This is a genomic window from Massilia sp. CFBP9026, assembly GCF_034045165.1.
Taxonomy (GTDB): Bacteria; Pseudomonadota; Gammaproteobacteria; order Burkholderiales; family Burkholderiaceae_D; genus Telluria; species Telluria arenae.
This window is the reverse complement of sequence record NZ_JAXCWH010000003.1, coordinates 1-115,343: the sequence shown is the minus strand read 5'-3', so window position 1 is coordinate 115,343 and position 115,343 is coordinate 1. Positions and strand designations below refer to the sequence as shown.

The 115,343-nt window shown below is 65.9% G+C and carries 91 protein-coding genes and 1 pseudogene (1 of these 92 running past the window's edge); 53 read left to right on the top strand and 39 right to left on the bottom strand.

The window, feature by feature from the left end; translation table 11 throughout:
- The 4 genes in view from SOM28_RS08960 to SOM28_RS08945 are tightly spaced (at most 20 nt apart) and all read right to left on the bottom strand, a layout consistent with a single transcriptional unit that may run on beyond the window.
- Positions 1-135, bottom strand: partial view of a TIGR03571 family LLM class oxidoreductase gene (locus tag SOM28_RS08960; protein ID WP_320467895.1) — the beginning only. The gene continues 786 nt to the left of window position 1, outside the view; 135 of the gene's 921 nt are visible here — the first part of the coding sequence; the start codon lies at positions 133-135; its stop codon lies off the left edge, out of view.
- Positions 136-139: 4 nt separating this feature from the next.
- Positions 140-301, bottom strand: coding sequence for a hypothetical protein (locus SOM28_RS08955; RefSeq protein ID WP_320467894.1), 162 nt, complete (start codon positions 299-301; stop codon positions 140-142).
- Complete coding sequence (locus tag SOM28_RS08950; RefSeq protein ID WP_320467893.1) at positions 298-1,275, bottom strand: quinone oxidoreductase family protein; 978 nt, start codon at positions 1,273-1,275, stop codon at positions 298-300. Before SOM28_RS08950 ends, SOM28_RS08955 begins: the two co-directional genes overlap by 4 nt.
- A 20-nt stretch (positions 1,276-1,295) precedes the next feature.
- A complete protein-coding gene (locus SOM28_RS08945) occupies positions 1,296-1,733 on the bottom strand; it encodes a methylglyoxal synthase (protein ID WP_229414919.1) in 438 nt (145 codons plus the stop codon).
- Positions 1,734-2,077: 344 nt separating this feature from the next.
- Between SOM28_RS08945 and SOM28_RS08940 the strand changes: the two genes are divergently transcribed.
- From SOM28_RS08940 to SOM28_RS08890, 11 genes are all read left to right on the top strand, one after another.
- Entirely contained in the window at positions 2,078-2,899 is an 822-nt protein-coding gene (locus tag SOM28_RS08940) for a DUF2182 domain-containing protein (protein WP_123069366.1), read from the top strand.
- 90 nt (positions 2,900-2,989) lie between these two features.
- Positions 2,990-3,715 carry a YebC/PmpR family DNA-binding transcriptional regulator gene (locus SOM28_RS08935; RefSeq protein WP_123069365.1) on the top strand — a complete coding sequence of 242 codons (726 nt, stop codon included), beginning with the start codon at positions 2,990-2,992 and terminating at the stop codon, positions 3,713-3,715.
- A 12-nt stretch (positions 3,716-3,727) separates the two neighbouring features.
- Entirely contained in the window at positions 3,728-4,993 is a 1,266-nt protein-coding gene (gene purD / locus SOM28_RS08930; RefSeq protein WP_123069364.1) for a phosphoribosylamine--glycine ligase, read from the top strand.
- Between the two features lie 104 nt (positions 4,994-5,097).
- The gene (gene hemF / locus SOM28_RS08925; protein ID WP_123069363.1) at positions 5,098-6,009 is read left to right on the top strand and encodes an oxygen-dependent coproporphyrinogen oxidase; all 912 of its coding nucleotides are present in this window, start codon (positions 5,098-5,100) and stop codon (positions 6,007-6,009) included.
- Positions 6,006-6,692: a nicotinate-nucleotide adenylyltransferase gene (locus SOM28_RS08920; RefSeq protein WP_123069362.1), complete on the top strand. Its 687-nt coding sequence runs from the start codon at positions 6,006-6,008 to the stop codon at positions 6,690-6,692. Before hemF ends, SOM28_RS08920 begins: the two co-directional genes overlap by 4 nt.
- Positions 6,692-7,414 (top strand): ribosome silencing factor, encoded by a 723-nt coding sequence (gene rsfS, locus SOM28_RS08915; protein WP_123069361.1) that lies wholly within the window; start codon positions 6,692-6,694, stop codon positions 7,412-7,414. The genes SOM28_RS08920 and rsfS overlap by 1 nt, the downstream gene beginning before the upstream one ends.
- Before the next feature lie 8 nt (positions 7,415-7,422).
- Positions 7,423-7,893, top strand: a complete 471-nt coding sequence (gene rlmH / locus SOM28_RS08910; RefSeq protein WP_071361491.1) for a 23S rRNA (pseudouridine(1915)-N(3))-methyltransferase RlmH — start codon at positions 7,423-7,425, stop codon at positions 7,891-7,893.
- A 27-nt stretch (positions 7,894-7,920) separates the two neighbouring features.
- Positions 7,921-8,538, top strand: coding sequence for a Maf family protein (locus SOM28_RS08905; RefSeq protein ID WP_123069360.1), 618 nt, complete (start codon positions 7,921-7,923; stop codon positions 8,536-8,538).
- A gap of 87 nt (positions 8,539-8,625) precedes the next feature.
- Entirely contained in the window at positions 8,626-10,089 is a 1,464-nt protein-coding gene (rng, locus tag SOM28_RS08900; RefSeq protein WP_123069359.1) for a ribonuclease G, read from the top strand.
- A 458-nt stretch (positions 10,090-10,547) separates the two neighbouring features.
- On the top strand, positions 10,548-12,959 hold the full coding sequence (locus SOM28_RS08895) for a catalase (protein ID WP_320467892.1): 2,412 nt from the start codon (positions 10,548-10,550) through the stop codon (positions 12,957-12,959).
- Positions 12,960-13,078: 119 nt separating this feature from the next.
- On the top strand, positions 13,079-14,038 hold the full coding sequence (locus SOM28_RS08890; RefSeq protein WP_320467891.1) for a zinc ribbon domain-containing protein: 960 nt from the start codon (positions 13,079-13,081) through the stop codon (positions 14,036-14,038).
- Between the two features lie 6 nt (positions 14,039-14,044).
- Here the strand turns inward: SOM28_RS08890 and SOM28_RS08885 are convergent, their stop codons facing one another.
- The 4 genes from SOM28_RS08885 to SOM28_RS08870 are packed head-to-tail and all read right to left on the bottom strand — an operon-like array spanning position 14,045 to position 17,106.
- Positions 14,045-14,848 carry an ABC transporter substrate-binding protein gene (locus tag SOM28_RS08885; RefSeq protein WP_123069355.1) on the bottom strand — a complete coding sequence of 268 codons (804 nt, stop codon included), beginning with the start codon at positions 14,846-14,848 and terminating at the stop codon, positions 14,045-14,047.
- A gap of 15 nt (positions 14,849-14,863) precedes the next feature.
- Positions 14,864-15,517 (bottom strand): energy-coupling factor ABC transporter ATP-binding protein, encoded by a 654-nt coding sequence (locus tag SOM28_RS08880; protein WP_123069354.1) that lies wholly within the window; start codon positions 15,515-15,517, stop codon positions 14,864-14,866.
- Complete coding sequence (locus SOM28_RS08875; protein ID WP_320467890.1) at positions 15,514-16,221, bottom strand: ABC transporter permease; 708 nt, start codon at positions 16,219-16,221, stop codon at positions 15,514-15,516. The genes SOM28_RS08880 and SOM28_RS08875 overlap by 4 nt, the downstream gene beginning before the upstream one ends.
- A complete protein-coding gene (locus tag SOM28_RS08870; RefSeq protein ID WP_414675168.1) occupies positions 16,222-17,106 on the bottom strand; it encodes a formate dehydrogenase accessory sulfurtransferase FdhD in 885 nt (294 codons plus the stop codon).
- A gap of 186 nt (positions 17,107-17,292) precedes the next feature.
- Here SOM28_RS08870 and SOM28_RS08865 point away from each other — a divergent pair, with 186 nt between their 5' ends.
- Positions 17,293-18,789, top strand: a complete 1,497-nt coding sequence (locus SOM28_RS08865; RefSeq protein ID WP_320467889.1) for a class I adenylate-forming enzyme family protein — start codon at positions 17,293-17,295, stop codon at positions 18,787-18,789.
- A 115-nt stretch (positions 18,790-18,904) separates the two neighbouring features.
- Here the strand turns inward: SOM28_RS08865 and SOM28_RS08860 are convergent, their stop codons facing one another.
- Complete coding sequence (locus SOM28_RS08860) at positions 18,905-19,141, bottom strand: hypothetical protein (protein ID WP_123069351.1); 237 nt, start codon at positions 19,139-19,141, stop codon at positions 18,905-18,907.
- A gap of 152 nt (positions 19,142-19,293) precedes the next feature.
- Here SOM28_RS08860 and SOM28_RS08855 point away from each other — a divergent pair, with 152 nt between their 5' ends.
- On the top strand, positions 19,294-21,555 hold the full coding sequence (locus tag SOM28_RS08855) for a family 1 glycosylhydrolase (RefSeq protein ID WP_320467888.1): 2,262 nt from the start codon (positions 19,294-19,296) through the stop codon (positions 21,553-21,555).
- 150 nt (positions 21,556-21,705) lie between these two features.
- Here SOM28_RS08855 and msbA read toward each other — a convergent pair whose 3' ends face one another.
- Both msbA and SOM28_RS08845 read right to left on the bottom strand, forming a co-directional pair.
- On the bottom strand, positions 21,706-23,433 hold the full coding sequence (gene msbA, locus SOM28_RS08850) for a lipid A export permease/ATP-binding protein MsbA (RefSeq protein WP_320467887.1): 1,728 nt from the start codon (positions 23,431-23,433) through the stop codon (positions 21,706-21,708).
- Positions 23,423-24,679 carry an O-antigen ligase family protein gene (locus SOM28_RS08845; RefSeq protein WP_320467886.1) on the bottom strand — a complete coding sequence of 419 codons (1,257 nt, stop codon included), beginning with the start codon at positions 24,677-24,679 and terminating at the stop codon, positions 23,423-23,425. Before SOM28_RS08845 ends, msbA begins: the two co-directional genes overlap by 11 nt.
- Before the next feature lie 87 nt (positions 24,680-24,766).
- Between SOM28_RS08845 and SOM28_RS08840 the strand changes: the two genes are divergently transcribed.
- A complete protein-coding gene (locus SOM28_RS08840; protein ID WP_320467885.1) occupies positions 24,767-25,600 on the top strand; it encodes a glycosyltransferase family 2 protein in 834 nt (277 codons plus the stop codon).
- A 133-nt stretch (positions 25,601-25,733) separates the two neighbouring features.
- Here the strand turns inward: SOM28_RS08840 and dnaE are convergent, their stop codons facing one another.
- The 7 genes from dnaE to SOM28_RS08805 all read right to left on the bottom strand — a co-directional run bounded on the left by dnaE (position 25,734) and on the right by SOM28_RS08805 (position 45,523).
- Positions 25,734-29,228 carry a DNA polymerase III subunit alpha gene (dnaE, locus tag SOM28_RS08835; RefSeq protein WP_320467884.1) on the bottom strand — a complete coding sequence of 1,165 codons (3,495 nt, stop codon included), beginning with the start codon at positions 29,226-29,228 and terminating at the stop codon, positions 25,734-25,736.
- A 108-nt stretch (positions 29,229-29,336) separates the two neighbouring features.
- Positions 29,337-32,558, bottom strand: coding sequence for a DUF4214 domain-containing protein (locus SOM28_RS08830; RefSeq protein ID WP_320467883.1), 3,222 nt, complete (start codon positions 32,556-32,558; stop codon positions 29,337-29,339).
- Positions 32,559-32,821: 263 nt separating this feature from the next.
- Positions 32,822-32,953: a hypothetical protein gene (locus SOM28_RS08825; RefSeq protein ID WP_320467882.1), complete on the bottom strand. Its 132-nt coding sequence runs from the start codon at positions 32,951-32,953 to the stop codon at positions 32,822-32,824.
- Between the two features lie 201 nt (positions 32,954-33,154).
- The gene (locus SOM28_RS08820; protein ID WP_320467881.1) at positions 33,155-36,304 is read right to left on the bottom strand and encodes a DUF4214 domain-containing protein; all 3,150 of its coding nucleotides are present in this window, start codon (positions 36,302-36,304) and stop codon (positions 33,155-33,157) included.
- Positions 36,305-36,586: 282 nt separating this feature from the next.
- Positions 36,587-38,122: a methyltransferase regulatory domain-containing protein gene (locus SOM28_RS08815; protein ID WP_320467880.1), complete on the bottom strand. Its 1,536-nt coding sequence runs from the start codon at positions 38,120-38,122 to the stop codon at positions 36,587-36,589.
- A 177-nt stretch (positions 38,123-38,299) separates the two neighbouring features.
- Complete coding sequence (locus tag SOM28_RS08810) at positions 38,300-41,581, bottom strand: DUF4214 domain-containing protein (RefSeq protein WP_320467879.1); 3,282 nt, start codon at positions 41,579-41,581, stop codon at positions 38,300-38,302.
- A gap of 105 nt (positions 41,582-41,686) precedes the next feature.
- On the bottom strand, positions 41,687-45,523 hold the full coding sequence (locus SOM28_RS08805) for a DUF4214 domain-containing protein (protein WP_320467878.1): 3,837 nt from the start codon (positions 45,521-45,523) through the stop codon (positions 41,687-41,689).
- Positions 45,524-45,884: 361 nt separating this feature from the next.
- Between SOM28_RS08805 and SOM28_RS08800 the strand changes: the two genes are divergently transcribed.
- The 4 genes and pseudogenes from SOM28_RS08800 to SOM28_RS08785 all read left to right on the top strand — a co-directional run bounded on the left by SOM28_RS08800 (position 45,885) and on the right by SOM28_RS08785 (position 50,151).
- Complete coding sequence (locus SOM28_RS08800; RefSeq protein WP_320467877.1) at positions 45,885-46,055, top strand: hypothetical protein; 171 nt, start codon at positions 45,885-45,887, stop codon at positions 46,053-46,055.
- Positions 46,010-46,402, top strand: a pseudogene (locus tag SOM28_RS08795) (IS1595 family transposase); the annotation flags it as partial. The gene SOM28_RS08800 and the pseudogene SOM28_RS08795, both read left to right, overlap by 46 nt.
- Positions 46,403-46,588: 186 nt before the next feature.
- Positions 46,589-48,289 (top strand): methyl-accepting chemotaxis protein, encoded by a 1,701-nt coding sequence (locus SOM28_RS08790; RefSeq protein WP_320467876.1) that lies wholly within the window; start codon positions 46,589-46,591, stop codon positions 48,287-48,289.
- A gap of 221 nt (positions 48,290-48,510) precedes the next feature.
- The gene (locus SOM28_RS08785; protein WP_320467875.1) at positions 48,511-50,151 is read left to right on the top strand and encodes a methyl-accepting chemotaxis protein; all 1,641 of its coding nucleotides are present in this window, start codon (positions 48,511-48,513) and stop codon (positions 50,149-50,151) included.
- Positions 50,152-50,251: 100 nt separating this feature from the next.
- Here SOM28_RS08785 and SOM28_RS08780 read toward each other — a convergent pair whose 3' ends face one another.
- Positions 50,252-51,286, bottom strand: a complete 1,035-nt coding sequence (locus SOM28_RS08780; protein WP_123071510.1) for a porin — start codon at positions 51,284-51,286, stop codon at positions 50,252-50,254.
- Positions 51,287-51,807: 521 nt separating this feature from the next.
- Here SOM28_RS08780 and SOM28_RS08775 point away from each other — a divergent pair.
- From SOM28_RS08775 to SOM28_RS08735, 9 genes are all read left to right on the top strand, one after another.
- A complete protein-coding gene (locus SOM28_RS08775) occupies positions 51,808-52,146 on the top strand; it encodes a family 43 glycosylhydrolase (protein ID WP_229415074.1) in 339 nt (112 codons plus the stop codon).
- Between the two features lie 13 nt (positions 52,147-52,159).
- Positions 52,160-53,215, top strand: coding sequence for an aldose epimerase family protein (locus tag SOM28_RS08770; RefSeq protein WP_123071515.1), 1,056 nt, complete (start codon positions 52,160-52,162; stop codon positions 53,213-53,215).
- Positions 53,212-54,093, top strand: a complete 882-nt coding sequence (locus SOM28_RS08765; protein ID WP_320467874.1) for an SMP-30/gluconolactonase/LRE family protein — start codon at positions 53,212-53,214, stop codon at positions 54,091-54,093. The genes SOM28_RS08770 and SOM28_RS08765 overlap by 4 nt, the downstream gene beginning before the upstream one ends.
- 195 nt (positions 54,094-54,288) lie before the next feature.
- Entirely contained in the window at positions 54,289-56,031 is a 1,743-nt protein-coding gene (locus SOM28_RS08760; protein WP_320467873.1) for an IlvD/Edd family dehydratase, read from the top strand.
- A gap of 46 nt (positions 56,032-56,077) precedes the next feature.
- Positions 56,078-57,070, top strand: a complete 993-nt coding sequence (araD1, locus tag SOM28_RS08755; RefSeq protein ID WP_320467872.1) for an AraD1 family protein — start codon at positions 56,078-56,080, stop codon at positions 57,068-57,070.
- Between the two features lie 54 nt (positions 57,071-57,124).
- Positions 57,125-57,880: an SDR family NAD(P)-dependent oxidoreductase gene (locus tag SOM28_RS08750; RefSeq protein ID WP_123071506.1), complete on the top strand. Its 756-nt coding sequence runs from the start codon at positions 57,125-57,127 to the stop codon at positions 57,878-57,880.
- A 165-nt stretch (positions 57,881-58,045) separates the two neighbouring features.
- Entirely contained in the window at positions 58,046-59,956 is a 1,911-nt protein-coding gene (locus SOM28_RS08745; protein WP_320467871.1) for a glycoside hydrolase family 97 protein, read from the top strand.
- 27 nt (positions 59,957-59,983) lie between these two features.
- Positions 59,984-61,531: an alpha-N-arabinofuranosidase gene (locus SOM28_RS08740; RefSeq protein ID WP_320467870.1), complete on the top strand. Its 1,548-nt coding sequence runs from the start codon at positions 59,984-59,986 to the stop codon at positions 61,529-61,531.
- A 43-nt stretch (positions 61,532-61,574) separates the two neighbouring features.
- Entirely contained in the window at positions 61,575-63,902 is a 2,328-nt protein-coding gene (locus tag SOM28_RS08735; RefSeq protein WP_320468142.1) for a glycoside hydrolase family 127 protein, read from the top strand.
- 10 nt (positions 63,903-63,912) lie between these two features.
- On the opposite strand, the gene SOM28_RS08730 is transcribed toward SOM28_RS08735, so the two are convergent.
- On the bottom strand, positions 63,913-64,617 hold the full coding sequence (locus SOM28_RS08730; protein ID WP_320467869.1) for an anti-sigma factor: 705 nt from the start codon (positions 64,615-64,617) through the stop codon (positions 63,913-63,915).
- Positions 64,614-65,201: a sigma-70 family RNA polymerase sigma factor gene (locus tag SOM28_RS08725; protein ID WP_320467868.1), complete on the bottom strand. Its 588-nt coding sequence runs from the start codon at positions 65,199-65,201 to the stop codon at positions 64,614-64,616. The genes SOM28_RS08730 and SOM28_RS08725 overlap by 4 nt, the downstream gene beginning before the upstream one ends.
- Positions 65,202-65,442: 241 nt before the next feature.
- Here SOM28_RS08725 and SOM28_RS08720 point away from each other — a divergent pair, with 241 nt between their 5' ends.
- The 10 genes from SOM28_RS08720 (at position 65,443) to SOM28_RS08675 (ending at position 77,527) form a co-directional block, all read left to right on the top strand.
- Positions 65,443-66,420 (top strand): ferritin-like domain-containing protein, encoded by a 978-nt coding sequence (locus tag SOM28_RS08720; protein ID WP_123071502.1) that lies wholly within the window; start codon positions 65,443-65,445, stop codon positions 66,418-66,420.
- 144 nt (positions 66,421-66,564) lie between these two features.
- Complete coding sequence (locus SOM28_RS08715; protein WP_123071512.1) at positions 66,565-67,536, top strand: ABC transporter substrate-binding protein; 972 nt, start codon at positions 66,565-66,567, stop codon at positions 67,534-67,536.
- A 7-nt stretch (positions 67,537-67,543) separates the two neighbouring features.
- Positions 67,544-69,067, top strand: coding sequence for a sugar ABC transporter ATP-binding protein (locus tag SOM28_RS08710; RefSeq protein ID WP_320467867.1), 1,524 nt, complete (start codon positions 67,544-67,546; stop codon positions 69,065-69,067).
- Positions 69,064-70,158, top strand: coding sequence for an ABC transporter permease (locus tag SOM28_RS08705; protein ID WP_320467866.1), 1,095 nt, complete (start codon positions 69,064-69,066; stop codon positions 70,156-70,158). Before SOM28_RS08710 ends, SOM28_RS08705 begins: the two co-directional genes overlap by 4 nt.
- On the top strand, positions 70,155-71,135 hold the full coding sequence (yjfF, locus tag SOM28_RS08700) for a galactofuranose ABC transporter, permease protein YjfF (protein WP_320467865.1): 981 nt from the start codon (positions 70,155-70,157) through the stop codon (positions 71,133-71,135). The genes SOM28_RS08705 and yjfF overlap by 4 nt, the downstream gene beginning before the upstream one ends.
- A 25-nt stretch (positions 71,136-71,160) precedes the next feature.
- Entirely contained in the window at positions 71,161-72,102 is a 942-nt protein-coding gene (locus tag SOM28_RS08695) for a LysR family transcriptional regulator (RefSeq protein ID WP_320467864.1), read from the top strand.
- Between the two features lie 182 nt (positions 72,103-72,284).
- Positions 72,285-74,501 carry a hybrid sensor histidine kinase/response regulator gene (locus SOM28_RS08690; RefSeq protein WP_320467863.1) on the top strand — a complete coding sequence of 739 codons (2,217 nt, stop codon included), beginning with the start codon at positions 72,285-72,287 and terminating at the stop codon, positions 74,499-74,501.
- Between the two features lie 68 nt (positions 74,502-74,569).
- Complete coding sequence (locus SOM28_RS08685; protein ID WP_320467862.1) at positions 74,570-75,259, top strand: fumarylacetoacetate hydrolase family protein; 690 nt, start codon at positions 74,570-74,572, stop codon at positions 75,257-75,259.
- A 358-nt stretch (positions 75,260-75,617) separates the two neighbouring features.
- Positions 75,618-76,547 carry an alpha/beta fold hydrolase gene (locus tag SOM28_RS08680; RefSeq protein ID WP_414675172.1) on the top strand — a complete coding sequence of 310 codons (930 nt, stop codon included), beginning with the start codon at positions 75,618-75,620 and terminating at the stop codon, positions 76,545-76,547.
- Between the two features lie 122 nt (positions 76,548-76,669).
- The gene (locus SOM28_RS08675; protein WP_320467861.1) at positions 76,670-77,527 is read left to right on the top strand and encodes a hypothetical protein; all 858 of its coding nucleotides are present in this window, start codon (positions 76,670-76,672) and stop codon (positions 77,525-77,527) included.
- 149 nt (positions 77,528-77,676) lie between these two features.
- Here the strand turns inward: SOM28_RS08675 and SOM28_RS08670 are convergent, their stop codons facing one another.
- On the bottom strand, positions 77,677-79,278 hold the full coding sequence (locus SOM28_RS08670) for a methyl-accepting chemotaxis protein (RefSeq protein WP_320467860.1): 1,602 nt from the start codon (positions 79,276-79,278) through the stop codon (positions 77,677-77,679).
- 129 nt (positions 79,279-79,407) lie between these two features.
- A complete protein-coding gene (locus SOM28_RS08665) occupies positions 79,408-80,445 on the bottom strand; it encodes an asparaginase (RefSeq protein WP_320467859.1) in 1,038 nt (345 codons plus the stop codon).
- A 506-nt stretch (positions 80,446-80,951) separates the two neighbouring features.
- On the opposite strand from SOM28_RS08665, the gene SOM28_RS08660 reads away from it, so the two are divergent.
- The gene (locus SOM28_RS08660) at positions 80,952-81,341 is read left to right on the top strand and encodes a hypothetical protein (protein ID WP_123071549.1); all 390 of its coding nucleotides are present in this window, start codon (positions 80,952-80,954) and stop codon (positions 81,339-81,341) included.
- 23 nt (positions 81,342-81,364) lie between these two features.
- On the opposite strand, the gene SOM28_RS08655 is transcribed toward SOM28_RS08660, so the two are convergent.
- Entirely contained in the window at positions 81,365-82,231 is an 867-nt protein-coding gene (locus SOM28_RS08655; protein ID WP_320467858.1) for a pirin family protein, read from the bottom strand.
- Between the two features lie 122 nt (positions 82,232-82,353).
- Between SOM28_RS08655 and SOM28_RS08650 the strand changes: the two genes are divergently transcribed.
- The 5 genes from SOM28_RS08650 to SOM28_RS08630 all read left to right on the top strand — a co-directional run bounded on the left by SOM28_RS08650 (position 82,354) and on the right by SOM28_RS08630 (position 89,376).
- Entirely contained in the window at positions 82,354-83,874 is a 1,521-nt protein-coding gene (locus SOM28_RS08650; protein ID WP_320467857.1) for a dipeptidase, read from the top strand.
- A 412-nt stretch (positions 83,875-84,286) separates the two neighbouring features.
- Positions 84,287-85,381 (top strand): galactose-1-phosphate uridylyltransferase, encoded by a 1,095-nt coding sequence (gene galT / locus SOM28_RS08645; RefSeq protein WP_320467856.1) that lies wholly within the window; start codon positions 84,287-84,289, stop codon positions 85,379-85,381.
- Positions 85,382-85,392: 11 nt separating this feature from the next.
- Complete coding sequence (locus tag SOM28_RS08640; RefSeq protein WP_320467855.1) at positions 85,393-86,481, top strand: M24 family metallopeptidase; 1,089 nt, start codon at positions 85,393-85,395, stop codon at positions 86,479-86,481.
- Positions 86,478-87,578, top strand: a complete 1,101-nt coding sequence (gene galK / locus SOM28_RS08635; RefSeq protein ID WP_320467854.1) for a galactokinase — start codon at positions 86,478-86,480, stop codon at positions 87,576-87,578. Before SOM28_RS08640 ends, galK begins: the two co-directional genes overlap by 4 nt.
- Positions 87,565-89,376, top strand: a complete 1,812-nt coding sequence (locus SOM28_RS08630) for a glycoside hydrolase family 2 protein (RefSeq protein ID WP_320467853.1) — start codon at positions 87,565-87,567, stop codon at positions 89,374-89,376. The genes galK and SOM28_RS08630 overlap by 14 nt, the downstream gene beginning before the upstream one ends.
- A 63-nt stretch (positions 89,377-89,439) precedes the next feature.
- On the opposite strand, the gene SOM28_RS08625 is transcribed toward SOM28_RS08630, so the two are convergent.
- The 4 genes from SOM28_RS08625 to SOM28_RS08610 form a co-directional block, all read right to left on the bottom strand.
- Positions 89,440-90,060 (bottom strand): hypothetical protein, encoded by a 621-nt coding sequence (locus SOM28_RS08625; protein WP_320467852.1) that lies wholly within the window; start codon positions 90,058-90,060, stop codon positions 89,440-89,442.
- 159 nt (positions 90,061-90,219) lie between these two features.
- Positions 90,220-90,627, bottom strand: a complete 408-nt coding sequence (locus SOM28_RS08620; RefSeq protein ID WP_320467851.1) for a VanZ family protein — start codon at positions 90,625-90,627, stop codon at positions 90,220-90,222.
- A 76-nt stretch (positions 90,628-90,703) separates the two neighbouring features.
- Positions 90,704-91,006 (bottom strand): hypothetical protein, encoded by a 303-nt coding sequence (locus SOM28_RS08615; protein ID WP_123071541.1) that lies wholly within the window; start codon positions 91,004-91,006, stop codon positions 90,704-90,706.
- A 631-nt stretch (positions 91,007-91,637) separates the two neighbouring features.
- Positions 91,638-92,405 (bottom strand): SDR family NAD(P)-dependent oxidoreductase, encoded by a 768-nt coding sequence (locus SOM28_RS08610; protein WP_123071540.1) that lies wholly within the window; start codon positions 92,403-92,405, stop codon positions 91,638-91,640.
- A gap of 140 nt (positions 92,406-92,545) precedes the next feature.
- Between SOM28_RS08610 and SOM28_RS08605 the strand changes: the two genes are divergently transcribed.
- From SOM28_RS08605 to SOM28_RS08585, 5 genes are read left to right on the top strand one after another with little or no spacing between them, the layout of a single operon-like run.
- Complete coding sequence (locus SOM28_RS08605; protein ID WP_320467850.1) at positions 92,546-93,931, top strand: alpha/beta fold hydrolase; 1,386 nt, start codon at positions 92,546-92,548, stop codon at positions 93,929-93,931.
- A 10-nt stretch (positions 93,932-93,941) separates the two neighbouring features.
- Positions 93,942-94,676, top strand: coding sequence for an ABC transporter ATP-binding protein (locus SOM28_RS08600; protein ID WP_147933976.1), 735 nt, complete (start codon positions 93,942-93,944; stop codon positions 94,674-94,676).
- Complete coding sequence (locus SOM28_RS08595) at positions 94,673-95,851, top strand: ABC transporter permease (RefSeq protein WP_320467849.1); 1,179 nt, start codon at positions 94,673-94,675, stop codon at positions 95,849-95,851. Before SOM28_RS08600 ends, SOM28_RS08595 begins: the two co-directional genes overlap by 4 nt.
- On the top strand, positions 95,851-96,363 hold the full coding sequence (locus SOM28_RS08590) for an RNA polymerase sigma factor (protein ID WP_320467848.1): 513 nt from the start codon (positions 95,851-95,853) through the stop codon (positions 96,361-96,363). The genes SOM28_RS08595 and SOM28_RS08590 overlap by 1 nt, the downstream gene beginning before the upstream one ends.
- Positions 96,360-96,977, top strand: coding sequence for a hypothetical protein (locus tag SOM28_RS08585; RefSeq protein ID WP_123071535.1), 618 nt, complete (start codon positions 96,360-96,362; stop codon positions 96,975-96,977). Before SOM28_RS08590 ends, SOM28_RS08585 begins: the two co-directional genes overlap by 4 nt.
- On the opposite strand, the gene SOM28_RS08580 is transcribed toward SOM28_RS08585, so the two are convergent.
- Genes SOM28_RS08580 through SOM28_RS08570 form a run of 3 tightly spaced genes read right to left on the bottom strand, consistent with a single transcriptional unit; the run spans position 96,967 to position 98,936 of the window.
- Positions 96,967-97,479 (bottom strand): TPM domain-containing protein, encoded by a 513-nt coding sequence (locus SOM28_RS08580; protein WP_123071534.1) that lies wholly within the window; start codon positions 97,477-97,479, stop codon positions 96,967-96,969. The two genes, SOM28_RS08585 and SOM28_RS08580, sit on opposite strands and share 11 nt — an antisense overlap.
- Positions 97,479-98,318, bottom strand: a complete 840-nt coding sequence (locus tag SOM28_RS08575) for a TPM domain-containing protein (protein WP_320467847.1) — start codon at positions 98,316-98,318, stop codon at positions 97,479-97,481. The genes SOM28_RS08580 and SOM28_RS08575 overlap by 1 nt, the downstream gene beginning before the upstream one ends.
- Positions 98,319-98,324: 6 nt before the next feature.
- Positions 98,325-98,936, bottom strand: a complete 612-nt coding sequence (locus SOM28_RS08570; RefSeq protein ID WP_123071532.1) for a LemA family protein — start codon at positions 98,934-98,936, stop codon at positions 98,325-98,327.
- 149 nt (positions 98,937-99,085) lie between these two features.
- Here SOM28_RS08570 and pyrF point away from each other — a divergent pair, with 149 nt between their 5' ends.
- Entirely contained in the window at positions 99,086-99,910 is an 825-nt protein-coding gene (gene pyrF, locus SOM28_RS08565; RefSeq protein ID WP_320467846.1) for an orotidine-5'-phosphate decarboxylase, read from the top strand.
- A 152-nt stretch (positions 99,911-100,062) separates the two neighbouring features.
- Here the strand turns inward: pyrF and sbcB are convergent, their stop codons facing one another.
- Positions 100,063-101,508 (bottom strand): exodeoxyribonuclease I, encoded by a 1,446-nt coding sequence (gene sbcB / locus SOM28_RS08560; protein ID WP_147933969.1) that lies wholly within the window; start codon positions 101,506-101,508, stop codon positions 100,063-100,065.
- A 96-nt stretch (positions 101,509-101,604) separates the two neighbouring features.
- On the bottom strand, positions 101,605-102,567 hold the full coding sequence (locus SOM28_RS08555; RefSeq protein WP_320467845.1) for a GGDEF domain-containing protein: 963 nt from the start codon (positions 102,565-102,567) through the stop codon (positions 101,605-101,607).
- Positions 102,568-102,681: 114 nt separating this feature from the next.
- Between SOM28_RS08555 and SOM28_RS08550 the strand changes: the two genes are divergently transcribed.
- The gene (locus SOM28_RS08550) at positions 102,682-103,494 is read left to right on the top strand and encodes a helical backbone metal receptor (protein WP_320467844.1); all 813 of its coding nucleotides are present in this window, start codon (positions 102,682-102,684) and stop codon (positions 103,492-103,494) included.
- A 40-nt stretch (positions 103,495-103,534) separates the two neighbouring features.
- On the opposite strand, the gene SOM28_RS08545 is transcribed toward SOM28_RS08550, so the two are convergent.
- Positions 103,535-103,912 (bottom strand): HPF/RaiA family ribosome-associated protein, encoded by a 378-nt coding sequence (locus SOM28_RS08545; RefSeq protein WP_109344528.1) that lies wholly within the window; start codon positions 103,910-103,912, stop codon positions 103,535-103,537.
- 311 nt (positions 103,913-104,223) lie between these two features.
- On the opposite strand from SOM28_RS08545, the gene SOM28_RS08540 reads away from it, so the two are divergent.
- On the top strand, positions 104,224-105,840 hold the full coding sequence (locus SOM28_RS08540; protein ID WP_320467843.1) for a methyl-accepting chemotaxis protein: 1,617 nt from the start codon (positions 104,224-104,226) through the stop codon (positions 105,838-105,840).
- Here SOM28_RS08540 and SOM28_RS08535 read toward each other — a convergent pair.
- Both SOM28_RS08535 and SOM28_RS08530 read right to left on the bottom strand, forming a co-directional pair.
- Positions 105,837-107,099, bottom strand: coding sequence for an MFS transporter (locus SOM28_RS08535; protein WP_320467842.1), 1,263 nt, complete (start codon positions 107,097-107,099; stop codon positions 105,837-105,839). The two genes, SOM28_RS08540 and SOM28_RS08535, sit on opposite strands and share 4 nt — an antisense overlap.
- Before the next feature lie 76 nt (positions 107,100-107,175).
- Positions 107,176-108,204, bottom strand: coding sequence for a CDP-6-deoxy-delta-3,4-glucoseen reductase (locus SOM28_RS08530; protein WP_320467841.1), 1,029 nt, complete (start codon positions 108,202-108,204; stop codon positions 107,176-107,178).
- A 148-nt stretch (positions 108,205-108,352) separates the two neighbouring features.
- On the opposite strand from SOM28_RS08530, the gene SOM28_RS08525 reads away from it, so the two are divergent.
- The gene (locus SOM28_RS08525; protein WP_123071328.1) at positions 108,353-109,240 is read left to right on the top strand and encodes an NAD(P)H-binding protein; all 888 of its coding nucleotides are present in this window, start codon (positions 108,353-108,355) and stop codon (positions 109,238-109,240) included.
- A 168-nt stretch (positions 109,241-109,408) separates the two neighbouring features.
- On the top strand, positions 109,409-109,681 hold the full coding sequence (locus SOM28_RS08520) for a hypothetical protein (protein ID WP_320467840.1): 273 nt from the start codon (positions 109,409-109,411) through the stop codon (positions 109,679-109,681).
- A 59-nt stretch (positions 109,682-109,740) separates the two neighbouring features.
- Here SOM28_RS08520 and SOM28_RS08515 read toward each other — a convergent pair whose 3' ends face one another.
- The 3 genes from SOM28_RS08515 to SOM28_RS08505 form a co-directional block, all read right to left on the bottom strand.
- A complete protein-coding gene (locus tag SOM28_RS08515; protein WP_320467839.1) occupies positions 109,741-110,673 on the bottom strand; it encodes a glycine-rich domain-containing protein in 933 nt (310 codons plus the stop codon).
- Positions 110,674-110,820: 147 nt separating this feature from the next.
- Entirely contained in the window at positions 110,821-112,650 is a 1,830-nt protein-coding gene (locus SOM28_RS08510) for a sensor histidine kinase (RefSeq protein ID WP_320467838.1), read from the bottom strand.
- A gap of 265 nt (positions 112,651-112,915) precedes the next feature.
- Positions 112,916-115,123 (bottom strand): metallophosphoesterase family protein, encoded by a 2,208-nt coding sequence (locus SOM28_RS08505; RefSeq protein ID WP_123070584.1) that lies wholly within the window; start codon positions 115,121-115,123, stop codon positions 112,916-112,918.
- Between the last annotated feature and the right edge of the window lie 220 nt (positions 115,124-115,343).

Sequence of the window (115,343 nt, the reverse complement as noted above, 5' to 3'; positions counted from 1 at the left end):
GGCCAGGCGCGCATGTTCTTGCGCCAGCGCGAGGTCGACCAGGGCGCCGGGGCCGCCCGCCATGGGCGTCATCAGCCCGACCGTCAGGCGGCCGGGAACGAAGACTTGCCCGTATGCGCGATTGAAGTCCTGCATGGGCTCAGGTGAAATACGCTTCGGAGCCGAAGGTGAGCGCCACCACCACCAGCATGGCCAGCACCAGCACGATCAGCAGGCGCCCGAACTTCGGCGCGCCGTCGCCGGATGGCTGCGCGGACGGCGGCAACTGCGGCAGCGGGTCTTCACCGCGTGTGTCTCTCATGGCAGGAGCACCGTCGAACCGGTCGTGCGGCGCGCTTCCAGCGCGCGGTGCGCCTCGCCCGCCTCGGCCAGGGCGAAGGTCTGGCGCACCTCGACCTTCACCTTGCCGCTGCCGACCATCTCGAACAGCTCGGCCGTCATCGCCTCCTGCTCTTCCTGGTTACTCATGTAGTCGAACAGGGTCGGCCGGGTCAGGAACAGCGAGCCGCGCCTGGACAGCTCGGCCGGGGCAAACGGCTCGACCGCGCCCGAGGCGTTGCCGAAACTGACCATCAGGCCGCGCCGGCGCAGGCAGTCGAGCGACGCGGTGAAGGTGTCCTTGCCCACCGAGTCGTACACCACCGGAACGCCCTCGCCGCCGGTGAGCTCGCGCACGCGCGCCGCGATGTCTTCATCGTTGTAGTTGATGACGTGGGCCGCGCCGTGGCGCAGCGCCAGCTCGCCTTTTTCCTTCGAGCCCACGGTGCCGATCAGGCGCACGCCGAGCGCGCGCGCCCACTGGCAGGCGATCAGGCCGACGCCGCCGGCCGCGGCGTGGAACAGGATCGTGTCGCCGGCCTTGACCGGATACGTCTGGCGCAGCAGGTATTGCACCGTCAGGCCCTGCAGCATCATGGCGGCCGCGGTCTCGAAGCCGATCGCATCGGGCAGCCTGACCAGGAAATGGGCCGGCATGGTGCGCACGCTGGCATAGGCGCCCAGCGGTCCGCCGGCATAGGCCACGCGGTCGCCCGGCCGCACGTGGGTCACGCCCTCGCCCACCGCCTCGACCACCCCCGCGCCTTCCTTGCCGAGAAAGCCGGGCAGCGGCTGCGGATACAGGCCGGTGCGGAAATACACGTCGATGAAGTTCAGGCCGATCGCGTGCTGGACGATGCGCGCCTCGCCCGGCCCGGGGGCCGGTGCCTCGACGTCGACGTATTCCATCACTTCTGGGCCGCCGGTGGCGGCAATCCGGATCGCTTTGGCGAGCATGGTTTCTCCTGTGGGGTTGGTCAGGCGGCGCTGTGCACGCTTATCAGTTGCGACAGCACCAGGCGCGCGGTCGAGACATTGGTCGCGCACGGAATATTGTGCACGTCGCAGGCGCGCACCAGGGCGTTGATGTCGGGTTCATGCGGCTGCGGCGTCATCGGGTCGCGCAGGAAGATCACGCAATCGATCAGGCCGTCGACCAGCAGGGAACCGATCTGCAGGTCGCCGCCGACCGGCCCCGAATGCTTGCGCACGACGTTCAGGCCCAGCTCGTTGATCAGGCGCCCGCCGGTGGTGCCGGTGGCCGACAGGGCGCAGCCCTGCAGGAAATCGCGGTACTCGGCGGCGAGCGAGATCATGTCGTCCTTCTTCTTGTCGTGGGCAATCAGGGCGATGCGTGGGGCGGCGGTCGTGATGGTCATGTCGTGGGCGGCGGTTGGTGTGGTCGGGACGCTCATAAGAATACCGCATTCGACCAAGCGGTCATATAAACCACCAACTGCGCAATAACGTTCTGAAAGCGATCAATATCTGTGCATGGCTGTGGCGGCAGCGCCGAAGTTCGGCGTCGCGACGGGGTCGATCGCGGCGCTGCGGCATCGCGCGTGTGGCAGGAGAGTTGCACCGCTGGCGTCTTCGCCGGGGTTCATCCGGCGGCGACGGCCTCGGCATCAAGGAGCATCCCGCCGCGCCCGCCGAACGGGGTCGATGCGCGCGTGGTCGAAACCATGCATCTCAAACCAACAGGAGAATCTCTCATGACCAGCAAGACAGAGCGCACGGGGCCACCGGGAGCGCCGCAATGAACCTGCGTGACGTCGAAGCACGCCTTGGCCGCGACCGCTTCTTGCTGCTGGCCCTGATCGTCGTATCGCTGCTGGCCAGCCTGTGCTGGGCCGGCCTCGTGCTGGGCGGCCTGGTGCTCGGCAGCGCGCCCCTTGCCACGGGCGCGGCAGCCGGCGGCGTGAGCACCGCCGGTGCGGCCGGTGCGGCCGCACCGGCCATCGCCGCGCCCACCCTGGCTTACCAGGCCGGCCAGCTGGCGCTGGTCTTTCTCACCTGGGCCGGCCTGTGCACGGCCATGATGCTGCCCCTGGCCAGCCGCGCCACGGTGCTGTTCGCGCGCATCGCCGGGGAGCACGCGGCCCAGCGGGCCCGCCTGCGCACATGGCTGTTCGTGCTCGGCTACCTGGGCGCCTGGACCGGTTTCGCGTTGCTGGCCGCGATCGCCCAATGGACGCTGCACGAATCCGACCACGGCGGCGCCGTGCGTCACCCCCTCCTGCTCGGCCTGGCCATGGTGGCGGCCGGCGTCTACCAGTGGACACCCGCCAAGCATGCCTGCCTGGAGCACTGCCGGGCGCCCCTGCCCGGCATCCTGGCCGGCTGGCGCGACGGCCTGCCCGGCGCGTTCTGGCGCGGCGCCGCCCACGCCCGCCAGTGCCTGGGCTGTTGCTGGCTGCTGATGCTCCTGCTGCTGGCCGCCGGCCCCGACAACCCGGCCGCAATCGCCGTCGTCGGCCTGTTCGTGCTGGCCGAGATCCGCCTCGCCGGCGGCCACTGGATCGCCTGCGCAGGGGGGCTGGCGCTGCTCGCCCTGGGGACCAGACTGTTGTTTCCATGACAGTCAAACCTGAGCCGGACGACGAATTTGCAAGAGGGGCCTATGCTAGAATATCGGCCACTCTTGCATACCGTCTAAGGAATCCTCGACATGGCTGGACACAGCAAATGGGCCAATATCAAGCATAAAAAAGCCGCTACCGACGCCAAGCGCGGCAAGATCTGGACGCGCCTGATCAAGGAGATCACCGTGGCCGCGCGCATGGGCGGCAGCGACATCCCGTCCAACCCGCGCCTGCGCCTGGCGGTCGAGAAGGCCGCCGACGCGAATATGCCGAAAGATAACGTCACCCGCGCGATCCAGCGAGGCTCGGGCGAGCTCGAAGGCGTCAACTACGAGGAAGTGCGCTACGAAGGCTATGGCATCGGCGGCGCGGCGATCATCGTCGACTGCCTGACCGACAACCGTGTCCGCACCGTGGCCGAAGTGCGCCATGCCTTCAGCAAATTCGGCGGCAATATGGGCACCGAAGGCTCGGTCGCCTTCATGTTCACGCACACCGGCCAGTTCCTGTTCGCGCCGGGCGTCGACGAAGACAAACTGATGGAAGCCGCGCTCGAAGCCGGCGCCGACGACGTCATGGCCGACGAAGAAGGCGGCTTCGAAGTGCTGTGCGATCCGCACGCCTTCTCCTCCGTGAAGGAAGCACTGGAAGCCGCCGGCTTCAAGGCCGAAGTGGCCGAAGTCATCATGAAGCCCGCCACCGAGACCGTGTTCACGGGCGAGGAAGCGGTCAAGATGCAGAAACTCCTCGATGCGCTGGAAAACCTGGACGACGTCCAGGAAGTCTTCACCAACGCCGTGATCGAAGAATAATTGGTAGCGAATATGAAAATCCTCGTAGTCGGCTCGGGCGGCCGCGAACACGCGCTGGCGTGGAAACTGGCCCAATCGGAACGCATCCAGACGGTCTTCGTCGCGCCCGGCAACGGCGGCACCGCGCTCGATGCGCGCCTGGTGACGGTCGACGTGACCGATCCTGAAGCGCTGGCCGACTTCGTGGTGCTTGAGAACGTGGCCCTGACCCTGGTCGGCCCGGAAGCGCCGCTGGCGGCCGGCATCGTCAACCTGTTCCGCTCGCGCGGCCTCAAGATCTTCGGCCCCACCCGCGAGGCGGCCCAGCTCGAGAGCTCGAAGGATTTCGCCAAGGCCTTCATGCACCGCCACGGCATCCCGACCGCGAAGTACGAGACCTTTTCAAGCGCCGCCGCGGCCCATGCCTACATCGACGCCAATGGCGCGCCGATCGTCATCAAGGCCGACGGCCTGGCGGCCGGCAAGGGCGTGGTGGTTGCGATGTCGCTGGAAGAAGCCCACGCTGCGGTCGACCACATGCTGTCCGATAACGCCTTCGGCGACGCCGGGGCCCGCATCGTGATCGAACAATTCCTGGCCGGCGAGGAAGCCAGCTTCATCGTCATGTGCGACGGCAGGAACGTGCTGGCGCTGGCCACCAGCCAGGACCACAAGCGCCTGAAGGACGCCGACCAGGGCCCGAACACGGGCGGCATGGGCGCCTATTCGCCGGCGCCGATCGTTACGCCGTCGATGCATGCGCGCGTGATGCGCGAGATCATCAACCCGACCATCCAGGGCATGGCGCGCGACGGCATCCCGTTCACCGGCTTCCTGTACGCCGGCCTGATGATCGACGCCGACGGCAATCCGCGCACGCTCGAATTCAACTGCCGCATGGGCGACCCGGAAACCCAGCCGATCATGGCGCGCCTGAAGAGCGACTTCGCCACCGTGCTGGAACACGCCTGCAACGGCACCCTCGACACGGTCGAGCTGGAATGGGACCGCCGCACCGCCGTGGGCGTCGTGATGGCGGCCGCCGGCTATCCGGACAGCCCGCGCAAGGGCGACGTCATCGACGGCATCCCTGCGGAAGTGCCGGAATGCGTCACCTTCCACGCCGGCACAAAACTGGTGGATGGCAAGCTGCAGACCAGCGGCGGCCGCGTGCTGTGCGTGGTGGGCCTGGGCGACAGCGTCAAGATGGCGCAGAAGCAGGCGTATGAAAGCGTCGAGAAGATCCATTTCAATGGCGCGCAGTACCGGCGCGACATCGGCTGGCGCGGCGTAAAGTAAACCCCTGCAATAGCAGGCTCCAAGCCTCTCCCAACCAACGCCAGATGTAGACATTCGGTGGGCCGGTGTACAATCGGCCCACTTTTCATTTCCAGCCGCTCATCATGTCTTCCCCCAATCCCGCCGCCATCAAGGCCTGGCTGCTCGAGCTCCAGGCGCGCATCGTCCACGGTCTTGAACAGGTCGACGGCAAGCCGTTCCTGCGCGAGGAATGGCAGCGGCCCGAGGGCGGCGGCGGCATCTCGCGCCTGGTCGAGGAAGGCAATGTGCTCGAACGGGGCGGCGTGAACTTCTCGCACGTGCGCGGCGCCACGCTGCCGGCGTCGGCCACCGCCGTGCGTCCGGAGCTCGCGGGCCGCGCCTGGGAAGCGATGGGCGTGTCGCTGGTGCTGCATCCGCGTAATCCCTACGCCCCGACGGTGCACATGAACGTGCGCTTCTTCGAGGCGACGGCGCCCGGCAAGGAGCCGGTCTGGTGGTTTGGCGGCGGCATGGACCTGACCCCGTATTACGGCGAAGTCGAGGACGCGCGCCACTTCCACCAGGCCTGCCACGACGCGCTGGCGCCGTTCGGAGCAGAGCTGCATCCGCGCTTCAAGACCTGGTGCGACGACTACTTCTACCTGAAGCACCGCAAGGAACCGCGCGGCGTCGGTGGCATCTTCTTCGACGATTTCAACGAGCTCGGCTACGAGCAATCGTATGCCATGGTGAGGACCGTGGGCGAGCGCTTCCTGGACGCCTACCTGCCGATCCTGCAGCGCCGCAAGGACCAGCCGTATGGCGAACGCGAGCGCGACTTCCAGGCCTACCGGCGCGGCCGCTATGTCGAGTTCAACCTGGTGTGGGACCGCGGCACCCTGTTCGGCCTGCAGTCGGGCGGACGGACCGAAGCGATCCTGATGTCGATGCCGCCGATCGTCAAATGGCGCTACGACTGGCATCCCGAACCCGGCAGCCCCGAAGCACGGCTGTATTCCGACTTCCTGGTGCACCGGGACTGGCTGGCGCCGTGACGGGGACTGCCGGCGCGCCGGGCCGCAACCGCTGCATCGCCGTCCTCGGCGGCAGCTTCGATCCGGTGCACCAGGGCCACGTCGCGCTGGCGCGCCTGTTCGCCGGCCTGTTGCGGCCGGACGCCTTGCGCATCCTGCCGGCCGGCCAGCCGTGGCAAAAGAATGGCCTCCAGGCCAGCGACCGCGACCGGGTCGCGATGCTGGAACTGGCTTTCGGGGCCTTGAAGAGCCCGAGCCTGCCGGTCACGATCGACCTGCAGGAAATCGAACGTAACACGCCAACGTATACGGTCGAGACGCTGCGCGCGCTGCGCAAGGAGCTGGGCGCGCGCACCTCGATCGTGTTCCTGATGGGCGCCGACCAGTTGCGCAAGCTCGACAGCTGGAACGAGTGGCGCGAACTGTTCGCCCTTGCCAACCTGGGCGTGGCGACGCGTCCCGGCTACGACCTGGCGCAAGAAGCATTGCCACCGGTGGTGGCCCAAGAACTGTCGACGCGGCTTGCAACGCCCGACACCGTACGCCTGCTGGCGCACGGAAAAGTCTGCCTCGCGCCGACGCTGGATGTGGACCTCTCGTCCAGCCAGCTCCGTGCGGCCTTGCAATCCGGCGCGGATGCAAGCGCGCTCGGGATGGCGCAAGTGCTAGACTATATTCAACAACATAACCTGTACAAAAACTAATGGATATCAAGAAACTGCAAACCCTCGTCGTCGACGCCCTGGAAGACGTGAAGGCCCAGGACATCGTCCTGTTCGACACGACCCACCTGACCAGCCTGTTCGACCGCATCGCCGTGGCCTCCGGTACGTCGAACCGCCAGACCAAGGCGCTGGCCGCCTCGGTGCGCGACAAGGTCAAGGCTGCGGGCGGCGACGTGATCGGCCTGGAAGGCGAAGACACCGGCGAATGGGTGCTGGTCGACCTGGGCGACATGATCGTCCACATCATGCAGCCGGCCATCCGCCAATACTATCGCCTCGAAGAAATCTGGGGCGAGAAGCCGGTCAAGCTGGGCGCCGCCAAGCGCAAGTCGACCGTCGAGGGCATCGAAGCCGACGCCGCCAAGCCGAAGTCGAAGCACCTGGCCGCCAACCAGGCCCAGGAAGAAGCCAAGCCGGTCAACGAACGCAAGCCGGCCGCCAAGCGCGCGACCAAGGCCGCCGCCGAGACCGCCGCCAAGCCTGCTGCCAAGAAACCGGCCGCCAAGAAAGCCGCCGCCAAGGCAGTCCCGACCGGCAAGACCGTGAAGGTTGCACCGAGCAAGACCGAAGTCGCCGCCGTCGAAGCGACCAAGGCCAAGCCGCCGAAGCGCGTGACCAAGGCTGCCGCACCGAAGGCCGCCCCGGTCGCCGATGCGCCGGTCAAGAAGGTGATTCGCCGCATCAAGAAGGACGCTGAGTAAGGGTCCTCATGCAGTTGATCATTGCCGCGGTCGGCCACAAGATGCCGGCCTGGATCGAGTCCGGCTTCACCGAGTACACGAAGCGCATGCCGCCCGAGCTGCGCATCGTGCTCAAGGAGATCAAGCCGGTCGAACGCTCCGGCAGCAAGACCGCCGCCACCGCGATGGCGCTCGAGCGCGAGCGCATCGAGGCCGCCCTGCCGAAGGGCGTGCGCATCATCGCCCTGGACGAACGCGGCAAGGACCTGACCAGCGTCGGCCTCTCGCAGCAACTGGAAACCTGGCAGCGCGACGGCCGCGACACCGCCTTCCTGATCGGCGGGGCCGACGGCCTCGATCCCGAGCTGAAGGCGCGCGCCGAAGGACTGATCCGCATCTCCAGCATGACCCTGCCGCACGGAATCGTCCGGGTCATGCTGGCGGAACAGCTCTATCGCGCCTGGTCGATCACCCAGAATCATCCTTACCACCGGGTCTGAAGAAACCCGAAGCGAACAAGAACAGCGATGAAAAAACAGCACAATAAAATCTACCTCGCTTCCAAGAGCCCGCGCCGGCGCGAACTGCTACGCCAGATCGGGGTCGACTTCGAACTGATGCTGCTGCGCAGCGACCCGGGCCGCGCGGTCGACGTCAGCGAGGATGTGCTGCCGGGCGAAGACGTCCACGCTTACGTGGCGCGCGTGGCCCGGGCCAAGGGCGCCTTCGCCTTCAACCTGCTGCTGCAGCGGCGCCAGCCGCTGCGCCCGGTGCTCACAGCCGACACCACCGTCACCATCGACGGCGAGATCCTCGGCAAACCGGCGGATAACCGAGAGGCGGTCGCCATGCTGGAGCGCCTGTCGGGCCGCACCCACCAGGTGCTGACCTCGGTGGCGGTGCATTCCCAGCACGTGGCCGAGCAGGTCACGCAAGTGTCGAACGTGCGCTTCGCCACGCTCGCCGCAGCCCAGATCAGGGCTTATTGCGCCACGCTGGAACCGTATGACAAGGCCGGCGGCTACGGCATCCAGGGCCCGGCGGCGCTGTTCATCGAGCACATCGAGGGCAGCCATTCGGGCATCATGGGCTTGCCGCTGTTCGAGACCGCCAACCTGCTGCGCAAGGCGGGGCTGGCCATTTAGCGTTGGACGCGTGGGCGGCGAAGCCGCCCACCCTACCCTGAGCGGGCGTGTATCATGTCACCCTGAACAATACGCACGGCAGGGTCCATGAACGAAGACATCCTCATCAACATCACACCGCAGGAAACGCGCGTCGCGCTGGTCCTGCAGGGCGCGGTACAGGAGCTGCACATCGAGCGCACGCTCACGCGCGGGTTGGCGGGGAACGTCTATCTGGGCAAGGTGGTGCGCGTGCTGCCGGGGATGCAGTCGGCCTTCATCGACATCGGCCTGGAGCGCGCCGCCTTCCTGCACGTGGCCGACATCTGGGAAGCGCGCAGCCACGACGGCGGCAACGCCCCACCCACCCCGATCGAAAAACTGCTGTTCGACGGCCAGGTGCTGACCGTGCAGGTCATCAAGGACCCGATCGGCACCAAGGGCGCGCGCCTGTCCACCCAGATCTCGATCGCCGGCCGCATGCTGGTGTATCTGCCGCAAGACCACCACATCGGCATCTCGCAGAAGATCGAAAAGGAAGCCGAGCGCGAACGCCTGCGCACGCACCTGCAAAGCCTGCTGCCGGCCGAGGAAAAAGGCGGCTACATCGTGCGCACGATGGCCGAGGAAGCGTCGAGCGACGACATCGCCGCCGACGTCGACTACCTGCGCAAGACCTGGGGCGCCATCGTGCAGGGCGCACGCACCCTGCCGCCCACCACCCTGCTGTACCAGGACCTGAGCCTGGCCCAGCGCGTGCTGCGCGACTTCGTGCACGACGAAACGGCCAGCATCCAGGTCGACTCGCGCGAGAACTTCCTGAAACTGGCCGAATTCGCCCAGATCTACACCCCGAGCGTGCTGTCGCGCATGGCGCACTACACCGGCGAGCGCCCGCTGTTCGACCTGTACGGCGTGGAAGAGGAAATCCTGCGCGCCCTGGGCCGGCGCGTGGACCTCAAGTCCGGCGGCTACCTGATCGTCGACCAGACCGAGGCGATGACGACCATCGACGTCAATACCGGCGGCTACGTCGGCGGACGCAATTTCGCCGACACGATTTTTAAAACCAATCTGGAGGCGGCGCACGCCATCGCGCGCCAGCTGCGCCTGCGCAACCTGGGCGGCATCATCATCCTCGACTTCATCGACATGGAGAACAACGAGCACCGCAACGCGGTGCTGGCCGAGCTCAAGAAAACCCTGGCGCGCGACCGCACCAAGGTTTCGGTGAGCGGCTTCTCGGCCCTGGGCCTGGTCGAGATGACGAGGAAGCGCACCCGCGAATCGCTGGCCCACATCCTGTGCGAACCCTGCCCGGCCTGCTCGGGCAAGGGCCAGGTGAAAACCAGCCGCACGATCTGCTACGAGATCCTGCGCGAACTGCTGCGCGAAGCCAAGCAGTTCAACCCGCGCGAATTCCGCATCGTTGCCGGGCAAGAGGTGATCGACCTGTTCCTGGAAGAAGAATCGCAACATCTCGCCATGCTGGGCGACTTTATCGGCAAGCGCATTTCGCTGCAGGTGGAGAAGGGGTATCACCAGGAGCAGTACGACGTGATTTTGATGTAGCACAGGCCGGCAGGGCATCCAGTTGGGCGAGGTCCGCGTAGTTCACTACTCGACAACCAACCGAGGAGGAAATCCATGCCCGCCTGCTTCATCCCGTCCTGCTGACTGCCTCCCTTGCCCTCGCCTGCCCGGCCTTCACGAGTTGTTCAACGCCAGTGCCGGCGAGAACGTGCTGGTGCTGTTCTAGCATGATGGCAAGCCGCTGCCGCATACCGAGGGGCCGCTGGCCCTGCTGGCCGCCGACGACCTGCGCACCGGACCGCGCCACGTCAAATGGCTACGCGCGATCGAGGTACGCCAGGTCGTCGAATAGATGAGCCATAGCCCTGACCTATGATTTCGATAGAAATAATTTGATGCCATTACTGCACTGTGTGTGTCATCCCACAGTGCTCGCCTTTCCTGCTGGGCTATGTTGTTAAGGTTATTAATTAACCCTACAAGTTGAGAGGAAAAGCATGACGACTTCCAACCACTCCAGCCCTGTCGATGGCGCCGGCTCGATCCTGAGCACTGTTGCCGGTCCCTCGGACGCCAATCCACCGCAGAGCCTGGGTGTCAGCAACCCGGTCGCCGACCGCCTGCTCGACAAGATCCCTTCCGAGCAAGAGCTGGCGGCCGACCGCCCCTACAACGCCACCAAGGCCAGCGAATACGGCGATGCCGCGCGCACGCCGACCGAGGGCGAGACCTTCAAGCCATCCACCCACGCCGCCACCGGCAGCACCGCCAGCGAGATCATCGCCAATGACAAGGTCGGCTCGGGCAACCCGCCAGAAGGCGAGAACCCGACCACGGACCCGCTCGACCGCGTGCGCGTCGATCCGGCCAAGCGCCACCTGACCACAAACCAGGGCGTGCCGGTGGCTGACAACCAGCATTCGCTCAAGGCCGGCCTGCGCGGCCCGACCCTGCTGGAAGACTTCATCCTGCGCGAGAAGATCAGCCACTTCGACCACGAGCGCATCCCCGAGCGCGTGGTGCATGCGCGCGGCTCGGCCGCCCATGGCTACTTCGAGGCCTATGACGACTTCAGTGGCCTGACCCGCGCGGTGCCGTTCTCGAAGAAAGGCAAGCGCACCCCGGTGTTCCTGCGCTTCTCGACCGTGGCCGGCGAACGCGGCTCGACCGACACCGCGCGCGACGTGCGCGGCTTCGCGGTCAAGTTCTATACCGAAGAAGGCAACTGGGACCTGGTGGGCAACAATATGCCCGTGTTCTTCATCCAGGACGCGATGAAGTTCCCCGACCTGGTGCACGCGGCCAAGCCCGAACCGCATCACGCGATGCCGCAGGCGGCCACCGCCCACGACACCTTCTGGGACTTCGCCTCGCTGTCGCCCGAGATCGCGCACATGCTGATGTGGACGATGTCGGACCGCGCCATCCCGCGCAGCTACCGCACCATGCAAGGCTTCGGCGTGCACACCTTCCGCCTGATCAACGCCCAGGGCGAAGCGCGCTTCGTCAAATTCCATTGGACCCCGATGCAGGGCACCCATTCGCTGGTCTGGGACGAGGCGGTGCGCATCTCGGGCGCCGATCCCGACTTCCACCGGCGCGACCTGTGGGAGGCCATCGAAGCCGGCAACTTCCCTGAGTGGGAACTGGGCCTGCAGGTCTTCACCGAAGAGCAGGCCGCGGGCTTCCCCTTCGACGTGCTGGACCCGACCAAGATCGTGCCGGAAGAACTGGTGCCGCTCACGCCGGTGGGCAAGATGGTCCTGGACCGCAACCCCGACAACTTCTTCGCCGAGACCGAGCAGGTGGCGTTCTGCACTTCGCACGTGGTGCCGGGCATCGACTTCAGTAACGACCCGCTGCTGCAAGGCCGTAACTTCTCCTACCAGGACACCCAGCTCACCCGCCTGGGCGGCCCGAACTTCCACGAGATCCCGATCAACTCGCCGATCGTCCAGATCCAGAACAACCAGCGCGACGGGTTCCACCGCCAGGCGATCAACCGCGGCCGCGTGAACTACGAACCCAATTCGCTGGGCGGCGGCTGTCCTTTCCAGGCCGGCAAGATGGGCTTCACCAGCTTCCCCGAGCCCATCAGCGAGGACAAGGTGCGCGGCAAGCCCGAGCTGTTCGCCGACCACTACTCGCAGGCGCGCCTGTTCTGGCAAAGCCAGACCCCGGCCGAGCAGAACCACATCGTCAATGCCTTCCGCTTCGAACTGACCCGGGTGCAGACGCCGGCGGTGCGCATCCGCACGCTGGCCCTGCTGGCCAATGTCGACGACACCCTGGTGGCGCGCGTGGCCGAGGGCCTGGGCCTGGAAGTGCCGCAACCGCTGCCGCTGGCGACCGATGCGCCGATCCCGACCTATCCGCCGTCGCCGTCGCTGTCACTGCTGAGCCGTCCGGGCCAGACCGGCATCAAGGGCCGCCGCGTCGCGGTCCTGATCGCCAGCGGCGTGGACGACAAGGCGGTCAAGAAGCAGTACGCCAGCCTGCTCAAGGACGGCGCGGTGCCGCGCATGGTCGGCAATATGCTGGGCAAGGTGAAGGCGGCCGACGGCGATCCGATCGACGTCGAGATCTCGGTCGAGGCCGGGCCGTCGGTGATGTACGACGCCGTGATCGTGCCGGACGGCGCGCCGGCGGCCGAGGCGCTGGCGAAGAATGCCCAAGTGCTGGAATTCCTGCGCGAGCAGTACCGCCACGGCAAGCCGATCCTGGCCTACGGTACCGGGTCAAGCCTGCTGGCCAAAGCCATGATCCCGCAGAAGCTGCCGGACGGCTCGGCCGATCCGGGCCTGGTCCTGGGTGACCCGGCCAACGCGGACCTGGCGCTCGCCGCCTTCAAGACCGCGCTGGCCGGCCATCGCGTGTTCGCGCGCGAGACCGATCCGCCATCGGTCTGATCGCCACTGACGGTGGGAATAAGTTAGATTCGCGCCGGCGACGGTCGCTATAATCTTCCTGCGGCGCCGCGAAGTTCGCGGCGCCGCTTTATTTTGTCAACCAGCAGGAAAGACTACCGATGTTCTGTTCCCATTGCGGCGCACAGATGGCGCCCGACGCCGCTTATTGTTCCGTCTGCGGCAAGGCCGCCGGCGCCGGCCCGGTCAACCTGGACAAACCTTCCGCGCCTGCGCCACACACGGATGGCGGCATTCCCGATGGTGTCAAAGGCTGGAGCTGGGGCGCCTTCCTGCTCAACTGGATCTGGGCGATCGGTAACCGCAGCTGGATCGGGCTGCTGGCGCTCGTTCCCTACGTCGGCTGGATCGTGGTGTTCTGGCTCGGCTTCAAGGGGCGCGAGATGGCCTGGAAGAACAAGCAATGGGACAGCCTGGAGCATTTCAACCGGGTCCAGAGAAAATGGTCGCAGTGGGGGATCGGCATCACGATCGCCGCCATCGTCCTGGCCGTGCTGGCGGCCATGTTCGCGCCCGACGCCGTGGATCTGGATCTGGATGCGGACCGCACCGTCACCGTGCAGCGCAGCGAAGCTTTGGTGCGCGCGAACGACGCCGCCGTCACCGCGCGCGGCCTCATCGACAGCAATGCCGACAACCTGCCGGCCTCGCTGTCGACCGTCGCTGGCCTGCTCGACCGCCGCACGAATGCCGACGGCAGCCGCGCCGTCACCCTCGGCGGCAAGGTCTTGTTCAGCGGCGAGGACGCCGGCTGGCAGTTCCCGCTGCGCAGCTTCACGCTGTCGGGCGGCAAGGAGGCGATCCTGATGGCCAGCAGCGGCGGCCGCGGCGCCAGCTGCGAGACCATGTTCTTCTTCCTGCTCGCCGATGCGTCCGGCGTCAAGCCCACGCCGATGTTCGGCACCTGCGCGGCGCGCGGCAGCTTCGTGCAGCGCGGCGATGCCATCGAGCTCGAACTACCGGACGTCAACGGCGCCTCGACGATCGTGCTCGAGGATGGCGTCGTGGTCGAGGATGGCCAGGTGGTCAGCCTGACCGGCATGAACGATCCGTCGCGCTAAGCGGGATCAGCGCAATGGCGCGAAGAACAGCTGCTCGCCGGCCGGCTTGAACGAGGCGATGCGCGCCTGTCCTTCGGGCGAGGTGATCCACTCGATCAGCTGTTTCGCGCCCTTGTAGTTCACGCCCGCGTGCTTGGCGGGATTGACCGCGATGATCCCGTAGGGGTTATACATGCGCTTGTCGCCTTCGACCACGATCGCCAGTCCCGTCTTCGCTTTATAGGCGCCATAGGTGGCGCGGTCGGTCAGCGTGTAGGCGCGCATCTCTGCGGCCATGTTCAGCACCTCTCCCATGCCCAGGCCGGCCGACACGTAGTTGGCGCCCTGCGGCAGGGCGGCGGCGCGCTGCCAGTAACCCTTTTCCATCACATCGGTGCCCGAGTTATCGCCGCGCGAGATGAACTTGACGTTGGTCGCGGCGATGCGCTTGAAGGCGTCGACCACGTCCTTCGAGCCCTTGATGCGGGCCGGATCGGATTCCGGGCCGACCACGATGAAGTCGTTGTACATCACGTCGCGCCGGTCCACGCCCCAGCCTTCTCCGACAAACTTGTCTTCCATCTCGCGCGCATGGACCAGGGTCACGTCGACGTCGCCGTTTTTCGCCAGTTCGAGCGCCTTGCCGGTGCCGACCGAGATCACGTGGACCCTGGTATTGGTCTTCGCTTCGAACACCGGCAGCAGGTGCTTGAGCAGGCCCGAGTTCTCGGTGCTGGTGGTGGTCGACAGCTTGATCACTTCCTGCGCCAGTGCCAATGGCGAGGCGAAGGTGGCGCACAACAGCACGGCGAGCAGTGAACGGCGTTGCATGATGATCTCCTTGAGTTATCGTACTTCGAGTTGTCCTTCGCGCAGCTTGAGCCGCCGCACGCCGGGCAGGTTGATCAGGTCGCGGTCATGGCAGGCCATCACCACGCTGCTGCCCTGCCCGACCAGGGTCGGGATCAGCCCGATCACCTGCTCGCGCGCCGCGCCGTCGAGGTTGGCCGTGGGTTCGTCCAGCAGCAGCAAGCGCGGCTGCAACGCGCGTGCGCGCGCCAGCGCCACGCGCTGCTTCTCGCCGCCCGACAGGCGCGCCGGATCGTTGTCGCGCAGGTGCAGCACGCCGGCCCAGGCCATCGCCCCGTCGACCAGGCCGCGCACCCGGCCCCGGTCCACGCCGCGCGCCAGCAGGCCGTAGGCGATGTTGTGGCCGACGCTGGTCGAGAACATGATCGGATGCTGGTGCACGTAGACGATAGCGCGCCGCAGCGCCTGCGGATACGGGTACAGCGGCAGGCGGCCGCCTTCGAATTCGACCGTGCAGGCGCCGCAGCGTTCCAGGCCGCCGAGCATGCGCAGCAGCGTGCTCTTTCCGGTGCCGTTGGCGCCGGTCAGCACGTAGGCGCTACCCTTCTCGATCTCGAGCCGGGCGACGTCGAACAGCAGGCGCTCGCCATAGGCCTTGCGCAGGCCGTGCACCGTGAGTAGTGCGGTCATGACCGCGCTCCCGGATTGTGCGCCTCGCCCTGCAGCAGCACCAGCACGCCGTTCATCAACAGCGCCAGGGTCACCAGCACGATGCCCAGCGCGATGCCCTGGGCGAACTCGCCCTTGCTGGTCTCGAGGGCGATCGCGGTGGTGATGGTACGGGTCTCGCCCTCGATATTGCCGCCCACCATCAGCGCGCAGCCGACTTCGGAGATTACGCGCCCGAAGCCGCTGATCACGGCCGCCATCACGCCGTAGCGCGCCTCGTGCAGCACGGTGAACATCACGCGCAGGCGCGACGCGCCGTGGGCGATCGCGGTCTCGGCGTAGCGCGGGTCGAGCGCCTGCACCGCCGCCAGCGTGAAGGCCAGCAGCACCGGCATGCCGATGATGAACTGGCCCAGCACGATGCCCGGCTGCGAGAACAGCCATTCGAGTCCGCCCAGCGGCCCGCGCCGCGACAGCATCAGGTAGAGCAGCAGGCCGATCAACACGGTGGGCAGCGACAGCGCGGCCTGGGCCAGCCAGACCGCGATGCGGCGTCCCGGAAAGCGGTGCATGGCGATCAGGTAGCCGAGCAGCACCGCGGGCGGCGTGGCCAGCATCAGGCCGAGCAGGCTGGTCTTGATCGAGACCCAGACGATATGCCACAGGGCCGGGTCGCCGCTGAACAGCAGCGCGAAGGCGTGCGTGGTGGCGTCCAGCAGCCCCATTTAGTCGCGCAGGTCGGGACGAACGTAGGGCGTGTCCAGCAGCTGCGGCTCGAATACCAGGCGTTCATGCCCGGCCAGCAGCAGGAAATGGCGTCCGCTGCAGCGCGCCAGCAGCGACATGCCGACCCGCTCGGCCACCATCTGGCCCATCTGCGTCGTGCCCGAGCGCGACAGCAGGAAGGGGATGCCCATCTGGGCGCCCTTGATCACCATCTCGGACGTCAGCCGGCCGGTGGTATAGAACACCTTGTCGGCGCCATCGACGCCGTCGAGCCACATCAGGCCGGCGATGGCGTCGACCGCGTTGTGGCGGCCGACGTCCTCGACGAAGTACAGCAAGTCGCCCTCGCCCGTGAACAGCGCGCAGCCGTGCACCGAGCCGGCCTGCCTGTACACCGACTGCTGGGTGCGGATGGTGTCGACGATGCGGTAGACGCTCGATTGCGCCAGGCGCGCGTCGGCAGGCAGGGCGATCTGGTCCACCTCGTCCATCAGGCCGCCGAACACCGAGCCCTGGCCGCAGCCGGTGGTGACCACCTTCTTCGCGGTGCGCGCCTCGACGTCCTGGATACCGTGGCGGGTGACCACGGCCACCGCGTCCACCGACCAGTCGACCTGGATCGACACGATGTCTTCCAGCGCGCGCACCAGGCGCTGGTTGCGCAGGTAGCCCAGCACCAGCGCCTCGGGCGCGCCGCCCAGCGTCATCAGGGTGACCAGCTCGCGCCGGTCGACGTAGATCGTCAGCGGCCGTTCGGCCGGAATGGCGATGGTGGAACGGCGTCCGCGCTCGTCCATGGCCAGCACCTCGTGGGTCAGGACGGCGCGCGCCTCGGACAGCACCGGCCGCCCGGATGGCTCCCCATGGCGCATCACGCTGTGCATACTATCGCCGCTTGCGTCCTTCCTGGCCAAGACACTGTCTCCTGTCGGTTGTTGGCGGTTTTACAAAAACAGTATAAACCTCCAGAGTGGCGCACGGCTGAAACCATTTACTTTTATGCAAGTTCGCTTGCGATGCACCGCGCCAGGCGGTATAAAGTCTGCCCCTGTCGATCCATAGCCCGCCTCATGCAGCCCACTGACTATCGCCGCATCAGCGACATCCTGCGCCACGGCGCCGCCCGGCGCCCGGACGCCCCGGCCCTCGTCGACGACGGCCGCACCTGGTCGTATGCGCAGCTGGCCGCCGTCGCCGATGCGTATGCGGCGCTGCTGCGCGACCTTGGCGTGCGTCCCGGCGACCGCGTAATGCTGGTGGCCGAGAATGGCGTGGCCCAGGTGGCGCTGCTGTTCGCCGCCGCCGCCATCGACGCCTGGAGCGTCATCGTCAATGCGCGCCTGAGCGAGGGGGAGCTGGAAACCATCCGCACGCACAGCGGCGCGCGGCGCGTGCTCTACGTGACGGACAATTCGCCGGACGCCGCCCGTCACGCGGCGCGCGCCGGCGCCCTGCCCTGCGCGGGCGACCTGCACGGCGTGCTGGCGAGCGGACTGAATACAGCCTGCGTGCCCGAGCCCATGGAGGCCGGCGCTGACCAGGTCGCGGCCCTGATGTACACCACCGGCACCACCGGCCAGCCCAAGGGCGTGATGCTGAGCCACGCCGGCCTGTTGTTCGTGGCCGCGACCTCGAGCCGGCTGCGCGGCTTGACCCCGCAAGACCGCGCCTGGGGCGGCCTGCCGATTTCGCACGTCTATGGATTGACCTCGGTGCTGCTCGGCACCCTGTATGCAGGCGCCTGCCTGCACCTGGCGCCGCGTTTCGATGCCGGGGCCCTGCTGGCCTCGATCCGCGCCGGCGAGCTGACCATCGTGCAGGGTGTGCCGGCGATGTATGCGCGCCTGCTGGCGATGATCGAGGAAGCGGCCAGGCCGCTGGCGTCGCGCCTGCGCTTCTGCTACGCCGGTGGCTCGCCGCTCGATCCGGCCCTCAAGCGCGCGGCCGAAGCCATGTTCGGACTGCCGCTGCACAACGGTTACGGCCTGACCGAGGGCGGGCCGACCGTCAGCCAGACCCGCCTCGACGCCCCGCGCACCGACACCTCGGTCGGCCTGCCGATCCCCGGTGTCGAGGTGCGCATCGTGGCGCGCGATGGTCTCGACGTGGCGCCGGGCGAAACCGGCGAGCTATGGATACGCAGCCCGGGACGCATGCGCGGCTACTACCGCGATCCTGCCGCCACCGCGGCCGCGCTGCAGCCAGGCGGCTGGCTGGCGACCGGCGACCTGGCGCGCCAGGACCCGGACGGCGCCCTGTTCCTGCTGGGCCGCACGCGCGAATTGATCATCCGCTCCGGTTTCAACGTCTATCCGCTGGAGGTCGAGACGGCGCTGAACGCGCATCCGGCGGTGGTGCAGTCGGCCGTGGTAGGCCGGCCGCTGCCGGCGGCCGAGGAAGAAGTGGTGGCCTTCGTCGAGGCGCATGGGGTCGACGAGGCGGCGCTGCAGGCCTGGCTGCTCCCGCGCCTGGCGCCCTACAAGCGCCCGGCGCGCATCGTGTTCATGGACGCGCTGCCGGCCGCGCCGAGCGGCAAGATCCTCAAGAGCCGTCTGCCGTTGGCGTGAAGCCGCCGCACGTCGCCCCCGCGCAGGCGGGGACCCAAGTCCTCCAAGCCGCCGATACTGCCGAACGTAGCGTCAGCGCTAGCAACCTTAGGTTTCCGCCTCCGCAGGGACGACGTTACCGGCGCCGCTTCTTCCAGTCGTAACCGGGGCCAGTGACGTCGACGCCGGGATGGCCCACCACGTCCGGATGCTCCGAGCACATGGTGATGAAGCGCACGCCCTCGCCGGCGCGCTGGCGCTGGCGCAGCTCTTCCATGAACTGCATCGCCGGCACCATCTCGCTGGTGTCGAAAGGCCGGGCATGGGGCTCGCTCGTGGCGTCGCCGACGACGGTCCAGTACACCATATACATCGATTTTCTCCTCGCTGAAACGTGCCGCCATTTTAATGCCGACAGAAAGTAGGATTTGTCCGAAAAAAGCCGGTTATGTGGGCCACTTCACATAAGCGGTTGCATCGGGCCGTTAGGCTGGGATCTGTGTTCATTACGCAGGTACCGACTTCATGAATATTCAAACCGACGCCTCCACGCCGGACCTTGCCCTGTGGGGCGGTCTCGAATGCACGGTCAACCGCGTACGCGACAATTACTTCAGCCAGATGGACCGCAACGGCCACGCCGGCCGCCTGCAAGACATCGAACGCTTCGCTTCCCTCGGCGTCAAGGCGATCCGCTATCCGGTGCTGTGGGAACGCACCGCGCCCGACGGCGTCGACAAGGCCGACTGGTCCTGGCCCGACGAGCGCCTGCCGGTGCTGCGCCAGCTGGGCATCAATCCGATCGTGGGCCTGGTCCACCACGGCAGCGGCCCGCGCCACACCAGCCTGGTCGATCCCGCCTTCCCCGAGCTGCTGGCCGACTACGCCGGCGCGGTGGCGGCGCGCTATCCCTGGGTCGAGTACTACACGCCGGTGAACGAGATCTGCACCACGGCGCGCTTTTCGGGCCTGGCCGGGGTCTGGTATCCGCATGGCGGCGACGAAGCCACCTTCATCCGCGCCCTGCTGGTCCAGTGCCGCGCCACCGTGCTGTCGATGCGCGCGATCCGCGCCGTCAATCCCGAGGCCAAGCTGGTTCAGACCGACGACCTGTCGAAGACCTATGGCACCCCCGAGATGGAAGAGATCAGCGGCTTCTTCAACGAGCGCCGCTGGCTGGCCTGGGACCTGCTGTGCGGGATGGTCGACGAAAACCATCAACTGTGGACCTACCTGCGCGAATCAGGCGCCGGCGAACAAGAGCTGCGCTGGTTCCGCGAGAATCCCTGCCCGCCCGACGTGATCGGCGTGAACTACTACATCACCAGCGAGCGCTGGCTCGACCACCGTCCCGAACGCTATCCGGAAACCCACCGCCACGTGTTTCGCGGTGTGCCGCACGCCGACATCGAGGCGCCGCGCGCGCTGGCCACGCCGACGCCGGGCATCGCGCCGCTCTTGATGGAAACCTGGGAACGCTATGGCCTGCCGATCGCGGTCACCGAGGCCCATATCGACGCCAACCGCGAAGACCAGATGCGCTGGCTGCTCGAGATCTGGAATGCCGCGCTCAAGGCGCGCCAGCAAGGCGCCGACGTGCGCGCGGTCACGGTGTGGGCCCTGCTCGGCTCCTTCGACTGGAACTGCCTGGTGACCGAATGCCGCGGCTACTACGAGCCGGGGCCGTTCGACGTGCGCGGCCCGGCGCCGCGGCCGACCGCGCTCGCCACCCTGATGCGCGAGCTGGCCAGCAAGCGGCCGCTGTCCAATCCGGTGCTGCAGGGCGAAGGCTGGTGGCGCCGGCCGGGCCGCTTCCTGTGCAAGCCGGTCGCGACCCGCACGGCGGTGGCCGACATCGCCGTGCGCAGCCAGTTCAAGTCGAACCCCGTGCAGCCGATCCTGATCTCGGGCGCGAGCGGCACGCTGGGGTCAAGCTTCAAGCGCATCTGCGAGAAGCGCAACCTGGCCTGCCACGTGCTGACGCGCCAGGAGATGGACATCACCGATCCGGCCTCGGTGGAAGCGGCGATCGTGCGCTTCAAGCCGTGGGCGATCGTCAACGCTGGCGGCTATGTGCGGGTCGACGAGGCCGAAGCCGATCTTGACCGCTGCATGCGCGAGAACACGCTGGGCCCGACCGTCCTGGCGCTGGCCTCTATCCGCCACGCGCTGCGCTTCATGACCTTCTCGAGCGACCTGGTGTTCGACGGCGCCAGGCAGCAGCCCTACGTGGAATCCGACGCCACCAACCCGCTCGGCGTGTACGGCCGCAGCAAGCTCGAAGCCGAGCAGCGCGTGCTGGACGCCGACCCGCAGGCGCTGGTGATACGCACCAGCACCTTCTTCGGTCCCTGGGACCAGCACAACTTCGTCACCCAGGCCCTGAACGCGCTCGACCTCGGCCTGCCGTTCCAGGCGGCGGGCGACGTGACCGTGTCGCCGACCTATGTGCCGGACCTGGTCAACGTGTCGCTGGACCTCCTGATCGACCGCGAACGCGGCATCTGGCACCTGACGAACGGGGAAGCGCTGAGCTGGGCCGAGCTTGCACGGCGCGCCTGCGCGGCGGCCGGGGTCTCGAGCGACAGCCTGCAGGAAGTCTCGATCAAGGACTGCGGCTACGCCGCCCGCCGGCCGGGCTACAGCGCCATGAGCAGCGAGCGCGGCCTGCTCTTGCCGTCGCTGGACGACGCGCTCAAGCGCTATGTGGAAGCGGTGCAGGAACGGGCGAATGGCGTCAGCCTTGGCCACGAGCATGCGGGGGAGGCGGCGCATTACGCGCGTTGACCTTTCATTGTTACCTTTGGCACGTCATTCCCGCGCAGGCGGGAATCCAAGGATCACGCTGCACCACTTACACAAAACGTAGTGGCTGCGCGAAAGACTTAGGTTCCCGCCTGCGCGGGAACGACGTATTCAGGCCACGGGCCGAGGATCTTATTGCGCCTCGCCCGCCGTGAACTGCAGGTGATACAGATTGGCATACATGCCCTTGTGCGCCAGCAGTTCGTCATGCGTGCCCTGCTCCACGATGCGCCCGGCCTCCATCACCACGATGCGGTCGGCGCGTTCGATCGTCGACAGGCGGTGCGCGATCACGATCGTGGTGCGGCCGGCCATCAGGGTGTCGAGCGCCGCCTGCACCGCGCGTTCGCTCTCGTTGTCCAGCGCCGACGTCGCCTCGTCCAGGATCAGCAGCGGCGCATCCTTGTAGATCGCGCGCGCGATCGCCACCCGCTGGCGCTGGCCGCCCGACAGGCGCGAACCGTTCTCGCCGATGCGGGTGTCGATGCCGTCGGGCAGGCGCGCGACCACGTCCGTCAGGTGCGCGGCGCGGACGGCGGCGGCCAGGCGCTCGTAGTCGACCTGCTCGGCGCCGTAGGCGATATTGGCCGCCAGCGTATCGTCGAACAGCACCACGTTCTGGCTCACCATCGCCAGCTGGCCACGCAGCGAGGCCAGTTTGATGTCGGTATATGGCACGCCGTCCAGCAGCAGGCGGCCGGCTTCCGGATCGTAGAAGCGCGTGACCAGGTTCACGAAAGTAGACTTGCCGCCGCCGGACACGCCCACCAGCGCCACCGTCTGGCCCGGTTTTACTTCGAGCGAGACGCCGTTCATGGCCGGATTGAGCGCGTTCGGATACCGGAACACCACGTTGTCCAGCACCAGGTGGCCTTGGGCGCGCCCCAGTTCGCGGCTGCCGGTGTCGACTTCGGGCTCCGAATCGATGATCCCGAACACCGTCTCGGCCGCCGCCATCCCGCGCTGCATCGGGCCGTTGACCTCGGCCAGCGATTTCAGGGGCGTGAGCAGCATCAGCATCATGGTCACGAACTGGGTGAATTCGCCCACCGTCATGTCGGCCTGGATCGCCAGCACGATCACCAGCGACAGCGCCAGGGAAGTGGCGATCTGGGTCACCGGGGTGGTGGCGGCGAAGGCCACCGTCATGCGCTGCGAGAAGCCGCGCAGGGCTTCGCTGCGCTTATGGAAGCGCTGGCGCTCGTACCTCTCGCCCGCGAACACGCGGATCACCTGGTGGCCGCGCGCGGCCTCCTCGACCACGCCGGTCATCTCGGCGGTGACGCGCTGGCTCTCGCGGTTCAGGTTGCGCAGGCGCTTGGTGGTGGTGCGCACGATGACGGCGGTGAGCGGGATCACGACGATGGCGACCAGGGTCAGCTTCCAGTTCAGGTACAGCAGGGTGCCGAGCAGGCCGATCACCACCAGCACGTCGCGCACGCAGGCCACGAACACCGACTGGATCATGTCCACCACCTGGCGCACGTCGTTGACCACGGTGTTGATGATCTTGCCCGTCGATTCGTCCTGGTAGCGCGCCACCGGCAGGCGCAACACCTTTTCAAAGGCCATGGCGCGCATGTCGTTCAGCACACGGGACAGCACCCAGTTGTTGAAGTAGGCGGTGCCGAAGGTGCCGATGCCGCGCAGGATGAAGATCGACACCAGGATGGCCGGGATCCACCACAGGCTGAAGTCGATGTTCTCCTTGAAGCCGTCGTCGAGCAGGACTTTGAGCGCCTCGCCAAGCAGGGGCTGGGTGGCGGCCGTGATGGCCATCGACAGCAGCGCCATCCAGGCGCGCGATTGATACGGTTTGACCAGCGCGAGCAGGCGCCGGATGATGAGGTTAGTTTCCACGTTGTTCAACCTTTGCTTCCCTTGCCGGCCGCGTGGCCAGGCAGAATCCCATGAGCAGGAACACCATCAGCGCATAGAACATGCTGCCCTTGAGGGACCAGAAAATGACTTCGGTCAGGCCGAAGCTGAAGTAGCACAGCACCACCAGCATGCCGGCCAGCGCCGGCGCGAATTGCGGCAGGCTGGCGCCCAGCGCGCGGTCCGCGTTGCCGCTGCCCAGCTGGCGCGCGAAGAAGACGAAGGGCGCCGCCAGGATGCCGATCCAGGCCGCCAGCCCGAACACGCCGCCGGTGGCGAGCGCCTGCAGGGCGTCATTATGCAGGTGTTCGAGCGACAGGATCGCCGGATCGAGGGTGCCCTGCTCCACGAGGCGGCGGATCTCGGCGCGCACGGTGTTGCGGTCCAGGCCGAACAGCGGGCGCTCCTCGATCAGGATCGCCGCGCCTTTCCACAATTCGAGCCGGGTGCCGACGTTGGTGAAGACGTTGCCGCCGTCGACCCAGGTCTGGACGTCGTCCACGCCCTGCAGCGCGCGCTCCTGCATGCCGGTGGCCGGCACGAAGAAGGCGGCGCCGACCAGGGCGAAGCTGCCGGCCAGCAGCAGGCGCACCTTGCGGCTGCGCAGCAGCTGGGCATAGGAGAGGAACAGCAGCGCGGCCAGCGCCAGCGCGACCCAGGCGCCGCGGGTGCCGGTCAGCATGCAGGCGGCCAGCCCGGCCAGCGCCCCGATCCCGGCCAGCAGCGCCTTGCGGGTATGGTGGCGATAATCGATCGCCGCCGTCAGCGCCACCAGGCCCAGCACCAGGGCCAGGTCGCCGAAGGTGATCGCATTCAGGAAGCCGCCCGGCCGCTCGATCTGCAGCACGATGCGCTGCCAGGCGACGAAGGGCAGCGCGGCCACGCTACCGGCCACCACGCCCCACCACAGGGTGGAGGCGGACGGCCGCGCGAGCAGTACCAGGGCCAGGCAGGAGAGGCAGAGCAGCATGCGCGAAGGCTTGTCGAGCGAATCCAGGCCGGCCTCGGGCCGGATCAGGAAGGCGACGATGGCGAGCGCGAACTGGAACCAGAAGGCCGCGACCACCCAGCGGATCTCCTTCCAGTGCGGCGTCAGCGCAGCCCAGGCCTTGCGCGGCACGCACAGGGCCGACAGCAGGAACAGGAGGCTGGAAAATCCGATGCCGGATGGTGTGGTCAGGCTCAGGAAGGGAAACAGGAACACCTGGAAGCCGATCCAAACCTGCATTGGCTCCCGGGACATCATCGGCTTATTGTTCATTCAGGTTCTTGTGGGATATTCTTGCGACCTAGTCGGCTATTGAATCGGACAGCAATGCAGCAAACACAGACAATTTCGGTCGTGATCACCACGTATAACCGGCCCGACGCCCTGGAGGCGGTGGTGGAAGCCTGCTTTTTACAGGACGACAAGAATTTCGAAATCATTATCGCTGATGACGGCTCGGCTGCCAACACGCGGGACTGCATCGACCGCTTGGCCGCCAGGTCGCCGGTGCCCCTGAAACACGTGTGGCAGCCGGACGACGGCTTTCGCGCCGCCATGGCGCGCAACCGCGGCACGCTGGCGGCAACAGGCGACTATATCATTTTCCTGGACGGCGATTGCGTCCCGCAGCGCGACTTCATCCGCCGCCACCGGGCGCTGGCGCAACCCGGTTTCCTGGTTTCCGGCAGCCGCATCCTGCTGAGCCAGCGGCTCACCGAGCGCGTTTTGCGCGAACACATCGACGTCGCCGGCATGAGCGTGGGCGAACGCCTGCGCCATCGCCTGTCCGGCGACATGAACAAGGTGATCCAGACGATGCTGCGCTGGCCCGACCTCGGCCGCGTGCGCCGCAAGTTCAGCTGGCGCCGCATCAAGAGCTGCAACCTGGCGGTGTGGAAGTCGGACCTGGTAAAGGTAAACGGCTTCGACGAGAGCTTCACCGGCTGGGGCCACGAGGATTCGGATCTCGTGGTGCGGCTATTCCACGCCGGCGTGCTGCGCAAGGACGGCGCGCTGGCCACCGAGGTGCTGCACCTGTGGCACCGCGAGGCGCAGCGCGACCAGGAATCGAGCAACCGCAAGGTGGTGCTGGAGCGGGCCGCGAATGGGACCACGCAGGCGACGATCGGCTTGCGCGAGCACACGCAGCCAGACCGCTAACCGCCGCATCACCGTCGTTCCCGCGCAGGCGGGAACCCAAGTCGTTCGCACCGCAACTACATCAAACGTAGCCGCTGCGCGAGCAAACTTGGGTTCCCGCCTCCGCGGGAACGACGTGCGCGGTAGCGACAGGTCAGTATTCGACCGCCACGTCCTTCGCCCCCAGCGTCAGCTCCAGCGCCTGCTTGAGCGTATCCGATGGCCCCACCCGCCAGTCGTCGCCCAGCTGCACCACATACGGAATCCCGTTTGTCTGCAGGCGCAGGCTGACCGGCATCCCGTCCTGCACCCGGTAAGGCTGCAGCACCTCGGCGATCTTCGCCGGATCGACCGTGGTAGCCAGGTCCATCTCGAGCTTGTGCCCATACTGGATGCGCGAGGCCGCGATGTCGAACACCTTCTCGGCCGTGATGCGCAGGCCGCCGTTGAAGCGGTCTTCGGACACCTTGCCGACCACCAGCAGGAACTCGTCTTCCTTGAGCGCGTGCTTGTTGGCGTCGGCCACCTCGCTGTAGACCGTCACCTCGTGCACCGCGGTCTTGTCGTCCAGCGCCACGATCAGGATCTTGCCGCGCTGGGTCATCTGGGTGCGCACGCCGGTGATCACGCCGCACATCATGCGCGGGTCGCGCGACGGCTCCAGGTCCTTCAATTTGGTCTTGGCGAAGCGCCGCACTTCTTGCGCATACGAGTCGAACATATGGCCCGACAGGTAGTAGCCGAGCGCGATCTTTTCTTCGGACAGCTTCTGGCGGTCGGTCCAGGGCGTGGCCTTGACGTACTCGGGCGGCGCCACGAGGTCGGAATCGTCGCCGCCGAACAGGCTGACCTGGTTGGCGGCGGCCGCCGCCTGGCCGGCCGCTTCCATCGCGAACGCGACGGAGGCCAGCAACACGGCGCGGTCGACACCGAACGCGTCCATCGCGCCCGCGCGAATCAGCGATTCGATGGTGCGGCGGTTGATCTGCTTGCGGTCGACCCGCTTGCAGAAATCGAACAGGTCCTTGAACTTGCCGCCTTCCTTGCGCGCGGCGATGATGGCCTCGATCGCGCCCTGCCCCGCGCCCTTCACGCCGCCCAGGCCGTAGCGGATATTGGTCACCTGCTTGCCGGTCTTCGACTTCGCTTCGCCTTCCGGCGTGAAGCGGAACTGCGATTCGTTGACGTCCGGCGGCAGGATCACGAGCTTGCAGACCTCTTTCGCGTCTTCGACCAGGATCTTGATCTTCTCGGTGTCTTCCATCGCCAGCGACATATTGGCTGCCATGAACGCGGCGGTGTGGTGCACCTTGAGGTAGGCGGTATGGTACGACAGCAGCGCATAGGCGGCCGCGTGCGACTTGTTGAAGCCGTAGCCCGCGAATTTTTCCATCAAGTCGAAGATCTCGTCGGCCTTGGCGGTAGTGAGGCCATCCTTGGCGGCGCCGGCGCGGAAGATCTCGCGGTGCTCGGCCATCTCTTCGGCTTTCTTCTTGCCCATCGCGCGGCGCAGCATGTCGGCGCCGCCCAGCGAATAGCCGCCCACGATCTGCGCCATCTGCATCACCTGTTCCTGGTAGACCATGATGCCGTAGGTCTCGGACAGGATCGACTCGGTGCGCGGATCGGGATAGTCGAACTTCTCGCCGTGCTTGCGCTTGCAGAAGTCGGGAATCAGATCCATCGGGCCCGGACGGTACAGCGCCACCAGCGCGATGATGTCCTCGAAGCGGTCGGGACGCGCGTCCTTCAGCATGCCCTGCATGCCGCGCGACTCCAGCTGGAAGATCGCGACCGTCTTGGCGTCGGAGAGCAATTTGTACGAGGCGCGGTCGTCCAGCGGCAGCTTGGCCAGGTCGAATTCGCTCTCGGCCGGGTCGAGATCCTTGATGTAGTTGACGGCGCGGTCGAGGATGGTCAGCGTGGTCAGACCCAGGAAGTCGAACTTGACCAGGCCCACGGCCTCCACGTCATCCTTGTCGTACTGCGACACCACGCCGGCGTCGCCGCCCTGGGTGTACAGCGGGCAGAAGTCGGTGAGTTTACCGGGCGCGATCAGCACGCCCCCGGCGTGCATGCCGATGCCGCGCGTGATGCCTTCGACCTGCTGCGCCAGGTCGAGCAGCTGTTTTACTTCTTCTTCGTTCTCGAGGCGTTCCTTGAGCATCGGCTCTTCTTCGATCGCCTCGGCGATCGAGACCGGTTTACCCGGCTTGAACGGGATCAGCTTGGAGATGCCGTCGCAGAAGTTGTAGCCGAAGTCGAGCACGCGGCCGACGTCGCGGATCGCGCCCTTGGCTGCCATGGTGCCGAAGGTGGCGATCTGCGACACCGCATCGCGGCCGTACAGGTCCTTCACGTGCTGGATGACGAGCTCTCGCTTTTCCTGGCAGAAGTCGATGTCGAAGTCGGGCATCGAGACGCGTTCGGGGTTCAGGAAACGCTCGAACAGCAGGTTGTACTTCAGCGGATCGAGGTCGGTGATCTTCAACGCATACGCAACAAGGGAACCCGCGCCCGAGCCGCGGCCAGGGCCGATCGGCACGCCGTTGTTCTTGCCCCACTGGATGAATTCCGCCACGATCAGGAAGTAGCCCGGGAACTTCATGTTGATGATCGTCTTGTTCTCGAAATCGAGGCGCGCCTCGTAGCGCGGACGCTCCTTCTCGCGCTGCGCCTCGTTCGGATACAGCTGGACCAGGCGTTCCTCGAGACCTTTTTTCGTTTCCGCGACCAGGAATTCGTCGATCGTCATGCCCGGGGTCGGGAAGTTCGGCAACTGCGGCTTGCCCAGGGTGAGCGTAACGTTGCAGCGCTTGGCGATTTCGACGGAATTGGCGAGCGCGCCCGGCAAGTCCTTGAACAGCTCGGCCATCTCGTCCTGCGACTTGAAGCACATGTTCTCGTTGAAGCGGCGCACGCGCTTGGCGTTGGCCAGCATCTCGCCTTCGGCGATACACACGCGCGCTTCGTGGGCGATGAATTCGCTCTTGTCCAGGAACTGCACCGGATGCGTCGCCACCACCGGCAGCCCCAGGCGGCCGGCCAGCGCCACCGAATGGCGCACCTGCTGTTCCTGGTTGGGTTGCCCGGCGCGCTGGATCTCGATATAGAAGTGGCCCGGGAAGATCTTCGCCCAGCGCTCGGCATTGGCCTCGGCCTTCGCCAGGTCGCCGTTCTCGATCGCCTGGCCGACGTCGCCGAAATGGGCGCCCGACAGCACGATCAGGGCATTGTCTTGCGGCTCGTCGGGGTTCAAGGTCGAGACGGACGTGGCCAGCGCTTCAAGCCACTCGGTGCGCAGCTCGGCGCGGCCCTTGTGCTGGTTGGTGAGCCAGGCGCGCGCCAGCAGGTCGCACAGCTGCAGGTAGCCGGTGTGGTTCTTGGCCAGGATCAGCAGGCGGTGCGGCTTGTCGCGGTTGTCGTCGTTGGTGATCCAGGCGTCGACCCCGACGATCGGCTTGATGCCCTTGCCGCGCGCCGCCTTATAGAAACGCACCAGGCAGAAGGTGTTGGCCAGGTCGGTCACGGCCAGCGCCGGCTGGCTGTCCTTGACGGCCGCCTTGACCAGGTCGTCGATGCGGACCAGGCCGTCGACGATGGAGTATTCGGAGTGGACGCGCAGGTGGGTGAAAGTCGGGGAAGTCATCCCGGTATTTTACCGCGAGCCGGCTGGGAGCGGCATGTCGGGGGCGCCGCGCGACGACCGCGCCAGCGCATCCCGGCGCAAGGCCGGATGCGCTGGCGCGCGCTTGCATCAAGGAGATACCATGCCGATCAGGTCGATCTGCGAGAAGCCCGGCACACCACCGCTGAAGGTGGCGAGCAGCGTGATTTCATCGGCATCGGCCAGCGCATTGCCGTCCCTGTCGTCGTAATACAGGAGCATGGCGGCGTCATTGTCGCCATCGCGCACCAGTACCAGCGCACCGCCCGCGCCAACCACGACATTATCGAGTTCCAGCTTGAGCGTCGACATCGTGACTGAATTGTCATAGGGCAACTCAGCCGTGGACAGCGGCCCCAGGGCCTGGATCGTCAACGCCTCCGGTTCGACATTCCCATCGAAATGGAATTCGATCCGGTCGTTGGCGCCGAAATTGAAGATCAGGTCCTGCGCGTTGCTATTACCCTTGGCGTACTGGATCGTGAGCGCGCCGCCGCCGGCGTCGACCACGTCGCGCTCGGCGCCGGTGCGGACGGTCGCCATGGCGCCGGCGTTCACCTCATACATGAGGCTGCGGCCGTCGCTGCCGTTGTCGGTCGTCCCATTACCGAGCTTGACCGTCTGCTGCAAACCGTTCGACTGGATATTGAATACCTGCTGGAACACGTTACCGTTGACGCCGCCCGCGAATGCGATCGCGCCCGAGTCGAAGCGGCCGCTTGCCGTTGCGAAGGTGCTATCGCTCCAGCTCGCCATGTACACGCCCGTCGCCAGCGGCGCGTCGAAGTTCAGGTAGCCGCTCGCATCGACGCCGAAGCCGACGCCGTCGGTGTAGTCGACTGACAGGGCTGTCGGCACGCCCGAGCCGAAGTCGTACAGGGTGATGCCATCGGCATCGAGCAGCCCGCTGGCGGTGTTGGCCTGGATGACGTCATCCGGCTCGCCGCGCAGCCGGAATCCGCTGCCGTCCTTGCTGAAACGATAATTGATTCCGGCGAAATCCGAGATCACGGCCGGCTTGTCGATCATCTTCAGCGAACGCATCGAGGGGTCGATCTGCAGGTCCAGGATGCCCGCGTAGTCCTCCACCATGAGGCTGTTGATGCCGTTCCCATCGGTCCACTGCACCAGATAGGAAGCGCCGCTCGGGTTGCTATAGAAATTCCCATTGACCGCGTCACCGCGCACCACGGCCACCTGTCCGCTGGCGGGGCTGGTCAGATACTGGTCGACGACCTGCGCTGACTGCAAGCCGAAGGCGTTGGAAATGAACACGGTATCGCCCGCCTCCGCGCCGCTGATCACGTCCATTTCCGCCACGTCGCCGCCGTCGATGAACTGGCCGATGCGGGTGTCGCCGGCCAGGTAGCCGATGCGGCTGGCCTTCCCGTCGACCATCAGGTGGATCCGGTCGGCGCCGGCATTGCCCGCGATCGAGTCCTCGCCGCCGTTGGCGAAGATGACGTCGTTGCCGTCGCCACCGAACAGGTAGTCGTCGCCGGACGTGCCGTTCAACAGGTCGTCGCCGCCATAGCCCCACAGGTAGTTGCCCGACAGATTGGTGTCGGAATTGCCGGTACCGAACGCATAGGTGCGTCCGCTCGGATCGCTCACGTTGGCGCCGAGCTCCGGCGCGATCTGCAGCTGGCCCGTGCGTACGGTGAGCTGCTGGCCGAGCAGAATGTTCTGGCCCGCCACCACGCCATGGGAGGCGTGCGCGGTGTTCGCCACGATGCCGCCGATCTCGACCATGCCGGTCACCGGGCTGACGATCTCCAGGCCGTTGACGGTGGGCGTGAGCGTGAGCGCGATCCCGGCCGGGCCGTCGATATCCCATTCCTGGTGGTCGCCGACGTTGCCGGCGGCGTCGATCACGCGCAGCTCGATGGTCTGGTCGTCATCCGACAGGTCGATGCCCTGCAGCGTGAAGCTGCCATTGCTGCTCGCCTGCGGGGCGTCGACCCAGGTATCGCTGCCCTTGATGCGCCACTGGACGACGCCGTCGCTAGTGTCGTCGATGCTGAAGGTGACGTCGACGATCTCGTCTTCGGTCTTGAGCACGCCGTCATCGCCCTGGCCGATGCGCACGAAGCCCAGCTGGCCGTGCGGGTCGGTGACGTCGAGCAGGATCTCCTGCTGGTAAGGGGTGCCGACGGCGCCGCCAATGGCGTCGGCCACGCGCAGCTCCACCGTCAGCAGATGGTCGGGCATCGGCTCGCGCGCGCCGGCGCGGTACTCGCCGACCGGTACGCCCATCGTCAGGTCGACGTCCTCGAGCACGATGACGCCATTGACCGGTGCGATGTCGGTCCACTCGGTGCTGCCCTCGTGGCGGTACTGGATCTTCTGGCCCGGCTGCAGGGTGCCGCTGACGCTGAAACGGATGTCGACGGTCGATTCGTTGGTGACATGGTCGTTCGGCGCGCGGTCATCGTTACCGTGGTCGACACCTTCGAAGGTGAAGGTCACGCCCACCGGAGGCGTCGGGGTCGGGGCCGGACGCGGCGGATACACGACGTCGATCGCGGCCGCCAGGCCGCCTTCGGCCAGCGCATCGACCACGTCCTGCAGGGTGGCGCGGGCCGGCATCACTTCGAGTACCTTGGCCATGCCGCCCCCGCGCAGCAGCGATTCCAGCGTGGCCGGGTTGCCGGCCGCCGCCTTGGCCACGTCGGCCAGGGCTTGCGCCAAAGTGACCGGGTCGAGCAGGCCACGCGGGGTGTCGAACAGCGCCAGCAGCGTGCTGCCGGTGGCGATCGCCTCGACCACGGCGGGCGCCTTGCTGGCGACGTCGGCGAAGGCGAGCGCGGCATCGACCGCCCTGGCCAGGTCGGCTTCGGATGCTTGCGGCGTCACCGCGCGCACCAGCACGCGCGCGGCCTCGATCGAAGCGTAGCCGGCGTACTGGCTGCCCGATTCCTCCACCTTCGCGGTAAATGCGTCGGCGGCGCCCTGGCGCAGCGCCGACAGGCGGGCGTCGCTGCCCTGGGCGCCATTCATGATCGCGACGGCGACGTCGGCCATCGAGGCGTGGCCCTGCTCGAGCACGTCGGTCCAGTAGGCCAGGCCGATCGCGTCCGGCGCGCGGTTGAACAGTTGCTGGTAGATCTCGGCGATGCGCTCGGCCGCGCTGTCGGTGCCGAAGCGCACGCGGGCTTCTTCCGAGTTGGCGAAGGCATCGGTGATGAAGGCGAGGTTGCCGCCGTTGCTGTCCAGGTGCTGGGCCCAGAACGTCATGCCGGCTGGATCGGCCGGGCGACCGAAGAAGGCGAGATAGAAGGAATTAACCGTGGATTCGTGTTGGGTAAGCATACTCATGGCTCGATGGCTGTGGTCGGGCATGGTCAAGTTGTCATGCGTCATGAGTATGTATCTGAATGTAATTGCGAACTGGAAATTATTGGTACTTCGTCCGTTTTTGTAGGATTTTACCTACAAAATATTATCAATATATTACATATTTACAAGCAATTTAATGGTTTGAAATTAATTTACAGGCAAATTTTCTGTGCAGCGCCTGCGCGTGCAAAGCCCGTCAGCCATGCCGAGGAATGGATGTTGGGCTGCCCCTGCGATCAGCCCGGGATGCCGGTACCAACCAGGATGATGTCGTCCTGATCCGGAATTGCGCCGCTGAACATGGCGATCATGGTCAGTTCGCCCTGGTCGATGTCGGTACCCCGGTCCAGGTCCATGTACTGGAACAAGGCGGCAGTGGTGCCCGACTGCGCCGGAACAGCAGGCCCGATCCAGGGGTCTTGCCGCCCACGTCGAGGCCGGCATTGGTGGTGGCGTAGGTCGCGGCGTTGATGACGCTGGACTGCTCAGTTATCCCAGGTTTTATTTTTTGCAAGATTTTAATCGATCCTGCCAGGCCTGCCCGCCAGCGGCGGACAGGCCGTCCGGCATTACGCCTCTGGCGGCAGGTAGCTGCCAACCAGGTGAATATCGCCGGTGTTGACGATACCCTGGTCGAACACGCCGAGGAAGGCGATATCACCCTGGTCGATCTTCTGGTTGGTGGTCTTCTCGATATACGACAGCAGGATGCTCTGGTCTTCGTAGGTCGCAAGAATCAGCAAGCCCTTGCCCTGGGCGATGTTCGACACATTCAGGGCCGCGTTGAGCGCCCCAAGGGTGTTGCCACCGGCCAGCGCAGCGAATGCCGCCGCACCTGGCAGATTGATCTGGACGGCTTCGGTGCCAACCGGCGGCACGTATTTGTCGCCCGCTGCGGTATTCCAGGTCAAGTTGCCATTGCGGTCCTTGTCGAACAGGATCGCGGTGTCGTTGGTGATCTCGATCTTGTCGCCATCGGGGCCGGTGCCGGTGTCGAAGCCGAGCACGACGTCATACGCGCCCTGCGACAGCTTGTCGAACTGGATGGTCAGCGCGCTGCCATTGTCGGCGATCAGGTCGTTGCCACCGCCGGCGTGGATGACGGCATTGATACCTTGCTGGCCGATGTAGGCGATGTTGACCTTGTCGTCGTTCGACGCGTTGACTCCCGTCGAGCTCAGCCACTCCATGCTGTCGATCGCAAAACCGGGCAGCGCCACCGTGGCGATCGAGCCGCCGACGAACAGCTCGCTGCCGGCTTCCACATCCACGCCGGCGCCGGTGACGAAGGCGCCTTTTTCCCAGCCGAGCTGGTACAGGCCCAGCGCCGGCATGGCGTCGAGGGTCAGGACGTTACTGGCCAGCTTGAAGTTCGCGCCATCGAAGAAGTCCGGCGTCGTCACCCCCGCACCGGTATTGAAGCTCTTGAAGGTCAGGTCGGCCGGGTTCACCGATGCCAGCGTATCCAGGCCGGCGTCCAGAAGGAGCTTCGGACCGGTCGGGCCGAATTGCGGCGTCACGCTGGCGATCTCTGCCAGCGGCACGTCGTTGAAGCTGCTTTCGACGGACGTCGACTTGGAGCTCGTGGCATTGCCGGCTTGGTCGACCACGCGCACGGCGACGGTACGGTCCTTGGTGCTGAAGTCGACGTTGCTGACAGTCAGGATGCTGGTCGTGACGTCGAAGGCGTTCGCGTCGAGGTCTTCCCACTCGCCGTCGTCGAGGCTGAACTGGAAGGTGTCGCTGGCATTCAAGGCGCCGTCGAATTCGAAGCGGACGTCGGCCTTTTCCAGCGTGGTCAGCCATTCCTCTTCGACACTGGCGCCCTCGAGGCTGTCGAACAGGAATTTACCTTCCGGCGCGGTCGTGTCGAGCTCGAACTCGAGCGCGTCGCTCGGATCACTGCTGTTGCCGGCGGCGTCGATCTGGCGCACTTGCACCGAGACGGGGCCGTCTTCCACGTCGTCGAGCGTCAGCACCGCCGTGTCGTTGTTGCCGTTGAGCGCGCCGAAGATCCACTCGCCGCCGTTGATGCGGTATTCCCAGGCGTTCAGGCCCGAAGTATCCAGGTCGCTGATCGCGATCTTGTTGACATTGGTGATGCCGTCTTCCGGCACGCCGCTGTCCTTGCTCAGCGCGATGGTGGGCTCTTTCGGCGCGGTGCGGTCGAGCGTGAAGGTGATCGAAGATTCCTGGCTCTGGTTACCCGATACGTCGGTCTGGCGCATGCGGACGGTGTAGTAGCCATCGTCCTTCAATTCAGGCATCTTGTCCGACCAGACACGCTCGGGAAGCAATGGACCCCGTCCGTAGTTGGTCGGGTCCAGGCTGTATTCGACTTTGGCGCCGGGCTCCACGTTCTCGAGGTACAGCTCAGCCTTGTTGGTCACGTTATGGGCGGCATTGCCGAAGTGCATAGTATTGTCATTCGGCAGCACCCGAGCCTGCGGCGCGGCCGCGTAGTGGTCCCACACGATTTGCTGGCTGTCCGATGCGACCAGCTTGACGGTGGCGCCGGTGGTGTCGACCACACGCACATAGACCGTGGTGGCCAGGTCGGCGTTCGGGTCGATGCCGCTGTCGTCATCGTCGTCCAGGTCCAGGGTGGTGAAGTCCGGCATCATGATCGGATCGAGCGGTGAACCCAGGCTCAGGTCGATGGCATGCAGGGCGACGGTCTTCGACGAGGACGAAGGCACCACACCGTTGCTGCTCCAATTCTCATTGTCCAGGCTGAACTCGAAACGCTCACCGGCCGCCAGTTCGCGACCCGAATACTCGAACTCGACCACCGGCTTTTGCTTGCGGGTGGTGAAGTCGACCTGGGTGTCGCCTTCGGGCTGCTCCAGCGAGTGGAAGTCGATCTTCAGTTCCGACACGGGCGTGGCGGGCACTGGTTTGCTTGGCGGATAAACGACATCGACCGCGGCCGGCAAGCCGCCCTTGGCCAGCGCCTCGACCACGTCCTTCAGGGTGGCGTTGGCAGGCATCACCTTGAGCACCTTGTCCATGCCGCCGCCGCGCAGCAGCGACTCGAGCGTGACCGGGTCGCCGGCGGCCGCCTTGGCGGTATCGGCCAGCGCCTGGGCCAGGTTGACCGGCTCACCCTTGCCGCGTGCGGTGTCGAACAGGGCCAGCAGGGTGGTGTTGACGGCGATCGCCTCGACCACTTGCGGGGTCTTGGTGGCGGTATCGGCGAACGAAACCGCGGCCTTCACCAGCAGGTCCAGGTCGGCCTGGGTCGCGCCAGGCGTGACCGCGCGCACCAGGATGCGGGCCGCTTCGATCGACGCGTAGCCGCTGTATTCGGTGCCGCCGGATTCGACCGCGGCGGTGAAGGCGTCGGCCGCCTGCTGGCGCAGTTCGGACAGGCGCGCATCGCTGCCTTGCGCGCCACCGAGGATGGCGACGGCGACGTCGGCCAGCGAGGCATTGCCCTTGGCGACGACGTCGGTCCAGTAAGCCAGGCCGGTAGCGTCCGGTGCGCGGTTGAACAGGTGCTGGTAGATCTCGGCGACACGTTCGCCCACGGTATCGGTACCGAAGCGCACTTGCGCTTCTTCCGAGGTGGCGAAGGCCTGGGTGATCGCGCCCAGCTCGCCATTATTGGCGGCCAGTTGCTGCGACCAGAACTTCAGGCCCGCTGGATCAGCTGGACGGCCATAGAAGGCCAGGTAGAAGGAATTTACCGTGGAATCGTAGGTGCTGAAAGTGCTCATGTATGGTCTCGTGAAGGGCCGGGCTTGAAGTTGCCGCGTAGTATCAGTATGTGATACTCAGCCATTTCCGAAAACACATTGTTCAAAATCAAGAGATTTTTGTCGTCTTATTCCTACAAAAGATATGAAATTTTTAATTGAATGTCGAGAATAAAAGACCATTTTGCAATCGACTGCCGGGATAGAGCAGCCTGCGACTGATTCTTTGCAATTACCCTGCGGCAATCTATTAAAAAAATACCATCGAAGCGCCCCAGCCAGGCGCCGCGTCGATCGGCTGTGTCAGTCAGCCACCCCAAAGGCCCGCAGCAACGGCAGGCGTACCGCCTCGAAGGCCGTCGCCTGCACCTGCAAGGCCTGGCGTTGCTGCTCCGGCTCGAGCGCCTGTCCGTCGCGCATGATGCGGTGTCCCTGGGCCTGGAGCGCGTCGTCGGCGAAGGCGACCCATTCGGCGCTGCCGCCCTTGCCCAGGCTGCGCGCCAGCAAGAACAATTGATCGACGCGGCCCACCTGTACCGCGCCGCCGGTCACCGGCGAAGCCAGGCAATTGACATCCTCGGCGTAGCGCGCCAGGCCGCACAGCCGCGCATTCAGGCGCGCGGTACCGGCCCGGGCGGCGGCGATCGCCGGCTCGGGCTGGGCCGGATGCAGCACGCCGGTGCCGGCCAGGATCATCACCGCCTCGACGATGCGGGCCAGGTGCACGCCCTTCCCGGCCACCGCCGCCTCGATCTCGCCCAGCGAGCGCGGCGCGTGGTCGGCGAGCGCATCGAGGATGGGGCGATACACGTCTTCATGCAGGCTGGCCTCGCCCTGGACGCCGGACACCTTGAGCTTGACCTTGGCCGGGTCCTGGGCCAGGATCACGCGCTGCGCGCGCAGCCGCTCGGCGCGCTCGCCCGGCGCCAGGCGGCGCGCGCCGCGCACCCAGTAGTCGCGCCGGAACAGCCGGTTGACGATGAAGTCGCGGCTGGTTTCGCGCAGGCCGGCGTCGGGGATGGCGGCCAGCAGCGCCTGCTGTTCCGCGCTCAGGTTGAGCATCGGCACATGGTCGAGATAGTGTGCCGAGGCGCCAAATTGCAGCCGCGCCCCTTCCATCCAGCCGCGCATGCGGGCGAACGAGATCGGCATCCAGTCGCGGTTGAGGTATTCGTGTGCCAGGTAGCGCCGGTCGTGGCCGCGCAGGCGCTTGAGGTGTTCCAGCACCTGCGGGTTGGCCTTGCCATACACCGCGCCGGCCGCCATCAGCCGGTCGGCGAAGTCGAGCGCGGCGTCGATGCGCGCCGCCGGGCCGATGCCGGGCGCGTTCGAGGCCGCGTCGAAGCCGGCCATGAGCTCGGTGATCGGCCCCACCGCGGCCCAGCCCGGCTGGGTGTTGTAACTGACGTAGACCACCCCGCCCACTTTCAGCTTGCGCTCGATGAAATCGGCGATCACGCTGCGGTTGGCGTCCGAGATCCAGCTCCAGATACCGTGCAGCGCGATGAAGTCGAATTGCGGCAGGTCGTCGCGCCGGCAGAAGGCCCCGAATGCTTCGTCCGATAGATTGGCGGCCAGCGGCGTGCCGTCGGCCAACTCGCGCGCAAAGCCGACCTGGGCCGGATTGAAATCGGTGCCATGCCACGCCACGCCGGAAGCGGCGCCGTGGATGTTGACGCTCATGCCCTGGCCAAAACCGAGCTCGCAGGCGGTGTGGACCTCGGGCGGCACGATGCCGGCCTGCAGCAGGGCCAGGCGCGCGCGCAGGGGATTGAGCTCGGGATAGTAGCCGTAGGTGTAGGCCACCTCGGTCATGTAGCCGTCGGACCAGTCTTGCATGGGTTTCTCGTCAAAATGTAGTGGGCGAATCGGTCGCCCGCCGGTGCCGGTGACTCTAGCACGGCCCCGCGCCCCGGTTGGCGGGCGACGCAATGGCGTGGCAAGAAAAAAAAGCCCCGCTGCGCGCGGCAGCGGGGCCCCGCCGGGGACACCCGGCAGTCAGCGTTCAGCGCAAGCTCAGATCTCGGTCCCGACCAGGAAGATCTGCTCGGTGGTCGGGACGCCGTCGTTGAAGGCCGCCAGCACGGTCAGTTCGCCGGCATCGATCTCGTGATTGCCATCGTTGTCCGTAAAGCTGAGCAACACCGCCGAGTCGTGGGGTTCATCCTTGGCCAGGATCAGCAGGCTCTCGCCCGACGCCAGTTGCGTCAGGTCGATGCGCGCGTTGAGCATGTTCAGGGTATCCGAGCCGCTGATACCCAGTTCCTGGTACACGAAACGCCCCTGGATCGCGATCGGGACGGCTTCGGTCGTCGGCGTCACCACGGCGACGTCGCCTTGGGCGGCCCAATCGAGCTTGCCATTTGGCTGCTTCTCCACGATCGATGCGATCGAGTGCGAGATCGTGATCCTGTCATCGGCGCCGAAACCGAGGATCAGGTCGGCCCCATTGGCTTCAAGCGAGCGGTACTGGACGTTCACGGCGCCGTCATCGGCAATGATTACGTCGTTGCTTTTGCCCGTGATCAGCTCGGTCACGGTACCGTCACCGGCGGTGTACACGAAATTGGACAAGGTGTTCTCATCGTGGACAGCGCCGCCTTCGAGCAGAAGTTCATTCGCGACGACGAAGCCCGGCACCACGATGGCGCCGGCGCCCCCACCTGCGAACACGTATTGACCGGCCTTCACGAAACCGGTGGTGGTGGCGAAGGTTTCGTTGTTCCACTCGATCCGGTACACGCCGGCTTCGATGGTGCCGGTGAACTGAACCCTGCCACCGTTCTGGACATAGAAGTCTCCGCCGCCGGTGTAGCTCGGTGCCGGTTGGCCGGTACGCTCATCCGTCAGGCGCAACTCGCCGTTTTCCAACAAGCCGGTGGTGGAGGCCTGGTCCGCCACGATCGGCGCCGGCGTGGAGTGCAGGATCATGCCGCTGTCGTAGCCCGGGCGGAAAATAAAGCTCAGGCTCGTTATGCTCGACAGCACCGGCATCGGCGCCAGCGTGATGGCGCCGTCGGTGATGGTCAGCTTCGGCGTGGCGTAGCCGATGTCTTGCAGCAGGACGCTGTTGATGGTGCCCTGGTGGGTCCACTGCAGCAGGTGCGAGGTGCCCTTGGCATCGGTCAAGACATTTCCCTGCGAATCGAGTTCAACGCGCACCAGCGACACCTGGCTATCGGCGGTCGTGGTGAGGTAGCTGGTGCCGACGGTCTGCACGTCGTTGCCGAGGAATTGGAAGATCGAGAACACGTCGCCCGCTTCGGCGCCGGTGACCACGTCCATTCCCGCGACCGTGCCGCCGTTGACGAACACGCCGGTCAGCGTGTCGCCCGCTTCGTACGACAGGGTGCTGGGCACGCCATCCTTGACCAGGATGATGGTGTCACCGCCGGCGCCGCCGCCGATGACGTCGCTGCCACCGCGCGATTCGATCTTGTCGTGGCCGTCGCCGCCCCACAGGCTGTTATTGCCATCGTTGCCGATGAGCGTATCGTTGCCGCCAAAGCCCCACAGGTGCGATCCGGTGAGCGTCTCGCCGTCGCGGCTGCCGAGGGAGTAGAAACGGTCGCTGGCATCGACCAGGAGATCGCCGGAGCGCGTTTCCACGGACAGGTAACCCTCGACCTTCGCGAGCTGTTCACCGACGACGACGCTATTGCCGCCGACCGCGCCCTCCGAGGCGTGCTCCGACGTCACCGTCACCGGGCCAGCCAGCGAAGACAGCGCGATCCTGCCATCGGACTGGCTCTGGACCACCAGGCCACGCGGGCCGCCGAACACCGTAATGCCGGCCGGGCCGTCGATATCGAATTCGAAGTGTTGGCCGATATTACCGGCCGCATCGATCACGCGCACTTCGATGGTCGGGTCGAGCTTCGACAGGTCGATGCCTTTGAGCGTGGCGGTCCCGGACTTGTCGTCGATGGTGGCGGTGATCCACTGGTCGGCGTCCTTCACACGCCACTGGACCATGCCGTCGTCGCGGTACTCGAGATTGAAGGCGACGTCGACACTGTTTTTGTCGGTAATCAGGATGCCGGGGTTCGCGCCGACGATGCCCACCAGCGTCAGGTAGTCGGTCGGATTGTTCTGGTCAAAAATGATCGGCTGGGTGAGCGAGGCGACTTCCGTCAGGTCGGCATTGACCAGGCGCACTTGCACCGTGGTGAGCTTGTTGCCGATCACTTCCATGATGTTGACAAGGTTCGGGTGATTGCCGCCCACTTCCGCACCGAGGGTCAGGTCCAGGTGCGGCACGATGATGTTCTTGCCCACCGGCGCGATATCGAGCCAGCCCGCTTTCTCGTCGAACTTGTACTGGAATTTCTGGCCGCTGGCCGGGGTGCCGGTGAAGCTGAAACGGACGTCGGTGACTTCGCGGCTGGTGATGTTGTCGCCAGGCGTAGGATCGTTCTTGTCATGGTCGACGCCGGCGAACGTGATCGTCACGCCTTCTGCTGCCGGCGGGGTGACCGGACGCGGTGGGTACACGACGTCGATCGCGGCCGGCAAGCCGCCCTTGGCCAGCGCCGCGACCACATCCTGCAGCGTAGCCTTGGCGGGCATGACTTCAAGCACCTTGGCCATGCCGCCGCCGCGCAGCAGCGACTCGAGCGTGGCCGGGCTGCCGGCGGCCGCCTTGGCGACGTCGGCCAGGGCCTGGGCCAGGGTGACCGGGTCGAGCTGGCCGCGCGGGGTGTCGAACAGCGCCAGCAAGTTGGTGCCGGTGGCGATCGCATCGATCACGGCCGGGTTGGTCGAGGCGATATCGGCAAAGGCGACCGAGGCCGACACCAGCTTGGCCACGTCTTCCTGCGAGGCGCCCGGGGTGACAGCGCGCACCAGCACGCGCGCCGCCTCGACCGCGGCGTAGCCGGTGTAGTCGCTGCCCGACGTTTCGACCTGGGCGGTGAAGTCGGCGGCAGCCTGCTCGCGCAGCGTGACCAGGCGCGCGTCGGAGCCTTGCGCGCCGTTCAGGATAACGATGGCGACGTCGGCCAGCGAGGCATTGCCCTGCTCGACCACATTGGCCCAGTACGACAGGCCGGTGGCGTCCGGCGCGCGGTTGAACAGTTGCTGGTAGATCTCGGCGATGCGCTCGGCCGGGGTGTCGTCGCCGAAGCGGACCTTGGCTTCTTCGGAGTTGGCGAAGGCTTCGGTGATGACACGGTAGTCGCCGTTGTTGCTGGTCAGGTGCTCGGACCAGAACTTCAGGCCGGCGGGATCCGCTGGACGGCCGAAGAAAGCGAGGTAGAAGGAATTGACAGTCGATGCGTGGGGTGCGAGCGTGGTCATGGAATGATGAGTGAGTTGAGCGGTGATTGTCGCCCGCTGCCGGGGCAGCGGGGTACGGCGCCCGGCCGGGATGCCGGCCAGGCGCCGCCTGCGCCATCAGGGGGGTTACTCCGCGTAGGTGCCGATCACATTGATCTCGTCCGTGAGCGGGACATTGTCGAAGAAGGTCGCGATGACCTGCACTTCGCCGCCATTGATGATGCCGTTGCCATCGCTATCGCTGTAGTGCAGCAGGATGGCGCTTTCGGCCGCCGTGTCGCGCGCCAGGATCACGAGGTCGCGCGTGGCCAGCACCTGCACGTCCAGCGCGCGCAGCGTCTGCAGCGTCGCCGAATCGTCGTTGTCGAGCTCGCTGGTGACGATCACGCCCTCGATATCGATGGCGATGCCTTCATGGTGCGCCTCGAGCGTGCCGGACAACGCCCAGTCGATCATGCCGTTCTGGTTCTTGTCGATGGTGGTTTCCGCCACTCCCTGGAACAGTAGCTGGTCATCGCCGCCGAAGCCGATCAGCATGTCTTGCGCACTACTGTCGATATGTCCGTAGCGAATGTCCATCTGAACACCGCCACTCGCAAGGATCACGTCCTGCTGCGTGCCGGTGGTCAGTTGGATGGGGTTGGCGCCGTAGCCGGCGTACATCTTGCTGACATTGCTGCCGGCATCGTTCAGGGTGTAATTGATAGGCAAGAACGATGGGACGCTGAATCCGTCCTGGACGATGTTGCCGGCGACGCCGCCTGCGAACGTGATATCGTCCGCCGCGAGGTAGCCGCTATCGGTCGCGAAGGTATCCTTGTTGAAGCTCATAGTGTAGACGCCTGCCTCGAGCGCGCGGCCGAAGTGCATGTTCCCATCGATGCCGATGCCAAAGCCCGGGCCGCTGGTGTAGTCGCTGTCGGCCTGGGTGCTGGTCAGGGCGTTCTCCAGCCAGAAATTCTGGCCCGCGAGCAGGCCGTTGCCGACGCCCGAATGCACGATGCCGTCCGGCGTGCCGTCCAGGTAGAACGCGCTGTCGGTCGCAGTGAAGCTGTAGGCGATGCTCTTGTAGCTCGATGCCACGGGCGCCTCGACCAGCGTCATGGTCCCCGCATCGCGATTCACCTCGAGACCCAGCGCGGCGCCGCTGTAGTTGGTGAAGACGATGCTGTTGATGCCGATGGTGTCGGTCCACTGGACCATATAGGCCTTGCCGGTGCTGTCGGCCTGGAAGCGCGTGTTGGATTCGGCCAAACGACCCTGGATCACGGCGACCTGGCCGGAATCGTCGCTGAGCAGGTAACTGCCGGAGACCGTGCCAGGGCCGCTTGCGAAGATCTGGCCGACCTTGATCACATCGCCCGCTTCGGCGCCGGTGATGCGGTCCATGCCGGAGATGACCGTGCCGTCGCCGAACGAACCGAGCCTGGTGTCTTTTCCGTCATAGGCCAGGATGCTGGTCTTGCCATCGACGTTCATCGTGATCGTGTCGGCACCGGCGCCGCCCGAGATGAAGTCGTTGCCACCGTAGGCGAAAATGGTGTCATTCCCATTGCCGCCGCTGATGAAGTCGTTGCCCATGCCATACAGCGTGTCGTCGCCATCGAAGCCCCACAGATTGGAGCCCTTGAAGGTGTCGGCGCCATCGAAGCCCAGGTAGTAAGCAGGGCTGCCGCTCTCGGTCAGCGGTGCGCCTTGCGCGCGTTCGAGCGTCAGGGTGCCGGCGAAGGCCAGCGGCTGCTGGCCGATGTTCGCCGTACCGCCGTCCTGGCCGATCGCCCCGATCTGGACATTCCCCATGACGATCGCGCCTGCCGACGAACTGGTGACCTTCAGACCGGCGACGGTCTTTTCCACGCTCAGGCCGGCCGGACCGTCGATGTCCCAGCTCTGTTCGAAGCCGACGTTGCCTGCCGCGTCGATCACCTGCAGTTCGATGGTCGGGTCGGCCGCCGCCAGGTCGATGCCCTCGAGCGTGAAACTGCCATTGCTGTGATAGGCGTTGACGGTGACCCAGTCCGCGCTGCCCTTGACGCGCCACTGGACGATGCCATCGTCCTTGTGCGCGACGCCAAAGGTCAGGTCGACCTTGTCCTGGTCGGTCTTGAGCACGCCATCGAGTTCGCCCTCGATGCGCTGGAAGCTCAGCACTTCGGTCGGTTTGGTGTCGTCGAACGTGAATTCCAGCTTGTTCGACGCTACGCTGGCATTACCGGCGTAATTAATCTGACGTACCAGGAGTGCGCCGGTGGCGATGTCCAGCGTGCCCAGTTCGAGTTGGGGCACCACGCCGTCCTTGCTGACGCCGCCGAACGTCCAGCTCTTGCCGTCGTCGACCGAGTATTCCCAGCCAGTCACCCATGCATCGCCCAGTCCTTCGATGATCACGGTGCCATCGCTGGTGACGCCATCCTTATCGTCGATGCCGGTATCGTTGGCCAGGCGGATCGTCGGCGCATCCAGCGTTTCGCGGTTGAGATTGAAGCGCATTTCCTTCGCCTCGCTCGCGTTGCCGGCAGCATCGAGCTGGCGGACCTGGACCGTATGCATGCCGTCTTGCAGCGCCGGCAGGCTGTTCGTCCAGGTCGCCATGTTGGCGCCAGGAGACATGTACAGATACTGGACGATCGCGCCTTGTTCCAGGCCATCGATCGTGAAGCCGGCAACGTTGGTGTTACCAGTGCTAAATCCACCGAAATGGCTGGCGGTCGCATTCACGAGCGCAACGTCCAGCATCTCGGCAAAGCGGTCGAGCACGAGCGTCTCGGTAGCCGACAGGATTTCCTGCTTGTCGGCGCCGACCAGGCGCAGCTGCACCGTGGTCAGGACATCCTTGACCGGCTCCACTTCCATGATGCCCATGCGCGGCGGCGGCAGGTCTTGCGCGCCGATGGTCAGGTCGACGTCCTTGAGCACGACGACGCCGCGCGTGGAGGTATCGATGCCTGCGCTGATCCAGTGCTTGCCGCCATCGATGGTGTACTGGAAACTCTGGCCGGCATTGACAGCGCCGTCGTAGGTGAACTTGACGTCGGCCTTCTCGACCTTGGTGACGTGGTCCTTCAGGTCGCGGTCGCCCAGCCCCGATTCCACGCTGTCGAACTTGAGCAACGATACGGGCGTGGACGGCGACGGCGTCACCGGACGTGGCGGGTAGACGACCTCGATCGCGGCATCCAGGCCACCCGTAGCCAGCGCATCGACCACGTCCTGCAGGGTGGCGCGGGCCGGCATCACTTCCAGCACCTTTGCCATGCCACCGCCGCGCAGCAGCGACTCGAGCGTGGCCGGGCTGCCGGCGGCGGCTTTCGCGACGTCGGCCAGGGCCTGCACCAGCGTCACGGGGTCAAGCAGGCCGCGCGGGGTGTCGAACAGGGCCAGCAAGGTGCTGCCGGTGGCGATCGCCTCGATCACGGCCGGGTTGTTCGATGCGATATCGGTAAAGGCCGCGACGGCTTGCACCAGCGCGGCGATGTCTTCCTGCGACGCGTCCGAGGTCACGGCGCGCACCAGCACGCGCGCCGCTTCGACCGCGGCGTAGCCGGTGTAGGCGCTGCCGCCCTGCTCGACCAGGGCGGTGAAGTCGGCGGACGCCTGTTCGCGCAGGTCGGCCAGGCGCGCGTCGGCGCCTTGTGCACCGCCCAGGATCACGACGGCGACATCGGCCAGCGAGGCATGGCCCTGCTCGACCACATTGGCCCAGTAGGCCAGGCCGGCGGCGTCGGGCGCGCGGTTGAACAGCTGCTGGTAGATCTCGGCGATGCGCTCGGCCGGCGTGTCGTCGCCGAAGCGGACCCGGGCTTCCTCGGACGTGGCGAAGCCCTCGGTCATGAAGCGATGGTCGCCGCCGTTGCCGGCCAGGTGGCCAGACCAGAACGCCAGGCCGGCGGGATCGGCAGGACGGCCAAAGAAGGCGAGATAGAAGGAATTAACCGTGGTTTCGTAGGTAGAAAGTTCGCTCATTATCGATATCAGATGGTCAACGCATGGCCGAGTTGCCACGCACCATGAGTATGTATTCAAATGTAATTGCGAACAGGAAATAATTAATGCATTTAGCGTTTTTGTAGGGTTTTTCCTACATAAAAATAGCAAAATATTACGTAATTACGAAATTGTGTATTGCCTTAATCACATTAATTTTCAGTTTTTCGTATTTTTTGTCACTATGTGTAAGTGACCTATCTTCTATCAGCGCAACCTCCGATGAGAGCGAAACGACGACAGCCATAAAAAAGGCGCAGTACACGTTAGCTGTGGATGAGCATTGAACTGCTGAGCTGACTCGCGGTCCAATCCTGGTCGCCATCGCTCGGAGCGCGCCATGAAAGCGCCGAATTTTGAGGAGTTATTCGCGCAGCTAGCGTTGCTGAACCAGCCGCAGCGTCAGCAGGTGCTCGCAGCCCTGCATCCAGCAGCCGGGCTCGAGCGGGTGGTCGCCCTTATCGACGAGGCGGGCAGACCATCGATGCCATCACCGGCCGCGGCGCCTTGAAGGTGGCCCAACTGGTCAAGCATCTGCTGCCGAAACTCGATCCCCAGGCGCTGCTGGTCACCGACGCCAACGCCGCCTATCCCGCCTTCGCCCGTGCCCATGGCATCGCCCACCAGGCTGTCAATCGCAGCTCTGGCGAGCGAGTCCGCAACGGCGTCGAGGGCGCCATCCATGTCCAGAACGTCAACGCCTATCACCGGCGATTCAAGGAATGGCTGGCGCGTTTCCATGGCGTGGCGTCACGCTGGCTCCCCAACTACCTGGGCTGGCATTGGGCGCTCGATGGCGGGCGAGTCACGTCTGTCGAGCAATTGCTACGCATCGCGTTCGGGGTCATCAACACGTAACGATGACAGCGCCTTTTCGACCGTCGGTTTCGATCCACGGAAAACTTGCTATCCGTCTATAAATGCCGACTTTGCAGCTATAGCCGGCCGTTATTGCTGTCTATGCATCGCCAGCAAGCGCATCTGACTTTAACCTGTTTCAAATTGGAAACAGGTATTAATCTTTAATAAAGTCGGATCACATTCATGAAACTGCAGAACCTTAACATCGGCAAGCGCCTCGGCCTTGGCTTCGGCGCCATCGGCCTGATGCTGGTCGTGATGCTCGGCCTGAGCAACATCATGCTCGCCCGCGTCAACGACGGCACCCGCCTGCTCGTCACCAACCGCATTCCCGTCATCGAACTGACCGCGCGGCTCGAATCCGAGAACAACAATATCGCGATCGCCCTGCGCAATATGATGCTCAACGCCGATGCCGCCGACCGCCAGAAGCAGGTCGACCAGATCAGGGCGTCGCGCCGCGTGATGGACGAGATGCTGGCCGGCCTCGACAAGACGCTCGCCACGCCGCAGGGACGCGAGATCCTGGGCCGGATGACCAGCGCGAGCGGCAGTTACCTGGCCGGCCAGGAAGCGCTGCTCAAGCTGATCGCCGCCGGCGACGACGAAGGCGCCCGCACCTATCTGGCGCGCGAACTGCGCCCGGTCCTGGCACGGCTCAAGGGCGCCACCGCCGAGCAGATCACGCTGCAGAAGGAGCGCAGCGTGCGCGCCGGTATCGAGGCCGAAGACACCTACCGCAGCACGACCTGGCTGATGTCGATCGTGGGCGCGCTGGCGCTGGTGCTGGCCGCCGTGGTGGCGTGGTGGATCACGCGCTCGATCACGCGGCCCCTGGTCCGTGCGCTGGAGGTGGCCAATACCGTCGCCGCGGGCGACCTCACCAGCCGCATCGACGTCACCAGCCGCGACGAGACCGGCCAGCTGCTGCAGGCCCTCAAGACCATGAACGAAAACCTGGCGCGCACCGTCGGCACCGTGCGCGTGGGCACCGATACCATCGCAGTCGCCGCGGCCCAGGTGGCGTCGGGCAGCCAGGACCTGTCCAGCCGTACCGAACAGCAGGCGTCGGCATTGGAAGAAACGGCGTCGTCGATGGAAGAACTGACCTCGACCGTCAAGCAGAACGCCGACAACGCGCGCCAGGCCAACAAGCTGGCCGAATCGGCATCGAACGTCGCCGCGCGTGGCGGTGAAGTGATCCACCAGGTGGTGCATACCATGGACCAGATCAACGCCTCGTCGACCAAGATCACCGACATCATCGGCGTGATCGACGGCATCGCCTTCCAGACCAATATCCTGGCGCTGAACGCGGCGGTCGAAGCGGCCCGCGCCGGCGAGCAGGGCAGGGGCTTTGCGGTGGTGGCGAGCGAGGTGCGCAACCTTGCCCAGCGCTCGGCGGCGGCGGCCAGGGAGATCAAGGGGCTGATCGGCGATTCGAGCGGCAAGGTGGCTGACGGCAGCCGGCTGGTGGCCGAGGCGGGCGCGACGATGCAGGAGATCGTCGAGAGTGTACGCCGCGTGACCGACATCATGGCCGAGATCAGCGCCGCCAGCCAGGAGCAGACCGCCGGCATCGAACAGATCAACGGCGCGGTGGCGCAGATGGACGAAGGCACGCAGCAGAACGCCGCGCTGGTGGAAGAAGCCGCCGCGGCGTCGGCCTCGATGCAGGAGCAGGCGGCCAAATTGGCGCAGGCGGTAGGCGTGTTCCGGATCGACGGCGAGCAGGCGCGGGCGGCGGCCCCGCAGCGGGTCCTGGTGGCGCCGCAGCGCGTGCCGAGGATTGCACCGCGGGTGGCGCCGGCACGGACGGCTGCGCAGCCGGCAGCTTCCAGGAACAAGATGCCTGTCGCAGCGGGCGAGTGGGAAGAGTTCTGAGTTCTGGAGCAGTGAGCAGATGACGGCAAGCCTGGGCTTGCCGTTTTTTTGTCATATTTGACATTATTTATTGTCAAAATAGTGCATATCGTCCAGAAAACGTAACAATCAGACCAATACTCCCATTTTGTTAGCGTGCACACATCGTCATAGTTCGAACTAGAACTTACTCTAATTTCCGATTGGCAATATCTATTATTAGATTGGAAAGAGGAGCACACATGAAGTTAGCAAACCTGAGTATCGGCAAGCGCCTGGCGCTGGGATTCGGCGCCGTCAGCCTGATGCTGGTGCTGATCAGCGCCCTGAGCAATGCCTCCATCCTGCGCCTGAACAACGGCACCAGGGAGATCGTCGAGCACCGCATCCCGGCCATCGAGATGAGCAACCGGATCGACGCCCAGATCAACATCATCGCCATCGCCGCCCGCAATATGATGCTCAACGCCGATCCGGCCGACCGCGGGCAGCAGATGCAGGCGATCGACAACGCGCGCAAGGTGATGACCACGACCCTGGCCGAGATCGAGCCGACCCTGATGGCGCATGCCGAATCGATCGGCATCCTGCGCCGCATGGAAGCGGCCAGCGCCAGCTACCTGGCCGGCGCCGACCAGCTGATCAAGCTGATCCAGGCGGGCGAGGACGAGCAGGCCAGGGCTTACCTGGTCAATGAGCTGCGTCCACGCCTGGCCGCCCTGCAGGAAGCCACCGGCGCCGAACTGGCATTGCAAAAGCAGTTCAGCACAGCGGCGGCGCAGGATGCGGCCGCGACCTACGGCAGCACCATCCGCCAGACCTGGGGCCTGGGCCTGTTTGCGCTGGCGCTGGCCGCGGGCATCGCCTTCTGGATCACGCGCTCGATCACGCGTCCGCTCGGGCGTGCGCTGGACGTGGCCAATACCGTGGCCGCGGGCGACCTCACCAGCCGCATCGAGGTCACCACCCGCGACGAAACGGGCCAGCTGCTGCAGGCCCTGAAGACCATGAACGAAAGCCTGGCGCGCACTGTCGGCGCCGTGCGCGCCGGCACCGACACCATCGCGGTGGCGGCCGAGCAGGTCGCCGCCGGCAGCCTGGACTTATCAAGCCGCACCGAGCAGCAGGCCGGCGCGCTGGAAGAAACCGCGTCGTCGATGGAAGAGCTGACCTCGACCGTGCGCCAGAACGCCGACAATGCGCGCCAGGCCAATACGCTGGCCGAATCGGCGTCCGGCGTGGCCGCGCGCGGCGGTGACGTCATCCACCAGGTGGTCGACACGATGGACGAGATCCAGGCGTCGTCCAGCAAGATCAGCGACATCATCGGCGTCATCGACGGCATCGCTTTCCAGACCAATATCCTGGCGCTGAACGCGGCGGTGGAAGCGGCGCGGGCCGGCGAGCAGGGACGCGGCTTCGCGGTGGTGGCGACCGAAGTGCGCAACCTGGCCCAGCGCTCGGCGGCGGCGGCCAAGGAAATCAAGGTGCTGATCGGCGACTCGAGCGACAAGGTGGCCAATGGCAGCCGGCTGGTGGCCCAGGCCGGCGCCACGATGGAGGAGATCGTCGACAGCGTGCGCCGCGTGACGGACATCATGGCCGAGATCAGCGCGGCCAGCCTGGAGCAGACCGCCGGCATCGAACAGATCAACGGCGCGGTGGCGCAGATGGACGAAGGCACGCAGCAGAACGCGGCCCTGGTCGAGGAAACCGCTGCCGCATCGAATGCGATGCAGGAGCAGGCGGCGCGGCTGGCGCAGGCGGTGGCGGTATTCCGGATCGCTGCCGGTCCGGTAGTCGAAGCGCCAAGGCCGGTCACCCACGCGCCGACGCGCAAGCGTCCGGCGGTCGCCGGCCCGGCGGCGGCGCCGGCGTTCTAAAGGAATCGAACGACCAAAGAAAAACGGCAAGCCGCAAGGCTTGCCGTTTTTCTTTGCACTTCAAGCCCGGTGGCGAGCACCCGGCTTGAGGCTACGTCGCTTAGAACGAGTGACGCACGCCGATGTTGTAGACCTGTGGGTCCGAACCGAAGGCGTTTGCAGGCATGGCGATCGGGCTGCCCGAGCCGGCCAGCGAGAACACGCCGGTGCTGTTGTTACGCAGCTTGGCGTACGAAGCGTACACGTTGGTGCGCTTCGACAGGGTGTAGGTGTAGGCCAGGGTGATTGCCTTGCCTTCTGCATCGCCCAGTTCCTGCTCTTGCTGCTGGTAGTTCAGGTAGACGCGGTTGGCGCCGAAGCCGTACGACACACCGGCGTTCATCTGCTCGTACTTGTTGTTGATGCCGCCAACCAGTTCCGGATCCGAAGCCAGGTAGCCGCCGCGGACTTCGAAGTCGCCGAACTTGTAGCCCAGGCCGACGCCGTATTCCTTGCTGTCGCCCGATGGCAGGTCTTCCTTGTTCTGGTAGGCGGCGCCGGCGTAGAAGCCTGCGTTCGCGTATTCCAGCGACACGCCGGTGATGTCGCCGGTGTCTTGCGCGGCGGTCTCGTTACGCTCGCCCGCGCCGTAGGCTGCGCGCACGGTGAAGCCGTTCAGGGCGTTGCTCTGGTAGTTGACCGAGTTGTCCAGGCGGCGGGTCAGGCGGGTCGCGCTGAATGCAACCAGGTTCGAGCCGTAGAAGCCCTGGCCCAGGGTGTCCGAAGCGCTGGCGATGGCAGCGATCGGGCCGTATTCACGGCCGACGGTCACGGTACCGAAGGCGCCTTGCAGGCCGACCACGGCGCGGCGGTCGAACAGACGCGAGTTGGTCGCGCCGGTGTCGGCGGCGACAGCGGCTTCGATGTTGAACAGTGCTTTCAGGCCATTGCCCAGGTCTTCGGTACCGCGGAAGCCGAGACGGCTTGCCGACTGGGTGCCCGACGACACGACGGTGCGGCTGCTTTCGCCTGGCGCATCGGTGTTTTCGACGCCGATCGAGGCGTCGATCATGCCGTACATGGTGACGCTGGTTTGTGCTTGGGCGACCAGTGGGAGTGCCGACACGAGGGCGATGGCAAGAATTTTGTGCTTCATGGATGTCTCTCCAGTGTTTGTTTGTGAAATAGCCTATTTATGATGACATGCCAGACGGACATTTGTCATCGGTCGACGTCCAATCGAAACGGGGTCGAAACTCCCAATTGACAAGCGCAAATCGCCTCTGTGTGACAGCGTTCTCATAGGAGAACCCTGTCCTGGCGGGGTTTCCGGGAGATGCGTAAAGGCGCGAACGACACGCCTGAATTATTGCCTAACGTTAACTTATTGCGTTGCAATAACGCCACATATTCGCTCTTGACATCTGTTGCAGTGCGCAATAACGGTGCGAGCCCATGTGTCCAGAGCAAATGCGACAGCAGCCGGCGATGCGCGCCTGGACACACTCTTCGCTGTTGCCGAACACAAATCGACGGTCCCCATATTTGGCATCGCACTATGCATATGCATTTTTTGCACCGCAGCGGTGCATGGCCGCCAGGCACGCCGGCGCGTTTTCGCGCCTGGGACTTGACAGGAGCCTTGATACATAAACTGGTATCGACGCGCCAGAAAATTTGACCGGGACGCTCTCCACCGACCACGATTACGCGATGGGCTGGTTGTGGGCCGACGAGGATGCCGACCTGCTCGACCCGGCATCGTGGACCAAGTCGGCGCAGCCCGGTTTGCGGTCGTGCTACGATCACGGCGTCTATGGCCCGGGCCACAACAGCTTCACCTATGCCGAAGACGACGACACTGTCATGCTGGTCTACCACGCGCGCACCCATACCGAGATCGTCGGCGATTCGCTCTGGAATCCGGACCGCCACACTTTCGTGAAACCGCTGCGCTGGGATGAACAGCGCATGCCGGTGTTCGGCCGTCCTTCCACTTATCGATGTGTTGATTGAGGATTCGAACAACGTGCAAACCGGTATCACGCAAGCGCCATTCGGCCAGCTGCCCGACGGCAGGGCCATCACCCAGTTCACGCTGACCAATGCCAAGGGCATGGTGGCGAAGATCATCGACTATGGCGGCGTCATCACCGAGCTGCATGCGCCCGACCGCGACGGCAACTTCGCCGATGTGGTGCTGGGGTTCGACACGCTCGAACCCTATCGGACCGACAGCCCATATATTGGCGCGCTGATCGGCCGCTACGGCAACCGCATCCGGCACGGGCGCTTCACACTCGACGGACATGAAGTGGAACTGCCGGTCAATAACGGCAGCAACCACCTGCATGGCGGCCCGGATGGTTTCGATCGTGTCAAATGGGAGGCCACGGTCGACGGCGACAGCCTGCGCCTGCAATATCGCAGCGTCGATGGCGAGATGGGCTATCCGGGCAACCTCGATGCGACCGTCACCTACACGCTCAACGACGATAACGAGCTGGTGGTGTCCTTCCACGCCGTCACCGACAAGGCGACGCCGGTCAACCTGACCCAGCACAGCTACTTCAACCTGGCCGGCGACGGCGACATCCTCGGCCACATCCTGGGCATTGAGGCCGATGCCTTCGTGGCCATCGACGCCGATTCGATCCCGACCGGCGAACTGACGCCGGTGACGGGCACGCCATTCGACTTCCGCATGCCGCGCCCGATCGGCGAGCGGATCGGCCAGCCGGACAAGCAACTGCGCCATGGCGGCGGCTACGACCACAATTTCGTGCTTAACAAGCCGCAGGAGAAATCCTTGAGCCGTGCGGCGCGTGCGTACGATCCGGGTTCGGGCCGCGTGCTGGAATTGTGGACCGAGGAGCCGGGCGTGCAGTTCTACAGCGGGAACTTCCTCGACGGTTCGCTCGCGGGCAAGGGCAGGACCTACCAGTACCGCAGCGGCTTCTGCCTGGAGCCGCAGCATTTCCCGGATTCGCCGAACCAGCCGCACTTCCCGACCACGATCCTGCGTCCGGGACAGGTGTACCAGACCGAATCGCGCTTTCGCTTTATGGTGGAGCCGGGCGCATGATGGACGTGCTGCTCGACGCCGGGCACGAGCTCGGCGAATGCGTGCTGTGGTGCGAGCGTTCGGGCCGGCTACTGTGGACCGACATCCCGGCCGCGACCCTGTGGTCGCATACGCCGTCCAGCGGGCGCACCGTCAGTTGGAAGATGCCCGAGCGCCTGTGCTGCTTCGCGCTCACCGGCAGCGACGATCGCCTGCTGCTGGGGCTTGCCTCCGGCCTGGCCTTCTTCACTTTCTCGAGCGGCAAGGTCACGCGCATCGTCGACGTCGAAGCGGATAATCCATCGACGCGCCTGAACGATGGACGCTGCGACCGCCAGGGACGCTTCGTGTTCGGCATGTTCAACCAGGACGAGAACCCGAAGCGCGCGGTGGGCGGCTTTTATCGCCTGAACCTCGACCTGTCGCTCGAGCAGCTGCCGCTGCCGCATGCGGCGATCGCCAACAGCATTTGCTTCAGCCCCGACGGCCGGCGCATGTATTTCGCCGACTCGCAAGAGAAGGCGATCCTGTACGCTGACTACAACCCCTGCAGCGCCGAAGTCGGGCGGGTGCACACCTTCGTCGCGGCCGATGCCGCGCCGGGCGAACCGGATGGCTCCACGGTCGATGCCGAGGGCTATCTGTGGAGCACGCGCTGGGGCGCGGGGCAGGTGATGCGCTTTGCGCCGGATGGCAGGCTCGATCGGGTGGTGTCGCTCGCCGCGCCGCAGCCGAGCTGCCCGGTATTCGGCGGGCCAGATCTGTCGACCCTGTTCGTCACCAGCGCCCATGTGGGCATGACGGCGGGCGACCGGAAGGCGGCGCCGCTGTCGGGCGCGGTGTTCCACCAGTCCCTGGACGTGCGCGGCCTGCCCGAGGCGCGCTTTCTCCACCGCTGACCTTCATTTCGGGCGGCCAGCGCCGCCCCATCTCCTGCCGATCCAACGCGCCTAGCGATACCAAAAACAGTATCGATGTCGCCAAAAATGTGATTGGAAAGTTATCTGGCCGATCTTTACCATTACTCTCAGTAATCAGGAGACTTGGGCCGGGGCTCGACGCCTCGCCCAGTAAAGAATCGACAGGAGAACTGCATGTCCGGGGAAAAGAAGAAAACGCCGCTGCGCTCGGCGGCGTGGTTCGGTACGCAAGACAAGAACGGCTTCATGTACCGCAGCTGGATGAAGAACCAGGGCATTCCCGACCACGAATTCCAGGGTAAACCAATCATCGGCATCTGCAATACCTGGTCCGAACTCACCCCCTGCAACGCCCATTTCCGCAAGCTGGCCGAACACGTCAAGCGCGGCATCCTGGAAGCCGGCGGCTTCCCGGTCGAATTCCCCGTGTTCTCGAACGGCGAATCGAACCTGCGGCCGACCGCCATGCTGACCCGTAACCTGGCCTCGATGGACGTCGAGGAGTCCATCCGCGGCAATCCGATGGATGCCGTGGTGCTGCTGGTCGGCTGCGACAAGACCACGCCGGCCCTGCTGATGGGCGCCGCCAGCGTCGACCTGCCGACCATCGTCGTCACCGGCGGCCCTATGCTCAACGGTAAACTCAACGGCAAGGACATCGGTTCCGGCACCGCCGTCTGGCAGCTGCACGAGCAAGCCAAGGCCGGCGCCATCACGATGCACGAATTCCTGTCGGCCGAAGCAGGGCACTCGCGTTCGGCGGGCACCTGCAATACCATGGGCACGGCGTCCACGATGGCCTGCATGGCCGAGGCGCTGGGCACCTCGCTGCCGCACAATGCGGCGATCCCCGCCGTCGATGCGCGGCGCTACGTGCTGGCCCATATGTCGGGCATCCGCATCGTCGAGATGGTGCACGAAGACCTGCGCATCTCGAAGATCCTCAAGCGCGAGAATTTTGAAAATGCGATCCGCGTCAACGCGGCCATCGGCGGTTCGACCAATGCCGTGATCCACCTGAAGGCGATCGCCGGCCGCGTCGGCGTGCCGCTCGAACTCGAGGACTGGACCCGCATCGGCAAGGGTACCCCGACCGTGGTCGACCTGCTGCCGTCGGGCCGCTACCTGATGGAAGAATTTTATTACGCCGGTGGCCTGCCGGCAGTGATCCGGCGCCTGGGCGAGGGAGGCCTGATTCCGAACCGGGACGCATTGACCGTCAACGGCAAGTCGCTGTGGGAGAACTGCGTCGACGCCCCGATCTACAACGACGAGGTGGTGCGCCAGCTGGACAATCCGCTGATCGCGGACGGCGGCATCTGCATCTTGCGCGGCAACCTGGCGCCGCGCGGCGCGGTGCTGAAACCGTCGGCGGCATCGCCGCACCTGATGCAGCATCGCGGCCGCGCGGTGGTGTTCGAGGACTTCGACCACTATAAAGAGCGCATCCTCGATCCCGATCTGGACGTGGACGAGAACTGCGTGCTCTTGATGAAGAACTGCGGACCGAAGGGCTATCCCGGCATGGCCGAAGTGGGCAATATGGGCCTGCCGCCCAAGCTGCTGGCCAAGGGCATCACCGATATGGTGCGCATCTCGGACGCGCGCATGAGCGGCACCGCCTACGGCACCGTGGTGCTGCACGTGGCGCCGGAGGCGATGGACGGCGGTCCGCTGGGCATCGTGCAGGATGGCGACATGATCCAGCTCGACTGCCATGCCGGCCTGCTCAATGTGGAGCTGAGCGATGAACAGATTCGCGCGCGGCTGGCGGATCGGGCCGAGAAAGCCGTGCCCGTGCAGCACAGCGGTTACCGGCGGCTGTACCTGGATCACGTGATGCAGGCCGATGACGGGTGCGACTTCGATTTCCTGGTCGGATGCCGCGGGTCGGCGGTGCCGAAGCATTCGCACTGAGTCGATGGAAAGCGTTCAATCAAAAAAAATATAGGAGACCCGAACCATGCTGCTCGTCCAATTTCTGACCGAATCGAATGAACGCCGCGTCGGCATCCTGAACGACGCCACTATCCGCATCATCGACGGCTACGCCACCACGCTGGAACTGGCGCGCGCCGCGATCGCGCAGGGCCAGGGCCTGGCCGCACTCGCCGACGCGGCAGCCGGCGCCGGTCACGCCAACTACGACGACCTCGCCCGCGCCGGCCGTATCCTGCCCCCGGTCGACCATCCCGATCCCGCTCACTGCTACGTCACCGGCACCGGCCTGACCCACCTGGGCAGCGCCGACACGCGCGACAGCATGCACAAGAAGATCGGCGGCGACATGGAGGCCCTGAGCGACAGCATGAAGATGTTCCGCCTGGGCGTCGAAGGCGGCAAGCCGGCGCCCGGCACGCCCGGCGTGCAGCCGGAATGGTTCTACAAGGGCGACGGTTCGATCCTGCGTGCCAGCGGCAAGGATCTCGACATGCCTGCCTTCTCGCTCGATGGCGGCGAGGAACCGGAAATCGCCGGCCTGTACCTGATCGGCGACGACGGCCAGCCCTGGCGCCTGGGCTATGCGATCGGCAACGAGTTCTCGGACCACGTCACCGAACGCCAGAACTACCTCTATCTGGCGCATTCCAAGCTGCGCAACTGCGGTGTCGGCCCCGCGCTGCTGGTCGGCGAGCTGCCGGCCCACGTGGAGGGCGTGTCGCGCGTCATCGGCCTCGATGGCCAGGTGCGCTGGGAAAAGGCCTTCGTCAGCGGTGAACAGAATATGTCGCACACGCTGGAAAACCTCGAGTATCACCACTTTAAATATGGGCTGTTCAAGCGCGCCGGCGACGTGCACGTCCACTTCTTCGGCACCGCGACCCTGAGCTTTGCCGATGGCGTCCAGGTCAAGACGGGGGAGACCTTCGAGATCGAATCGCCGGCCTTCGGGCCGGCGCTGCGCAACCGCCTGGCCGTGCATGACGCCCCGTACGTGAAGGTCAAGCGCCTTTGATGCCGTAAGCTGCCCGCAGAGGCCTCGGCAAGATAACAAGAGATGGAGACAAGCATGGAACAGATGGGGAACTACCCCAGCCTGCGGGGCAAGCGGGTGTTCGTAACGGGAGGCGGCACCGGCATCGGGGAGGCGATCGTGCAGGCTTTCGTGGAGCAGGGGGCGGTCGTCGCCTTCGTCGACATCGCGCAGCAGGCCAGCGAGGCGCTGTGCGCGCGGTTGGCGGATGCCCCGGTTTACCGTTACTGCGACATCACCGACATCCCGGCGCTGCAGCGCACGATGGCGGAACTGGCCGCGCAGCTGGGCGACTTCGACGTCCTGGTCAACAATGCGGCGAACGACCAGCGCCACGACATCCAGGACGTCTCGCTCGACTACTGGAACGAACGCATCGCCATCAACCAGCGTCCCATGTTCTTCACCTGCCAGGCGGTCCTGCCGGGGATGAAGAAGAAGGGCGGCGGTTCCATCATCAATTTCAGCTCGATGTCGTGGCATGCCAAGGGCGCCGGGTATCCGGTCTACGCCACCACCAAGGCGGCCGTGATCGGTCTCACGCGCAGCCTGGCGCGCGACCTGGGGCCGTTCGGCGTGCGGGTCAACACGGTCACGCCGGGCTGGGTCATGACCCAGCGCCAGGTGGATCTATGGGTCGACGCGGCGGCGGAAGTGGAGATCAAGAAGGCGCAGTGCCTGCCGGGCAAGCTGATGCCCGACGATGTCGCACGCATGGTGTTGTTCCTCGGCGCCGATGACAGCAAGATGTGCACGGCGCAGGATTTTGTCGTGGATGCTGGCTGGACCTGATCGTCCTTGGTTGAAACGCGGGACTCGCACGCTGGGAGTACCCACCCACCCCAAAACAACGTCATTCCCGGCCTCGGCGGCCCCCTTGTCGGGAATCCAATTTCGCCAGCCAATCGCGCAGCCTTGGGTACCCGCCTCCGCGGGTACGACGTACTGGAGCTTGCCATGACTGCATACCGCTTCACCGCTCTGCTCGTCGTTGGAACCTTCTGCGCACATGCGCACGCCGCACCGCTCACCAGCCCCGATCGCCACATCGCGGTCGACGTCACTCTGTCCCCAACGGGCGCGCTGACCTATGCCGTCACCCGCGACGGCAAACCCGTCATCCTGCCCTCCAGCCTGGGCATTGAAGTAAAAGGCGCCGACCTGACCCAGGGCCTGACGCTGGCGGCCAGCTCCCCGGTCAAGCCGATCGAAGACCGCTACGAACTGGCCACCGCCAAGAAGCGTCACATCACCTACCGCGCCAACGAACAGACCCACACCGTGCGCAATGCCCAGGGCCAGGCGATGGACGTGACCTTCCGCGTCTCGAACGACGGCGTGGCCTTCCGCTACCGCGTCGCCGGCAAGAACCTGAGATTCGTCCGCGAAACCACCGGCTTCGCCTTCGACAAGTCGACGAAAGCCTGGTTGCAGCCGATGGCAGTCGCCCAGACCGGCTGGTCGAACACGAATCCATCGTACGAAGAACACTACCAGCGCGAGATACCGGCCGGCACCCCGTCCACGCTCGGCGCCGGCTGGGTGTTCCCGGCGCTATTCCGCACCGGCGAGACCTGGGTTGCGCTCACGGAGGCGAACCTGGACGGCAGCTTCCACGCCTCGCGCCTGCACACCGATTCGCGCGGCGGCGTCTATCGCCTCGACATCCCGGCCGCGCCGGAAGTGTTCACCAACGGCGCGCTGCTGGCCGAGTCAAAGGGCGATCTGGTCACGCCGTGGCGCGTCGTCGCCCTGGGCAGCCTGCGCACGCTGGTCGAATCGACCCTCGGGACCGATCTCGCGGCGCCCGCGATCGCCTTCGACAAAGCCAAAATCCAGCCCGGCCACGCATCCTGGAGCTGGGCGCTGCTCAAGGACGACGGCACCTATATCGACACCCAGAAGCGCTTCGTCGACTACGCCGCCGACATGCGTTGGGACTACACGCTGGTCGATGCCGACTGGGACCGCAAGATCGGCTTCGAGCGCTTACGTGAGCTGGTGGACTATGCGGCCGCGAAGAAGATCGGCATCCTGGTCTGGTACAACTCGTCCGGCGCCTGGAACAAGACGCCGTACAGCCCGAAGGGCGCGCTGCTCACCCGCGCAGCGCGCGTGCGTGAGTTCGCACGGCTGCGCGAGATGGGCGTCAAGGGCGTCAAGGTCGACTTCTTCGCCGGCGATGGCAAGTCGATGGTCGCCTATTACGTCGACATGCTCCAGGACGCGGCCGATGCCGGCCTGCTGGTGAACTTTCATGGCGCCACCTTGCCGCGCGGCTGGTCGCGCACCTTCCCGAACCTGATGACGGTGGAGGCGGTAAAGGGCTTCGAGTTCACCACCTTCGACCAGAAAGACCAGGATGCGATGCCGCCGCACGCCGCCATGCTGCCGTTCAGCCGCAACCTGTTCGACCCGATGGACTACACGCCACTGGTGTTCGGCGATATCCCGAAGATCAAGCGCATCACGCGCAATGGCTTCGAGCTGGCCGAGGCGGTGCTGTTCCTGTCCGGGATCCAGCACTTCGCCGAGCGGCCCGAAGGCATGGCGGGCGTTCCCGACTATCTAAGGAACCTGCTGCGCGACCTGCCGCGCAGCTGGGACGACGTGCGCTTCATCGACGGCTACCCGGGCCGCCATGCGGTCATCGCGCGAAAAAGCGGCGACAGCTGGTATGTGGCCGGATTCAATGCCGACAATGAAGCGCGCAGCGTCGACCTCGACCTCTCGTTCATCGAGGGGCGTAGCGGAATCTTGACCACCGATGGCGATGGCGAACGCGCATTCAGCCAGGCCCCGATCAGGGCCGGCAAGACCAGCGTCAGCATCAAACCGCGCGGCGGCTTCGTCGCGGTATTCAAATAAGACCCATTATAAAACCAGGAGACGTCAGTGAAAGCACTCAAGCCCATCATCCTCGCATGCAGCCTCGCCGCCTTGCCGGCCCTGGCCTTCGCCCAGGTAAGCGTGTCGGTCGACACCACCAAGCCAGGCCCGGTCATCAACAAGAACGTGTACGGCCAGTTCGCCGAACACCTCGGCACCGGCATCTACGAGGGCATGTGGGTGGGGCCGGATTCCAGGATTCCGAATACCCGGGGCTGGCGCAACGACGTGGTTGGCGCGCTGAAGGAACTGAAGGTGCCGCTGGTGCGCTGGCCGGGCGGCTGCTTCGCCGACGAGTACCACTGGCGCGACGGCATCGGCGCGCGCAACAAGCGTCCGGTCAAGGTCAATACCCACTGGGGCGGCGTGGCCGAGGACAACGCGGTGGGCACCCATGAGTTCTTCGACCTGGTCGAGCTGCTGGGCACCGAAGCCTACGTCAACGGCAATCTCGGTTCCGGCACCCCGCAAGAGATGGCCGAATGGCTCGAGTACATGACCTCGGATACCAAGTCGTCGCTGGCCGAACTGCGGCGCAAGAACGGCCGCAAGGAGCCCTATAAAGTCGCCTATTTCGGCATCGGCAACGAGGCCTGGGGCTGCGGCGGCAATATGAAGCCGGAATACTACGCCCACCTGTACAACCACTACGCCACCTTCCTCAAGACGCCGCCGGGCGCGCGGCCGAAAATCGTCGCCAGCGGCGGCAACGACAACGACACCAAGTGGACCGAGGTCTTGAGCAAGGAAGCCGCGCGCGGCACCGACGGCATCAGCTACCACTACTACACCTTGCCGACCGGCGTATGGGACAAGAAGGGCGCCGCGACCGGCTTCCCGGAATCGGAATGGTTCTCGACCATCCAGCAGACCCTGCGCATCGACCAGCAGATCAAGCAGAACATCGCCATCCTGGACAAGAACGATCCGCAGAAGAAGATCGGCTTCTATGTCGACGAATGGGGCACCTGGTATGACGTGGAGCCGGGCACCAATCCGGGCTTCCTGTTCCAGCGAAATACGATCCGCGATGCGGTGGTGGCGGCGCTCAACTTCAATATCTTCCACGAGTACGCCGAGCGGGTGCGCATGACGAATATCGCGCAGATGGTCAATGTGCTGCAGGCGATGATCATCACCGACAAGGACAAGATGCTGCTCACGCCGACCTATCACGCCTACAAGATGTACATCCCGTTCCAGGACGCGACCAAGCTGCCGGTGGCGGTCGACAACGACGTGGCGTATTCGAGCAATGGCAAGGCGGTGCCGGGCATCAGCGCCACGGCGGCGCGCGGCAAGGACGGCAAGGTCTACGTCGCCCTGGTCAACACGCACCCGACCCGCGCCAGCGACGTGGCGCTGAACGTGGCCGGCCTGAATGTGGGCAGCGTCTCGGGGCAGGTACTCACGGCCGAGAAGATGGATGCGCACAATACCTTCGAGCAGCCGCAGGTGGTCAAGCCGGCGCCGTTCAGCGCGAAGGCGGCCGACGGCAAGCTGACGATCAAGGTGCCGGCCAAGGCCGTGATGGTCTTGGCCGTCGAGGCGTGATGTGAAGGCCGCGCGCGTAGCCGCGGTCGCACTGACCGCGGCGATGGCGGCGTCGGTCGCGCTGACCGGTGCGGCGCACGCCGCCGAGTTGTTTCCGCTCGCCGCCGTGCGACTGGGCCCCGGACCTTTCCTCGACGCCCAGACCACCAACCTGAACTACCTGATGGCGATGGAACCCGACCGCCTGCTGGCGCCATTCCTGCGCGAAGCCGGCCTGCAGCCGCGCCAGCCCAGCTACGGCAACTGGGAGTCGACCGGCCTGGATGGCCATATGGGCGGCCACTACCTGTCGGCGCTGGCGCTCATGCACGCCTCGACCGGCGACCAGGAAGCCCTGCGCCGCCTGAACTACTTCGTGGCCGAGCTCAAACGCGCGCAGCAGGCCAATGGCGACGGCTATATCGGCGGCATTCCCGGCGGACGCCAGGCCTGGCGCGACATCGCGGCCGGCAAGCTGGAAGCCGACAACTTCTCGGTCAACGGCAAGTGGGTGCCCTGGTATAACCTGCACAAGGTGTACGCAGGCCTGCGCGACGCCTACCGTTACGCCGGTAACGAGGATGCGAAAGCCATGCTGGTGCAGCTGTCCGACTGGGCGCTGGCCTTGAGCTCGAAGCTGTCGCCGCAGCAGATGCAGACCATGCTGCGCAGCGAACATGGCGGCATGAACGAGATCTTCGTCGATGTGGCCGAGATGACGGGCGATCGCAAATACCTCGACCTGGCGCTGGCCTTCTCGCACCAGGCCGTGCTGCAGCCGCTGGCGCGCAGGCAGGACCAGCTGACCGGCCTGCATGCGAACACCCAGATCCCGAAGGTGATCGGCTTCAGGCGCATCGCCGACATCACGGGGCGGCAGGACATGGGGGAAGCGGCCCGCTTCTTCTGGCAGACCGTGGTCGACAAGCGCACGGTGGCCATCGGCGGCAACAGCGTCAAGGAGCACTTCCACAGCACCGACGACTTCGAGCCCATGGTGCACGAGGTCGAAGGCCCGGAGACCTGCAACACCTACAACATGCTGAAGCTGACCGGGATGCTGTTCCGGTCGGAGCAGAAGGGCACATACGGGGACTACTACGAGCGCGCGCTGTACAACCACATCCTGTCGTCGCAGCGGCCGGAAGGCGGCTTCGTCTACTTCACGCCGATGCGGCCGAACCACTACCGCGTGTATTCGCAGGTGGACAAGGGCATGTGGTGCTGCGTCGGCTCGGGCATCGAAAGCCACGCCAAGTACGGTGAGTTCATCTACGCGCACGACAAGGACACGCTGTTCGTGAACCTGTTCGTCGCCTCCACCCTGGACTGGAAGGCCAAGGGCGTCAGGATCGTCCAGGCCACGACTTTCCCGGATGCCGACACCACGCGCCTGACGGTCGATGGCGACGGCCGCTTTGCGATGAAGATCCGCTACCCGGCATGGATAGCGCCTGGCCGCATGGAGGTAAAGGTCAATGGCACGGCGGTGAAGGTCGACGCCCGGCCGGGCAGCTATGCGACGATCGAACGCGTTTGGCGCAAGGGCGACCGGATCGATGTGCGGCTGCCGATGACTACCCACCTGGAACAAATGCCGGGCAAGTCGAATTACTACGCCGTGCTGCATGGGCCGGTGGTGCTGGCGGCGCGCACGCGCATGTTCGGCGACGACAAGCTTAATTACCTGGCCGACGACTCGCGCATGGGCCATATCGCCTCGGGGCCGACCTGCCCGTTGGAGGCGGCGCCGATGTTCGTCAGCGATTCGACCGATTTCATCGCCCGCTTCAAGCCGGTAGCCGGCAAGCCGCTGACCTTCAGCGCGCCAGGGCTGGTGCATGGCGCGGATGGGCCGCTTACCGAGTTCATTCCCTTCTTTCGCCTGCACGAATCGCGCTACACAATGTACTGGCAGCATGCGACGCCGGGCGGCCTGAAGGCGCAGCAGGCGGCGAACGCAGCGCGCGAGGCGGACCGGATTGCGCTCAAGGCCAGGACCATCGACGGGGTGGCGCCGGGCGAGCAGCAGCCGGAGTCGGATCACTTCTTCAAGGGGGAAGGCAGTGAGGCCGGGATCGACAACGGCCGGCACTGGCGGCATGCGAGCAAGTGGTTCAGCTATGAGCTGAACGACCGGAAGGGTGAGGCCAGGGTATTGCGGCTAACGTTTTCCAGGGAGGATGCGGGGCGGCGCTTCGATGTGCTGCTCAATGGCCAGCCGTTGGCGAGCGTCACCCTGGCGGCGGATGCGCAGGAGCAGATCTACACCGTGGATTATCAGATTCCCGCGGCGATGCGCCAGGCGGCCAAGGGCAGGCTGAGCGTGCGCTTCGTCGCCCGGCCGGGTTCGGTGACCGGCCGGCTGTATGGCTTGCGGTTGCTAAGATGAGGGCCGGTCGCTACAGCATCCTCACCCAGTTGCCCTTGTAGAGGATCGGCCCGGTCGGCCCGTCCGGGTTCGGCGAGCCGCCGCGCGGTTCCAGTGACACGGCGAGCAACGCCACGTCGTCGCCGATCGCCGCCCGGCTCAATCCGAGTTCGATCACGCCGCGGTCGGACAACACGCCGAGTGAACGCGGATTGCCCTGCTTCGGCACGGCCCAGAGCTGCAGGCTGCGGTCGGCGGCGACCGGGGCCGGCTCGACCAGACGCACGGTCAGTATCTGGCGGCGACTGTCGCCGGTCAGCAGCAGTGCGGTGCGGGCCTTGTCGTCCTGGAGTGTGGCGAGGTAGTCGACCCGTGGACGGTCCAGCAGCGACGAGCTGAGTACGCCCACCAGAAGCAGCGCGCAGGCGATAGAGGCCAGCCCCAGCGTGCGCCATAAGACCAGCGATTCGCTGCGCCAGAACTGCCATGCGGCGTGGCGGCGCTGCAATCCGAGCCGCCGTTCGATGGCCAGCCAGACCCGCTCGGGCGCGGGCTGCGGGGACGAGAATTCAGCCATCGGCGCCAGGCGCTCTTCCCATTCGTGCACGAGGCGGCGCAAGGCCGCGTCGTCGCGCAGATGGGTCTCGAAGCGGCGCCGCGCGCCGCCCTTGAGCGTGCCCAGGACGTATTCGGCGGCCAGTTTGTCGCACAGGGCGGGATGGTCGCGCAGCTTCATGTCCGCTCGCCTTTCGCCAGGCAGGCCTTGAGACGCTCCAGGCTGCGCCGGATCCAGGTCTTGACGGTGCCGATGGGGATGGCCATCTGTATCGCTACCTCGCTGTGCGACAGGTCATGGAAGAATGCCAGCCCCACGACTTGCCGGTGCTCACCCTCGAGCATCGACATGCAGTAGGCCAGCGCCTTGGCGTCGCGGCTGATGAGCAGCGCATCGATCGGCGTCGCGCGCGGATCGTGCAGGGCGGCCATGACGCCCTCGTCGAACACCGGGCCGTCGATACCGACATCGTGCGCTTGCCTGCGCAGCAGGTCGAGCGCCTTGTTGCGCACGATGGTCGTCATCCACGTCATGGGCGCGGCCAGGTGTGCCTGATAACTGGCGGCGCCATGCCAGATCGCGACGAAACCATCCTGCAGGGCTTCCTCCGCCAATTCCCGCTTACCCAGTATACGCAGCGCGAAGCCAAACAGTTTTGGCGATGTTGCGTCGTAGAGCAGGCGAAACGCGGGCGCGTCGAGCCGCGCCGCTGCTTGCAGCCAGCCCCTCAGTTGTTCGGGATCGATCGGGTGGGAGTCTGGCACCGGGCACCTTGAGGTTAGCGCGTTGGAAAGAAGACTGCTTGTTTCGACAATATCACGCGCTATCGCCGAGCACGCGCACGCGAGCGGCCGCGCCTGTCGTCAAATAGTTGAAACCGAACGCAGCCGGCGCGAGTACAAGCTGCATGCGCCGTGTCGCCGGTTTCGAGCAGATTTCCTGATTGAAATTCTTAAGCATGCGCTGGCGAAGTTTCTTGATTGCTATACCAATGGGAGAACTACCATGACAGACACGAATGTGACCTTGGCACTACTCGAATCACGCAAGCAGAAGCTCGAAAAACGGCGTTCCTTCTTCAAGAATGTCGGCGGCATCAGCGTCGGCATGGTGGGCGGCACCTTCCTGAGCGCCTGCGGCGGCTCGGTCAAGGACGCCATCGCCCAGGCTGCGACGCCGACCGACGTCGACATCCTCAATTTCGCGCTCAATCTCGAGTACCTGGAAGCACAGTTCTATTCGTATGCGGCGCTGGGCATCGGCCTTCCGGCCAATCTGCTGACCGGCGCCGGCACGCAGGGCGCGGTGACCGGCGGCCGCCAGGTGCAGTTCAAGGATCCGCTGGTGGCCCAGTATGCGAAAGAAATCGCGCAGGACGAGATCGCCCACGTCGCTTTCCTGCGCGGCGCGCTCGGCGCGGCGGCGGTGGCCCAGCCGGCGCTGGACATCGGCGGCACCGATCCGAACGGCGCGTTCTCGACCGCGGCGCGCGCCGCCGGCCTGGTCGGCCCGGGCGTCGCTTTCGACCCGTATGCCAGCGACGAGAACTTCCTGCTCGGCGCCTTCATCTTCGAAGACGTCGGCGTGACCGCCTACAAGGGCGCTTCGCCCCTCATCCAGAACAAGACCTTCCTCGAGGCGGCGGCCGGCATCCTGGCGGCCGAGGCCTATCACGCGGGGCTGGTGCGCACGGTGCTGTACTCGAAGGGATTGAGCACGCCGTCGCTGCGCACCGCGGCCGGCGCGATCTCGGACGCGCGCGACAGCCTCGATGGGACGAGCGATGTGGACCAGGGCATCGTCCACGCGTCGGATGCGACCGTGTCGAACATCGTACCGCTGGACAAGGACGGCATTGCCTTCAGCCGCACGCCTGGCGATGTGCTCAATATCGTTTATCTGACCAGGGAGTCGGTCACCATGGGCGGGTTCTTCCCGCGCGGGGCGAATGGGGTGTTGAATATGAGCTCTGCATATTCCTGAGTAGTGACCGGAGGACCTGCCCGCCGGTCCCGGGGGCAGGTCGCGATCGATATTCAAAAACATATCGCAACTCTCAAAAAATTGATTGGATCAGTATCTCGCTTTGTCCTAGGATTGCAGAACAACAATACCGGAGACAAAGTGATGAGACTGACCCGCAGGAACGTCCTGGGCGCTGCCGTCGCCTCGACGGTGGCCGCCGCAATCGCGCCGGCCACCGCCTTCGCCGCCAAACCCCTCACCATCGGCTTCTCGCAAGTCGGCGCCGAAAGCGAATGGCGCACCGCCAACACCGCCTCGATCAAGGACTCCGCCAAAAAGGCCGGCATCAACCTCAAGTTCGCCGACGCCCAGCAGCGCCAGGAAAACCAGGTCAAGGCGATCCGCTCCTTCATCGCCCAGCGCGTCGACGTCATCGCCTTCTCCCCGGTCGTGGAATCGGGCTGGGATACCGTGCTGCGCGAAGCCAAGCGCGCCAATATCCCCGTCATCCTGACCGACCGCGGCGTCAAGGTCAGCGACCAGTCGCTGTACGTTACCTTCCTCGGTTCCGACTTCGTGGAAGAGGGCCGCCGCGCCGCGCGCTGGCTGGTCGAGCACGCGAAGAAGAACCCGAACCGCGCCTATAACATCGTCGAGCTGCAGGGCACCGTGGGTTCGGCCCCGGCCATCGACCGCAAGGCCGGCTTCGCGGAAGTGATGAAAACCGAACCGCGGCTCAAGATCATCCGCTCCCAGACCGGCGACTTCACGCGGGCCAAGGGCAAGGAGGTGATGGAGGCCTTCCTCAAGTCCGAAGGCAAGAACATCACCGTGCTGTACGCGCACAACGACGATATGGCGATCGGCGCCATCCAGGCGATCGAGGAAGCCGGCCTGAAACCGGGCAAGGACATCCTGGTCGTATCGATCGACGGCGTGCGCGGCGCCTTCGAGGCCATGTTGCAGGGCAAGCTGAACGTGACCGTCGAATGCAATCCGCTGCTCGGCCCGCAGCTGATGGAAGCGGCCAAGGCGGTCAAGGCCGGCAAGCCGGTGCCGAAGCGCATCGTGGTGCAAGAAGGCGTCTTCCCGGCCGAAGTCGCAGCCAAGGAATTCCCGAACCGTAAGTATTGAGGCGGCCATGCTCGCCTCGACCACGGCGCTGCCGGTGCTGGACGTCACCGGCATCCACAAGCAATTCCCGGGCGTGAAAGCGCTGTCGGATGCGGGCCTGCGCCTGTATCCGGGCGAAGTCCACACCCTGATGGGCCAGAACGGGGCCGGCAAGTCCACCCTGATCAAGGTGCTGACGGGCGTCTACCAGCCGGAGCGCGGCAGCATCGTGCTCGATGGCGAGCGCATCGAACCGCGCTCGACCCAGCACGCCCAGGAACTCGGCATCAGCACGGTGTATCAGGAGGTGAACCTGTGCCCGAACCTGTCGGTCGCCGAGAACATCTTCATCGGCCGCTATCCGAAACGCTTCGGCATGATCGACTGGCGCCGCATGCGCGGCGACGCGGCCGAGCTGCTCGCGCGACTGCAGGTGAACGTCGACGTCACCCGGCCGCTGGCCAGCTATCCGCTGGCGATCCAGCAGATGGTGGCCATCGCCCGCGCGCTGAACATCTCGGCCAAGGTGCTGATCCTGGACGAGCCCACGTCCAGCCTCGACGAGGCCGAGGTGCAACTGCTGTTCTCGGTGTTGAAGAACCTGCGCGCGCAGGGCATGGCGATCCTGTTCGTGACTCACTTCCTCGAGCAGACCTATGCGATCTCGGACCGCATTACGGTGATGCGCAATGGCGAGCGCGAAGGCGAGTACTTGTGCAGCGAGCTGTCGCGCCTGGCCCTGGTGAACAAGATGATCGGCGTGGCCGCCGACACCCGGCAACAGCCGCAGACCTGTATCGAAGAGGGCCACCAGGCCGGCCCGATCCTCCTGCAAACAAGAGAACTCGCGCGCCGCGGCGTGCTGGCGCCGCTCGACCTCACCATCAAACAGGGAGAGTTGCTGGGCCTTGCCGGCCTGCTGGGTTCCGGCCGCACCGAGACCGCGCGCCTGCTGTTCGGCGCCGATAAGGCCGACAGCGGCGTCATCGACATCGATGGACGTTCGCGCACTTTCGCCGCACCGCGCGATGCGATCCGCGAAGGCATCGGCTTCTGCTCCGAAGACCGCAAGCACGAGGGCGCGATCCTGGACCTGTCGGTCCGCGAAAACCTGATCCTGGCCCTGCAGGCGCGCCAGGGGTTACTGCGCGCGATCCCGCTGCGGCGCCAGCAGGAGCTGGCGGAGTATTACGTCAAACAACTGGGGATCAAGACGGCGAGTATCGAGACGCCGATCGGCACGCTCTCGGGCGGCAACCAGCAGAAAGTGCTGCTGGCGCGCTGGCTGGCCACCGAGCCGAAGCTGATGATCCTCGACGAACCCACGCGCGGCATCGATGTGCGGGCAAAGCAGGAAATCATGGATTACGTCACCACGCTGTGCCACAAGGGCATGGCCATCCTGTTCATCTCGTCCGAGCTGCCCGAGGTGCTGCGCGTCTCCGACCGCATCGTCGTCATGCGCGACCGCAAGGCCTGCGGCGAGTACCGCCGCGGTGAGCTGGACGACAGCTCGGTGCTGCACGTGATCGCAGGGGAGGGCTGCCAATGATCGTCAAGGAACAACCGCCCGTGGCGGCAGCCACCCCGGCTGCGAAACCCATCGCTCCCGTACGCGCCTCGCTGCTCTCGCGGGCGCTGGCACACCACCTGTTCCGCCCCCTGGCCGCGCTGGCCACGCTGCTGCTGATCGACTTCCTCCTCATCCCGGGTTTCTTCCGCCTGGAGATCAAGGACGGCCACCTGTACGGCTCCCTGGTCGACATCGTCAACCGCGCCGCGCCGCTGATGCTGGCGGCGATCGGCATGACGCTGGTGATCGCCACGCGCGGTATCGACATCTCGGTCGGCGCCGTGGTGGCGCTGTCCGGCACCGTGGCCTCGATGCTGATAGGCGGGACGATGGTGATCCAGGACGGCGTGCCGGTCTACGTGGCCGAGACGCCGATGCTGCTGGCGATGGCCGCTGCCCTCGGCGTCGCGCTGCTGTGCGGCCTGTGGAACGGCGCGCTCGTCGCAGGCCTGGGCCTGCAGCCCATCGTCGCGACCCTGATCCTGATGGTGGCGGGGCGCGGCCTGGCCCAGTTGCTCACCGACGGCCAGATCGTCACCGTCTACTATCAGCCGTTCTTCTTCCTCGGCAGCGGCTACCTGTTCGGCTTGCCGTTCGCGCTGTTCGTGGTGGCGGCGGTGTTCGGCGTCACCGCGCTGCTGCTGCGCCATACCGCGCTCGGGCTGTTCATCCAGGCGGTCGGCATCAATCCCGTCGCCGCGCGCCTGGCCGGCATCCGCACCGCGGCCCTGATCGTGTTCGTCTACGTGTTCGCGGCGTGCTGCGCCGGCATGGCGGGCTTGATGATCAGCTCCAACGTCAAGAGCGCGGACGCCAACAACGCCGGCCTGATGCTGGAGCTCGACGCGATCCTGGCCGTGACCCTGGGCGGCACCTCGCTCGCCGGCGGCAAGTTCAGCCTGGCCGGTTCCATCATCGGTGCGCTGATCATCCAGACGCTCACCTACACCATCTATTCGCTGGGCGTGCCGCCCGAGGTCAATATGGTCGTCAAGTCCGTCGTCGTGTTCCTTGTTTGTATGTCGCAGTCGGACCAGTTCAAGGGCCTGTGGAAGCGGAGGGCGGCATGAACGCGGTCGTCAGTCACGCGCGCAGGCTGTCAGGCGCGCCTTCCTTCACCTCGCTGGTCACGGTCGTCCTGCTGGCCGCGATGCTGCTGGTCGGCGGCGCCCTGTACGAAGGTTTCCTGTCGCTGCAGGTGATGCTCAACCTCCTGATCGACAACGCCTTCCTCCTGGTGATCGCGATCGGCATGGGTTTCGTGATCCTGTCGGGCGGGATCGACCTGTCGGTCGGCGCCGTGCTGGCACTGTCGACCATGATCGCGGCCTGGCTGCTGCAGGTGGCGCATTGGCCGCCGCTGGCGGTGATCGCCACCGTGCTGGCGCTGGGTTTCCTGTTCGGCGGCGGTATGGGGGCCGTCATCCATTATTTTCGCCTGCAGCCTTTCATCGTCACCCTGGCCGGCATGTTCCTGGCGCGCGGCCTGTGCTACCTGATCAGCATCGAGTCGATCACGATCGAGGATCCGCTGTTCGTGGCGATGTCGCAGACGCAGATTCCGTTCTTCGGCGGCTTCCTCTCTCCCGGCGCGCTGATCGCACTTGGAATGCTGGCCTGCGCGGTCTGGCTCGCCCACTACAGCGGCTTCGGGCGCGCCGTGTATGCGGTCGGCGGCAACGAGCAATCGGCGGCGATGATGGGGCTGTCGGTCGGCCGTACCAAGATCCTGGTGTATGCCTTCAGCGGCTTCTGCGCCTCGCTGGCGGGCCTGCTGTTCGCGTTCTACATGCTGTCCGGCTACGGCCTGCATGCGCAGGGAACGGAGCTCGACGCGATCGCCGCCGTCGTCATCGGCGGCACCTTGCTCACCGGCGGCTACGGCTACATCCTGGGTGCGCTGTCCGGCGTGCTGGTGCTGGGCACGATCCAGACCCTGATCGCCTTCGACGGCACGCTCAGTTCGTGGTGGACCAAGATCGTGATCGGCGGCCTGCTGTTCGTGTTCTGCGTGGTGCAGCGTGTGATGGCGTTCAAATCACCATGAGACGCCGGGCTGATATGATTTCCTGATGGATACGACAAACCCGAACTGGTTCCTGAAGGCGCGCCTCAAGACGCGCCAGTTGCTGCTGCTGATCGCGCTGGACGATTACCGCAACATCCACCGCGCAGCCGAAGAGCTGCACATGACGCAGCCGGCGGCGTCCAAGCAGATCAAGGACCTGGAAGAGATGCTCGACGTGCGCCTGTTCGAGCGCCTGCCGCGCGGGATGGAGCCGACCATCTACGGCGAAACCATGATCCGCCACGCGCGCATGGCGCTTACCAGCCTGGCGCTGGCGCACGACGACATCGTCGCGCTCAAGGCCGGTCTGGCGGGGCAGGTCGAGGTGGGTGTGATCATGGCGCCGGCGATGGCGCTGCTGCCGCGCGCGATCGCGCGCATCAAGGAGCAGGCGCCGCTGCTGCGCATCGGCGTGCAGCTCGAATCCAGTAATGTCTTGCTCGACAAGCTCAAGCACGGCGCCCTCGACTTCATGATCGGCCGCATCCTGGACAAGGAGGATTCGACGGGCCTGATCTACGAGGAGCTGAGCGAGGAGCCGGCCTGCGCTGTCGTGCGCCCCGGCCATCCGCTGCTGGAACGGTGCGGCCTGACCCTCGAGGACATCGCCGCCAGCCCGTGGATCCTGCCGTCGCCGGGCAGCATCCTGCGCCACCGCTTCGACATGATGTTCCGGCGCGCCGGCCTGCCGCCACCAGTCAACGTGGTCGACACCACGGCGATCCTGCTGGTGACGGCGCTGCTGCAGCAGACCGACTCCCTGCACGTGATGCCGCAAGAGGTGGCGCAGTATTACGCCGCGCTGAACGTGATGCGCATCCTGCCGATCGAGCTGCCATGCAAGATGGATGCCTTCGGCATCATCCGCCAGCAAGACCACTTGCTGTCGCCGGGTGCCGACCTGCTGCTGAAGGCGGTACGGGCCGCCGCCGCCGAAATCTATTGAATTGTGTCGTCGATGCAACCACCAAAAGTCACAGATGTGTAACGGGCGCAGCCCAATCAATTTGCTCGATATAATCCCCAACAATAAGAAAATGTTGGCGGCGGGGCAATAAGAACGCGAGGGGATACGTTCCAGTGTATTAAGCCCAGCCAGCTTCGCGAGAACCACACTGGGTAATCCTGATGAGCAATCTGAGCAGTTTCCCGCCGGCGACCGTCGGCGGCTTGGCGCTGGGAGAGCCGAACACGTGGCCCGAGGGCTTGCGCGCCATCGGCGACCTGATCCTGGCCTCGCGCTTCCCGATGTTCCTGGCCATCGGCGCCGACCTGCGCCTGTTCTACAACGACGCCTATTCCGACCTGCTCGGCGACAAGCACCCGGCAGCGCGCGGCGCGCCGTACGCGAGCGTGCGTCCCGAGCTGTGGGAGCGCATGCGTCCCTATTTCGAACTCGTGCTGGCCGGCGAAGCGACCCAGCTCCAGCACGCCCTGATGGAATTCGAGCGCAACGGCAAGCGCGAGCGGCGTTTCTTTTCCGTCTCGCTGTCGCCGGTGCGCCATGCGGGAGAGGTGGCCGGCGTCTATTGCGTGCTCACCGAAACCACCTCGGACGTGCTGTCCGAGCACCGCCACGCTTTCCACCAGAAGCTGGGCGAGACCCTCGACGGCCTGGACGACGCGGTTAACATCATGAAGGCTACCAGCGCCATGACCGGGCAGACCCTGGGCGTGGCGCGCGTCGGCTACGGCGAGATCGATCCCGCCGGCCGCACCGTCAGCATCGACCGCGACTGGACCGAGGGCCGCATGGCCAGCCTGGCCGGCATGTCGCATGCGCTGGACGATTTTGGGCCCGGCATTGCCGACATGCTGCGCCAGGGCCGCACCGTGCGCATCGACGACGTCGCGGCCGACGCGCGCTCGGCGCCATGCGCCGCGGCCTATGCCGGCATCGGCGCGCGCGCGGTGGTGATCGTGCCGATCATCGAAGAAGCGCGCCTGTCGGCCGTGTTCTACCTGCACGAGCCATTTGCGCGCCACTGGACCGAGCAGGAAACCGCGATGGCCGAGGACGTGGCGCGCCACACGCGCGAGGTGGTGCGCCGCTCGCGCCTGGAGGAAACCCTGCGCGATGCGGCGCTCGAGCGCGACGCGCTGCTGCAGAGCGAGCGCCTGGCGCGGGTGCAGGCCGAGCGCCTGAGCCACGCCAAGGACGAATTCCTGGCCATGCTGGCGCACGAGCTGCGCAATCCCCTGGCGCCGATCAGCAGCTCGGCCAGCCTGCTGAGCATGCAGTTCGCCACCGAGCCGCGCATCTGCCAGACCAGTTCCATCATCAGCCGCCAGGTCAAGCACATGAGCCGCCTGATCGACGACTTGCTGGACGTCTCGCGCGTGACGCGCGGCCTGGTCAAGCTCAAGCTGGCGACGGTCGACTTCCGCGAGGTGGTGACCGGGGCGCTCGACCAGACCCGCCCGCTGGTGCTGGAAAAATCGCACCAGGTGCGGGTGGAGCTGCCCGAGGCGCCGGTCTGGGTGCGCGGCGACCAGACGCGGCTGGTGCAGAGCGTGGCCAATATCGTCAACAACGCCGCCAAGTACACGCCGAAAGGCGGCCAGATCGCGCTCGCGCTCGAGGCGGTCGATGGCCGCATGGTCTTGCGCGTGCGCGACAACGGGTCCGGCATGCCGCCCGACCTGGTGCCCAGCGTGTTCGACCTGTTCACCCAGGGCGCGCGCACGCTGGCGCGCTCGCAGGGCGGGCTGGGGCTGGGCCTGACCCTGGTCAAGCGCCTGGTCGACCTGCACGAAGGCGAGGTGGCGGCGCACAGCGAAGGCGTGGGCTTCGGCAGCACCTTCACGCTGACCTTGCCCTGCGTGGCGGGCGCCTGCGGTGGCACTGACGCGCAGCCGGGCGATCCGGAAGCCGCGCGCGCCGTCCTGCAGCGCAAGCTGCGGGTGCTGATCGTGGACGACAACAGCGACGCCGCCGACAGCCTGTCCACCCTGCTGCAGGTGCAGGGCCATGCCACCTCGGTCGAGTACGACGCCCAGTCGGCGCTGCGCCGCGCGCGCGCCGAGCGGCCCGACGTGATGCTGATCGATATCGGCCTGCCCGACGTCGACGGCTACCAGCTGGCCCAGGAGCTGCGCTCGCTGCCCGAGACGGCGGCCACGGTGCCGGTCGCGGTGACCGGCTATGGCCAGGCCAAGGACCGCGAACGGGCGCTGCAGGCGGGCTTCGCCCACCACCTGGTCAAGCCGGTCGACATGACGGCGCTGGCGCGCATCCTCGAGTCCAGCGCGGCGCTTGCGGCGACTGCAGAAGCGGCAGCGGCTTGCGTGACGCCCAAGCCGGCGTCGGCGTCCGAATCCGAAGAGGCGATGGCGCCGGCCTGAATCGACCGTCGGACCACGGCCGTCCGTGGCGGGAGTATGATTGTGCTTCCGTCAATGAAAGGATGAGCATGTCCGAATTTGTCATCACCGCTCCCGCAACGCCATCGGTGGCCGTGGCCGGTTCTGAAGCCCGTTTTCCGGTGCGCCGCGTGTTCTGCGTCGGCCGCAATTACGCCTCGCACGCGCGCGAGATGGGCAGCGACCCGAACCGCGAACCGCCGTTCTTCTTCACCAAGCCGGCCGACGCCGTGGTGCCCGCCAGCGGCGCGGTGCCATATCCGCCGTCGACCGACGACCTGCACCACGAGATCGAACTGGTGGTGGCGCTGGGCGCGGGCGGCGCCAACATCGACCCGGCCAAGGCGCTCGACCTGGTGTGGGGCTATGGCGTGGGCCTGGACCTGACCCGGCGCGACCTGCAGGCGGTGGCCAAGGACACCGGCCGCCCATGGGACATGGCCAAGGGCTTCGACGCTTCGGCGCCGTGCAGCGCCCTGCATCCGGTGAGCGCAGTGGGCCATCCGGCCGAAGGCCGCATCTGGCTGGAAGTGAACGGCGCCCTGCGCCAGGAAGGCAACCTCAATGAACTGATCTGGCCGATCGCCGACGTGATCGCCTACCTGTCGCGCTTCGTGACGCTGGCGCCGGGCGACTTGATTTATTCGGGCACGCCGTCGGGCGTGGCGGCGCTCAAGCCGGGCGACCGCGTGCGCGGCGGCGTCGATGGCGTCGAGACCTTCGAGCTCGAGATCCGCTGATCGTCGATCAAGCTCTCCATCTGCGCCTGCAAGGCCTGGCGCGCCGCATCGAGCTGCGCGCCGTTGGTCTTGCCCGATAGCGCAGAAAGGTCCTTGCGGCCCAGAAAGCTAGGGTCAGGTCTGACATTCGGACACGAGCTCAGCCTTCAGAAACATCGATTGTCGAGGCCGTGTCCAAATGTCAGACCTGACCCCGGTGTTGGTGGTCTGACCCCGCTGTTGGTGGTCGAAAAGAATTTCCATGAGGTAGGTTGTGCGAATGCGACGAGCTGGGCATTGTGCCAGTCTTTGGGAAGGGGTGAAACCGGACCAGATGCGCTAGGCTGGCGGTATCGCGTACGAGGAGCCGATCATGAAAATGTACCGCTCATTCTGCTGCATCGTCGCCGGCTGCTTCCTGGCGCTGGCGGCGCAGGCCGCCGAACCGTCGATGCCCGCGGGCTTCAAGACTGCCAGCGTCCAGACTGCCGACGGCGCCACCATCCACTTGCGCACTGGCGGCAAGGGCCCGGCGGTCGTGCTGATCCACGGTTTCGGCGACACCGGCGATATGTGGGGCCCGCTGGCCGCGCGCCTGGCCAGGCACCACACCGTCATCGTGCCCGACTTGCGTGGGATGGGCCTGTCGTCGAAGGCGCCGGGCGGCTACGACAAGAAATCGCAGGCCGCCGATATCCGCGCCGTGGTCGAGCGCTTCGGCAAGGACCGGGCCGACGTGGTCGGCCACGATATCGGCACCATGGTCGCTTATGCGTATGCGGTGCGCTATCCGGACAAGGTGACCCGGCTGGTCGTGATGGATGCGCCCGTGCCCGGCGTGGCGCCGTGGGACGAACTGGTGCTCGATCCCCGCCTGTGGCATTTCAATTTTGGCGGCAAGGAGGCCGAACGCCTGGTGGCGGGCCGCGAACGCATCTTCCTGGACCGCCTGTGGAACCAGTTCGCCGCCGACCCGGCCAAGGTGGACGAGGCCACCCGGGCCTACTACACCAGGCTGTATGCGCAACCCGGCGCCATGCGGGCCTCGTTCGCGCAATTCAATACCATCGCCACCCACGACGTGGCCGACAACCGCAGCGCATCGAAGGTCAAGCTGACGATGCCGGTGCTGGCGGTGGGCGGCGAAAAATCGTTCGGCCCGATGATGGCCACGGTGATGCGCAATGCCGCGCTCGACGTGCGGCAAGCTGTCGTGCCGGGCGCGGGCCACTGGATGATGGAAGAAAATCCGGACGCCACCGTCAAGCTGATCGACGATTTCCTGAACGCCGACGTTGCCGCCCGCTGAGCCAACACGAGCTGTGCCCTATATAGCTATGTCCCGCTCAATGCATTGAGATGCGTCAGTGCGCATGAACTGATACGCTAGCGATAACGACGCACTTTGCGCCAGATCGAGCGGAGGTTGTCATGTCGCAAGTCGCATTGATCACCGTGCATGGCATGGGGGAAACACTGCCCGCGTATGCGGATGGGTTGATGGCGCAGCTGCGCAGCCGCCTGGGCGGGCTGGCGGCGCAGGTGACGATGCGCTCGGTCTATTATCAGGGCATCCTGCACGAGAACCAGCGCCAGGTCTGGGAGCGCACGGCCGCCGGCGGCAAGGTGCGCTACGACGCCTTGCGCAAATTCGTGCTGTACGGCCTGGGCGACGCCGCCGGGCTGGAAACCCGCAAGGAGATCCCCGGCTCGGTCTATGAGCTGGCCCAGGGCGAGATCGCGAGTGCGCTGCTCTCGTGCCATGCGGCCCGCCCCGACATGCCGGTGGTGTTTGTCGCCCAGTCGCTGGGTGGACAAGTGCTGTCGAGCTATCTGTACGACGCCCAGAAGGCGGCTGCCGGGCGGCCGGTCGGCGCCGGCATCTGGCGCAACGTCGACGCCTGGGCCTCTGGCGCGCTGGGTCGTCCTCTGACCGCGAGCGAACGGGTGTTCCTGGGCGGAGGTACTTGCGCCGGCCTGGTCACCACCGGCTGCAATATCCCGATCTTCGTCGCCGCGCACAAGGAGATGGACATCATCCCGATCGCGCCGCCCACCTCGCTGTTCAAGTGGGTCAATTTCTACGACCCGGACGACGTGCTGGGCTGGCCGCTGCAGCCGCTGTCGGGCGGTTACCGGGCCTTGGTCGAGGACCGCGCGATCAATGCCAGCGGCAGTATTGGCAGCCTGCTCGCGCGCAGCTGGAATCCGCTGTCGCACGAGAATTATTGGGAAGACGGCGCGGTGCTGGACGCGATCGCCGCCATGCTGCGCCGCCTGGCGGCTTAGGCCAATCCACTCACGTCATTCCCGCGCAGGCGGGAATCCAAGTTTCATGCTCGGCCAATGAAGCTTGAGCTGGCAACTACGCTACGGCCTTGGATTCCCGCCTGCGCGGGAAGTCATTCCTGCCAGTGGCAGGAATGACGGGCTGGCTATCACATCGCCAGTGCCGGGCTCTTGCGCAGCGCCAGGCGCGGGCGCGCATCCGTCTCCGCATTGCCCAGCCTGAACCCTGCCGCCACCTCGGCCAGGCGCGCCGCCTGTTCCTGCATGCTGGCCGCGGCCGCGGCGGCCTGTTCCACCAGCGCCGCGTTCTGCTGCGTCACCTGGTCCATCTGCGTGATCGCCTCGTTCACCTGATGGATGCCGGTGCGCTGTTCCTGGGTGGCCGAGGTGATCTCGGACATCATGTCGGTCACGCGCGCCACGCTGGTCACGACGTCGTTCATCGTGGTGCCGGCCTGCTGCACCAGGGCCGTGCCGGCGTTCACCTGGGTCATCGAGTCGCCGATCAGGCCCTTGATTTCCTTGGCCGCGCTGGCCGAGCGCTGCGCCAGGTTGCGCACCTCGCTCGCCACCACGGCGAAGCCGCGGCCCTGTTCGCCGGCCCGCGCCGCTTCCACCGCCGCATTCAGGGCCAGGATATTGGTCTGGAAGGCGATGCCGTCGATCACGCCGATGATGTCGACGATCTTGCGCGCCGAGGCGTCGATCGAGCCCATCGTGTCGACCACCTGGCCGACGATGGCGCCGCCGCGCGCCGCCACTTCGGAGGCCGTCTGCGCAAGGCCATTGGCCTGCACCGCATTGTCGGCGTTCTGGCGCACGGTCGCCGTCAGTTCTTCCATCGAGGCCGCCGTCTCTTCAAGCGAGCTGGCCTGCTGCTCGGTGCGGCTCGAGAGGTCGAGGTTGCCGGCCGCGATTTCTCCCGATGCGGTGGAGATGGCGGTGGTGCCTTGCTGCACCTCGGCCACGACCCGGGCCAGGGCGCCGTTCATGGTTTCCAGGGCCCGCATCAGGTCACCGACTTCGTCTTTCGGGTAGGTGGCGAAGGTATTGCCGAGGTTGCCCGCCGCCACCGTCCTGGCCACGTCCAGGGCGCTGTCGAGCGGCCGGGTGATGCTGCGCGTGATCATGACGGCGGCCACCGAGCCGAGCGCCGTGGCCAGCACGGTGAGCAGGATGACCAGGCGCGTGCTGCGCTCGTTCGCGGCTTCGATGTCGAGCGCGATCTGGTCGATCGATTTGCGCTGGATTTGCAGCAGGCTCAGCACACGCGCGCCATAGGCGGTCGCGGCCGGGGAAAAGACCGCTTCATAGGCTTGCTCGGCGCCGGCGGCGTCGCCCGCGGTGCGGGCGTTCATCACCACTTCCTTAGCGGCCTGGTATTGCTTGCGCAGGCCCAGGATCTCTTGCAGCGTCTGTTTTTCTTCGGGCGAATCGAGCAGGACTTCGACCTTCTTGAGGATCGCGGTGGTGTCGGTGACGCTGTCCTTGATCGGCTTGGCGAACACGGTCGAGAGGGTGCTGTCGGTGCTGCGCGCGATCAGCGAGGTGCGGGAAATCGCCGAATAGGTCATGACATACCAGTCCGACACCAGGCGTTCCTTGGCCAAGGGCTTTTGCATCATCTGGTGGGTGGCTTCGGCACTGCTGCGCGTGGTGTACAGCGCGAAGGCGGTGCCGGCCAGGGAGAGGACGAGGATCGTGGCGAACGCCAGCGTCAGGCGCGAGCCGATGCGTAGATTTTTTAACACGATGTCAATAACCCGTAGAAACGGAAAATTCCGTAGGGCAAGTATCACCTGTTTAAACCTAAAATGAAATCTCCCGATGTGCTAGCTGTTGTATGGACGCATCGTATGTTAAATCGGCGAATTCACACCTTACGCGCCGTTTCTTCCGGACTCGTTCAGGGTGAAGAGGGGACGGATATCGCCCGCCACCGTACCGCGCGCATTCTTGATGGCCGGCTGGCGGTAGCGCTCGAGCGCGGCCTTGCGCCCGGCGTCGAGCAGGCCGAGCTGGTCGAGCACGGCATACACCGCCGGATGCAGCGCGCGGCTGTTACCGTCCGCGATCTTGATCGCGATGCCGATCCCGGCCGAGCGCACGCCGATCGCCTGCACTGCGTCGGCGCCGATCTTGGCCACCCAGTCGCCGCCGCCCGCCGTCATCCAGTGCAGGTCGGTACGCTCCTGGCCCGAGACCATATCGGGCCGCGCCGTCATGGCCTCGCCCAGGATGCCCATCGCGCCGCCCAGCTGCGGGTCGCTGCTGCCATGCGCCAGGCGCGCATACAGCTGCGCCAGCGACGACAGCGGCAGCGCGTAGTTCGGCGCCGAACAGCCATCGAGCCCGGCCGGCATGGCGTCCTCCGGCAGCCCAACGGTGTCGGCCAGCGTGGCGCGGATCGCCTGCTGCAGCGGGTGGGCGCGGTCGACGTAGTTGGCGGTGGGCGCGTCGTGCAGCCGGCACCAGGCCAGGAAGCCGCTGTGCTTGCCGGAACAGTTGTGGTGCAGCGGCGTCCATTGCGCATCCGGCGGCGGCTTCGTTCCCGTGAACTCGTAGTGCAGCGGCTGCGCGCAGCCGCATTCGAGGTGGCCGGGGTCGAGGCCGATCTTGTCCAGGATCGCGCGCACGCCTGCGAGGTGCATGTCCTCGCCCGAATGGCTGGCGCACAGCAGCGCCACTTCGTCCGGCGTGAGGCCGAAGCGCGCCGGGCCGTCGGACAGGATGAAGGGCAGGGCCTGGAACGGTTTCAGGGCCGAGCGGGTGAAGGTCGGATAGTCCGGGTCGCCCGCCGACCACAACAGCCGGCCGCGGGTGTCGACCACGGCGATCGAGCCCCAGTGGACGTTCTCGATCACATTGCCGGAGTCGGGATAGCCGCGCGTGGTCGCGACGAGGGGAATCGCTTGCATGGGTTGGTCTGGTTGGTTGTCGATGACGCTAATGTACGGCATCCGTACGCGATGCAGACACACGCTTGGCATGGCCTCGCCGAAGCAGGCATCCAATTGGGAGCGGTGACCGTATCTTGGTTCGACTCATCTTTTTTGCATTGAATCCTAGCTGAAAGGTCCTCAATATGTGCCCCAAGAATTGCCGCGCCCGCCGCGGCATCTGCCCGGTCGATCGGTCTCGAAACAAGCCTGGAAACAGGCATGCAGACGGGGTGCAGACGTGTGCGAACGACACGCATATGCACCTCCCGTTCACTTCACGTTTTCAGCATTTCATCGCGCGTTTCGGCGCTTCATCCCATTGCCGCTTGAGTGCGCGCGAAGTCTGGCTAGACTACTTTCATCGCCAGACAAAAAGCAGCCCTGGCGACAACGAAACACGTGGACCACGCGGCCTCTTCACGAGCGATCGAACGCTTGCCGCACCGGTTCTTCTTCGCACTCGACCTGAAAGGAAAGACATCATGCGCATCAAGCACATCGCCCTGTTCGCCGCCATCGCCGCCGTTTCGTTCTCCAGCGGCGCAGCGCCGCAAACGACCGACAATGAAGTGAAAGTCCGCGCCCCCAACGTCAAGCAGGTCATGATGGCGCCGTTCATGTATGACCGTGTGCAGGGTGAATACGCGCTCGAAGACGGCCGCGTCCTCCAGGTGAAGGGCAAGATCGGTGACGGTCAACGTGCGCTGTATGCCGACCTGGGCGACGGGCCCGTCGAACTGGTCCACGTCGGCAAGAAGCGCTTTGTTGCCGTGGACCGGGACCTGAGCCTGCGCTTCCAGGGCGACCGGATTCCGGAGACTGTCTTCGTGCGCGAAGGCGACAAGCGCGCCGTGGCATCGGTCCAGCGCTGAGTCAGCGTTCGCGCACGCAGTGCTCAAGCCTGCGTTGAACCGAAGCGCCCAGCCTGGTAGTCGGCAATCGCCTGCACGATCTCTTCGCGGGTGGTCATGACGAAGGGCCCGTGCGCCACCACCGGTTCGCGGATCGGTTCGGCATGGCCGAACAGCAGCAGCGAATCGGCCTCGGCCCTGATGTGCAGGGCGTCGCCGTCGTCATCCAGTTCCACCAGTTGGTAAGCGTTGACGAGATCGCCGTGGTCGCCCACGCCGATGCGTCCACGCACCACATACAGCAGCACGTTGCGTCCCTGCAGGCCGGCTACCGTCAACTGTCCTCCGGCCTGCATCGCGACCGTGCTCATGAACACGCCAGTCAGCGACCGCACCGGCCCTGTATTCTCTTCCCATTCGCCGGCGATCAGGTTCATGGTCACCTTGCCGCCATCGAGCGGCAGGGCGGGGATCTGGTCGCGCTGCAGCCCCGTGTAGGCAGGCGCGCTCATCTTCAGGCGCGACGGCAGATTCACCCACAGTTGCAGGATCTCGAGCGGGCCGCCGTGTTCCAGAAAATCGCGCGGCGATACCTCGGCGTGCACGATGCCGCTACCGGCCGTCATCCACTGGATGCCGCCGGCGTGGATCACGCTTTCATGGCCGGCACTGTCGCGGTGCGCCAGCATGCCGTCGACGATGAAGGTGACCGTTTCGAAGCCGCGGTGCGGATGCGGTCCGAACGGGAGGCCGCGGTTGTGCGGCCCGTAGACCTGCGGGCCGTGGTGGTTCAGGAACAGGAAAGGATCGATCTGATCGAGCTGGTCCGAGGGCACGGGACGCTGCGTCAGCAGGTCGCCGATATCGTCGCGCAGGGCGGGGTGCAGGCGGCGGATGGTCTTGTCGGTCATGGTGCGTTTTCTCTCGGTGCGAAGCGCGTAACGATACGCGGAAAACGCGGATCTGGTGCGCACATGCCTGTGCTAGACTCCTTGCGCATTTGCAATCATGGATTCATGGAGACCGGCGCCGTATGTACAAGAAAGCCCTGATTGCCAGCCTGGTGCTGGCGTGGACCACCACCGTCGCATCCGCCGCCGCTTCGGCGCCGGCCCCGAGCGAGACCGCCGTCAGCGCCGCCAAGTATGCGGTGCAGACTTACCGCAACGACGTGGTCGACACGCTGGCCAAACTGGTCAGCTTCAATACGGTGGTCGACGCGCGCTACCCGTCCGACAAGAACCCGGTCCACATCGCGTTCAAGGCCGCATTGAAAGAGGAGGCCGAGCGTCTCGGTCTCGATTACCAGGATCATGGCTGGACCGTCATCGTCGGTCTCGGCAAGGGCACTGAGCGGGTCGGTATCGTGACCCATGGCGACGTGCAGCCGGTCGATCCCGCCAAATGGAAGAAGTCGCCGTTCGTGCTCGACCGCACCAGCGAGCCGGGCAAGCTGATCGCGCGCGGCGCCGAGGACGACAAGGGACCGATCGCCACCGCGCTGTATGCGATGAAGACGATCCGCGACCGCCAGATCCCCTTGAGCAAGCGCATCGAACTGTACGTGTACATGGGCGAGGAATCGGACTGGGGACCCTTGACCGAATTCCTCAAGACCCACGTGCCGCCGCAAATGAGCATCACGCTCGACGCCGAGTATCCGGTGGTGACGGCAGAGAAGGGCGGCGGCACCGTGGCCGTGACGATCCCGAAGGCCGGCGCCGCGATTCCCGCGGCGGGCGAACTCCATATCGCCGAATTCAGGGGCGGCTCCTTCAATACCCAGATCCCCGAAGACGCCGAGGCGCTGGTTGCCAACGCCACGCCGGAGATCGAGGGGCAGATCCGCGCGCGCGCCGCCAACCAGGAAGGCATGCGCTACACCTTCGAGCGCCAGGGCGCGAACCTGAAGGTGGTCGCGAAAGGCGTGTCGGCCCATTCATCGAAACCGCAGGAAGGCGTGAACGCGGTCAGCATGCTGGCCGACGCGCTGTCGGTGCGCAGCTGGCCGAACACGGTGGCCGGCGGCGTGGTGAACTACCTGAACGACCTGGTCGGCACCGGCTACCACGGCGAGAAGTTCGGCAAGATCGCCTACCGCGACAGCTTCATGGGACCGATGACCTTCAAGCCGACCGTCATCCGCCAGCTGGACGAGGGCATCGAGGTCGCGATCAATGTGCGCCGGCCGCGCGGCAAGTCGACGGAGCAGCTGACGTCCGAGATCGATGCCGCCCTGGCCGACTGGCAGGCGCGCCGGCTGCCGCTGGCGAACGTCAAGGTCGGCGTGCGCGAGCCGTGGATCCTCGAGAACGCGCCGCAAGTACCGACCTTGCTGTCGACCTTCTCGTATTTCACCGGCATGAAGGACGCGAAGCCGGTGGCGATCGGCGGCGGCACCAATTCGCGCCTGTTCCCGAACGCAGTCAGCTTTGGTCCATCGATGCCGGGGCAGAAGTACACCGGTCACTCGGAACACGAATTCATCACCACCAAGCAGCTGCTGTTGAATTTGCAGATGTACACGGCGGTGCTGGTTGAGTTGGCTAAATAGGCTGGCCAAATAAGCCGGCCACATCCGCCGGCCCGACCCTCCGGGCCGGTCGTCTCCCGCCCTCTCCCTCGCAGTTGAAACGCCGCTCTTGCCTACGATGAGCAGGTAGGCGTTTTGCTTGCCAAAACGTGTAAAAAATTCTAATTATTGCGTAGGTGCGGGACTACAATGATCCTGCCAGTTGACATTCGCCCAGACGCTCTCCCTGCCAATTCACGCCGTATGCCAAGGGCTGTCTCGCCCCTGTGACAGGGCAGTATTGACGCCCGGAAAATGCTCAAATTCCGCGTAGAAAGTGTGGCGAAAACAGCATGTTAGGATCGGTTTCTCGTGCCGCGAGCGCGCCGATGCCTTGGTATTCGGCGTGCGCGCTCGCGCCTGACCGAATGCTCCACCGACCTGAACTGTTGCCATGCATAGTAAAGAATTCAAGAAACCGGACGGGCGCAACCTGACCCTGTACAGCAATATGCCGATCCCGGACGGCATCGTTGCGACCAGCCCGTTCCCCGAGCCGCAGCATGCAAATCCGCACCTGCGCTGGCATTCGCTGCGCGGCGAATGGGTGACCTATGCCGCCTTTCGCCAGAACCGCACCTATCAGCCGCCGCCGCAATACAACCCGCTGGCGCCGACCGTGGACGATGAACATCCGACCGAGATGCCGGCCGGCGACTACGAGATCGCCGTGTTCGACAACCGCTTTCCCTCGCTGGCGCTGGAGTCGCACGATCCGCCATTGGCGACGGTGCCGACCGCGCCGGCCAACGGCCATTGCGAGGTCGTGGTGTTCACGCAAGACCCGAATGCGGCGCTGGCCCACCTGCCGCTGTCGCGCATCGAGCTCTTGCTGCAGGTCTGGGGCGACCGCACCACGCGCATCGGCAATCACCAGAACATCCACTATGTACTGCCGTTCGAGAACCGCGGCGCCGAGGTCGGCGTGACCCTGCACCATCCGCATGGCCAGGTCTATGCCTATCCCTTCGTGCCGGCGGTGCCGGCGCGCATGCTGGCGCAGGAGCGCGAATACTATCTGCAGCACGGCGCCAGCCTGCTGTGCGACATGGCGCGCGACGAGGCCGCCGACGGCCGGCGCGTGCTGTACCAGGACGACTACGCGATCGCCTTCGTGCCGGCCTGCGCCCGCTATCCCTACGAGGTGTGGGTGATGCCGACCGCGCCGTGCAAGGATTTCGCCGCGCTCACGCCGCCGCAGCGCGAAAGCCTGGCGCGCGCGCTCAAGACCGTGCTGCTCAAGTACGAGACCCTGTGGAACCGGCCTTTCCCTTACCTGATGGCCTGGTACCAGGCCCCGACCGACGGTGCGCAGCACCCGGAAACCCAGCTGCACGCCCAGTTCTATCCGCCTTACCGCACGCGCGACCGCCTGAAATACCTGGCCGGCACCGAGCTGGCGGCCGGCATGTTCGCGATGGACGTGCTGCCCGAAACCACGGCCTATGAATTGCAGCAGGTCGAAGTGAACCTGGAGGACGCCGCATGACGGAGATGGATATGCGTGCCCTTGAAGTGGCCGACAAACTGGCGCTGCTGCGCGCCACCCTGGCCCAGGAAGGCGCCGGCGCGGTGCGCCTGCGCGGCACCGACTGGTTCGCCTGGGTGACGGCCGGCGGCTCGAGCGCGGTGCTGTTGACGACCGGCGTCGGCATCGCCGAGGTGCTCGTCACCGCGGACGACGCCTGCGTGCTGACCGACGAGATCGAGGGCGAACGCCTGCGCGCCGAAGAAGTCCCGGGCGGCTTCACCTTCCACATCGAACCGTGGGCCGAGCCGGAGCTGCGCGAGCGCTTCGTCGCGGGTGCGGCCCAGGGCCGCGCCATCCTGTCCGACCGTCCCGTGGGCGAAGAGCGACCCTTGCCGCTGGCGCTGCGTCAACGCAAGCTGGTGCTGGGTGACGCCGAGCAGGTGCGCTACCGCCTGCTGGGCCGCGAGGCGGCCGAGGCGATGACCGAGGTGCTGCACCGGGCCCGTCCCGACTGGACCGAACAGCAGCTGGCTGGCGCCGGCGCCGAGGCGCTGTGGCAGCGCGGCATCCATCCGGCCCTGGTGCTGGCGGCCGGCGCGCGCCGCCTGCCCCTGTACCGCCACGCGACGCCGTCGCACGAGCCGCTCGGCGAGCGCGCCATGCTGGTGTTCTGCGCGCGCCGCCACGGCTTGTATGCCAACCTGACCCGCTTCGTCAGCTTCGGCGGCGCGGGTTCGGCGCCCGAGGCCCAGCGCGCGCTGATGGACGTCGAGGCCACGGGCCTCGCCGCGGTGGCGCCCGGTAAATCGCTGTCGAGCGTGTACCACGCGCTGGCCCAGGCCTACCACCACGCCGACGTCGAAGGCGCGATCCGCGAGCACCACCAGGGCGGCATCACCGGCTACCTGGCGCGCGAGATCGTGGCCACCGCCAGCACCGCGACCCAGCTCGAAGAAGGCATGGCCTTCGCCTTCAATCCCAGCTATGGCGGCATGAAGATCGAAGACACCTTTTTGCTTGGCCCGCAGGGGCTGGAAAACCTGACGTTCGATCCCGGCTGGCCGGCGCTGGACGTCCATGGCCGCAAGCGGCCGCTCTGGCTGGAGGCGCAAGCATGACCTTGAACCCCGACACCTTCTTTGGCGGCGCGCCCGAAGTGAACGCCTCGGCCCCAGGCCGGGTCAACCTGCTGGGCGAGCATACCGACTACAACGACGGCTTCATGCTGCCGGTGGCCACGCCCCAGCGCACCATGGTGGCGATCAGCCGCAGCGGCGACGACCATTTTCATTTCTATTCGCCGAACCTCGATGCGAGCGTGACTTTTGCCCGCGACGGCAGCGCGCCGCAGGGCTTTGGCAGCTATATCGAAGGCTGCATCCGGCTGGTGCAGGCGGAAGGGATCGAGGTGCCGCCGCTGCGCGTGTATGTCGAGACCGACCTGCCGGTCGGCTCGGGCCTGTCGTCGTCGGCCGCGCTCGAGGTGGCGACCCTGCGCGCCATGCGCGCGCTGCTGGGGTTCGAACTCGACGACGTCAAGCTGGCCCGCATCGCCCAGCGCGCCGAGATCGAATATGCGCGCGTGAACTGCGGGATCATGGACCAGATGGCGTCCAGCCTGGCCGACGAGAGCAATATGCTGTTCATCGACGCCCGCACGCTGGAACACCGCCTGGTGCCGCTGCCCGCGGACACCGAATTGATCGTGGTCGACTCGGGCGTGGCGCGCAAGCTCGCGGCCAGCAAGTACAACGAGCGCCGCGCCGAGTGCGAGGAGGGCGCGAAGAAGCTCGGCGTGCAGGCGCTGCGCGACGTGGCCGACCCGTCCGCGGTGGAGGCCCTGCCATCGCCGCTGCGCGAGCGGGCGCGCCACGTGGTGCGGGAAAACCTGCGCGTGCTCGAAGCCGCGCAAGGCGTGAGCGCCGAGCGCTTCGGCGAATTGATGAATGACTCGCACTTCAGCCTGCGCGACGACTACGAGGTCTCGATTCCCGAGCTCGACGCGCTGTGCGAGGCCTTGCGCGCCGCTCCCGGCGTGCTGGGCGCGCGCCTGACCGGCGCCGGCTTCGGCGGCGCCTGCGTGGCGCTGTGCCGCAAGGGCCAGGCGCAGCAAGCCGCCGCCAGCGCGCTGGCGGCCTATGACCAAGATGGACGCCAAGGCCGGATCCTGGTGCCGGTGCCGACAGACAGAAAGGACCACGATGAACCAGTTTGAATATCCCCGTCCACAGCTGGTGCGCGACCAGTGGCAGAACCTGAACGGAAAGTGGCGGTTCTGCTTCGACGACGAGGGCAGGTACTTCATGCCGTCCGACGTCAAGGAGTGGACCCACGAAATCACCGTGCCGTTCGCCGCCGAGACCGAGATGAGCGGCATCCAGGACACGGGTTTCCACCGCGTGGTCTGGTATGAGCGCGACTTCGAATTGAAGCCCAACGACGGGCGCACGATACTGCACTTCGGCGCGGTCGACTACGCTGCGCGCGTGTGGATCAACGGCCAGCTGGTGGCCGAGCACGAGGGCGGCCATACGCCGTTCGCGGCCGACATCACCTGCGCCATGCAGGCCGACGGCAAGCAGACGGTGACGGTGTGGGTCGAGGACGATCCGGCCGACCTGGCCAAGCCGCGCGGCAAGCAGGACTGGCTGCTCGATGCGCACTCGATATGGTATCCGCGCACGACCGGCATCTGGCAGACCGTCTGGGTCGAGCAGGTGGCGCCGACCTATATCCAGAAACTTCGCTGGACGCCGGTGTTCGAGACCTACGAGATCGGCTGCGAAGTGTTCGCGGCCGGCGACATCCAGCAGGAGCTGTTTGTCGAGGTCAAGATCTGGCATGGCGACCAACTGCTGGCGGACGATTACTACAAGCTGCTGGCGGGCGAAGCCAACCGCAAGATCGCGCTGTCCGACCCCGGCATCGACGATTCGCGCAACGAGATCCTGTGGAGCCCCGAGCGGCCGACCCTGCTCGACGCCGAAGTGACCCTGCGCTGCGGCGACGTGGTGCTGGACCGCATCCGCTCGTACACGGCGCTGCGCTCGGTATCGATCAACCGCGACCGCTTCATGCTCAATGGCCGCCCTTACCAGCTGCGCCTGGTGCTGGACCAGGGTTACTGGCCGGAATCGTTCATGACGGCGCCGTCGGACCAGCACCTGAAGCGCGACGTCGAGCTGGCCAAACTGATGGGCTTCAATGGCGTGCGCAAGCACCAGAAGATCGAGGACCCGCGCTTTTTATACTGGGCCGACAAGCTGGGCCTGCTGGTATGGGAAGAGATGCCCTCGGCCTACCGCTTCAGCCCGCGCGCCATCACGCGCATGGTCAAGGAATGGACCGAGGCGATCGAACGCGACTACAGCCATCCCTGCATCATCGTGTGGGTGGCCTTCAATGAGTCGTGGGGCGTGCCCAACCTGACCCTGACCCAGGCGCATCGCAATGCGGTGGAAGCACTATACCACCTGACGCGCACGCTCGATTCGACCCGTCCGGTGATCGGCAACGACGGCTGGGAAGCGTCGGCCACCGACATCCTCGGCATCCACGACTACGACAGCGATCCGGAAAAAATCCTGGCGCGCTACGCCGTCACCGATCCGGTGCGCACCCTGTTCGACCAGCGGCGTCCCGGCGGGCGCATCCTGACCCTGGATGGTTTCCCGCACCGCGGCCAGCCGATCGTGCTGACGGAATTCGGCGGCATCGCCTACGATCCGAAACAGACCCCGAACCCGGACGAGAGCACCTGGGGCTATAGCCGCGCGCACACGGCCGAGAGCTACCTCAAGCAGTACCGGCGCCTGCTGCAGGTGGTCAACGAGACCTTCATGTTCAGTGGCTTCTGCTATACCCAGTTCGCCGACACCTTCCAGGAAGCCAATGGCTTGCTGAATGCCGACCGGACGCCCAAGCTGCCGCTGGAAGTCATCAGCAATGCGACGCGCAACATCCCGATGTTTCACCGCGAGGTGGAAGAGGGCAAGGACCCGGGCACGCCCTGAGCCCGGCAAGCCCCTGGCTTCTCGCACAGGTGGACGGCCGGCCCACCCGGCGGCGCTGTCCGGCTAGCGCTGGATGCTGCCGCCCGTCACATTGACACGGTCGCCGCTGCGGAAATCGGGCGTGGTGCCGTGGGTGACCACCTGCGTGCTGCCGTCGTCCATGCGCACCGTGACGCGATAGGACTGGCTGCCGCCGGCGCTGCTGGTGGCGCCGGCCGCACCGCTGCTGCCCATCGATGAATCGCCCTCGGTAATGCCGCTCGACGCCGGCAGGATCTCGATCGCCAGCACGGTGCTGTTGGGCGCTGCGCTGGCCGCGGCGGCGCCCGCGGTCGATGCGCTGCCGCCACGGTCATCCTGCATGCTGGAGGTGCCGGAACCGCTGCTGCCGGAGGCGCCCGAGCTGCCCGAACTGCCCGACGTGTCCGCACCGCCCGAGGTGTCGGTAGTGCCCGAGACGCCCGCGCTGTCCTGGGTGCCATCGGTGGTCGTGCCGCTGCTTCCCGAGGTGCCGGAGCTGCCGGAGCTGCCGCTGGTGCCCGAGCCGTAGTCGCTGGTACCGGTGCTGCCGCTGGTGCCGCTGTCGCCACTCGACGAGCTGCCACGCATGGCGTTGCACCCCGAAATGGCGAGCGCGACCGCCAGCAGGCCCGCCATGGCCAAGCTCTGGTGAGTTTGCTTCATGATCAACTCCTCGTTTGGATGTTTAGTGGGGGATGTGACGATGCCGCGCGCCACGAGGATAAGAGGCGCGAAGCGCGTCAGCGTTCCAGCTGACTTCCTTTGGAGGCCGGTTCGATCAAGCGCGAGGGTACTTTGCGGAACCTGAACGGACGATGATGGTCAGTGGCGGCGTGGCGCCGGCTGTGGGGCGAGGGTGGCCAGCACCGCCAGCACGGTGGAGGCGAGGGTGGCGGCCGTGACGTCGACCAGCCAGTCGCGCACGTCGCCCGAGCGATACGGGAAGAAACTTTGCACCCATTCGTCGACGGCGCCCATCAGCGCGATGGCCAGCATTGCTTTCAAGGCGCGCTGCAGCGGCGTGCCGGTGGCGCCCAGGAACCACAGTGCGGCCAGGAAGGCGTAGGTCATGCCGTGCAGCACCGCGCCGGACGCATAGGCGCCCACCTCGGCGCGGGCGCCGGGAATCGAGCCTGCCACCAGGATGGCCAGCAGCCCAAGCAGGGCAAAGGCATGCAGGGCGCGGCGGACTTTGACTGGGGGCTGCAGCAGGGACGACAGGGCGGGCATCGATACGAGCGGCGAAGGTACGTGAAGCGCCAACCTTACCACGCCATGCAGCCAATTGCCCACACGCCAATAACGCTCAGATTGTCAGGGCCGGCGCGCCGTCGGTGTAATGGGCGTCGAAACAGCTTTCGCAGTCGGCGCAGAACAGGTGGGCCATGCGCACGCTTCCCTGTCGCAGGACCAGCTTGAGGTGGGTTTGCTGGCACTTGGGGCAGACTTCGCGGACGCTGCCGAAGGTGAGCAGGTTGAGCGGCGTGCTGTCGTTGTCGAGCGTGTCGACGACGGTGCGCGGATTGAGTTCGCTCAGGACGAGGTCGCCGTCTTCATGATGGCGGCGGCAAGTATCGGGCGTGGCGCTGGCTGGTACACGTAAGTTCATAGGACAGGTTCCCTTGGACGTTTCGTTGTACGTGGTCTTCCGACCGGTGGCCGAATCGGAAGGGCAAACTTTATGATAGCCAAATCAGCGACGGGTTCAAGCGCTATGACAATTTTTTTACCGCGAGTTGCGCGGGGGCAGAGAATAAGACCGGTTTGCAACCCGCCAGGTTCGCAGAAACAACGCGAACAGCGCCTAAAAAAATGCCCGCCAGTGGCGGGCACAACCCAAGATCGGGCCAAGAGATATGAAATCGGTTGGTGTGTAGCACCCGGGGCGCCGCACACCTGCTGCCATCAGGCATATCGGTTGCGTGTATGACAGGTGATTCTTAGTATAGGCAGCGTTTGTGACGCGATTGTGACCAAACGCAAAGTTCTGGCGGTATCAAATGACTGGCGAACGCTCGCCATGTCATCAGCATGCCTTATACGTAGAACTACGTAGCAACGGCCTTCCTTGCTATTTTCGGCAAAAAAAAAGCCCGCTCTTGCGCGGGCTTAAAACTATTTTCTTGGAGGAGAATAGTGGAGACAGGTGTAATTATCGGGGTCGGCCTTGCGAGTGTCCAATTGCGAGTTCGGATACCAGACATGCATTAAAGTAATATCTGCTCCACTTTGGCCGGTTTTCAGTCGCGCACCGGCACCGTGTAGTTCAGCGCCATGCGGCCGCCGTCGGCGTACAAGGTCTGGCCGGTCATGTACGAGGCGTCGTCGCTGGCCAGGAAGGCGGCGATCGAGGCGACTTCTTCCGGTTCGCCGCAGCGGCCCAGCGGCGTGCGCGACAGGATCGTATGGCGCGCCTCCGGGCTGCCCAGCACGGCCTGCTTGGCCAGTTCGGTCAGGATGGTGCCCGGGCCGATCGCATTGACGCGGATGCCATATTGGGCCAGGGCGATCGACGCCACCCGGGTGAGCTGGTTGACGCCGCCTTTCGACACCACATAGGGCACCTGGTTCGGGATGGTCAGCTCGGCGTTGACGCTCGACATATTGATGATGCAGCCGCCTTCGCCCCGTTTCACCATATCGCGCGCTGCCGCCTGGCTGCACAGGAACATCGATTTCAGGTTGATGCGCAGCACGCGGTCGAAATCGTCTTCTTCCAGGTCGAGGAAATCGGCCGCGTGGGTCACGCCCGCGTTGTTGACCAGGATGTCGATGCGGCCGTAGGCGTCGAGCGTGGCCTGGACCATCGCATCGACTTCTTTCTTGACGCCGACGTCGGCGCGGAAGAAGCGGGCGGCGTCGCCCAAGCTGGCGGCGGCCTGCTCGACTTCCGGCTTGAGGTCGACGAGCATCACGCGCGCGCCTTCGCGCACCAGGCGCTGGGCGCAGGCCAGGCCGATGCCCTGGCTGGCGCCGGTGACGATGGCAATCTTCTGGTTGAGTTTCATGGCGGGCTTTCGTAGAGAGACAAAGTCCGCCATTCTAACCAGTCGTCGTGGCTACCCAAAATGCATGATCGTCGATTTGCGTGTAAGTTTTTCGCGCGGCGCGTGACTCACCGGGTATCTCCACCACAACGAAAACAAACATGACCCGCAAGCATCTCGCCCTTGCCTGGACCCTGTTCCTGGCGATGCTGCTGTATTCCAGCATGGCCGCCGCTCTGGAACCCTGCCACCTGCCGCACCTCCCCGAGCGGGTCGAGTGCGGCACGCTGGAGGTGCCGGAAGACCGCGCCAATCCGGCCGGCCGCCGCATCACCATCCATTTCGCCCGCATCAAGGCCACCGCGAAACCGGCGGCGCCCGACCCGCTGCTGGTGCTGGCCGGCGGTCCCGGCCAGGCCGCTACGGATTACGGGCCGCTCCTGGCCAGCGCCTTCCGTGAAGCGAGGAAGCGCCGTGACATCCTGCTGGTCGACCAGCGCGGCACCGGCAGGTCAAACCCGCTGCGTTGCCCGATGCCCGAACAGGAGATCGCGCAAGGCGACACGACCGCCGCGCAGACGGCCCTGCGCGCCTGCCTGGCGGGACTCGACGCCGACCCGCGCCACTTCCATACCGAAGCCGCGCTGGCCGATTTCGAGGACCTGCGGCGCGCACTCGGCTACCGCCAGTTCAGCCTGTGGGGCGGTTCGTACGGCACCCGCACCGCGCTGATGTATGCGCGGCGCTATCCCGGCAGCGTGCGCGGCATGGTGCTCGATTCGGTGGCGCCGCCCAATGCCCGCATCCTGCTGTCGTCGCGTCACGCCCAGGCCGCGCTCGAGCGCCTGCTGGCCGACTGCGCGGCAGATCAGGGCTGCGCCAGGGCTTTCCCGAACCTGGCGCAGGATCTTGACGCCGTGCTGGCGCTGCCGAGCCTGGGCCCGCACCAGGCCGAGGCGGTGCCCCAACTGCTGCGCGGCGCCATGTACAGCGCCCAGCATGCCAGCGTGCTGCCGTACGCCATCCACGCCGCCGCCAATGGCCGGCCGCAGCCAATGCTGGCCCTGTACGATGCCCTGGCCGGCTGGAGCCTGGAAGGCATGACCTTTGGCCAGACGCTGTCGGTGCTGTGCGCCGAAGAAGCGCCGTTCACCCATGCCGCCGCGATGCGCGACGACGGCGCCGGCAGCCGTTTCGGCGAAGCCTATGCCAGGGGCTGGCGCGATTGGTGTTCGGTATGGCCGGCCGCCACGCCGGCCGCCGATGCAACCCGCGCCGTCGTCTCGGACGTGCCGACCCTGCTGCTGGCGGGCGGCCTCGATCCGGTCACGCCGCCCGAAAACGCCCACCTGGCGGCCCGCACCTTGCGCCACAGCCGGGTGCTGGTGGCCGCCGGCGCCGGCCATACCTTCAGCGGCGCCGGCTGCGCGCCGCGCCTGATCGCCGCCTTCCTCGAGCATGCCGACCCGGCCGCCGTGGATGGCGCCTGCCTGGCGGCGATCCGCCGTCCGCCGTTCGTGCTGGCCGATGGCCAGCCCACCCTGTAAGGAGCGCACCATGATCGTCGTGAACAATATCGGCAAACGCTTCCAGGCCTTGCAGGCCCTGGATGAGGTGAGCTTTACCGCGCGGCCCGGCACCATCACCGCGCTGCTCGGCCCCAACGGCGCCGGCAAGTCGACCTGCCTGCGCATCCTGTACGGCCTGCTGGCGCCGGACAGCGGCACGGTCGCCATCGACGGCATCGACGTGACGCGTGCGCCGCTCGCCGCGCGGCGCCGGCTCGGCATCGTTACCGATGAATTCGGGCTCTATGAGCGGCTCACGCCGCGCGACCACCTGCGCTACTTCGGCCGCCTGCACGGCATGCGCGGCGCCATGCTCGAACGCGCCATCGAGCGCGTGGTGCAGGAGGTGGGACTGGAGGCCGAAGCGGGGCGCGCCTGCAAGGGATTTTCGGCCGGCCAGCGCATCAAGGTGGCGCTGGCGCGCGCCTTGCTGCATGATCCTGCCGTGCTGGTGCTGGACGAGCCCACGCGCGGCCTGGACGTGATGAGCACGCGCGCCGTGCGCGAGGCCCTGGTGCGGGCGCGTTCGCGTGGCGCGGCGGTGCTGCTGTCGACCCACGTGATGCAGGAAGCGGCCCAGTTGTGCGACCAGGTGGTGGTGCTGGCGGCCGGCCGGGTGCGCTTTGCGGGGACGACGCCGGCGCTGCTGGCGCAGACCGGCAGCAGCGGCCTGGAACAGGCTTTCGTGGAAGTGATTGGCAGCGATGAGGGGATTGCGGCATGAGGCGTGAAAAATTCGTTGAGAGTTTGTGGATCGTGGTGTCGAAAGAGGTGATGGACGCCGTGCGCGATCGCCGCTCGATGATGGCCGGCCTGCTGTTCGCGCTGCTCGGCCCCTTCGTGCTGGCGGGCGTGCTCAAGGCGCTGATCGCGTCCGAGGTCGACGCCGGCGGCCGGCCCTTGCACCTGGTCGGCGCGGCTCACGCGCCGGGACTCGTGCGTCACCTGGAAGCCGCCGGGGTCACGCTGCAGGCGAGCGAGGAGGCGCCGGACAGCCTGCTCGCACGCTTGCCCGGCGCCGTCGTGCTCGAGGTACCGACCGAGGCTCCGCGCGATCTGGCACGGGGACGCGCGGCCACGCTGGCCCTGTGGGCCGATATGTCCAACGACGACGCGCGGCGCCAGGCCCAGCGCGTGCAGGCGCTGGTCAGCGCTTATGGCGCCCAGCTGTCGGGACAGCGCCTGCTGGGCGCCGGCGTGGCGCCGGATCGAGCCGGCGCCTTGCGTCTCGAGCTGCGCGACATGGGCGGGCAGGGCGGCCGCACGGCGCTGGTGCTGGGCGCGCTGCCGCTGTTCTGGCTGCTCGGCCTGTTCGTCGGCGGCTCGCATGTCGCGCTGGACGCGACCGGCGGCGAACGCGAACGGCGCTCGCTCGAGGCTTTGTTGGCGCAGCCGGTGGCGCCGGGCACGCTGTTCATCGGCAAATGGCTGACCGCCTCGCTGTTCGGCTATGTGAGCAGCGCCGCCGCGCTCCTGCTGTCGGTGGTCGCCCTCGAGCGCCTGCCGCTGTACGAAGTGGGCATGGCCTTCTCGCCGGACGCGGCGATGCAGGCGCAGATGCTGCTGATCCTGTTGCCGCTGGCGCTGCTGGTGGGCGCCCTGCAATGCGTGGTGGCGCTGCACGCCCGCACCCACAAGGAAGGCCAGATCTACCTGAACCTGCTGCAACTGGCGCCGATGCTGCTGATGGTGGAGAAGCTCGGGGCCGCGTCCCCGCCCGCCGCTCACTTGCTGCCGCTGTTCAGCCAGCACGCGCAGCTGGGCGCGCTGGTGAGCGGCGGGGCGCCGGCGCCGCAGATGCTGGCGCTGTCGGTGGCCGGCTGCCTTGGCGCTACTGCCTTGCTGATCGCCTTCGGCAGCCGGCGCCTGGGCAGCGAACGCTTCGTGTTCGGGCTGTGATGGCAGGTTCGCAGGATATCGAGTTCAAGCGCGAGTTCAAGCGCCTGATGGCCGAGCATGGCGGCATGCTGGTGCGCTTCGCCGCCAGCTTCGAGCGCAATCGCCATGCGCGCGACGACCTGGTGCAGGACATCATGCTCGCCGTGTGGCAAGCCTTGCCGGCCTTTCGCGGCGAATCGAGCATCAAGACCTATGTGCTCGGCGTCGCGCACCGGCGCTGCGCCACCCACGTGATGCGCGCGGTGGCGCAGCCGCAGCACGAAGAGCTGGACGAAGAATGGGCCGACCAGCAACCGGGGCCGGAAGCCTTGGCCGGCCTGAACCAGCAGCAGCAACGCCTGTTGGCGGCATTGCGCCAGCTGCCGGTGGGGCAGCGTCAGCTGGTGCTCTTGGCGCTGGAAGGCATGTCCTATGAAGAGATCGCGCAGCTGCTCGGCATCTCGGTGAATAATGTCGGCGTGCGCCTGAACCGCGCCAAGGCCGCGCTCAAGGAAAGGCTGGAGGAACGATGAACGATGCGGATGAATGGGCCAGGCTGCAGGATGCCTGGGGCGCGGATGCGCCGGCGGCTCCGCCGATGCCGGACGTGACGGCGATGATCGCGCGTGCGCGGCGCCAGCGCCATCTGATCATATGGACGATTGCCGGCGAGTGGGCGCTGGCGCTGGTCGCTGTGGTGATGCTGGTGCGGGACTGGCCGCGGGCGACGGCCAACGGCTACATGCTGCTGTGGTGGGTGTACTTCCTGCTGTTCATGGTCGTGGTGATGATCAGCTTCACCTGGACCCGCCTGGCCGCATTGCGCGAGCCGGCTGGCGCCAGCCTGCGCGACTGGCTCGGGCTGCGGCGCCGCCGCGCCTTGCTGAGCCTGCGGCTGGTGCGGCTGACGCGCTGGACGACCTTCCCCATGCTACCGGCCCCATTCATCACCCTGTTCACGGCGCGCGACGCCTGGTCGGCCACGTGGAGTACGGCGGTGGTGACGATGCTATTGGCTGGCGGCTTGCTGTGGGCGCGCGACAAGGCGCGCCGCATGAAGGCCGAGCTGGCCGAAGTCGACGCCCTGGCGCGCGAATGGCTGGACGAACCGCAGGACGGGACGCAGGATCGGACGACTACAGCATGAGCGGCCGGTCCGGCAGCTCGTTCGGCCGCTCGCCGCTGGCCGGGAAGTGCTGGCGCAGCAGCTCGTTGACCTGCTTGACCGCCGCCAGGGTCGCTTCATGGAAGCTGCCCTGCCTGAAACCCTCGGTCATGGTGCGGCACACGGCCTGCCAGGTGGCGGCGTCGATCTTGCGGTCGATGCCACGGTCGGCCACGATGTCGATCTTGTGCTCGGCCAGGTTCACGTAGATCAGCACCCCGCAATTGTCTTCGGTGTCCCACACGCCGTAGTCGGCGAACAGCGCGATCGCGCGCTGGCGGTTGGTGACGCCTTCCCAGGCCGCTTCGAAAGGCAGGGCCTTCTCGACGATCAGGCGCACCTCGCCGCGGTGGGTCTGTTCGCCCAGGTCGATCGCTTCGGCGATCGCGTCCAGGGTCGTGTCGGGGAAGGCCTGTTTCGCCTCGCTGGCGCTGCTCTTCCAGTGGCGCCAGGCGCGGCGCATCTTGTGTGTCATCGATCCCATTACCAGTCTCCCGAGGCGCCGCCGCCGTCGAAGCTGCCGCCGCCGCCCGAAAAGCCGCCGCCGCCGAAGCCACCGCCGCTGCTGCCGAAACCGCCGCCGCCGCCGCGGCTCATATTGCCGATGATGTTGCCGAGGACGAAGCCGGTGGTGGCGCTGCCCCAGTGCGACTGGCCGCGGCGGGTGCCGACGGTGCGTCCGCGGCGTGGCCGGAACACCGAACGCAGCATCGAGGCGCCGATGATGATCAGGAAGATCGCCCACAGCGGGAAGCCACCGTCATTCGCCGCCTGGCGCTGCTGCTGTTGCGGTGGCGGCGCCGGGAAGGCTTCCTGGTTGAGCAGGGTGGCGATGGCGCCGACGCCGGCGACCAGGCCCTCGTAATAGTGTTCTTGCCGGAAGTGCGGCGCGATCACGTCCTGCAGGATGCGTTTCGATTGGGCGTCGGTCAGCACGCCCTGCACGCCACGCCCGGCCTCGATGCGCAGGCGGCGCAGCGCACTGGGGTTATCGCGCGCCACCAGCAGCAGCACGCCGTCGTCGACGCCCTTGCGGCCCAGCTTCCAGGCATCAGTGACGCGGATGCTGTACTGCTCGATCGCCTCGGGCTCGGTCGACTTCACCAGCAGCACGGCGATCTGGCTGCCGGTCTTGGCCTCATAGTCGGCCAGCACCGCTTCCAGGCGCTGGCGCTGGGCGGCGTCGAGCATGCCGGCCTGGTCGGTGACGCGCGTGGTCAGCGTCGGCACCGGCTGCAGCTGGGCAAAAGCCGGCGCCGTCGTGGCAAACCCGGTTACGAGCGCCAGCAGCAGGATGCAGAAGAAACGCGACAGTGCGGTCATGCCGGCTTACTTGCCGAAGTCGACCGTCGGCGCGGTCGAAATCGCCTTCTCGTTCTCGACGGTGAACGAGGGCTTGGTGTCATAGCCAAACACCATCGCCGTCAGGTTCTTGGGGAACTGACGCACGGTCACGTTGTAATCCTGGACCGAGGCGATATAGCGCTGGCGCGCCACCGTGATACGGTTTTCCGTGCCTTCCAGCTGCGACTGCAGGTCGCGAAAGCTCGTATCGGCCTTCAGGTCGGGGTATTTTTCCGAGACCATCATCAGGCGCGACAGGGCGCCCGACAGTTCTCCCTGCACCTGCTGGAACTTCTGGAAGGCCTCGGGGTTGTTCAGCACCTCGGGCGTGATCTGGAAGCTGGTGGCCTGGGCGCGGGCGCGGGTCACCGCTTCGAGCGTGGCGCTTTCATGCGAGGCATAGCCCTTGACGGTGTTGACCAGGTTCGGGATCAGGTCGGCGCGGCGCTGGTACTGGTTCACCACTTCGCTCCATGCCGCCTTGGTGGCCTCGTCCTTGGTCTGGAAGTCGTTGTAGCCGCAGCCGGACAGCAGGGCGCCTGCCAGGACGGCGCCGCCGAGAAGACGGGTCCAGCGATAGAAGAAGGAATTGGTCATGATGATGTTTGTGTGTACAAGTTGTCGAATGATCAAAATATACCTGAAACAGACATGCTTGGGCGTCCGGGCGGGCGCCGACTGGCGGCGATGGACTGCCGGCGGGTACAATAATGGGTTTGCATTTACAAAGATACAAGGGGCTAGAGGTGAATTTCATCAACAAACTTTCCGCCGCATGGGCCAGCAACGATTCGCTGCTGTGCGTCGGCCTCGACCCGGACCTGGCGCGCCTGCCAGCCCATCTGCAGGGCCAGCCGGACGCCATCGTCCAGTTCTGCAGGGCCATCATCGACGCCACCGCCGACCTGGCCTGCGCCTTCAAGCCGCAGATCGCCTATTTCGCCGCCCTCGGCGCCGAAGACCAGCTGGAAGAAATCTGCGCCTACCTGCGCGCCACCTACCCGCACATCCCGCTGGTGCTGGACGCCAAGCGTGGCGACATCGGCGCCACCGCCCACCAGTACGCACGCGAAGCCTTCGAGCGCTATGGCGCCGACGCGGTGACGGTCAGCCCCTACATGGGCTTCGATTCGGTCGAACCGTATATGGAATGGCCGGACCGCGGCGTGATCGTGCTGTGCCGGACCTCGAACGCGGGCGGTTCCGACCTGCAGTTCCTGGACGTGGCGGGCCGTCCGCTGTACCAGCACGTGGCCCAGCTGGTCGCCGAAAAATGGAACCGCAATGGCCAATGCGCGCTGGTGGTGGGGGCGACCTTCCCGGACGAGATCGCGCAGGTGCGCAAGCTGATCGGCGATATGCCGCTGCTGATCCCGGGCGTGGGCGCCCAGGGCGGCGACGTCGAGGCGACCGTCAAGGCGGGCCGCACGGCGGATGGCGCGGGCATGATGATCAATTCGTCGCGCGCGATCCTGTATGCGACGCCGCAGGAGGGCGAGGATTTCGCGGCGGCGGCGCGGCGCGTGGCGCGTGAGACGCGCGATGCGATCAACGCGCATCGGCACGGCTGATAGCGCGGCGGGGCTTGAGTACTTGGGTTCCCGCCTTCGCGGGAACGACGTGCCGAGGGGAGTGGTCGAAGTTGAAGCCAACGCTCACCCCACACTCCAACAACGTCGTTCCCGCGGAGGCGGGAACCCAAGTCATTAGAGCAGCCCCCAGCTCAATACCGATCCGGCACAATCGACTCCGCATAGTCGTACAGCGCCCCCAGAATCTCCTCGGCACGCTCGTCCGCCGTCTCCGACAGCGCATCGATCTCGGTAAACAGCTGGTCCACCGTGCGCGCCCCATGCGCGCCTTCGAACAGCCGCGCCGCCCGGTGCGCCTCCCACAGCTGCATCTCGTCTTCCGATAGCGTGTGCGGGAAGTTGCGCGCGCGATAGCGGAATAGTAGTTCGTTCAAGCGCTCGTCCTCGAAGCTGACGCGCTTTGCCAGCGCCTCGGGCTTCTGCATGCGCAGCGACTCCAGCTGGCGCCGGTCGTCGCGGCTGACGAAACCGCCGTACAGGTCTTCGTCGACGTCCACCGCTTCGCCCGCACCGGGTTTGGCCAGCACCTGGGCCCAGATCGCTCGCATGTCCGGTCCGCCGGCCGCCAGCGCGGCGTGCGCGCGGCCGCGCTCCAGGTCGATGTCCCAGCGCGTGGCCAGCTCGGGCCGCAGGGTCTTGAGGTTCCCGACCAGCATCGGCGATTTGTTCAAGTGAACGCTCTTGATCGGCAGCCGGGTCACGCCTTCGGGCAGTTCGCTCGCGCGCGTGTACATGCGGGTGCGGATGGTGTCGGCGTCGAGCGCGAACAGTTCGGACGGGTCGTGGCGGCAATCCCAGACCAGCACTTCGTTCTTGTTGGTCGGATGCTGGGCCAGCGGATAGACCAGGCCCAGGCAGCCGTACTCCACCGGGAACATGCCGGACACGTGCAGGAAAGGCTGGCGCTGGCCCGGGTCGAGGTGCAGCCCCATCTCGCTGGCGACGCGGTCCTTGCGGCGCAGCTCGAGGCAGAAGTCGAACAGGCGCGGCTGCTTGGCGCGGATCAGGCGCGCCAGCGCGATGGTGGCGCGCACGTCGGACAGCGCATCGTGGGCCGCTTCGTGGGCCAGGCCGTTGGCGGCGCTCAGGTGCTCCAGCCTGAAGCTCGGCTTGCCGTCTTCGCGGGTGGGCCATTCGATGCCTTCCGGGCGTAGCGCGTACACCATGCGCACCACGTCGAGCAGGTCCCAGCGGCCGCAGTTGTGCTGCCACTCGCGCGCATAGGGATCGATCAGGTTGCGCCAGAACAGGAAGCGGGTCACCTCGTCGTCGAAGCGGATCGTGTTGTAGCCGACGCCGATCGTTCCCGGCTCGCTGAAGGCGGCTTCGATATGGCGCGCGAATTCGTGTTCGGGGACGCCCTGTTCGAGGCAGTGCTGCGGGGTGATGCCGGTGATCAGGCAGGATTGCGGGTCGGGCAGGAAGTCGTTGGCCGGCTGGCAGTACAGCATGATCGGCTCGCCGATCTCGTTGAGGTCGGCGTCGGTGCGGATCGCAGCGAACTGGGCCGGGCGGTCGCGGCGCGGCACTGCGCCGAAGGTTTCATAGTCGTGCCAGAGGAAGGTATGCGTGCTCATGTGTTGTTATAAAGGCTGCCATCACGGCGTCAACCGGCATGGTGGCACATCCGCGCGGATCAGTCACGGCCGGCGGCAAAGGTCTGGAGCAATGCGTCAGGCGCAGACGCGGTCCCGTCCCGCTTCCTTGGCGCGGTACAGGGCGGCGTCGGCCGCCGCCAGCAGGCTGCGCTCGTCGCCGCCTGGCATCAGGCTGGCCACGCCGAACGAGCCGGTCAGGTGCGGCAGCGGCAGGCGCATATCGGGGAATACGACGGCCAGGCGCAGGCGAAGGCACAGGCGTTCGGCCACCCCGGTCGCCATGTCAGGCGTGGTGTCGGGCAGCACGGCCAGCATCTCTTCGCCGCCATAGCGCACCGCGAAGTCGGATGGGCGCAGCGCGCCGCGGATCACGCTCGCGGCCGCGGCCAGTGCTGCGTCGCCGGCGATGTGGCCGTGGGTGTCGTTGAAGCGCTTGAAGTGGTCGAGGTCGATCATCACCAGCGACAGCGGGCTGCCGTCGGTGGCCGCGCGCGCGGCCAGCTTGGGCAGCATCTCGTTGAGCCAGGCGCGGTTGTACAGGCCCGTGAGCGGGTCGTTGAGCGAGAGCTGGCGGTAGAATTCGCCCAGCTTCTGGCGCCGGCGCAGCAGGGCATTGGTGGCGCGGATGCGGAAGGACAGCAGGCGCAGCAGGTTACGCGCCAGCACGCCGGAACGCTCGATCAGCGTCCACACCATATCGGATTCGATCACCAGCAGTTCGGTGTCCTCGAGCGCCGTCATCGCCGCCAGGTTCAGCGCATCGTCCAGCACCGCCTGTTCGCCGACACTCTCGCCCGGCAGGATGCGGCTGGTGTTGCCCTCGTCGCCGGCATGGGCGTCGGGTGCGATCTCGAGCACGCCCGACAGCACGATGTACAGGCGCGCCTGGCCGCCATTGTCAATGCGGCGCCCGCGCGCCATGCGCACGACGGCGCAGCCGGCCACCATCGCGGCGATGGCAGGGTCGGTCTCGTCGCGAAACAGGTGCAGGTCGCGGATGGTGGTATGGGAAGCACCGAAGGTGCCGATGTGTTCCAAGTGGGGCCTCGAGCGAATCGCGTAAGGTTGAGTCCTTACAGCATTGAAATGATAGCCTATCGGACCTGGAATGCGTATTCGGCGCGCCTTAAACAACAATGGTGACATAACGGCATGAGTGATTCTGACAATTCGCTGATCGATGCGCTCGGACACGCGCACCGGCCGGTCCCGGATGCGCGCATCGTGTCGCTGGTGCCGTCGATCACCGAGCTGCTGTGCGACCTCGGCCTGGCGTCGCGGCTGGTCGGCCGCACCGGTTTCTGCATCCACCCGAAGGCGGTGGTGGCGGACATTCCCAAGGTGGGCGGCACCAAGGACGTCAACCTCGAGAAGATCCGCAAGCTGGCCCCGACCCACGTCGTGGTCAATATCGACGAGAACGAAAAGCCCACCGTCGATGCGCTGGCGCAGTTCGTGCCGCACGTGGTGGTCACGCATCCGCTGGTCCCGCAGGATAACCTGGCGCTGGCGCGGCTGATGGGCGGCGTCTTCGGCGCACGGGAGCAGGCCGCGTCCTGGTGCGCGGACTTCGAGGATGAACTGGCGCGGCTACGCGCGCTGGCGCGTGGTCCCGCGCGCACGGTCCTGTACTGCATCTGGCAAGACCCGTGGATGAGCGTGTCGAAGGACACCTATATCGCCGCCATGCTGGCCGAACTGGGCTGGCGCGTGCCCGAGCTGGGGGCGGCGCGCTATCCCCGGTTCGACTGGTCCGAAGCCCTGGTGGACGGGCTCGACGCCGTGCTGCTGTCGACCGAACCCTACCGGTTTACCGAGGCGCACGCGGACGCGCTGGAAAAGCAGATCGGGATTCCCGTGCTGCTGGTCGATGGCGAGATGATGTCGTGGTATGGAAGCCGGGCCCTGGCGGGCCTGCGCTATCTGCGCGAGGTGAGGGCAATGCTGGAAGGAAGTGCAGGCTGAAGTGCAGGCCCGGACGGGCCTGCGCTTCATTGGGTCACGATCACATATCCGTCAGGTGCTTGTCGGCGGTTGGATCTTCGGTGTGCGTGATCGAGGCGGCGCGCTGCTTGTCCTGCAGGCGGCCGATCGCGCTGTCGAGGGCGCGCGCCAGCTTGCCGCCGGCGTTGTTGATGGCCTGGTGCAGGTCGGTGGCGTGCTCGTGGATGACGATCGGCGCAATGCCGGTCAGGCGTGCTTCGAGCATGCACGAATTGCCGCCGTCCGCCTTCTTTTCCTTGTTCTCGTTACTCAAGTGAACGTCAACGCGGTTGACCTGGTCGCCAAAACGACCGATGGAGGTGCGCACGACTTCCTGCACGTGCTCGTCCAGGCCCTGATGCTTGTTGATGGTGTTATCGGTATTTACATTGATCTGCATGGATGGCTCCTGTAAGTCGTTACGGCTTCATCTTACACCTCTCGCGATTTTCGCCGCGTCCGCATTGTTAGCGTCTTGCTAATTCCAATTCTTTATCGATGTTGCTGAATTGCCACATAGAAATTATTTGCTCGTTTTGTAGGAAGAGTCCTACTAGAATTGCCTTCGATCGCCAATTCTATCGAATTGTTTCACTTCAGAGTTTGAAAGTCACAAGATTCGAAAAGGTTGCGCGTGTAAAAACCGATAAAAACACGCAGACGCCTGTCGCGTTACACGGCCGATGCAATGACAGGAACGGGAATAACAAGATGCAATTGAAGCAACTGAAAATCGGCCAGCGCCTGGCGCTCGCCTTTGGCCTGGTACTTGTGCTGTTGGCTGTCGTGTTGGCCACTGGCGTTCAAAAACTGAGCGCCATGAACGATTTGCTGGTCAAGGTCGTCGAAGTGAACAACGCGCGCATCGATGCCGCCAGTACCATGCGCGACAACCTGCGCCGGATCTCGATCGCCGTGCGCGACATGACGATCATTTCGGACGAGGCCCAGATGCAGGAACAGTCGACCGCGATCGCCAAGGCGCGCGAAGCCTACGAGGTTGGCGCCAAACTGCTGGATGGGTCGATCACTTCCGACGAAGGCAAGGCCCAGCTTGCCAGTACCGCCGCGGCCGCCGCCAAGGTGCTGCCGCTGATCGCCAAGGGCGAAGCGCTGGCGCGGCAGAACGACCTCGATGCCGGCCGGGATTTCCTGCGCGACGAGTTCGTGCCCGCCATGCGCGGCTGGACCACCTCGATCGACGACATCATCACGCTGCAGAGCAGGCGCAATAATGAAGACCAGGCGCGGGGACGCGACGCCTATGCGCAGGCGCGCGTGCTGATGTTCAGCGTCGGCGCCTTCGCCCTGATCGCGGCGGTCGCCATCGCCTGGCTGATCACCCGCTCGATCACCGGCCCGCTGAACCGCGCCGTGGAAGTCGCGCGCACCGTCGCCGCCGGTGACCTCTCCAGCCACATCGAGGTCACCTCGCTGGATGAAACCGGCCAGCTGCTGGGCGCGCTGAAAGACATGAACACGAACCTGCGCGACATCGTCAGCCAGGTGCGCGAAGGCACCGACACCATCGCCACCGCCTCGGACGAGATCGCGTCGGGCAACCTCGACCTGTCGAGCCGTACCGAACAGCAGGCCAGTTCGCTGGAAGAAACCGCCTCGTCGATGGAAGAGCTGACCTCGACCGTCAAGCAGAACGCCGAACACGCACGCCAGGCCAACGGTCTCGCGCGCTCGGCCTCCGACGTCGCCATCCGCGGCGGCGCCGTGGTGTCCGACGTGGTCGAAACCATGGGCGCCATCCATGCGTCGGCCAGCAAGATCGTCGACATCATCTCGGTGATCGACGGCATCGCCTTCCAGACCAATATCCTGGCGCTGAATGCGGCGGTCGAAGCGGCGCGCGCCGGCGAGCAGGGCCGCGGCTTCGCGGTGGTGGCGAGCGAGGTGCGCAACCTGGCCCAGCGTTCGGCCAGCGCGGCCAAGGAGATCAAGACCCTGATCGACGACTCGGTGAACAAGGTCGACGAAGGCAGCCGCCTGGTGACCCAGGCCGGCGCGACGATGGACGAGATCGTGGTGAGCGTCAAGCGCGTCACCGACATCATGGGCGAAATCACGGTCGCCAGCCACGAGCAGGAAAACGGCATCGAGCAGATCAACCAGGCGGTGACCGAGATGGACGCGGTGACCCAGCAGAACGCGGCCCTGGTGGAAGAGGCGGCGGCCGCCGCCCAGTCGCTGAAGGAACAGTCGGCGCGCCTGGCCGAGACGGTCAGCGTGTTCAACCTGGGGACCGCTCAGCGCAATGCCGGCGCGGCCCGTCCGGCGGCGGCGGCGTACCAGCAGCGCGCGCTGGCGGTGGCCTAAGGCGCGGGAGCCTGGCTCTCGCGCTCCTTCTCGTGGTGCGGGAAGCGGTCCATCCTTGACAGCACCGGGAACAGCACCGCCCACAGCCCGGTGACCACCAGCGTGGCGACGCCGCCCAGCAGGATGGCGCGCGTCAGGCCCAGCCAGCCGGCGGTGACGCCGGATTCGAATTCGCCCAGCTCATTCGAGGCGCCGATGAACACCGAGTTCACGGCGCTGACCCGGCCGCGGATCTCGTCCGGGGTCTCGTACTGCACCAGCAGGTGGCGGATGTAGACGCTGACCATATCGCCCACGCCGAGCAGGAACAGGGCGGCCAGGGCGACCGGGAAGCTGTCGGTCAGGCCCAGCAGGATCACGCACACGCCGTACAGCGCGACGCCGCCGAACATCCAGGCCCCGACCCGGCGCGTGATCGGGAACATCGCGAGCGTGATCGAACACAGGGCGGCGCCGACGCCGGGTGCGGTGCGCAGGAAGCCGAGGCCGGTGGGCCCGGCGCCCAGGACGTCGTGCGCGTAGGCCGGCAGCAGGGCGGTGGCGCCGCCGAACAGCACCGCGAACAGGTCGAGCGAGATGGCGCCCAGCACGATCGGGCGCGAGCGCACGAAGCGCAGGCCCTCGAGCAGGGTGTGCCAGCTGACCGGCGCCTTGTTGATGATCTGCTGGATGCTGCGCGTGTTCGTCATCAAGAGCACCGCCAGCGCCAGCAGGCTGGCGGACGTCATGTGCACGACCTGCGCGCCCAACACATACAGCAGGCCGCCGACGATCGGTCCCAGGATCATCGCCACGTGCATGGTCGAGGAACCGAGCGCCACCGCCTGGCTGAACTCGCGGTCGGGCACCAGGTTCTTGAGTACCGCCTGCGAGGCCGGCATCATGAAGGCGCGCGCGCTGCCGAACACCACCAGGATCGCGAACACCGGCCACACGACCGTGCTGCCGCTGGCGGTAAACGCGATCAGCAGCGCGCTGCACAGCAGCTGCACCGCCATGCAGGCCATGACGATCAGGCGCCGGTTGTAGCGGTCGGCCACGTGGCCGGCCCACAGGATAAATAACAGGAACGGCGCGAACTGCGCCAGGCCGATCAGGCCGAGATCGAACAGGCTGCCGGTGATCTGGTACACCTGCCAGCCGATCGCCACGCTCTGCATCTGGACGGCGAAGGTGGCGAGAAAGCGCGCCGAGAGATAGAAGGCGAGATTGCGGTTGCGCAGGACGCCGAGGCGGCCGGAGGGAGACAGCAGGGACATGGACTGTTCGGGGCGACGGGAGAACCCGTCATTGTGCCCGAAGATGCGGCGCCGCGTCGGCGCCGCCAGCGGCGGATCAACCGCCCGCCAGATCCGCCTCGGTGGTGAACGAATCGGCGAAGAACTCGTCTTCCGGCAGGCCGCACAGGGCCGTGTAGTCGCGGCGCGCCGAATCGACCATCACCGGGGCGCCGCAGGCGTAGACCTGGTGTCCCGACAGATCGATGACGTCCTGCATGACGGCCGCGTGCACGAAGCCAGTGCGGCCCGTCCAGCCATCCTCGGGCAGCGCGTCCGAGATCACCGGCACGTAGGTGAAGTCGGGCAGCGTGGTTTCCCAGGCGCGGCACAGTTCGTCCATATACAGGTCTTGCGGGCGGCGACCGCCCCAGTACAGGCGCACCGGGCGGGTGGACTTCAGGTGCATCAGGTGCTCGACCAGGGCCTTGACCGGCGCGAAGCCGGTGCCCGAGGCCAGCAGCACGATCGGCTTGTCGGATTCTTCGCGCAGGAAGAAGGTGCCCAGCGGGCCTTCGAAGCGCAGGATGTCGCGTTCCTTCATGGCGCCGAACACGTGGTCGGTGAACAGGCCGCCCGGCAGGTGCCGGATATGCAGTTCGAGCGGGCCTTCGAACGACGGCGCGTTGGCGATCGAGTAGGCGCGGCGCTTGCCGTCCTTGAGCAGGAATTCGATGTACTGGCCGGCGCGGTAGGCCAGGAGCTCGTTGGCCGGCAGCTGCAGGTTGACGATCGCGACGTCGGGCGCGGCGCGGCGGATGGCGGCGATCCGGGTCGGCATCTTGCGCAGCGGGTAGTCCGAGCTGCCGCCCACTTCGCGCGCCTCGATCACCAGGTCGCCACTCGGCACGGCGCAGCAGAACAGCGACATGCCGGCGGTCTTCTCGATGTCGGACAGCGCGCGCTGCTGGTGCGGCTTGTGCTCCACCGCGCCATCGAGCACCTTGCCCTTGCACGAGCCGCAGGCGCCGTTCTTGCAGCCATAGGGCAGGCCGATGCCGGCGCGGATGGCCGCGGAAAGGACGGTTTCATCGGCTTCGCAGGTGAACTGGCTGCCGCTGGGCTGGACGGTGATCTGGAAGGTCATGCGAAGTCTGAGGTAGGTGCGCACTGGCGCAAGTGGTTGATCCGATGGCGGTTTTCCGTAGCAGGGCGCTATTTTACACTGGGCCCGGATTTGCCGGGCACGGCCCTGTGCTAAAGTGCCGCGATCCGCAATGTCCAGCCACGAACCCATGTCCCAACGCGCCCCTTTCGCCCGTCCCCGCCTGCTCATCGTCGGTTGCGGCGACGTCGGCATGCGCCTGTTGCCGCTGCTGGCCGGCAGGTTCCGGGTGTTCGCCCTGACCAGCCAGCCCGAGCGCCGCGCGGAGTTGCGCGCGCTGGGCGCGGTGCCGGTGGTGGCCGACCTGGACCGCCCGGCGACCCTGGCGCGCTTGGGGCGGCTGGCGCCGTGGGTGCTGCACCTGGCGCCGCCGCAGGCGGATGGCGAGCACGATCGGCGCACGCGCCACCTGGCGGCGGCGCTGGGACAGGTCGAGCGCATGGTGTATGTGAGCACGAGCGGCGTGTACGGCGATTGCGGCGGCGCGCTGGTCCATGAGCACCGCCCGGTGGCGCCGCGCAATGCGCGCGCGCGGCGGCGCGTGGACGCCGAACGCGTGCTGCGCGCGTGGGCCCTGGCCACCGGCGCATCGCTGGCCATCCTGCGTGTGCCGGGCATCTATGCCGACGACCGCCTGCCGCTGCGCCGGCTCGAGCAGGGCACGCCGGCGCTGCGCGTCGAGGACGACGTCTACACCAGCCACGTGCACGCCGACGACCTGGCGCGCATCGTGCTGGCGGCCTTGCTGCGCGGACGGCCCGGGCGCGTGGTGCACGCGGTCGACCGCACGCGCATGAAGATGGCCGATTATTTCGATGCCGTGGCCGATGCCTTCGGCATGCAGCGCCCGCCGCGCCTGGCGCGCGCCGAACTGCAAACCGCGGTGTCGCCGATGCTGCTGTCCTTCATGTCGGAATCGCGGCAGCTGGACGACACGCGCCTGCGCCGCGAACTGCGGGTGCGCCTGCGCCATCCCGACGTTGCCACGACGCTGGCGCGCCTGCGCCGGGCCCCATGAGGCCCACAAGAACACCTTCATGGATTAGTAAACATTATTTATCGACTATCTGTATAATTTCGCGTCCCGCGAAAACAGCCGTATAAATAATTACGGTTTGCCTTTTTCTGCTAATTTTTCGCGGTTCAACGTGTTAAATAGCAAATTAACAATAATACTGAAAGAGCCATGCCGATTCGCCGCCTTCCACCCGGCGCCGAGTACGACCCCAACCGGGTCCTCGACGCCATCATTTCCCGCCTGCGCCTGAAGAACGACGCCGCCCTGTCGCGGCTGCTCGAAGTCGCGCCACCCGTGATCAGCAAGATCCGCCACAGCACGCTGCCGATCGGGGCCACGCTGTTGATCCGCATGCACGAGGAGAGCGATTTCAGCATCGGCGAATTGCGTGCGCTGATGATCAGGAAGGGTAGCGAAGCAGGGATGGCGCTCGCCGAATGAAACGACAGCCGGGATGGCGGCATGGTTGCCATCCCGGCTGCGAGGGTCAAACTGGAAAATCAGGCGGTTTGCAGGGGCTTGTTGGGCATGCCGCAAAACGCGGTGTCGCTGGCTTGCTTGTTGGGCATGCCGCAAAATGCGGTGTCGCTGGCCTGCTTGTTGGGCATGCCACAAAACGCGGTGTCGCTGGCTTGCTTGTTGGGCATGCCGCAAAACGCGGTGTCGCTGGCCTGCTTGTTGGGCATGCCGCAAAACGCGGTGTCGCTGGCCTGCTTGTTGGGCATGCCGCAAAACGCGGTGTCGCTGGCTTGCTTGTTGGGCATGCCGCAAAATGCGGTATCGCTGGCCTGCTTGTTGGGCATGCCGCAGAACGCGGTATCGCTGGCCTGCTTGTTGGGCATGCCGCAGAACGCGGTGTCGCTGGCCTGCTTGTTGGGCATGCCGCAGAACGCGGTATCGCTGGCTTGCTTGTTGGGCATGCCGCAGAACGCCGCGTCGCCCTTGACGACCACGCCGAACTCGGCTTCGTACAACTCGCGCATGCGGTCGCCAGCGCGCTGGCGTTCGCCGTTGTCGGCGCCGGCGCCCATGCCAACATACGGATAGTGATGTAGGAAGAATCCGAAGGTGGCCTCACAGTCGCGGGCGTACTTCATGGTGTCGAGGATGTGGTAATGCCAGAACGTGTCGACATCGAAAGTCGGCGACGCGCCCCCGTCCGGGTATTTTTTCATCAGGAACAGGAAACGGCGATACTCGGCCTCGACGGCGTTGACACGGTGTTCGGACCAGCCTTCGCCCGATTCCACGTGCATCAGTTTCATCCTGATCGGGGCCAGGTCGAGTGCTTCAAAGACGGAAAATTCGGTATTGGTCGACATCGTTTCACCTCGTTTAGTGTTGTAGACGTTGGTGTTGCTACATCCCTGTTGACGTGTTGCGCTTATTTGCTGCGCTTGTGCTGCTGAATGGTCGGTGATGGCCTCCTGCATGCTCGATAAAAGGAAGGATTCCGGTGTGTTGACCTGTGGCAGCTATAGGAATTGTCCTGCGGTCCGTCAGAGTAACTGTTGAGGTTGCTCAAATGCCGGTGGCATTGCTGGCTTCTGGCAACAGTCATTCGGACATTGCCGTGCATTTCAGGCCGCTACCGCGACCGGTGACGTCTTGCCCGGATAAAAGTCCATGCCCACGTCCACGCACATGCTGACCACCGGGATCGTGACCACGACCGTGGTGCCCGAATCGAGTCCGCTGCTGATCGAGAAAGAGCCGCCCAGGATGCCCACCCGCTCCTCGATCCCGACCAGGCCGAACGATCCGTGGCGGTTGCGGCTGCCCGGCTGCATGCCGACGCCGTTGTCGCGGATGGTCATGGTCAGCATGTCGGCCTGCTGTTGCAAGGCGATCCTGACCCTGGTCGCGCGCGCATGCCGGGCGACGTTGTTGAGAGACTCCTGCAGGATGCGGAAGAAGGCGGTCGCGCAATGGTCGTCGATGCGATGCTCGCCGTCGTCGTCGACCAGTTCGCACTCGATGCCGGTGCGGCGCGCGAAATCGGCCACCTGCCAGTCGACCGCCGCCGACAGGCCCAGGTCCAGCACGTTGGGACGCAAGTCGTTGATGATCTGGCGCACGCTGCGGATGGTGACGTCGATCTGGCGCACGGTGGCGTCGGCGCGCGCGTGCAGGCGCCGGTGGCCGCCGCGGGTGCGATTGGCCAGGAGTTCGGCCTCGATCTTCAGCGCCAGCAGGTTCTGGGCCAGGTCGTCGTGGATCTCGCGCGCGATGCGCTTGCGTTCGCCTTCTTTGATCTGCTCGGCGTGCGCCGCCAGCAGGCGCAGTTTTTCGTGGCTGGCCTGCAGCTTGGCCTGGCTGGCGCGCAGCTCGCGCGTCATTTCCTCGGCCATGCGCAGGGCGTTGCGGCGCGACGAGGCCAGGGTCTGGAACAGGGCGTAGAGCAGGGCCGCGCTCATGGCGGCGGCGAAGCCGGCCAGCCACGGGTAGTACATGTCGAAACGGGTGTACAGCGCCGACTTGGCGATGCTGAAGTCGGCACGCCACACGCGGTCGTTGAACTCGATCGGCAGGCTGGCCGCGAACACGCTGCTGTCGTCCGGCGGCGGCGCTGGCTTGGGGTGCGCGTCGGTGGCCAGGCTGTCATACAGGATGGCGCGCGGGACTGGCTCGCCCGGCTCGCGCGACAGTTCCGTCAACTCGGTCAGGATCAGGCGCACGCCTTCGACCGGGAACTCATCGAGTACGCCGCTGACCAGCGGCGTGACGCCAAAACCGAGTCCGACCGATCCGACATAGGCCAGCCGCCGTTCTTCCACGCTGGCCGCGGGCAAGGGGCCGCGGTAGACCGGCAGGCGCAGCGCCAGCGCATTCTGGTTGGGACCGGGGCGCAGCGTGATGCGGGTGCCGGACGAGCCCAGCACACCGCTGTCGCGCGCACGCGCCAGCTCGCGCCGGACCGCCCCACGTATCTCGAGGTCCAGGCCCAGTTTTTCGTACAGGTCCTGCGACAGGGGTTCGATGAATAGCAGCACCGTGTAGGTGTCGCGGTCGGCCGACGGATGCAGGGGTTCGAATCGCAGCACGCCGTGTTCCAGCAGGCGCGCACGCAACTCCTGGTTGAGCGCGGGCAGGGCGTCGGCGCGTACCGCACGTGCGTAGTTGATGACCACGATGCCAGGGAAGTTGCGCTTGATGCCGAGCTGGTCGACGTACTGGCGGAACTGGTCGGCATTGGTGTCGGGATTGATGCGAAACAGCCCTGCCGCCCCGCGCAGGATGTCGCCGTAGCTCTTGATGCGGGTATCGATATTGTATTGGGCGGCGCGCGCCATGCCGCGAAACCGCGTGTGGGCATCGCTTTCGATCGCCTCCGCCGTGGCGAAATAAACACCGGTACCGAACGCCAGCGACAGCAGTACGCCTGTGATCAGCGTGGCTGGCGCAAACATTCCGGGGGGACGATCTGGCGGCATGCAGTGGTCTCGAAAATGCTGGATGGCAGGCAAGCGCGCTTGGCGTCGATCCCTACGATCAATACGCTAAGCAATGTCTGGCGAGACAGGAGCTATCAGGTTTACTAGGTTTTACAAAAACACGACGTCTTGCGGTGTGGCTGCGGATGCAGCTTGCAGGGAGCGGCATCGCCTACTTCGATAAAAAAGCGCCGCGGCCATAGGGCGCGGCGCTTTCGGGCTGGCGGTTAGCCGGCGGCGATCAGTTGAAGCTCAGCCCATTATTGCTGGCGTTGCTGACCTTCTTGCCCTTCAGGTCCACCGTGAAATGGTCGCTCGGCTTGGCCGAACCCAGGCCCTTGAGGATGGCGAACACCTGCTTGAACTGGTTCTGGAACGGCACGTGCACCGGGTTCTGGTCGGAGGGCTTGTCGCCCACCTTGACGATGGCTGCCGGGGTGGCGGGGAAGGCGGCCATCAGGAGCTTGTACTGGTTCACGCGCTGCTGGCCCATGTCGCGCAGGGCCAGTTCGCCCGCATACACGGTGCGGTGGAAGTCGCCGTAGAAATCATAGGCCGAGATGGCGGCGAAGTCGTCCAGGCGCAGGCCGGCGGCGCTGGCCAGCTTGTCGGCGCGCGCGGTGGCGTCGGCCCAGTCGGTCGCCAGGGTCGAGGCCGGCGCCGCGGTGCCGGTTGCGGTACCCGGTGCGGCGCAGGCTGCGGTCAATGGTACGACGCCGGGCGCGTCCTTCAGCTGGGCCAGGGTTACCTTCGTCTGCAGCTGCGACAGGATCAGCATCTGCTTGCCATTCAGGGCCATCGCCGCTTCCTTCATCTCGCATGGCCAGTATTCGTCCATGAAGCGCAGGCGCGACAGTTCGCCGAAGTACTGATGGGTGTACTCGCCGTAGGAACGGGTCTCGAGGATGTCGCGGTCCCAGCGCTTGGCGGCGTCGGCGGGGACCGAGCTGCCCTTCAGGTAGTCGTTCTCGACCACGTAATGCGGGAACAGCTCGGCAAAGCGCGGCACCGTGTTCAGGGGCATGGTCTGGACGTCGATCGTGTCCTGGTCTTTATAGGTGACGATCTTGTAGGCCGCGCCATACACCGCCAGCGACGGCGACTGGACGTTGACCAGGTAGTTGCCGCCAGCATCCTGGTGGTCGTTGGTGCCGTTGAAGTGCATGTGGCCGCCGACGTGCAGGCGCAGGCCGGTCGCGGCCACGGCGTTGGCGACGGTCTGGTCCGGCACGCGCGCGGTCTGGAAGGCGCCCGACTTGAACACGGCCTTCATGGCCGAGGTCTGGTTGGCGTAGAAGTCCATGGTCGGGTAGTGCGAGAAGGCCATCAGCTGCTTGCCTTCCGCCTTGGCGCGGGCGGCGACCGACTTGATGTAGTCCATCAGGAACATCTTGTGGGTGATCACCTTGTTCCAGCCGGCGTTGCCGGCGCCATCGTAGCCCTTGAAGTCGTGCGGCTTGGCCGGATCGAACTTCGCGTTGGGGACGAAGACGTTGGCGTCGATCGAGAGCAGCCACAGGCCCTTGACCGGTTCCACCAGGTAGGTGCTGTCGATCATCTCGGTACATTTGGTGAAGGCCTTGCCCAGCTTGGCTTCGCCGGCCGCCTTGTAGGCGCCGCCGGAACCTTCGAGGCAGATCTCGAACTGGCGGTTCTTCACCGCCGCCTGGGCCAGCGCTTCGTCATAGCTGTATTTGCCGCCAGCGTACTTGCTGAACGGGGTTTCCCACAGCAGGTCGGCCTTGTTCGGCATGAAGCCGAATTCCGCCATCTTGGTCATCAGGCGTTCGGTGCCTTGTTCCATGATCTGGTCGGTGCAGATCACGGTCGGGTCCTTGGCGACGCAGGCCGGATTGCCGGTGGCGTAGATCTTCTGTTCCTTGCCTTCCTTGGTCAGGAAGTCGTTCTTGCCGGCTTCGTTGTCGTCGTAGGGCTCGACCGGGTCGTGGTTGCCCGGCGCCAGGAAGAAGCGCATGCCCTTGGCCTGATAGGTCTTCATGATCTCGGCGATGCCGTCGACGTTCATCGGCTGGGCGTCGTCGGTGTAGTCGCCCGGCAGCGCCACGACACGGATGCCCTTGGCGTAGGCGTCGTCCAGCGCGGCGAAGAAGGCGAAGTAGTTCTCGTTGAACAGGCGCGTCGAGGTCAGCTGCGCGTACATGGTGCGGATGGTCGCGTTCTTGCCATCCTTGGTCGGGATGCCGGCGAACTGGCTGTTCTTGAAGTCGCCGTAGACGTTCTGGAAGTGCACGTCGCTCATGAAGGCGACCGGCGTCGGCACCGGAGCGGGCGCCGGGTCCGGCGTCTGCACTGGCGGCGGTGGCGGCGTGGTCGCGACGGGATCGGATGGATCGCTTGGGCTGCAGCCGGCCAGCAGGGCCAGGGAAAGGGCGGCGGCGCAGGAAGCGGCGCGGGTCAAACGAAAGCGGGTCGAGCGTAAGGGGGACATGCAAGGCTCCGGACAGAAAGATGGCCGGGATGATTGCATTCTTGCATGACCGCTTTGTTACAAGATTCTAAACAAAGCGTCACCTTTGCCTTCCCAACCAAAAGCCGGGGTCACAAAAGCCGGGGTCAGGTTGAGATGGTCCGGGTTTCATGGACTTCCGAATAGGGGACAATATGCCCCGGGAGGATTTACATGACAAACAAGAAGTTGCCCTCGAAGC

What these genes read in the sequence shown, in the direction of transcription:
- SOM28_RS08760 (WP_320467873.1), top strand. Translation starts at nt 54,289, where the DNA reads ATGTCCGGGGAAAAGAAGAAAACGCCGCTGCGCTCGGCGGCGTGGTTC.
- SOM28_RS08845 (WP_320467886.1), bottom strand. Translation starts at nt 24,679, where the DNA reads ATGCAGGTTTGGATCGGCTTCCAGGTGTTCCTGTTTCCCTTCCTGAGC.
- SOM28_RS08590 (WP_320467848.1), top strand. Translation starts at nt 95,851, where the DNA reads ATGGCAGGTTCGCAGGATATCGAGTTCAAGCGCGAGTTCAAGCGCCTG.
- SOM28_RS08820 (WP_320467881.1), bottom strand. Translation starts at nt 36,304, where the DNA reads ATGAGCACTTTCAGCACCTACGATTCCACGGTAAATTCCTTCTACCTG.
- SOM28_RS08860 (WP_123069351.1), bottom strand. Translation starts at nt 19,141, where the DNA reads ATGTATATGGTGTACTGGACCGTCGTCGGCGACGCCACGAGCGAGCCC.
- SOM28_RS08780 (WP_123071510.1), bottom strand. Translation starts at nt 51,286, where the DNA reads ATGAAGCACAAAATTCTTGCCATCGCCCTCGTGTCGGCACTCCCACTG.
- dnaE (WP_320467884.1), bottom strand. Translation starts at nt 29,228, where the DNA reads ATGACTTCCCCGACTTTCACCCACCTGCGCGTCCACTCCGAATACTCC.
- SOM28_RS08525 (WP_123071328.1), top strand. Translation starts at nt 108,353, where the DNA reads ATGTCCCAACGCGCCCCTTTCGCCCGTCCCCGCCTGCTCATCGTCGGT.
- SOM28_RS08585 (WP_123071535.1), top strand. Translation starts at nt 96,360, where the DNA reads ATGAACGATGCGGATGAATGGGCCAGGCTGCAGGATGCCTGGGGCGCG.
- SOM28_RS08530 (WP_320467841.1), bottom strand. Translation starts at nt 108,204, where the DNA reads ATGACCTTCCAGATCACCGTCCAGCCCAGCGGCAGCCAGTTCACCTGC.
- SOM28_RS08945 (WP_229414919.1), bottom strand. Translation starts at nt 1,733, where the DNA reads ATGAGCGTCCCGACCACACCAACCGCCGCCCACGACATGACCATCACG.
- SOM28_RS08730 (WP_320467869.1), bottom strand. Translation starts at nt 64,617, where the DNA reads ATGAAGCTGCGCGACCATCCCGCCCTGTGCGACAAACTGGCCGCCGAA.
- SOM28_RS08580 (WP_123071534.1), bottom strand. Translation starts at nt 97,479, where the DNA reads ATGGGATCGATGACACACAAGATGCGCCGCGCCTGGCGCCACTGGAAG.
- SOM28_RS08815 (WP_320467880.1), bottom strand. Translation starts at nt 38,122, where the DNA reads ATGCAAGACTGGTCCGACGGCTACATGACCGAGGTGGCCTACACCTAC.
- SOM28_RS08790 (WP_320467876.1), top strand. Translation starts at nt 46,589, where the DNA reads ATGAAACTGCAGAACCTTAACATCGGCAAGCGCCTCGGCCTTGGCTTC.
- purD (WP_123069364.1), top strand. Translation starts at nt 3,728, where the DNA reads ATGAAAATCCTCGTAGTCGGCTCGGGCGGCCGCGAACACGCGCTGGCG.
- SOM28_RS08805 (WP_320467878.1), bottom strand. Translation starts at nt 45,523, where the DNA reads ATGAGCGAACTTTCTACCTACGAAACCACGGTTAATTCCTTCTATCTC.
- SOM28_RS08625 (WP_320467852.1), bottom strand. Translation starts at nt 90,060, where the DNA reads ATGAAGCAAACTCACCAGAGCTTGGCCATGGCGGGCCTGCTGGCGGTC.
- SOM28_RS08895 (WP_320467892.1), top strand. Translation starts at nt 10,548, where the DNA reads ATGACGACTTCCAACCACTCCAGCCCTGTCGATGGCGCCGGCTCGATC.
- SOM28_RS08690 (WP_320467863.1), top strand. Translation starts at nt 72,285, where the DNA reads ATGAGCAATCTGAGCAGTTTCCCGCCGGCGACCGTCGGCGGCTTGGCG.
- SOM28_RS08955 (WP_320467894.1), bottom strand. Translation starts at nt 301, where the DNA reads ATGAGAGACACACGCGGTGAAGACCCGCTGCCGCAGTTGCCGCCGTCC.
- SOM28_RS08800 (WP_320467877.1), top strand. Translation starts at nt 45,885, where the DNA reads ATGAAAGCGCCGAATTTTGAGGAGTTATTCGCGCAGCTAGCGTTGCTG.
- SOM28_RS08810 (WP_320467879.1), bottom strand. Translation starts at nt 41,581, where the DNA reads ATGACCACGCTCGCACCCCACGCATCGACTGTCAATTCCTTCTACCTC.
- SOM28_RS08685 (WP_320467862.1), top strand. Translation starts at nt 74,570, where the DNA reads ATGTCCGAATTTGTCATCACCGCTCCCGCAACGCCATCGGTGGCCGTG.
- SOM28_RS08735 (WP_320468142.1), top strand. Translation starts at nt 61,575, where the DNA reads ATGGCGGCGTCGGTCGCGCTGACCGGTGCGGCGCACGCCGCCGAGTTG.
- SOM28_RS08640 (WP_320467855.1), top strand. Translation starts at nt 85,393, where the DNA reads ATGCGTGCCCTTGAAGTGGCCGACAAACTGGCGCTGCTGCGCGCCACC.
- araD1 (WP_320467872.1), top strand. Translation starts at nt 56,078, where the DNA reads ATGCTGCTCGTCCAATTTCTGACCGAATCGAATGAACGCCGCGTCGGC.
- SOM28_RS08830 (WP_320467883.1), bottom strand. Translation starts at nt 32,558, where the DNA reads ATGCTTACCCAACACGAATCCACGGTTAATTCCTTCTATCTCGCCTTC.
- SOM28_RS08630 (WP_320467853.1), top strand. Translation starts at nt 87,565, where the DNA reads ATGAACCAGTTTGAATATCCCCGTCCACAGCTGGTGCGCGACCAGTGG.
- SOM28_RS08595 (WP_320467849.1), top strand. Translation starts at nt 94,673, where the DNA reads ATGAGGCGTGAAAAATTCGTTGAGAGTTTGTGGATCGTGGTGTCGAAA.
- SOM28_RS08665 (WP_320467859.1), bottom strand. Translation starts at nt 80,445, where the DNA reads ATGCAAGCGATTCCCCTCGTCGCGACCACGCGCGGCTATCCCGACTCC.
- SOM28_RS08540 (WP_320467843.1), top strand. Translation starts at nt 104,224, where the DNA reads ATGCAATTGAAGCAACTGAAAATCGGCCAGCGCCTGGCGCTCGCCTTT.
- SOM28_RS08750 (WP_123071506.1), top strand. Translation starts at nt 57,125, where the DNA reads ATGGAACAGATGGGGAACTACCCCAGCCTGCGGGGCAAGCGGGTGTTC.
- SOM28_RS08705 (WP_320467866.1), top strand. Translation starts at nt 69,064, where the DNA reads ATGATCGTCAAGGAACAACCGCCCGTGGCGGCAGCCACCCCGGCTGCG.
- SOM28_RS08510 (WP_320467838.1), bottom strand. Translation starts at nt 112,650, where the DNA reads ATGTTTGCGCCAGCCACGCTGATCACAGGCGTACTGCTGTCGCTGGCG.
- SOM28_RS08715 (WP_123071512.1), top strand. Translation starts at nt 66,565, where the DNA reads ATGAGACTGACCCGCAGGAACGTCCTGGGCGCTGCCGTCGCCTCGACG.
- SOM28_RS08745 (WP_320467871.1), top strand. Translation starts at nt 58,046, where the DNA reads ATGACTGCATACCGCTTCACCGCTCTGCTCGTCGTTGGAACCTTCTGC.
- sbcB (WP_147933969.1), bottom strand. Translation starts at nt 101,508, where the DNA reads ATGAGCACGCATACCTTCCTCTGGCACGACTATGAAACCTTCGGCGCA.
- SOM28_RS08650 (WP_320467857.1), top strand. Translation starts at nt 82,354, where the DNA reads ATGTACAAGAAAGCCCTGATTGCCAGCCTGGTGCTGGCGTGGACCACC.
- SOM28_RS08505 (WP_123070584.1), bottom strand. Translation starts at nt 115,123, where the DNA reads ATGTCCCCCTTACGCTCGACCCGCTTTCGTTTGACCCGCGCCGCTTCC.
- SOM28_RS08620 (WP_320467851.1), bottom strand. Translation starts at nt 90,627, where the DNA reads ATGCCCGCCCTGTCGTCCCTGCTGCAGCCCCCAGTCAAAGTCCGCCGC.
- SOM28_RS08875 (WP_320467890.1), bottom strand. Translation starts at nt 16,221, where the DNA reads ATGGGGCTGCTGGACGCCACCACGCACGCCTTCGCGCTGCTGTTCAGC.
- SOM28_RS08905 (WP_123069360.1), top strand. Translation starts at nt 7,921, where the DNA reads ATGAAAAAACAGCACAATAAAATCTACCTCGCTTCCAAGAGCCCGCGC.
- SOM28_RS08600 (WP_147933976.1), top strand. Translation starts at nt 93,942, where the DNA reads ATGATCGTCGTGAACAATATCGGCAAACGCTTCCAGGCCTTGCAGGCC.
- SOM28_RS08605 (WP_320467850.1), top strand. Translation starts at nt 92,546, where the DNA reads ATGACCCGCAAGCATCTCGCCCTTGCCTGGACCCTGTTCCTGGCGATG.
- SOM28_RS08570 (WP_123071532.1), bottom strand. Translation starts at nt 98,936, where the DNA reads ATGACCAATTCCTTCTTCTATCGCTGGACCCGTCTTCTCGGCGGCGCC.
- SOM28_RS08885 (WP_123069355.1), bottom strand. Translation starts at nt 14,848, where the DNA reads ATGCAACGCCGTTCACTGCTCGCCGTGCTGTTGTGCGCCACCTTCGCC.
- SOM28_RS08855 (WP_320467888.1), top strand. Translation starts at nt 19,294, where the DNA reads ATGAATATTCAAACCGACGCCTCCACGCCGGACCTTGCCCTGTGGGGC.
- SOM28_RS08890 (WP_320467891.1), top strand. Translation starts at nt 13,079, where the DNA reads ATGTTCTGTTCCCATTGCGGCGCACAGATGGCGCCCGACGCCGCTTAT.
- SOM28_RS08545 (WP_109344528.1), bottom strand. Translation starts at nt 103,912, where the DNA reads ATGCAGATCAATGTAAATACCGATAACACCATCAACAAGCATCAGGGC.
- SOM28_RS08765 (WP_320467874.1), top strand. Translation starts at nt 53,212, where the DNA reads ATGATGGACGTGCTGCTCGACGCCGGGCACGAGCTCGGCGAATGCGTG.
- SOM28_RS08870 (WP_414675168.1), bottom strand. Translation starts at nt 17,106, where the DNA reads ATGCACAGCGTGATGCGCCATGGGGAGCCATCCGGGCGGCCGGTGCTG.
- SOM28_RS08720 (WP_123071502.1), top strand. Translation starts at nt 65,443, where the DNA reads ATGACAGACACGAATGTGACCTTGGCACTACTCGAATCACGCAAGCAG.
- SOM28_RS08785 (WP_320467875.1), top strand. Translation starts at nt 48,511, where the DNA reads ATGAAGTTAGCAAACCTGAGTATCGGCAAGCGCCTGGCGCTGGGATTC.
- SOM28_RS08515 (WP_320467839.1), bottom strand. Translation starts at nt 110,673, where the DNA reads ATGCAGGAGGCCATCACCGACCATTCAGCAGCACAAGCGCAGCAAATA.
- SOM28_RS08880 (WP_123069354.1), bottom strand. Translation starts at nt 15,517, where the DNA reads ATGACCGCACTACTCACGGTGCACGGCCTGCGCAAGGCCTATGGCGAG.
- galK (WP_320467854.1), top strand. Translation starts at nt 86,478, where the DNA reads ATGACCTTGAACCCCGACACCTTCTTTGGCGGCGCGCCCGAAGTGAAC.
- SOM28_RS08950 (WP_320467893.1), bottom strand. Translation starts at nt 1,275, where the DNA reads ATGCTCGCCAAAGCGATCCGGATTGCCGCCACCGGCGGCCCAGAAGTG.
- SOM28_RS08695 (WP_320467864.1), top strand. Translation starts at nt 71,161, where the DNA reads ATGGATACGACAAACCCGAACTGGTTCCTGAAGGCGCGCCTCAAGACG.
- SOM28_RS08680 (WP_414675172.1), top strand. Translation starts at nt 75,618, where the DNA reads ATGTACCGCTCATTCTGCTGCATCGTCGCCGGCTGCTTCCTGGCGCTG.
- SOM28_RS08610 (WP_123071540.1), bottom strand. Translation starts at nt 92,405, where the DNA reads ATGAAACTCAACCAGAAGATTGCCATCGTCACCGGCGCCAGCCAGGGC.
- yjfF (WP_320467865.1), top strand. Translation starts at nt 70,155, where the DNA reads ATGAACGCGGTCGTCAGTCACGCGCGCAGGCTGTCAGGCGCGCCTTCC.
- SOM28_RS08550 (WP_320467844.1), top strand. Translation starts at nt 102,682, where the DNA reads ATGAGTGATTCTGACAATTCGCTGATCGATGCGCTCGGACACGCGCAC.
- SOM28_RS08840 (WP_320467885.1), top strand. Translation starts at nt 24,767, where the DNA reads ATGCAGCAAACACAGACAATTTCGGTCGTGATCACCACGTATAACCGG.
- SOM28_RS08675 (WP_320467861.1), top strand. Translation starts at nt 76,670, where the DNA reads ATGTCGCAAGTCGCATTGATCACCGTGCATGGCATGGGGGAAACACTG.
- SOM28_RS08535 (WP_320467842.1), bottom strand. Translation starts at nt 107,099, where the DNA reads ATGTCCCTGCTGTCTCCCTCCGGCCGCCTCGGCGTCCTGCGCAACCGC.
- rsfS (WP_123069361.1), top strand. Translation starts at nt 6,692, where the DNA reads ATGGATATCAAGAAACTGCAAACCCTCGTCGTCGACGCCCTGGAAGAC.
- hemF (WP_123069363.1), top strand. Translation starts at nt 5,098, where the DNA reads ATGTCTTCCCCCAATCCCGCCGCCATCAAGGCCTGGCTGCTCGAGCTC.
- SOM28_RS08575 (WP_320467847.1), bottom strand. Translation starts at nt 98,318, where the DNA reads ATGACCGCACTGTCGCGTTTCTTCTGCATCCTGCTGCTGGCGCTCGTA.
- SOM28_RS08660 (WP_123071549.1), top strand. Translation starts at nt 80,952, where the DNA reads ATGCGCATCAAGCACATCGCCCTGTTCGCCGCCATCGCCGCCGTTTCG.
- SOM28_RS08710 (WP_320467867.1), top strand. Translation starts at nt 67,544, where the DNA reads ATGCTCGCCTCGACCACGGCGCTGCCGGTGCTGGACGTCACCGGCATC.
- SOM28_RS08940 (WP_123069366.1), top strand. Translation starts at nt 2,078, where the DNA reads ATGAACCTGCGTGACGTCGAAGCACGCCTTGGCCGCGACCGCTTCTTG.
- rng (WP_123069359.1), top strand. Translation starts at nt 8,626, where the DNA reads ATGAACGAAGACATCCTCATCAACATCACACCGCAGGAAACGCGCGTC.
- SOM28_RS08520 (WP_320467840.1), top strand. Translation starts at nt 109,409, where the DNA reads ATGCCGATTCGCCGCCTTCCACCCGGCGCCGAGTACGACCCCAACCGG.
- SOM28_RS08935 (WP_123069365.1), top strand. Translation starts at nt 2,990, where the DNA reads ATGGCTGGACACAGCAAATGGGCCAATATCAAGCATAAAAAAGCCGCT.
- galT (WP_320467856.1), top strand. Translation starts at nt 84,287, where the DNA reads ATGCATAGTAAAGAATTCAAGAAACCGGACGGGCGCAACCTGACCCTG.
- SOM28_RS08615 (WP_123071541.1), bottom strand. Translation starts at nt 91,006, where the DNA reads ATGAACTTACGTGTACCAGCCAGCGCCACGCCCGATACTTGCCGCCGC.
- SOM28_RS08655 (WP_320467858.1), bottom strand. Translation starts at nt 82,231, where the DNA reads ATGACCGACAAGACCATCCGCCGCCTGCACCCCGCCCTGCGCGACGAT.
- rlmH (WP_071361491.1), top strand. Translation starts at nt 7,423, where the DNA reads ATGCAGTTGATCATTGCCGCGGTCGGCCACAAGATGCCGGCCTGGATC.
- SOM28_RS08865 (WP_320467889.1), top strand. Translation starts at nt 17,293, where the DNA reads ATGCAGCCCACTGACTATCGCCGCATCAGCGACATCCTGCGCCACGGC.